At 72.2% G+C, this 108,813-nt stretch carries 119 protein-coding genes and 4 tRNA genes (2 of these 123 running past the window's edge); 44 read left to right on the forward strand and 79 right to left on the reverse strand.

Translation table 11 applies throughout. From position 1 onward, the window contains the following. The 9 genes from F4692_RS21725 to F4692_RS04720 all read right to left on the reverse strand — a co-directional run. Nucleotides 1-399 carry the start of a thiolase family protein gene (locus tag F4692_RS21725; RefSeq protein ID WP_179618435.1) on the reverse strand. Its footprint begins 723 nt before the window's first position, so only the first 399 of its 1,122 coding nucleotides appear in the window; its start codon is at nucleotides 397-399; its stop codon lies beyond the left edge, outside the window. Continuing rightward, on the reverse strand, nucleotides 396-800 hold the full coding sequence (locus tag F4692_RS04685; RefSeq protein WP_179618436.1) for a Zn-ribbon domain-containing OB-fold protein: 405 nt from the start codon (nucleotides 798-800) through the stop codon (nucleotides 396-398). Before F4692_RS04685 ends, F4692_RS21725 begins: the two co-directional genes overlap by 4 nt. 52 nt (nucleotides 801-852) lie before the next feature. After that, a complete protein-coding gene (locus tag F4692_RS04690) occupies nucleotides 853-1,623 on the reverse strand; it encodes an SDR family NAD(P)-dependent oxidoreductase (protein WP_257029662.1) in 771 nt (256 codons plus the stop codon). A gap of 5 nt (nucleotides 1,624-1,628) precedes the next feature. Then, nucleotides 1,629-2,771 carry an acetyl-CoA C-acyltransferase gene (locus tag F4692_RS04695; RefSeq protein WP_179618438.1) on the reverse strand — a complete coding sequence of 381 codons (1,143 nt, stop codon included), beginning with the start codon at nucleotides 2,769-2,771 and terminating at the stop codon, nucleotides 1,629-1,631. Between the two features lies 1 nt (nucleotide 2,772). Further along, complete coding sequence (locus F4692_RS04700; protein ID WP_179618439.1) at nucleotides 2,773-3,246, reverse strand: MaoC family dehydratase; 474 nt, start codon at nucleotides 3,244-3,246, stop codon at nucleotides 2,773-2,775. Then, entirely contained in the window at nucleotides 3,243-3,677 is a 435-nt protein-coding gene (locus F4692_RS04705; RefSeq protein WP_179618440.1) for a hypothetical protein, read from the reverse strand. The genes F4692_RS04700 and F4692_RS04705 overlap by 4 nt, the downstream gene beginning before the upstream one ends. Nucleotides 3,678-3,820: 143 nt before the next feature. Beyond that, nucleotides 3,821-4,510, reverse strand: coding sequence for a TetR/AcrR family transcriptional regulator (locus F4692_RS04710; RefSeq protein ID WP_179618441.1), 690 nt, complete (start codon nucleotides 4,508-4,510; stop codon nucleotides 3,821-3,823). A 3-nt stretch (nucleotides 4,511-4,513) separates the two neighbouring features. Continuing rightward, complete coding sequence (locus F4692_RS04715) at nucleotides 4,514-4,999, reverse strand: nuclear transport factor 2 family protein (RefSeq protein ID WP_179618442.1); 486 nt, start codon at nucleotides 4,997-4,999, stop codon at nucleotides 4,514-4,516. Further along, on the reverse strand, nucleotides 4,999-5,493 hold the full coding sequence (locus F4692_RS04720; protein WP_308645156.1) for a VOC family protein: 495 nt from the start codon (nucleotides 5,491-5,493) through the stop codon (nucleotides 4,999-5,001). Before F4692_RS04720 ends, F4692_RS04715 begins: the two co-directional genes overlap by 1 nt. 98 nt (nucleotides 5,494-5,591) lie before the next feature. Here F4692_RS04720 and F4692_RS04725 point away from each other — a divergent pair, with 98 nt between their 5' ends. Next, complete coding sequence (locus F4692_RS04725) at nucleotides 5,592-6,527, forward strand: alpha/beta fold hydrolase (protein ID WP_179618444.1); 936 nt, start codon at nucleotides 5,592-5,594, stop codon at nucleotides 6,525-6,527. Between the two features lie 3 nt (nucleotides 6,528-6,530). On the opposite strand, the gene F4692_RS04730 is transcribed toward F4692_RS04725, so the two are convergent. The 3 genes from F4692_RS04730 to F4692_RS04740 all read right to left on the reverse strand — a co-directional run bounded on the left by F4692_RS04730 (nucleotide 6,531) and on the right by F4692_RS04740 (nucleotide 9,587). After that, nucleotides 6,531-7,040, reverse strand: coding sequence for a TRAP transporter small permease (locus tag F4692_RS04730; protein WP_179618445.1), 510 nt, complete (start codon nucleotides 7,038-7,040; stop codon nucleotides 6,531-6,533). A gap of 17 nt (nucleotides 7,041-7,057) precedes the next feature. After that, nucleotides 7,058-8,392 (reverse strand): TRAP transporter large permease, encoded by a 1,335-nt coding sequence (locus tag F4692_RS04735; RefSeq protein WP_179618446.1) that lies wholly within the window; start codon nucleotides 8,390-8,392, stop codon nucleotides 7,058-7,060. A gap of 94 nt (nucleotides 8,393-8,486) precedes the next feature. Further along, nucleotides 8,487-9,587: a C4-dicarboxylate TRAP transporter substrate-binding protein gene (locus F4692_RS04740; protein WP_179618447.1), complete on the reverse strand. Its 1,101-nt coding sequence runs from the start codon at nucleotides 9,585-9,587 to the stop codon at nucleotides 8,487-8,489. A gap of 256 nt (nucleotides 9,588-9,843) precedes the next feature. Here F4692_RS04740 and F4692_RS04745 point away from each other — a divergent pair, with 256 nt between their 5' ends. Further along, entirely contained in the window at nucleotides 9,844-10,797 is a 954-nt protein-coding gene (locus tag F4692_RS04745) for a zinc-binding dehydrogenase (RefSeq protein WP_179618448.1), read from the forward strand. Between the two features lie 8 nt (nucleotides 10,798-10,805). Here F4692_RS04745 and F4692_RS04750 read toward each other — a convergent pair whose 3' ends face one another. From F4692_RS04750 to F4692_RS04765, 4 genes are read right to left on the reverse strand one after another with little or no spacing between them, the layout of a single operon-like run. Next, nucleotides 10,806-11,750, reverse strand: coding sequence for an NADP-dependent oxidoreductase (locus F4692_RS04750; RefSeq protein ID WP_179619031.1), 945 nt, complete (start codon nucleotides 11,748-11,750; stop codon nucleotides 10,806-10,808). A gap of 44 nt (nucleotides 11,751-11,794) precedes the next feature. Beyond that, nucleotides 11,795-12,601: an SDR family NAD(P)-dependent oxidoreductase gene (locus tag F4692_RS04755; protein ID WP_179618449.1), complete on the reverse strand. Its 807-nt coding sequence runs from the start codon at nucleotides 12,599-12,601 to the stop codon at nucleotides 11,795-11,797. A gap of 48 nt (nucleotides 12,602-12,649) precedes the next feature. After that, nucleotides 12,650-13,150, reverse strand: coding sequence for a VOC family protein (locus F4692_RS04760; RefSeq protein ID WP_257029500.1), 501 nt, complete (start codon nucleotides 13,148-13,150; stop codon nucleotides 12,650-12,652). Next, nucleotides 13,143-14,504 carry a cytochrome P450 gene (locus F4692_RS04765; protein WP_179618451.1) on the reverse strand — a complete coding sequence of 454 codons (1,362 nt, stop codon included), beginning with the start codon at nucleotides 14,502-14,504 and terminating at the stop codon, nucleotides 13,143-13,145. Before F4692_RS04765 ends, F4692_RS04760 begins: the two co-directional genes overlap by 8 nt. A gap of 135 nt (nucleotides 14,505-14,639) precedes the next feature. Here F4692_RS04765 and F4692_RS04770 point away from each other — a divergent pair, with 135 nt between their 5' ends. Continuing rightward, nucleotides 14,640-15,077, forward strand: coding sequence for a universal stress protein (locus F4692_RS04770; protein ID WP_179618452.1), 438 nt, complete (start codon nucleotides 14,640-14,642; stop codon nucleotides 15,075-15,077). A gap of 34 nt (nucleotides 15,078-15,111) precedes the next feature. Here the strand turns inward: F4692_RS04770 and F4692_RS04775 are convergent, their stop codons facing one another. The 8 genes from F4692_RS04775 to npdG form a co-directional block, all read right to left on the reverse strand. Beyond that, nucleotides 15,112-15,957, reverse strand: a complete 846-nt coding sequence (locus F4692_RS04775; RefSeq protein WP_306457360.1) for a 3-hydroxybutyryl-CoA dehydrogenase — start codon at nucleotides 15,955-15,957, stop codon at nucleotides 15,112-15,114. Nucleotides 15,958-15,993: 36 nt separating this feature from the next. Then, complete coding sequence (locus F4692_RS04780) at nucleotides 15,994-16,497, reverse strand: VOC family protein (RefSeq protein WP_179618454.1); 504 nt, start codon at nucleotides 16,495-16,497, stop codon at nucleotides 15,994-15,996. Next, complete coding sequence (locus F4692_RS04785; protein WP_179618455.1) at nucleotides 16,494-17,732, reverse strand: sulfotransferase family protein; 1,239 nt, start codon at nucleotides 17,730-17,732, stop codon at nucleotides 16,494-16,496. Before F4692_RS04785 ends, F4692_RS04780 begins: the two co-directional genes overlap by 4 nt. A 26-nt stretch (nucleotides 17,733-17,758) precedes the next feature. Then, a complete protein-coding gene (locus tag F4692_RS04790; RefSeq protein ID WP_179618456.1) occupies nucleotides 17,759-18,541 on the reverse strand; it encodes an SDR family NAD(P)-dependent oxidoreductase in 783 nt (260 codons plus the stop codon). Next, nucleotides 18,538-19,821, reverse strand: coding sequence for an alkyl sulfatase dimerization domain-containing protein (locus F4692_RS04795; protein ID WP_179618457.1), 1,284 nt, complete (start codon nucleotides 19,819-19,821; stop codon nucleotides 18,538-18,540). The genes F4692_RS04790 and F4692_RS04795 overlap by 4 nt, the downstream gene beginning before the upstream one ends. A gap of 20 nt (nucleotides 19,822-19,841) precedes the next feature. Beyond that, complete coding sequence (locus F4692_RS04800) at nucleotides 19,842-21,125, reverse strand: sulfate adenylyltransferase subunit 1 (RefSeq protein WP_257029501.1); 1,284 nt, start codon at nucleotides 21,123-21,125, stop codon at nucleotides 19,842-19,844. Then, complete coding sequence (gene cysD, locus F4692_RS04805; RefSeq protein ID WP_179618458.1) at nucleotides 21,125-22,054, reverse strand: sulfate adenylyltransferase subunit CysD; 930 nt, start codon at nucleotides 22,052-22,054, stop codon at nucleotides 21,125-21,127. Before cysD (F4692_RS04805) ends, F4692_RS04800 begins: the two co-directional genes overlap by 1 nt. An 82-nt stretch (nucleotides 22,055-22,136) precedes the next feature. Then, on the reverse strand, nucleotides 22,137-22,814 hold the full coding sequence (gene npdG / locus F4692_RS04810) for an NADPH-dependent F420 reductase (RefSeq protein ID WP_179618459.1): 678 nt from the start codon (nucleotides 22,812-22,814) through the stop codon (nucleotides 22,137-22,139). 107 nt (nucleotides 22,815-22,921) lie between these two features. Here npdG and F4692_RS04815 point away from each other — a divergent pair, with 107 nt between their 5' ends. After that, the gene (locus F4692_RS04815; protein ID WP_179618460.1) at nucleotides 22,922-23,452 is read left to right on the forward strand and encodes a type 1 glutamine amidotransferase domain-containing protein; all 531 of its coding nucleotides are present in this window, start codon (nucleotides 22,922-22,924) and stop codon (nucleotides 23,450-23,452) included. Here F4692_RS04815 and F4692_RS04820 read toward each other — a convergent pair. After that, complete coding sequence (locus F4692_RS04820) at nucleotides 23,445-24,122, reverse strand: dihydrofolate reductase family protein (protein WP_179618461.1); 678 nt, start codon at nucleotides 24,120-24,122, stop codon at nucleotides 23,445-23,447. The genes F4692_RS04815 and F4692_RS04820 overlap by 8 nt on opposite strands. A gap of 30 nt (nucleotides 24,123-24,152) precedes the next feature. On the opposite strand from F4692_RS04820, the gene F4692_RS04825 reads away from it, so the two are divergent. Continuing rightward, the gene (locus tag F4692_RS04825) at nucleotides 24,153-25,055 is read left to right on the forward strand and encodes a dihydropteroate synthase (protein WP_179618462.1); all 903 of its coding nucleotides are present in this window, start codon (nucleotides 24,153-24,155) and stop codon (nucleotides 25,053-25,055) included. A gap of 9 nt (nucleotides 25,056-25,064) precedes the next feature. Here the strand turns inward: F4692_RS04825 and F4692_RS04830 are convergent, their stop codons facing one another. Together F4692_RS04830 and galE are read right to left on the reverse strand one after the other, a co-directional pair. Then, a complete protein-coding gene (locus F4692_RS04830; RefSeq protein ID WP_308645157.1) occupies nucleotides 25,065-25,781 on the reverse strand; it encodes an N-acetylmuramoyl-L-alanine amidase in 717 nt (238 codons plus the stop codon). 86 nt (nucleotides 25,782-25,867) lie between these two features. Beyond that, complete coding sequence (gene galE, locus F4692_RS04835; protein ID WP_179618464.1) at nucleotides 25,868-26,881, reverse strand: UDP-glucose 4-epimerase GalE; 1,014 nt, start codon at nucleotides 26,879-26,881, stop codon at nucleotides 25,868-25,870. 42 nt (nucleotides 26,882-26,923) lie between these two features. Between galE and gmd the strand changes: the two genes are divergently transcribed. Then, nucleotides 26,924-27,904, forward strand: a complete 981-nt coding sequence (gene gmd, locus F4692_RS04840) for a GDP-mannose 4,6-dehydratase (protein ID WP_179618465.1) — start codon at nucleotides 26,924-26,926, stop codon at nucleotides 27,902-27,904. After that, nucleotides 27,901-28,836, forward strand: coding sequence for a GDP-mannose 4,6-dehydratase (locus F4692_RS04845; RefSeq protein ID WP_308645158.1), 936 nt, complete (start codon nucleotides 27,901-27,903; stop codon nucleotides 28,834-28,836). The genes gmd and F4692_RS04845 overlap by 4 nt, the downstream gene beginning before the upstream one ends. Here the strand turns inward: F4692_RS04845 and F4692_RS04850 are convergent. From F4692_RS04850 to rfbA, 5 genes are all read right to left on the reverse strand, one after another. Further along, nucleotides 28,829-29,359, reverse strand: a complete 531-nt coding sequence (locus F4692_RS04850; protein WP_179618466.1) for a hypothetical protein — start codon at nucleotides 29,357-29,359, stop codon at nucleotides 28,829-28,831. The genes F4692_RS04845 and F4692_RS04850 overlap by 8 nt on opposite strands. 50 nt (nucleotides 29,360-29,409) lie before the next feature. Continuing rightward, entirely contained in the window at nucleotides 29,410-31,176 is a 1,767-nt protein-coding gene (locus F4692_RS04855) for an alpha/beta hydrolase (RefSeq protein ID WP_179618467.1), read from the reverse strand. Beyond that, nucleotides 31,173-31,484: a hypothetical protein gene (locus F4692_RS04860; RefSeq protein ID WP_179618468.1), complete on the reverse strand. Its 312-nt coding sequence runs from the start codon at nucleotides 31,482-31,484 to the stop codon at nucleotides 31,173-31,175. Before F4692_RS04860 ends, F4692_RS04855 begins: the two co-directional genes overlap by 4 nt. Continuing rightward, nucleotides 31,484-32,059 (reverse strand): hypothetical protein, encoded by a 576-nt coding sequence (locus tag F4692_RS04865; protein WP_179618469.1) that lies wholly within the window; start codon nucleotides 32,057-32,059, stop codon nucleotides 31,484-31,486. The genes F4692_RS04860 and F4692_RS04865 overlap by 1 nt, the downstream gene beginning before the upstream one ends. A 124-nt stretch (nucleotides 32,060-32,183) precedes the next feature. Beyond that, on the reverse strand, nucleotides 32,184-33,050 hold the full coding sequence (rfbA, locus tag F4692_RS04870) for a glucose-1-phosphate thymidylyltransferase RfbA (RefSeq protein WP_179618470.1): 867 nt from the start codon (nucleotides 33,048-33,050) through the stop codon (nucleotides 32,184-32,186). 62 nt (nucleotides 33,051-33,112) lie between these two features. Here rfbA and F4692_RS04875 point away from each other — a divergent pair, with 62 nt between their 5' ends. Genes F4692_RS04875 through F4692_RS04885 form a run of 3 tightly spaced genes read left to right on the forward strand, consistent with a single transcriptional unit; the run spans nucleotide 33,113 to nucleotide 37,429 of the window. Beyond that, nucleotides 33,113-35,020, forward strand: coding sequence for a DUF4012 domain-containing protein (locus tag F4692_RS04875; protein WP_179618471.1), 1,908 nt, complete (start codon nucleotides 33,113-33,115; stop codon nucleotides 35,018-35,020). A gap of 10 nt (nucleotides 35,021-35,030) precedes the next feature. Next, entirely contained in the window at nucleotides 35,031-36,029 is a 999-nt protein-coding gene (gene rfbB / locus F4692_RS04880) for a dTDP-glucose 4,6-dehydratase (RefSeq protein WP_179618472.1), read from the forward strand. Beyond that, on the forward strand, nucleotides 36,029-37,429 hold the full coding sequence (locus tag F4692_RS04885; RefSeq protein ID WP_179618473.1) for a sugar nucleotide-binding protein: 1,401 nt from the start codon (nucleotides 36,029-36,031) through the stop codon (nucleotides 37,427-37,429). Before rfbB ends, F4692_RS04885 begins: the two co-directional genes overlap by 1 nt. On the opposite strand, the gene F4692_RS04890 is transcribed toward F4692_RS04885, so the two are convergent. From F4692_RS04890 to F4692_RS04905, 4 genes are all read right to left on the reverse strand, one after another. Further along, a complete protein-coding gene (locus F4692_RS04890; RefSeq protein WP_179618474.1) occupies nucleotides 37,417-37,710 on the reverse strand; it encodes a DUF2516 family protein in 294 nt (97 codons plus the stop codon). The two genes, F4692_RS04885 and F4692_RS04890, sit on opposite strands and share 13 nt — an antisense overlap. Before the next feature lie 99 nt (nucleotides 37,711-37,809). Then, nucleotides 37,810-38,535 carry a hypothetical protein gene (locus tag F4692_RS04895; RefSeq protein WP_179618475.1) on the reverse strand — a complete coding sequence of 242 codons (726 nt, stop codon included), beginning with the start codon at nucleotides 38,533-38,535 and terminating at the stop codon, nucleotides 37,810-37,812. A 33-nt stretch (nucleotides 38,536-38,568) separates the two neighbouring features. Then, on the reverse strand, nucleotides 38,569-38,976 hold the full coding sequence (locus F4692_RS04900; protein ID WP_179618476.1) for a helix-turn-helix domain-containing protein: 408 nt from the start codon (nucleotides 38,974-38,976) through the stop codon (nucleotides 38,569-38,571). A 94-nt stretch (nucleotides 38,977-39,070) separates the two neighbouring features. Next, nucleotides 39,071-40,012, reverse strand: a complete 942-nt coding sequence (locus F4692_RS04905) for an asparaginase (RefSeq protein ID WP_308645159.1) — start codon at nucleotides 40,010-40,012, stop codon at nucleotides 39,071-39,073. 79 nt (nucleotides 40,013-40,091) lie between these two features. On the opposite strand from F4692_RS04905, the gene cysC reads away from it, so the two are divergent. The 3 genes from cysC to F4692_RS04920 are packed head-to-tail and all read left to right on the forward strand — an operon-like array spanning nucleotide 40,092 to nucleotide 42,821. Continuing rightward, nucleotides 40,092-41,276: an adenylyl-sulfate kinase gene (gene cysC, locus F4692_RS21730; RefSeq protein WP_308645160.1), complete on the forward strand. Its 1,185-nt coding sequence runs from the start codon at nucleotides 40,092-40,094 to the stop codon at nucleotides 41,274-41,276. Further along, complete coding sequence (locus F4692_RS20975; RefSeq protein WP_179618478.1) at nucleotides 41,269-41,811, forward strand: arsenate reductase/protein-tyrosine-phosphatase family protein; 543 nt, start codon at nucleotides 41,269-41,271, stop codon at nucleotides 41,809-41,811. Before cysC ends, F4692_RS20975 begins: the two co-directional genes overlap by 8 nt. Next, entirely contained in the window at nucleotides 41,811-42,821 is a 1,011-nt protein-coding gene (locus F4692_RS04920) for a sulfite exporter TauE/SafE family protein (protein ID WP_179618479.1), read from the forward strand. The genes F4692_RS20975 and F4692_RS04920 overlap by 1 nt, the downstream gene beginning before the upstream one ends. Before the next feature lie 144 nt (nucleotides 42,822-42,965). On the opposite strand, the gene F4692_RS04925 is transcribed toward F4692_RS04920, so the two are convergent. Further along, entirely contained in the window at nucleotides 42,966-43,790 is an 825-nt protein-coding gene (locus tag F4692_RS04925; protein WP_179618480.1) for a beta-keto acid cleavage family enzyme, read from the reverse strand. A gap of 17 nt (nucleotides 43,791-43,807) precedes the next feature. Between F4692_RS04925 and dtd the strand changes: the two genes are divergently transcribed. After that, nucleotides 43,808-44,236 carry a D-aminoacyl-tRNA deacylase gene (dtd, locus tag F4692_RS04930; protein ID WP_179618481.1) on the forward strand — a complete coding sequence of 143 codons (429 nt, stop codon included), beginning with the start codon at nucleotides 43,808-43,810 and terminating at the stop codon, nucleotides 44,234-44,236. Here dtd and F4692_RS04935 read toward each other — a convergent pair whose 3' ends face one another. Beyond that, a complete protein-coding gene (locus F4692_RS04935; RefSeq protein WP_179618482.1) occupies nucleotides 44,237-45,412 on the reverse strand; it encodes a glycoside hydrolase family 16 protein in 1,176 nt (391 codons plus the stop codon). It lies immediately after the preceding gene. Between the two features lie 102 nt (nucleotides 45,413-45,514). On the opposite strand from F4692_RS04935, the gene cysD (F4692_RS04940) reads away from it, so the two are divergent. From cysD (F4692_RS04940) to F4692_RS04950, 3 genes are all read left to right on the forward strand, one after another. Next, a complete protein-coding gene (gene cysD / locus F4692_RS04940) occupies nucleotides 45,515-46,429 on the forward strand; it encodes a sulfate adenylyltransferase subunit CysD (RefSeq protein WP_179618483.1) in 915 nt (304 codons plus the stop codon). Beyond that, complete coding sequence (locus F4692_RS04945) at nucleotides 46,429-47,700, forward strand: sulfate adenylyltransferase subunit 1 (RefSeq protein ID WP_257029502.1); 1,272 nt, start codon at nucleotides 46,429-46,431, stop codon at nucleotides 47,698-47,700. The genes cysD (F4692_RS04940) and F4692_RS04945 overlap by 1 nt, the downstream gene beginning before the upstream one ends. 150 nt (nucleotides 47,701-47,850) lie before the next feature. Then, nucleotides 47,851-49,206 carry a helix-turn-helix domain-containing protein gene (locus F4692_RS04950; protein ID WP_179618484.1) on the forward strand — a complete coding sequence of 452 codons (1,356 nt, stop codon included), beginning with the start codon at nucleotides 47,851-47,853 and terminating at the stop codon, nucleotides 49,204-49,206. Nucleotides 49,207-49,250: 44 nt separating this feature from the next. Here the strand turns inward: F4692_RS04950 and F4692_RS04955 are convergent, their stop codons facing one another. The 8 genes from F4692_RS04955 to F4692_RS04985 all read right to left on the reverse strand — a co-directional run bounded on the left by F4692_RS04955 (nucleotide 49,251) and on the right by F4692_RS04985 (nucleotide 54,372). Then, complete coding sequence (locus tag F4692_RS04955; protein ID WP_179618485.1) at nucleotides 49,251-49,403, reverse strand: hypothetical protein; 153 nt, start codon at nucleotides 49,401-49,403, stop codon at nucleotides 49,251-49,253. Nucleotides 49,404-49,482: 79 nt separating this feature from the next. After that, nucleotides 49,483-49,605, reverse strand: a complete 123-nt coding sequence (locus F4692_RS20980) for a hypothetical protein (protein WP_257029503.1) — start codon at nucleotides 49,603-49,605, stop codon at nucleotides 49,483-49,485. 305 nt (nucleotides 49,606-49,910) lie between these two features. Further along, nucleotides 49,911-51,395, reverse strand: coding sequence for a sensor histidine kinase (locus tag F4692_RS04960; RefSeq protein WP_179618486.1), 1,485 nt, complete (start codon nucleotides 51,393-51,395; stop codon nucleotides 49,911-49,913). Nucleotides 51,396-51,561: 166 nt separating this feature from the next. After that, nucleotides 51,562-51,864, reverse strand: a complete 303-nt coding sequence (locus F4692_RS04965) for a DUF1416 domain-containing protein (RefSeq protein WP_179618487.1) — start codon at nucleotides 51,862-51,864, stop codon at nucleotides 51,562-51,564. Between the two features lies 1 nt (nucleotide 51,865). Next, entirely contained in the window at nucleotides 51,866-52,714 is an 849-nt protein-coding gene (locus F4692_RS04970) for a sulfurtransferase (protein ID WP_179618488.1), read from the reverse strand. A gap of 39 nt (nucleotides 52,715-52,753) precedes the next feature. Continuing rightward, nucleotides 52,754-53,224: a DUF4395 domain-containing protein gene (locus F4692_RS04975; protein ID WP_179618489.1), complete on the reverse strand. Its 471-nt coding sequence runs from the start codon at nucleotides 53,222-53,224 to the stop codon at nucleotides 52,754-52,756. Nucleotides 53,225-53,508: 284 nt separating this feature from the next. Continuing rightward, on the reverse strand, nucleotides 53,509-54,003 hold the full coding sequence (locus F4692_RS04980) for a TlpA family protein disulfide reductase (RefSeq protein ID WP_179618490.1): 495 nt from the start codon (nucleotides 54,001-54,003) through the stop codon (nucleotides 53,509-53,511). A 69-nt stretch (nucleotides 54,004-54,072) separates the two neighbouring features. Then, nucleotides 54,073-54,372, reverse strand: coding sequence for a MoaD/ThiS family protein (locus F4692_RS04985; RefSeq protein WP_179618491.1), 300 nt, complete (start codon nucleotides 54,370-54,372; stop codon nucleotides 54,073-54,075). Between the two features lie 65 nt (nucleotides 54,373-54,437). Here F4692_RS04985 and F4692_RS04990 point away from each other — a divergent pair, with 65 nt between their 5' ends. Both F4692_RS04990 and mshD read left to right on the forward strand, forming a co-directional pair. Next, nucleotides 54,438-55,166, forward strand: coding sequence for a winged helix-turn-helix transcriptional regulator (locus F4692_RS04990; RefSeq protein WP_179618492.1), 729 nt, complete (start codon nucleotides 54,438-54,440; stop codon nucleotides 55,164-55,166). Nucleotides 55,167-55,234: 68 nt separating this feature from the next. Then, nucleotides 55,235-56,041: a mycothiol synthase gene (gene mshD, locus F4692_RS04995; RefSeq protein WP_179618493.1), complete on the forward strand. Its 807-nt coding sequence runs from the start codon at nucleotides 55,235-55,237 to the stop codon at nucleotides 56,039-56,041. Between the two features lie 4 nt (nucleotides 56,042-56,045). Here mshD and ygfZ read toward each other — a convergent pair whose 3' ends face one another. The 3 genes from ygfZ to F4692_RS05010 are packed head-to-tail and all read right to left on the reverse strand — an operon-like array spanning nucleotide 56,046 to nucleotide 57,924. Beyond that, nucleotides 56,046-56,981: a CAF17-like 4Fe-4S cluster assembly/insertion protein YgfZ gene (gene ygfZ, locus F4692_RS05000; protein WP_179618494.1), complete on the reverse strand. Its 936-nt coding sequence runs from the start codon at nucleotides 56,979-56,981 to the stop codon at nucleotides 56,046-56,048. 9 nt (nucleotides 56,982-56,990) lie between these two features. Then, a complete protein-coding gene (locus tag F4692_RS05005) occupies nucleotides 56,991-57,416 on the reverse strand; it encodes a Fur family transcriptional regulator (RefSeq protein ID WP_179618495.1) in 426 nt (141 codons plus the stop codon). A gap of 13 nt (nucleotides 57,417-57,429) precedes the next feature. Then, nucleotides 57,430-57,924 (reverse strand): heme-binding beta-barrel domain-containing protein, encoded by a 495-nt coding sequence (locus F4692_RS05010; RefSeq protein WP_179618496.1) that lies wholly within the window; start codon nucleotides 57,922-57,924, stop codon nucleotides 57,430-57,432. Nucleotides 57,925-57,947: 23 nt separating this feature from the next. Between F4692_RS05010 and F4692_RS05015 the strand changes: the two genes are divergently transcribed. The 4 genes from F4692_RS05015 (at nucleotide 57,948) to F4692_RS05030 (ending at nucleotide 62,330) form a co-directional block, all read left to right on the forward strand. Continuing rightward, a complete protein-coding gene (locus F4692_RS05015; RefSeq protein WP_179618497.1) occupies nucleotides 57,948-58,310 on the forward strand; it encodes a DsrE family protein in 363 nt (120 codons plus the stop codon). Between the two features lie 59 nt (nucleotides 58,311-58,369). After that, nucleotides 58,370-60,547 carry an RNA degradosome polyphosphate kinase gene (locus F4692_RS05020; protein ID WP_179618498.1) on the forward strand — a complete coding sequence of 726 codons (2,178 nt, stop codon included), beginning with the start codon at nucleotides 58,370-58,372 and terminating at the stop codon, nucleotides 60,545-60,547. Between the two features lie 164 nt (nucleotides 60,548-60,711). Beyond that, a complete protein-coding gene (locus F4692_RS05025) occupies nucleotides 60,712-61,329 on the forward strand; it encodes a DUF47 domain-containing protein (protein ID WP_179618499.1) in 618 nt (205 codons plus the stop codon). A 5-nt stretch (nucleotides 61,330-61,334) separates the two neighbouring features. Continuing rightward, nucleotides 61,335-62,330: an inorganic phosphate transporter gene (locus F4692_RS05030; RefSeq protein WP_179618500.1), complete on the forward strand. Its 996-nt coding sequence runs from the start codon at nucleotides 61,335-61,337 to the stop codon at nucleotides 62,328-62,330. A 140-nt stretch (nucleotides 62,331-62,470) separates the two neighbouring features. Here F4692_RS05030 and F4692_RS05035 read toward each other — a convergent pair whose 3' ends face one another. From F4692_RS05035 to F4692_RS05060, 6 genes are all read right to left on the reverse strand, one after another. Beyond that, nucleotides 62,471-63,382 (reverse strand): hypothetical protein, encoded by a 912-nt coding sequence (locus F4692_RS05035; RefSeq protein WP_179618501.1) that lies wholly within the window; start codon nucleotides 63,380-63,382, stop codon nucleotides 62,471-62,473. 417 nt (nucleotides 63,383-63,799) lie between these two features. After that, nucleotides 63,800-64,579 (reverse strand): phosphate ABC transporter ATP-binding protein PstB, encoded by a 780-nt coding sequence (pstB, locus tag F4692_RS05040; protein WP_179618502.1) that lies wholly within the window; start codon nucleotides 64,577-64,579, stop codon nucleotides 63,800-63,802. A 41-nt stretch (nucleotides 64,580-64,620) separates the two neighbouring features. After that, nucleotides 64,621-65,706 carry a phosphate ABC transporter permease PstA gene (pstA, locus tag F4692_RS05045; RefSeq protein WP_179618503.1) on the reverse strand — a complete coding sequence of 362 codons (1,086 nt, stop codon included), beginning with the start codon at nucleotides 65,704-65,706 and terminating at the stop codon, nucleotides 64,621-64,623. After that, nucleotides 65,703-66,653 (reverse strand): phosphate ABC transporter permease subunit PstC, encoded by a 951-nt coding sequence (gene pstC / locus F4692_RS05050; protein ID WP_179618504.1) that lies wholly within the window; start codon nucleotides 66,651-66,653, stop codon nucleotides 65,703-65,705. Before pstC ends, pstA begins: the two co-directional genes overlap by 4 nt. Before the next feature lie 91 nt (nucleotides 66,654-66,744). Continuing rightward, nucleotides 66,745-67,887, reverse strand: a complete 1,143-nt coding sequence (gene pstS, locus F4692_RS05055) for a phosphate ABC transporter substrate-binding protein PstS (protein WP_179618505.1) — start codon at nucleotides 67,885-67,887, stop codon at nucleotides 66,745-66,747. 227 nt (nucleotides 67,888-68,114) lie between these two features. Next, the gene (locus F4692_RS05060) at nucleotides 68,115-68,972 is read right to left on the reverse strand and encodes an NUDIX hydrolase (RefSeq protein WP_179618506.1); all 858 of its coding nucleotides are present in this window, start codon (nucleotides 68,970-68,972) and stop codon (nucleotides 68,115-68,117) included. Nucleotides 68,973-69,017: 45 nt separating this feature from the next. On the opposite strand from F4692_RS05060, the gene F4692_RS05065 reads away from it, so the two are divergent. Beyond that, the gene (locus tag F4692_RS05065) at nucleotides 69,018-70,064 is read left to right on the forward strand and encodes a hypothetical protein (RefSeq protein ID WP_179618507.1); all 1,047 of its coding nucleotides are present in this window, start codon (nucleotides 69,018-69,020) and stop codon (nucleotides 70,062-70,064) included. A gap of 15 nt (nucleotides 70,065-70,079) precedes the next feature. On the opposite strand, the gene F4692_RS05070 is transcribed toward F4692_RS05065, so the two are convergent. Together F4692_RS05070 and F4692_RS05075 are read right to left on the reverse strand one after the other, a co-directional pair. Continuing rightward, complete coding sequence (locus F4692_RS05070) at nucleotides 70,080-70,241, reverse strand: hypothetical protein (RefSeq protein ID WP_179618508.1); 162 nt, start codon at nucleotides 70,239-70,241, stop codon at nucleotides 70,080-70,082. A 186-nt stretch (nucleotides 70,242-70,427) separates the two neighbouring features. Then, nucleotides 70,428-70,631 (reverse strand): cold-shock protein, encoded by a 204-nt coding sequence (locus F4692_RS05075; RefSeq protein ID WP_179618509.1) that lies wholly within the window; start codon nucleotides 70,629-70,631, stop codon nucleotides 70,428-70,430. A gap of 284 nt (nucleotides 70,632-70,915) precedes the next feature. On the opposite strand from F4692_RS05075, the gene F4692_RS05080 reads away from it, so the two are divergent. Then, complete coding sequence (locus F4692_RS05080) at nucleotides 70,916-72,436, forward strand: M81 family metallopeptidase (protein WP_218858154.1); 1,521 nt, start codon at nucleotides 70,916-70,918, stop codon at nucleotides 72,434-72,436. 53 nt (nucleotides 72,437-72,489) lie between these two features. Here F4692_RS05080 and F4692_RS05085 read toward each other — a convergent pair whose 3' ends face one another. Then, entirely contained in the window at nucleotides 72,490-73,218 is a 729-nt protein-coding gene (locus F4692_RS05085) for a copper homeostasis protein CutC (RefSeq protein ID WP_179618510.1), read from the reverse strand. A gap of 62 nt (nucleotides 73,219-73,280) precedes the next feature. Here F4692_RS05085 and F4692_RS05090 point away from each other — a divergent pair, with 62 nt between their 5' ends. The 3 genes from F4692_RS05090 to F4692_RS05100 all read left to right on the forward strand — a co-directional run bounded on the left by F4692_RS05090 (nucleotide 73,281) and on the right by F4692_RS05100 (nucleotide 74,545). After that, nucleotides 73,281-73,955, forward strand: coding sequence for a PAS and ANTAR domain-containing protein (locus tag F4692_RS05090; RefSeq protein ID WP_179618511.1), 675 nt, complete (start codon nucleotides 73,281-73,283; stop codon nucleotides 73,953-73,955). Nucleotides 73,956-74,058: 103 nt separating this feature from the next. Beyond that, nucleotides 74,059-74,131: transfer RNA gene (locus tag F4692_RS05095), tRNA-Lys, on the forward strand. A 42-nt stretch (nucleotides 74,132-74,173) separates the two neighbouring features. Further along, nucleotides 74,174-74,545: a universal stress protein gene (locus F4692_RS05100; protein WP_179618512.1), complete on the forward strand. Its 372-nt coding sequence runs from the start codon at nucleotides 74,174-74,176 to the stop codon at nucleotides 74,543-74,545. Between the two features lie 6 nt (nucleotides 74,546-74,551). Here the strand turns inward: F4692_RS05100 and F4692_RS05105 are convergent, their stop codons facing one another. Continuing rightward, nucleotides 74,552-75,574 carry an NADPH:quinone reductase gene (locus F4692_RS05105; RefSeq protein ID WP_179618513.1) on the reverse strand — a complete coding sequence of 341 codons (1,023 nt, stop codon included), beginning with the start codon at nucleotides 75,572-75,574 and terminating at the stop codon, nucleotides 74,552-74,554. A 146-nt stretch (nucleotides 75,575-75,720) separates the two neighbouring features. Here F4692_RS05105 and F4692_RS05110 point away from each other — a divergent pair, with 146 nt between their 5' ends. Next, nucleotides 75,721-76,836 carry a phosphatase PAP2 family protein gene (locus F4692_RS05110; protein WP_179618514.1) on the forward strand — a complete coding sequence of 372 codons (1,116 nt, stop codon included), beginning with the start codon at nucleotides 75,721-75,723 and terminating at the stop codon, nucleotides 76,834-76,836. Here the strand turns inward: F4692_RS05110 and F4692_RS05115 are convergent. Then, complete coding sequence (locus tag F4692_RS05115; RefSeq protein WP_179618515.1) at nucleotides 76,746-78,227, reverse strand: NAD(P)/FAD-dependent oxidoreductase; 1,482 nt, start codon at nucleotides 78,225-78,227, stop codon at nucleotides 76,746-76,748. The two genes, F4692_RS05110 and F4692_RS05115, sit on opposite strands and share 91 nt — an antisense overlap. A gap of 217 nt (nucleotides 78,228-78,444) precedes the next feature. Between F4692_RS05115 and F4692_RS05120 the strand changes: the two genes are divergently transcribed. From F4692_RS05120 to F4692_RS05130, 3 genes are read left to right on the forward strand one after another with little or no spacing between them, the layout of a single operon-like run. Next, nucleotides 78,445-79,383, forward strand: coding sequence for an ATP-binding protein (locus F4692_RS05120; RefSeq protein WP_179618516.1), 939 nt, complete (start codon nucleotides 78,445-78,447; stop codon nucleotides 79,381-79,383). After that, entirely contained in the window at nucleotides 79,380-79,781 is a 402-nt protein-coding gene (locus F4692_RS05125) for a FluC/FEX family fluoride channel (protein ID WP_179618517.1), read from the forward strand. The genes F4692_RS05120 and F4692_RS05125 overlap by 4 nt, the downstream gene beginning before the upstream one ends. Next, nucleotides 79,778-80,119 (forward strand): fluoride efflux transporter FluC, encoded by a 342-nt coding sequence (locus tag F4692_RS05130; protein ID WP_179618518.1) that lies wholly within the window; start codon nucleotides 79,778-79,780, stop codon nucleotides 80,117-80,119. The genes F4692_RS05125 and F4692_RS05130 overlap by 4 nt, the downstream gene beginning before the upstream one ends. Before the next feature lie 47 nt (nucleotides 80,120-80,166). Here F4692_RS05130 and F4692_RS05135 read toward each other — a convergent pair whose 3' ends face one another. The 3 genes from F4692_RS05135 to F4692_RS05145 form a co-directional block, all read right to left on the reverse strand. Further along, a complete protein-coding gene (locus F4692_RS05135; protein WP_179618519.1) occupies nucleotides 80,167-80,520 on the reverse strand; it encodes a metallopeptidase family protein in 354 nt (117 codons plus the stop codon). A 106-nt stretch (nucleotides 80,521-80,626) separates the two neighbouring features. Next, nucleotides 80,627-80,700, reverse strand: a tRNA-Asp gene (locus tag F4692_RS05140). An 81-nt stretch (nucleotides 80,701-80,781) separates the two neighbouring features. Then, a tRNA-Glu gene (locus tag F4692_RS05145) sits at nucleotides 80,782-80,854 on the reverse strand. A 180-nt stretch (nucleotides 80,855-81,034) separates the two neighbouring features. Between F4692_RS05145 and F4692_RS05150 the strand changes: the two genes are divergently transcribed. The 6 genes from F4692_RS05150 to F4692_RS05175 all read left to right on the forward strand — a co-directional run bounded on the left by F4692_RS05150 (nucleotide 81,035) and on the right by F4692_RS05175 (nucleotide 86,821). Then, nucleotides 81,035-81,427, forward strand: coding sequence for a response regulator (locus tag F4692_RS05150; RefSeq protein ID WP_179618520.1), 393 nt, complete (start codon nucleotides 81,035-81,037; stop codon nucleotides 81,425-81,427). Between the two features lie 229 nt (nucleotides 81,428-81,656). Beyond that, nucleotides 81,657-82,763 carry a cytochrome P450 gene (locus tag F4692_RS21735; RefSeq protein WP_179618521.1) on the forward strand — a complete coding sequence of 369 codons (1,107 nt, stop codon included), beginning with the start codon at nucleotides 81,657-81,659 and terminating at the stop codon, nucleotides 82,761-82,763. Beyond that, nucleotides 82,760-84,094, forward strand: coding sequence for a sensor histidine kinase (locus F4692_RS21740; RefSeq protein WP_179618522.1), 1,335 nt, complete (start codon nucleotides 82,760-82,762; stop codon nucleotides 84,092-84,094). The genes F4692_RS21735 and F4692_RS21740 overlap by 4 nt, the downstream gene beginning before the upstream one ends. A 47-nt stretch (nucleotides 84,095-84,141) precedes the next feature. Beyond that, nucleotides 84,142-84,215 (forward strand) — tRNA-Phe (locus F4692_RS05165). A gap of 81 nt (nucleotides 84,216-84,296) precedes the next feature. After that, complete coding sequence (locus tag F4692_RS05170; protein WP_179618523.1) at nucleotides 84,297-85,616, forward strand: hypothetical protein; 1,320 nt, start codon at nucleotides 84,297-84,299, stop codon at nucleotides 85,614-85,616. 119 nt (nucleotides 85,617-85,735) lie between these two features. Continuing rightward, nucleotides 85,736-86,821, forward strand: coding sequence for a Glu/Leu/Phe/Val family dehydrogenase (locus F4692_RS05175; protein WP_179618524.1), 1,086 nt, complete (start codon nucleotides 85,736-85,738; stop codon nucleotides 86,819-86,821). Between the two features lie 156 nt (nucleotides 86,822-86,977). Here the strand turns inward: F4692_RS05175 and F4692_RS05180 are convergent, their stop codons facing one another. The 9 genes from F4692_RS05180 to F4692_RS05220 form a co-directional block, all read right to left on the reverse strand. Beyond that, nucleotides 86,978-87,166, reverse strand: coding sequence for a DUF3073 domain-containing protein (locus F4692_RS05180; protein ID WP_179618525.1), 189 nt, complete (start codon nucleotides 87,164-87,166; stop codon nucleotides 86,978-86,980). 166 nt (nucleotides 87,167-87,332) lie between these two features. Then, nucleotides 87,333-88,415, reverse strand: coding sequence for a phosphoribosylformylglycinamidine cyclo-ligase (gene purM / locus F4692_RS05185; protein WP_179618526.1), 1,083 nt, complete (start codon nucleotides 88,413-88,415; stop codon nucleotides 87,333-87,335). Between the two features lie 43 nt (nucleotides 88,416-88,458). Next, entirely contained in the window at nucleotides 88,459-89,985 is a 1,527-nt protein-coding gene (gene purF / locus F4692_RS05190; RefSeq protein WP_179619036.1) for an amidophosphoribosyltransferase, read from the reverse strand. A 68-nt stretch (nucleotides 89,986-90,053) separates the two neighbouring features. Then, entirely contained in the window at nucleotides 90,054-91,088 is a 1,035-nt protein-coding gene (locus tag F4692_RS05195; RefSeq protein WP_179618527.1) for an NAD(P)H-binding protein, read from the reverse strand. Nucleotides 91,089-91,090: 2 nt separating this feature from the next. Next, nucleotides 91,091-91,564 (reverse strand): SRPBCC family protein, encoded by a 474-nt coding sequence (locus F4692_RS05200; protein WP_179618528.1) that lies wholly within the window; start codon nucleotides 91,562-91,564, stop codon nucleotides 91,091-91,093. A gap of 173 nt (nucleotides 91,565-91,737) precedes the next feature. Then, nucleotides 91,738-93,084, reverse strand: coding sequence for a dipeptidase (locus tag F4692_RS05205; RefSeq protein ID WP_179618529.1), 1,347 nt, complete (start codon nucleotides 93,082-93,084; stop codon nucleotides 91,738-91,740). Nucleotides 93,085-93,108: 24 nt separating this feature from the next. Beyond that, nucleotides 93,109-93,915 (reverse strand): GNAT family N-acetyltransferase, encoded by an 807-nt coding sequence (locus F4692_RS05210; protein WP_179618530.1) that lies wholly within the window; start codon nucleotides 93,913-93,915, stop codon nucleotides 93,109-93,111. 10 nt (nucleotides 93,916-93,925) lie between these two features. Beyond that, complete coding sequence (locus F4692_RS05215; protein ID WP_179618531.1) at nucleotides 93,926-94,267, reverse strand: sterol carrier family protein; 342 nt, start codon at nucleotides 94,265-94,267, stop codon at nucleotides 93,926-93,928. Beyond that, nucleotides 94,267-94,860 carry a helix-turn-helix domain-containing protein gene (locus tag F4692_RS05220; RefSeq protein WP_179618532.1) on the reverse strand — a complete coding sequence of 198 codons (594 nt, stop codon included), beginning with the start codon at nucleotides 94,858-94,860 and terminating at the stop codon, nucleotides 94,267-94,269. The genes F4692_RS05215 and F4692_RS05220 overlap by 1 nt, the downstream gene beginning before the upstream one ends. Nucleotides 94,861-94,927: 67 nt before the next feature. Here F4692_RS05220 and F4692_RS05225 point away from each other — a divergent pair, with 67 nt between their 5' ends. After that, nucleotides 94,928-96,199, forward strand: coding sequence for an MFS transporter (locus F4692_RS05225; protein ID WP_179618533.1), 1,272 nt, complete (start codon nucleotides 94,928-94,930; stop codon nucleotides 96,197-96,199). 79 nt (nucleotides 96,200-96,278) lie between these two features. Here the strand turns inward: F4692_RS05225 and F4692_RS05230 are convergent, their stop codons facing one another. Continuing rightward, entirely contained in the window at nucleotides 96,279-97,139 is an 861-nt protein-coding gene (locus F4692_RS05230) for an alpha/beta hydrolase (RefSeq protein ID WP_179618534.1), read from the reverse strand. Between the two features lie 20 nt (nucleotides 97,140-97,159). Next, entirely contained in the window at nucleotides 97,160-98,113 is a 954-nt protein-coding gene (locus F4692_RS05235) for a helix-turn-helix transcriptional regulator (protein WP_218858155.1), read from the reverse strand. 63 nt (nucleotides 98,114-98,176) lie between these two features. Between F4692_RS05235 and F4692_RS05240 the strand changes: the two genes are divergently transcribed. Together F4692_RS05240 and F4692_RS05245 are read left to right on the forward strand one after the other, a co-directional pair. Further along, nucleotides 98,177-99,211, forward strand: coding sequence for an ATP-binding cassette domain-containing protein (locus tag F4692_RS05240; protein ID WP_179618535.1), 1,035 nt, complete (start codon nucleotides 98,177-98,179; stop codon nucleotides 99,209-99,211). Beyond that, nucleotides 99,208-99,954, forward strand: a complete 747-nt coding sequence (locus F4692_RS05245; RefSeq protein WP_179618536.1) for an ABC transporter permease — start codon at nucleotides 99,208-99,210, stop codon at nucleotides 99,952-99,954. The genes F4692_RS05240 and F4692_RS05245 overlap by 4 nt, the downstream gene beginning before the upstream one ends. A gap of 110 nt (nucleotides 99,955-100,064) precedes the next feature. Here F4692_RS05245 and F4692_RS05250 read toward each other — a convergent pair whose 3' ends face one another. The 3 genes from F4692_RS05250 to F4692_RS05260 form a co-directional block, all read right to left on the reverse strand. Then, complete coding sequence (locus tag F4692_RS05250; protein ID WP_179618537.1) at nucleotides 100,065-101,063, reverse strand: glycosyl hydrolase family 18 protein; 999 nt, start codon at nucleotides 101,061-101,063, stop codon at nucleotides 100,065-100,067. 71 nt (nucleotides 101,064-101,134) lie between these two features. After that, on the reverse strand, nucleotides 101,135-103,444 hold the full coding sequence (gene purL / locus F4692_RS05255; RefSeq protein WP_308645161.1) for a phosphoribosylformylglycinamidine synthase subunit PurL: 2,310 nt from the start codon (nucleotides 103,442-103,444) through the stop codon (nucleotides 101,135-101,137). A 62-nt stretch (nucleotides 103,445-103,506) separates the two neighbouring features. Then, complete coding sequence (locus tag F4692_RS05260) at nucleotides 103,507-104,064, reverse strand: TetR/AcrR family transcriptional regulator (RefSeq protein ID WP_179618538.1); 558 nt, start codon at nucleotides 104,062-104,064, stop codon at nucleotides 103,507-103,509. Between the two features lie 121 nt (nucleotides 104,065-104,185). On the opposite strand from F4692_RS05260, the gene F4692_RS05265 reads away from it, so the two are divergent. Further along, nucleotides 104,186-105,676: an MFS transporter gene (locus tag F4692_RS05265; protein WP_179618539.1), complete on the forward strand. Its 1,491-nt coding sequence runs from the start codon at nucleotides 104,186-104,188 to the stop codon at nucleotides 105,674-105,676. Between the two features lie 47 nt (nucleotides 105,677-105,723). Here the strand turns inward: F4692_RS05265 and F4692_RS05270 are convergent, their stop codons facing one another. Together F4692_RS05270 and F4692_RS05275 are read right to left on the reverse strand one after the other, a co-directional pair. Then, nucleotides 105,724-106,965 (reverse strand): WXG100 family type VII secretion target, encoded by a 1,242-nt coding sequence (locus F4692_RS05270; protein WP_179618540.1) that lies wholly within the window; start codon nucleotides 106,963-106,965, stop codon nucleotides 105,724-105,726. Nucleotides 106,966-106,967: 2 nt separating this feature from the next. Then, nucleotides 106,968-107,348 carry a hypothetical protein gene (locus tag F4692_RS05275; protein WP_179618541.1) on the reverse strand — a complete coding sequence of 127 codons (381 nt, stop codon included), beginning with the start codon at nucleotides 107,346-107,348 and terminating at the stop codon, nucleotides 106,968-106,970. 176 nt (nucleotides 107,349-107,524) lie between these two features. Between F4692_RS05275 and F4692_RS05280 the strand changes: the two genes are divergently transcribed. Further along, entirely contained in the window at nucleotides 107,525-108,613 is a 1,089-nt protein-coding gene (locus F4692_RS05280; protein WP_179618542.1) for a hypothetical protein, read from the forward strand. Between the two features lie 9 nt (nucleotides 108,614-108,622). Further along, on the forward strand, nucleotides 108,623-108,813 hold the start of the coding sequence (locus tag F4692_RS05285; RefSeq protein WP_179618543.1) for a hypothetical protein. It continues 268 nt past the right edge of the window; 191 of the gene's 459 nt are visible here — the first part of the coding sequence; the start codon lies at nucleotides 108,623-108,625; its stop codon lies beyond the right edge, outside the window.

Genomic DNA, 108,813 nt, shown 5'->3' on the forward strand with positions numbered 1-108,813 from the left:
GACGCCCGGCAGCGCCAGCCCCGCCCTCCCCTCGGCGTCGGTCTCCTCGGGGGTGATGGGTCCGTTGAAGTGCGCGGTCATGGTCTCGATGCCGAGGACGAGCACCCGCTCGTAGCGTCCCGACAGCACGGCGTGCCGCGCCTCGTGGAAGCCCGTGCTCGACGTCGCGCAGGCGTTCTCGAAGGTCAGGACCGGGACGCCGGTGATGCCCACCGACTGCAGGGCGCGCTGGGCCGTGCCCGGTGCCCCAAAGACGGTGCCGGCGTAGACCGCGTCGACGGAGTCGACCTCGGCGTCGCGCAGCGCCTCGAGGACGGCCTGCTGGGCGAGCGCCGGTCCGCCCACCCCGGGCTGCCGGCCGAAGTGGGACGTGCCCACGCCGTAGACGTATGCGCTCACGACGCCACCTCCTGCGCGCTGACGGGGCCGTCGGGCTCGGCCACCAGGTCGCCCGTCTCGCTGACGGCGACCACCCGCGCACGGGTGCCGGGCGCCAGCGGCTGGTCGCCACCGGTGTGGACGAGCACCCGGGGGCCGCCGTCGAGGACGACGTACGCCACGGCGAACGGCGGCTGGTGTCCCGGGACGCGGACGCGGAGGCAGGTCGAGGCCCACACCTCGCCCTCGGTGGCGAACGTCGTCTCCTCCACCTCGCCGCGGCACTCCATGCACGCCGTGACCTGCTGCGTCATCGGGTAGTGGCAGGCGGTGCACCGCCAGCCGGTGATGGTGACGGCCGTGCCGTCGCTGGTCGCGCGGGTGCGCGGGTCGGCCGGCGGTGGCTGCACGGTGGGGCTCATGGCTGCTCCTGGGGACGGTGCTGGGGACGGTGCTGGTGCTGGTGGGGCGTCGTCATCGCGGCGCCATCCGCACGGCGGCGTCGACCCGGATGACCTCTCCGTTGAGGTAGGTCGTCTCGAGGCAGGTACGGACGACGGAGGCGATGTCGTCCGCCGACCCGAGCCGCTTCGGGAAGACGTTGGCGTCGGTCAGGTAGTCGCGGATCTCCTGGCTGGCCTGCTGCACCATCGGGGTGTCAATCGTGCCCGGGCACACCGCCATCACGCGGATTCCGTGGGTCGCGAGGTCGCGGGCCAGCGGCAGGGTCATGGCGACGATCCCGCCCTTGCTGGCGGAGTAGGACGCTTGGCCGACCTGGCCCTCGAAGGCAGCGATCGAGCCGATGTTGACCACCAGGCCGCGCTCCCCCTCGACGGTCGGTTCGTTGCGCGCCATCACGCCCGCCACGTTGCGGAGCACGTCGAAGGCCGCCACGAGGTTGACCTCGATGCCGCGCCGGAAGAGGTCGAGCGGGAAGAGGGTGCCGTCGCGCGCGACGACCCGGGCGGCCGGGCTGATGCCCGCGCTGTTGACCAGGAGGTCGATCCTGCCGAAGCGCTGGGCCACGGCCGACACGGCGGACTCCACCTGCGCGGGGTCGGTGACGTCGAGCGGGAAGAACGCGGCGGCGTCACCGAGCTCCACGACGAGCTCGGCGCCGCGGGACCCCGGCAGGTCGAGGATGGCCGCTCGGCCGCCACCCGCGACGAGCATCCGCACGACGCCCTCACCGATGCCGGAGGCGCCGCCCGTGACGACGCCGACGGTGTGCTCGAGACGCATCCGGCTCACACCCGCTCGAGGATCGTGGCATTGGCGAGGCCACCGCCCTCACACATGGTCTGCAGCCCGTAGCGGGCCTCGGTGCGCACCATCTCGTGCACGAGCGTCGTCATCAGGCGGGCGCCGCTGGCACCCAGCGGGTGACCGAGGGCCATCGCGCCACCGTTGACGTTCACCCTGTCGAGGTCGATCCCGAGCCCCTTGGCCCACGCGAGCACGACGCCGGCGAATGCCTCGTTGCACTCGAACAGGTCGATGTCGTCGATCCCCAGCCCGGAGCGCTCGAGCGCCTTGCGGGTGGCCGGGATCGGACCGGTGAGGATCAGCACGGGGTCGCTGCCGACCACGCTGGCGGTGTGCACGCGGGCAAGGGGGGTGAGCCCGTGCTCCTCGACGGCCCGCTCGGAGGCGACGAGGACGGCTGACGCGCCGTCGGCGATCTGGCTGGCCAGCGCCGCGTTGTGGATGCCGTCGGGGCGGATCGGCTTCAGCCCCCGCATCTTGTCGATGTCGCCGTCGCGCCGCACGCCCTCGTCGGCGGTGACGCCGGCGACCTCGACGAACTGCGAGGCGAAGCGGCCCTCGTCCTGGGCGCGGGCGGCGCGGGCGTGGCTGTCGAGCGCCAGGCGGAACATGTCCTCGCGGTCGAGCCCCCACCTCTCGGCGATGAGGTCACCGCCGCGGAACTGGTGGATCTCCTGGTCGCCGTACTGCTTCGCCCAGCCCTCTCCGTCGAAGGGGTAGCCGAAGCCGAGCGCGGGGTCGCCCGAGCTGTTGAGCGGCACCTTGCTCATCACCTCGACGCCCCCCGCGACCACGAGGTCCTGGTCGCCGGCCTTGATGGCCTGCGCCGCGAAGTGCACGGCCTGCTGCGACGAGCCGCACTGGCGGTCGATGGTCACGGCGGGCACGTGCTCGGGCAGGCCGGCGGAGAGCCAGGCGTTGCGGCCGACGTTCCACGCCTGCACGCCCATCTGGGCGACGCAGCCGACGATCACGTCGTCCACGCGGCCCGGGTCGGCCCCGGTGCGCTCCAGCAGCGCCCGGAACGTGTCGCCCAGGAGGTCGGCCGGGTGCTGGCCGCTCAGTCCGCCGCCGCGCCGCCCGGTGGGGGTGCGGACGGCGTCCACGATGTAGGCCTCGGTCATGTCATCGCTCCTCGGTCGTGGTGCTCGTGGTGGGGCTGGGGGACCCGGCGGGGTCGGACAGGTCGGTGACGTCGACGTCGGCGGTGCCGGTGAGCGCGACGGCGCCGTCGACGACCACGAGCTCGACGTCGCAGGTGGCCACGGTGCGGCCGCCCTCGTCGCGTACGGCGCTCACGACGCCGCGCGCGACGACGTGGTCGTCACCGAGGACGTTGCCGGCGAAGCGGACGCGCAGCCGGCGCAGGCGGTCATGGCCGCCGGACCAGGCGGCCAGCATGTTCATGACGTACGCCATGTTGCTCGGCCCCTGGTTCACCGGGCGCTCGCCCATGCCGAGACCGCGCACGACGTCCACGTCCCAGTGGATCGGGTTGGGGTCGGCCAGGATCGGCGCCAGCGTCTTCATCTTCTCGCGGCTGACCCGTGGGAGGTCCCACTCGGGCAGCCGGTCGCCGACGCGTACGGCGGTGCTCATGCCGCCCGCCGCGGGAACACGAAGGAGTTGAAGACGCGGACGGCGGCCTTTCCGGACCGGTCGGTCATGGTCAGCTCGAACCCGACGACGTCGAAGGTGCCGGCCGTACGCCCGTGCTTGCGCTCGGCCGAGACGAAGCGGCCCGCGACGGCGTACGTCTCCCCGACCCGCAACGGCTCGATGACCTCGGTCTCGTGCTCGCCGAACATCGGCCCGTCCGCCGCGGTCGCCCCGCAGATCTCGAACAGCTCGTCGAGCGACATGCCCTTGCCGCGCAGCGACCCGATGAAGGCGAAGAGCGGGTGGGCGACGTGCTCGCCCTGGTCGGCGTCGACGACGTCGCGCACCAGCCAGTCGACGTAGGGCTCCACGGTGTACTCACCGCCGGGGAACGTGCGTCCCACGACAGCGGCGAGCTCCTTTTCGGTCATCACTACGGCACTCCATTTCCACCAATCGATCGGTTGGTGGAAATGTATCCCGTCCCGACGCCCCTTGCCAAGCACCTCCCCCAGGACGCAGCAGACCCCCGCCGCCCGTTCGGGCCGCAGGGGTCTGGAGGCGTCGCGGGCGGTCAGCCCTGGCCGAGCGCGAACTCCGTGCGAAGTGCTTCGACGCCACCGGCCTTGGTGACTGCGGCCTCGGACGCGACGGACGTGAGCACCATGCCGACGTAGACGTCGGCGAGCTGGTCGGGCTCGAGAGAGCCCTTCGGGGAATACCACCGGGTCATCGAGTTGAGCTCGCCGGTGATGATGATGCTCGCGAGGCGCACCTGGAGCGACGCGTCGACGAGCCCGGCCGCCTGGCCGTCCTCGAGGATCGCCTGGAGCGCCTCGACATAGGTCTCACCGCCCTGCCGGATCTCCTCACGGCGCTCGGCGCTCAGCTGCTCGAACTCGCGCAGCTGGATCGTGTAGGCGGTCAGGTGTGCGGCGGCGAAGCGCACGTGCGCCCGGATGAAGGCGGCGAGACGGGCGAGCGGCTCCTGCTCGCCCTCGCCGATCTTGCGGATGTCGTCGATCGCTTCGTCGTAGACGTCCTTGATGATCCGGTACAGGAAGTCCTCCTTGGACCGGACGTAGTGGTAGAGGCTGCCCTTGAGGATGCCCACGCGGTCGGAGATGTCCTGGATGCTCGTCGCGCTGTAGCCCTTCTCGAGGAAGACCTCGGCGGCCGCGTCGACGATCTCGCGGAAGCGCTCGGGATCCGGGCCCCGGCGGGGACGGCCCCTCTTGGCGGGCTCGGTGGCTGCGTCGGGCATGGGTCAGTTTCCCCTGTCGTCAGGACTCGAAGGTGTGGTCCCGGGCGTCCGTGCGTGGAACCACGGCAGGATACTCCGCTCGCCGCCGATCCAACGGCCCTCGACGCGGCGCTCCGAGATCAGGTGACCCCCCGGGGTGGGGACGACGACGTCGCGGTAGGTGGCCGCCACCTCGACACGGCCGGCCTCTCCTCCTCCGCGCACGAGGGTGGCGCGCACGTGGCTGCGGACGTGGGCGGACCCGTCGCCGACGGGCCGGGCCAGCACGCTGCCGACCAGGTGCTGGGTCGTGCGCAGGCCGCGGTGGATCTCCTCCATCCGCTCGACGAGCGCGTCGACGCCCGTGCAGGCGAAGGTGCCGTAGTCCGCGTCCACGTCGGGCGTGAAGACGCCGCGCAGAGAGCCGTAGTCGCAGTCGTCGATGGCCCACGCGTAGCGGGCGAGCAGGTGCTGCGCAGCGCTGGTGAGCGCGACCTCGTCGCCGCGCATCAGGTGGAGGTGCCCGCAGCGGGATAGGCGGCACCCTCGAACCAGGCCTCCAGCTCCGCCTTCCGCGTGACGTCGATGAGCTCGACGATGCCGCCCGACGGCAGCCGGTGGTAGGCGAAGCGCGACGCGCGGCCGCTGCCGTCGTCGAAGGTCAGCACCCGCTCGAAGCCGGCCTCGACGAGGCGCTCGGAGGTCGCCGCGAAGTCGGGGGCCCAGACCCCCACGTGGTGGGCGGCGCCCGGACCGAAGCTGTGCTGCGGGGTCTCCCACGCGGTGCCGGTCACGGGCTCGAGGAGCTCGATGCGCGGCTCGCCCCCCTGGGAGTAGGCGAAACGGAGCCGCACCTCCCGCGTCCCCTCCGGGGTGACCACGGGCATCGCCCGCTCCTCGACCTGCGTCCAGCGCACGCCGAACAGGGCGCTGAACTCGGCCTGCGCCTGTTCGATGTCAGCCACGACGAAACCGGTGTGGTAGATGTCGCTCACGTCGAGCACAAGTCCTCCAGCGGCTAATTATCTACCAAGTGTTTGGTAGCCTACGGCGACCCGCACCCCCGAGCAAGCACCTCCGGCACACCGAGCGAAGGACCGCCGTGACGACCGAGCCCGCCGCCGATGCCCAGCCGCGCGCGGGCCGGGGGTCGTACGACGCGGTGGCGTCCCGCTCCGTCGCGCCTGGTGCGCCGGACTGGTTCCACGCGGCGATGGCGGCGGAGCGCCACGCGGGCACCGTCGACGTCGACGGCACCTCGATCGGCTACCTGTCGTGGGGGCCGCAGCACGGTCCCGCCACCGTGCTGGTGCACGGTGGCGCCGCCCACGCCATGTGGTGGGCCCCGCTCGCCGCCCGGCTCGACGTGTCACGGCGCGTGGTGGCGATGGACCTGTCGGGCCACGGCACGTCCGACTGGCGCCCGACCTACTCGGGCACCACGTGGGCCGACGAGATCGCGGCCGTGGCAGCGGCCACGTCCGAGGGTCCGGCCACGGTCGTCGGCCACTCGCTCGGCGGCATCGTGCTCGCCGACCTCGCCACCCGTCGTGGCCGGCAGCTCGAGCGCATCCTCCTCGTCGACTCCCCCGTGTGGCCCACGGCACCGGAGCCCGAGGGCGCCCTCACGCGCGAGGCCGGCCGCCGCTCGCGCACCTACCCGGACCTCGCCACGGCGCTGGCCCGGTTCCGCCTCGTGCCGGCGCAGCGGTGCGCGAACCAGTGGTACGTCGACCACATCGCGCGACACGGGCTGGTGCGTGTGGACGGCGGGTGGACCTGGCGCTTCGACCCGCAGGTGTTCGTCGGGCGCACCGGAGCGCGGCAGATCGTGAGGTTCGAGGGCGACCTCGACGACGCGGCCTGTCCGTGGTCGCTGGTGATGGGCAGCCGGTCCTACCTCGCCGACGGCGCCGCCGCAGCCTTCAGCGGGCGCCGCGGGTCGGACCTGCGCTTCGTCGACGACGCCGCGCACCACGTCATGCTCGACCAGCCGCTCGCACTGCTCGGCACCCTGCAGGAGCTGCTCGGAACGTGACCGTCAGAGGGCGTGGCCCTCCAGCACCGGGTCGACCGGACGCTCGATCGCATCCTCGACCGCGGTCACGATCTGTTCCAGCGCCAGGACGAGGAACCCTGCGAAGACCGCGAGCCGCGCGGGCCACATCGGCAGCCGGACGAGGCCGAGCTTGTACTCGCCCGTGGCCAGGCTGTCGCTGAGCACGTTCCACGAGGCCCAGGCCAGCAGCACGGCGATGAAGGCGGCCGCGACGCCGCCGGCGATCCGCAGCACCTGGTAGGTGCGGCCCTTGAGGCGGCCCAGGATCGCGTCGACGGAGACGTGCTGGCGACGTCGCTCGGCCTCGCCGAGCGCGAAGAAGGCGGTGACGGCCATGCCGAGCTCGCTGTACTCGACGATCCCCTTGACGCCGGGCTGCCCCAGCTCGCGGAGCGTCACGTTCCACACCACGATCAGCATGACGAAGACCATGCCCGCGATGGAGAAGACGGCCAGCCCGCGCGAGAGCGCGTGGATGGTGCTCGCAAGCACCCGTGCGACGGTTTTCATCAGTGCAGTCCCATCTGGCTCGGGATGAACAAGACGATGGCCGGGAAGGCGAACATCAAGATCACCACCACGATGTCGAGCTGGACGTACCAGAGCACGCCCTTGAAGGCCGTGTTGAGCGGGATGTCCTTGCGGATCCCCGAGACGACGAAGGCGTTGAGGCCCAGCGGTGGCGTGAGCAGGCCGATCTCGATCAGCTTGACGAAGAGCAGGCCGAACCAGATGCCGTCCATCCCGAGCTCGGTGACGACCGGGTAGGTGAGCGGCACCATGATGAGCAGGATCGACGTCGGGTCGAGGAACATGCCCATGGGGATCAGGATGAGCAGGATGAGCGCCACGATCATCCAGGCAGGGACGGGCAGCCCGGTGAGCCAGTCGGCGATCATCGCGGGCGCTCCCGCGGCGACCATGAAGGTGGAGAAGATCGCCCCGCCGATGAGCAGCGAGAAGACCATGCCGTTGAGGCTGACCGCCTCGGAGAAGGTCTCCCAGAGGTTGCGTCCGAGGTCGCGCGGCTTGCGGGCGTGCTCCACCACGACCATGAGGATCGCGAAGAAGGCCCCCACCGCCGAGGCTTCGACGGCGGTGAAGAAGCCGCTGTACATGCCACCGATGATGATCAGGAAGAGCAGGCCGATGCGGAAGAAGCTGTAGAGGCCCTGTCCCAGGGGCGGCCGGCCGGCCTGCGGCAGGACGTCCTCGGCCCCCTTGCCGAACAGCTCGGGGTGGCGCTTCGCGCGGATCACGATGCCGATGCCGTAGATGACCGCGGACAACACGCCCGGGCCGATGCCCGCCATGAGCAGCGCGCCGATCGACTCACCCGTCAGCACGCCGTAGATCACGAGCGGGACGCTCGGGGGGATGAGCACGCCCAACGTGCCTGCGGCGCCGACCACGCCGGCCGCGACGTGCATCGCGTAGCCCGCGCGCTTCATCTCCGTGATGGCCAGGTTGCCGATGGAGATGACGGTCGCGATGCTGGAGCCGCTCACCGCCGCGAAGGCCGCGCACGCCGTCAGGGTGGCGAGGGCGAGGCCGCCCGGGACCCCCCGCAGCAGGTAACCCATCAACCGGTAGGCGCCCTCCGCGAGGTTGGCCTTCTGGGCCGCGATCCCCAGCAGGATGAACATCGGGATGACCAACAGCGTGAACTTCGACCCGCTGGCGATGGGCAGCGCCCCGAGGGTCGACATGCCGACGTCGAACCCGTTGAGCAGGTAGAAGCCGGTGAAGCCGCATAGGGCCAGCGCCAGGGCGATCCGCATCCCGGACAGCAGGCAGAGGAACAGCAGTCCGATGACGACGAGGAGCAGCACGCCGATGCTCATGAGCAGGTCCTTCCGCAGGGTGCCGGCGGGTTGGCCGCCGGCACCCCGGGGTCTAGGTCAGGAAGCGAGCGGGGGAGACGGTGGACAGGTGCGGTCACTGGCCGCAGGTCGTCATCACGTCGGTGTACTCCGTCTCCCCCGTGTGCTCCTCGAGCGCTGAGTTGTAGGTGGTCCAGACCTCGTCCACGACGCTCGCGTCGACGGACTTCTCCGCCTCGCTCGCCCACACCTCGTCGGCCAGGCGGTCGACGGCGTCGGCGATCGTGGCGGCGTCCTCGTCGCTCCACCGCACGATGGTCCCGCCGTTGGCGGTGAACTCCTCGCAGGCCTGCGACTCGTACTTCGCGAGCATCTCGTCGGTCTTCGCGTACCACTCGCCCTTCAGCTCCTCGACGACGTCCTTGGCGTCGTCCGGGAGCTCGTCGTAGGCCGCCTTGCTCAGCGCGAAGATCGACCCGCCGTTCTGGCCGACGTCGGGAGCCATGTAGTCCGCCACGTCGGTGATGCCGTTGGCGACCTGGGTGTCCATCGGGTAGGTCACCCCGTCGACGATCCCGCGCTCGATGGCCTCGTAGACCTCCTCCGACGGCATGAAGACCGGCTCAGCACCGAGCTCCTCGTAGACCACGGACTGCGGCTGGGACGGTGCGCGCACCTTGGCGCCCTTGAGGTCGGCGAGGGAGCTCACCTCCTTGTTGAAGGCGACCGTCGACGACGCGTTGGGCAGGAACCCGATGAGCACCAGGTCCTGCGCCGCGAACTCGTCCGCGAAGGCCTCGACGTCGTCGTTGAGGTCCTGGAGCGCCCGCAACCGTGCCGACTGGTCCGCGCCCGCGATCGGCACCATGTTGACGTTGTTGAGCGGGAGCTCGGCCGGGAAGTATGCGGGCACGACGTTGCCGGCCTCGGCACGCCCCTGCTTCATGCCCGGGAGCGTGTCGGTCCCGGCGAGCAGGGCACCGCCGTAGACGACTTCGGTCTTGACCTCACCGTCGGTACGGCTGCCGAGCTCGTCCATGAACCACTGGATCATGTCGGACTGGGCACCGTTGGGCGGCAGCAGGTTGGTGGCCCTGATCTCGACGGTGCCCCCGCCCCCCGAGCCGCTGCCGCCGGCGACCCCGCCGCACGCACTCAGGGCGAGGCTGGCCCCGGCGAGACCGATCATGATCCTGGACTTCCTGGCGACGAACATGGCGACTCCTGGTGTGTAGGTCAGGCGGCACGCCCCCGGACCGCGCCCAGTCGGTGTCTTTCCACCAACCGATTGGTCAATTAATGTCCCTCGGCCATGTGATGTCAAGCACTCCTCCGGGAAAATCGTGTCGCCCGCCAGCCCTTCACGTGGTGGTGCAGGAGCGGTAAGTTCCTACCAATCGTTTGATTGGAGCAATGTGCACGCCGCTGCCGTCACCACCTCCGTGGGCACGATCGAGATCGCCTCTGTCGCCTTGGCCGAACCGGGCCCGGAGGACGCCGTGCTGGGGGTCGAGGCGGTCGGCATCTGCGGCACGGACCTGCACATCTTCGACGGCAGCTACGCCACCCGCCTGCCTCTCGTGCAGGGGCACGAGGTGAGCGGCCTCGTCGAGCGCCTGCCAGCGTCGTACGACGGCCCGCTCGCCGTGGGCGACCGCGTCGCGGTGGAGCCGGTGACCTCCTGCGGGACCTGCGTGGCCTGCCGCAGGGGACGGCGCAACACCTGCTGCGCCATGGACGCGGTCGGGGTGCACCGCCCCGGCGGGCTGCAGCAGAGGCTCGTCGTCCCGGTCCGCAACCTGCACCCGGCGCACGACCTGCCACCCGACGTGACCGCCCTCTGCGAGACGCTGTCCATCGGCCTGCGCGCGGTCACCCGGCCGGCCGTGACCGCGGCCGACTCCGTCGTGGTGCTCGGCGCCGGGCCCGTGGGCCTGGCAGCTGTCATCGCTGCTCGAGACGTCGGCGCCGAGGTGATGGTCGCCGACCTCCACCCCGCCCGGCTCGCCCTTGCCCGCGACCTCGGAGCCGCCCACGGGGTGCAGGGCGTCGACGACCTGCAGGAGCGCGTGGAGGAGTGGACCGCCGGGGACGGCGCGTCCGTCGTCGTCGAGGCCACCGGAGCGGCACGCGTCGCCGAGCAGGCCTTCGAGGTGGTGGCCATGGCCGGCCGGATCTCGATGGTCGGCGTCTCCGAGCAGCGCATGTCACTGCCGGTCAAGGCCATCCAGGCCAAGGAGCTCGACGTGCTGGGCAGCCGGGCCACGCTCGACTTCCCCGGCGCCGTCGCGCTCGCCGCGCGCCACCGCGACGACGTACGCCGCCTCGTGTCCCACCGCTTCCCCCTCGCCGAGGCGCGAGCCGCCGTCGAACTGGCCCTGCACCACCCCCAGGGCGTGGTCAAGGCACTCATCGAGGTGTGCTGAGCCCGGGCTCAGGCGTCGAACGCCAGGACCACCCGCCCGCGCAGGCCCGGGGTCTCCGCGAGGGCGTGCGCCTCGGCTCCCCGGTGCGGTGTGAGCACTTCTGCCACCCGGGTGGTGAGTCCTCCCGACGCGGAGAGCGCCAGGAGGTCGGCGAGCACGTCCGGTCGGTCCTGATAGCGGCGGAAGCTGACCAGCCTCGGTTCGATCCCGCGCTCGGGCGGGGGCACGTGGCCCGGACGCAGCGTGAGGAGCCGGCCCCCGTCGCGGACCATCGGCAGTGCGGCCGCGTCGAGCATGGCCGCGTCGACCACGGCGTCGACGCCGTCGGGGTGCCGGGCCCGGACTTCCTGCGCGACGTCGTCACCGCGCGGTACGAACGCTGTCGCGCCCAGCCCCACGACGAGCTCCTCGTCGGTCGACGAGGCGACTGCCACCACTTCCAGCCCGGCGGCGCTCGCCAGCTCCACGACGTAGCCGCCGACGGCGCCCGCCGCTCCCGTGACCACCACGGTCGCGCCCGGCGGGAGGGCCAGCGTGTCCAGGACGACGCGTGCGGTCAACCCGTTCATCGGGACCGTCGCAAGCGCCACCTCGTCGACGCCGGCCGGACAGGGCGCGACGGCGCCGGCGCCGGTCACGACCAGCTCTGCGTGCGACCCCCGCCCACCGGGGATGAAGTGGCTCGAGCCCGCCACGGTGGCACCCGGCAGGAGGTCGACCCCCTCCCCGACCGCGTCGACCGTCCCGACGAGCTCCAGACCGCCGACGAATGGCGGCAGCGCGTCCGGGACGAACGCGGCGTGGTCGCCGCGGCGGTACTGGACGTCGGCCGGGTTGACGGTGGTCATTCGTACCCGAACGCGCACCTCACCGGGCCCCGGTTCGGGCACGGGCACCTCGACGAGCCGGACCGCGTCCGGGCCCCCGTAGGCGTGGAAGCCCACGGCGGCCATCGTCCTCACACGCGGCTCCTCCCGGTCGTCGCCTCGCGGCGACCTCACATGCCGTAGCCGCCGTCGACGTCGATCCACTGCCCGGTGACGTAGCGCGCGTCCTCGCTCGCGAGAAACCCCACGGCAGCCGCGATGTCGGCGGCCTTGCCCAGGAACCCGAGCGGGACCCGGCTGACGGCCACCTCGAGCTGCTCGGGCCGGACGTCGCCGGTGCCGAGGAGCACCTGGGTCATCCCCTCGTCCAGGATGCCCACGCCGACGGCGTTCGCCCGGACCCCGAAGCGACCCTCCTCGGCGGCGACCGCGCGGACCAGCGCCTCGTTGGCGGCCTTGGGTCCGCTGGAGAGGACGTCACGCAGCACGAACCGCCTGTTGGCGACCGTGCTCACCACGACGACGGACCCGCGGCTCTCGCGCAGGTGCGGCAGGGCCGCGCTCACGACCGCGAAGCTGCCACCGGAGTCGACGCGCAGCTGCTCGGCGTACTGCTCGGGCGGCAGCGTGCTCACCCAGGACTGGAAGTTGGTGGGCGAGGCGGCCAGCACCACGGTGTGCAGCCCCCCACGCTGCTCGGCGGCCCGGGCCACGGCCTCGGCCGCCTGACCGGGGTCCCCCATGTCGAGGCGTTCGACGTCGCACGCGCGTCCGCTCGCCACGACGAGCTCGGCGGTCTCACCGGCGGCGGCCGAGCTCCCGGCGTACGTCACGGTCACGTCGCTGCCCAGCCGGGCCAGGCGTACGGCGACCGCGCGGCCGATCGCCCCGCTGCCCCCGACGACGAGCGCACCGCCCGGTCGTCCGCCGAAGGGTGCGCTGTCGAGCGCTCGATCGTCGTGGTCTTGCGTGGTCATGGGTAGATCATCCTGCATCCACCGGGTACGTTCAACCGATCGTTTGGTCTAATCCTTGTCACTCCAGCACGGCCAGGCATCGCGGAACTCCACGCGCCCGGCCAGCACGTCGTCGAGCGCGATGCCGTCGACCGTGCGTGACCAGTCGCGATCGGTCTCGACGAGCTGCACCAGCGCGCCACCCGCCGCTCGTGGTGGGACGAAAGCCTCGCGCCAGACCGGGTTGGTCAGGTCGGTGCCGACGAGCCCGAGCCCGGCCGCGTCGAGGCAGCCCACCGTCCGTGCGAGTTCGTCGACCACCATCGTGACGTGATGGAACCCCTCCCCGCGACGATCGATGAACCGGGCCAGGAGGGAGTCGGCACGCAACGGCTGCATCAGCTCCACCTTGAAGCCGCCGAGGGCGAGGTGGACAATGCGGTTGCCGGTCTGGTGGTTGTCGCCACCGAGGACGAATCGGGCACCGAGCGCGTCGCAGTAGAGGCCGAGCGCAGGCTCGACGTCGCGCACGGCCAGCGCGACGTGGTCGAACCTCCGGATGTCAGCCAACGAGGCTCTCGCGGACTACCAGTCGCGCCGGCACGGCGGCGGGGCCGTGCAGCATGGAGGACGGAGCGTACGTCAGCCCGTCGCGCCCGCCCTCGACGGCGAGCTCGACCGCGCTGACGCGCTCCGCGAGGATCGACAGCCCGATCCGCATCTCGGTGCGTCCGAGGGCGTGGCCGGCGCAGTAGTGGATGCCGTGGCCGAAGCCGAGGTGGGTGGCCCGGTTGGCGCGCCCCGCCTCGAAGGTGTCGGGGTCCGGGAAGGCGGCGGCGTCGCGGTTCCCCGCGCCCCACGAGGTGATCACCGCCGACCCGGCGGGGATGCGCACCCCGCCCAGCTCGACGTCGCGCATGGCCTGGCGGGTGCCGTACTGCGAGGGGGCGTCGAGCCGCAGGACCTCGTCGACGAACGCGTCGATGAGACGCACGTCGCCGGACAGCCGGTCCAGCATGCCGGGAAGCTCGGCGAGCCAGACCATCGCGCTGGCCATCAGCTTCGTGGTCGTCTCGTGGCCGGCGATGACGGACTGCTCGAGGATGCCGAGCATCTCGTCGAGGGTGAGCGGCTGCAGGCCCTCCTCGCTGGCGCCCGCAACGAAGTCGCTGAGGAAGTCGTCCTGCGGGTGGGCGCGCCGCTCGAGGAGCATCTCGGAGAAGAACCGGTCGAACTGCAGCCGTGCCTCGACCATCTCGGCGAGCTCGTCATCGTCGACGCTGAGCCTCCCGACCGGCTTGAGCAGGCCCTCGGACCACCGGGCGTAGTCGTCGACCATGTCGGCGGGGACGCCGAGGACGCGGGCCAGCACCTGGAGCGGGAAGGGCTTGCACCACGCCTCGACCAGCTCGACCTCTTCTCCGGCAGCGGCCCGGGCCACGACCGGGCCGAGGAGCTGGCCGGCGACCTCCCGGATGTCCTCCTCCATGGCACGGATGCGGGCCGGCCGGAAGGCGGGCGCGACGAGGGAGCGCTGGCGGGTGTGCTGGGGCGGGTCGGCCACCAGGCCGGCGCGCACGTGGGCGTCCTTCCCGTAGCCCTGCTCGACGAGGTCGGCCATCTCGGGCAGGTCGATCACCTGCTGGCGGACCTGGTCCTCCACCGCCATCGCGCCGCGCCCGCGTGCGATGCAGGAGGAGAAGATGTCGGGGCGGCTCGTCACCTCGACCACCTCGGCACGACCGAGCACGAAGAAGGCGTCGAACTCGGGCACCCACTGGACCGCCCCCTGGTCGCGGGCCTCCCGGTAGGCAGCGCTCCGGTTCCGCAGCGCGGGTTGCTCGACCCGGCTCATCGCCGCCAGCTGCGGGAACGGGCAGGTCACCGGCTCGGAACCACTGACGTCGGTGTCGCTGTCGCGCATCGCGGCCTCCAATTCGCCAAACGATTGGTTTGGAAAATTAGTGGGCGTCGTCACAACCCGTCAAGGCTCCCGACGTGGCTCGTTCTAACGTACGGTTGGTAGTCCACATTGCTGCGCGACCCCGGAGGCCCGCCCATGACGACCAGGATCCTGACGGGGGTCGACGACACCGAGACGGCCCTGGAGGCTGCGCGCACCGCGGCACGGCTCGCGGTCGGGCTCGGCGCCGAGCTGCACGTCATCTCGGCCTACGGCAAGGTCGACGCCATCGAGGTGCGTGCCGAGGGCAAGGAGTTCAACGTCTCCCCCGAGGACGACGCGCGCCGCGTCGCCGAGGCCGTTGCGCAGGTACTGCGCGACGAGCACGGCGCGCTGACCGTCGAGTCCTCACCGGCCGAGGGCAAGCCCGCCGAGGCGCTCGTCCGCGTTGCCGAGAGCCTCGACGCCGACGTCATCGTGGTCGGCAACAAGCGCGTGCAGGGCCTGGCCCGGGTGCTCGGGAGCGTGGCGAGCGACGTCACGCAGAAGGCCCACTGCGACGTCTACGTCGCGCACACTCACCCGCGCGGCTGACGCAGCCCCCTCGCCGGGCGTCCGCTCGCGGGCGTCACTCGTAGGTGTAGAAGCCGCGGCCGGTCTTGCGGCCCAGCAGTCCGGCGTCGACCATGCGCGCCAGCAGCGGAGGCGCGGCGTACAGCGGCTCCTTGAACTCCTCGTAGAGGGACTCGGCCACGGCCTTCGTGGTGTCCAGACCGATGAGGTCGGCGAGGGCGAGCGGCCCCTGCGGGTGCGCGGCACCCAGGACGAGCCCACGGTCGATGTCCTCGGCGGTGGCGAAGCCCGACTCCAGCATGCGGATGGCGGAGAGGACGAACGGGATCAGCAGCGCGTTGACCACGAAGCCCGCGCGGTCCTGGCAGTCGATCGCCCGCTTGCCGAGGCGCCCCTCGACGAACGCCCGGGCCCGCTCGGTCGTGTCGGACGACGTCAGCAGGCTGGGCACCAGCTCGACGAGCTGGAGCACCGGCACCGGGTTGAAGAAGTGCACGCCGATGACGTGCTGGGGGCGTGCGGTGACGACGCCCAGCTTCATGATCGGGATCGACGAGGTGTTGGACGCCAGGATCGCCTGCGGGTCGAGGACCACTCGGTCGAGGGTGCGGAACAGCTCGGTCTTGGCCCCCTCGTCCTCGACGATGGCCTCGACCACCACCTGGCGGTCGGCCAGGTCGCCCAGGTCGGTGACGTAGCCGATGCGTTCGAGGACCTCGGCCGCCGAGTCGATCTTGCCCTTCGCCTCGGCCCGCGCGAGCGACTTCTCCAGCCGCGCCCGACCCGCGTCGAGGGCGGCGGTGCTGGACTCGACCACCACCACGTCGAGCCCCGCGCGCGCCGAGACCTCGGCGATGCCCGAGCCCATCAGCCCGCAGCCGACCACGCCGACCCGGTCCATCCCGTTCTCCATGTCACTACCCTCTCTCTGGTCGCGTCACGACGGTGCGTGGGGGTGCGGGCCGCCTGCGAGCCACCGCTCGAGGCCCGGGCGAAGCGACGCGTCGACGAGCTCCACGAGCGCCCCGCTCGGCAACCGGTGGTAGGCGAACCCGGCGGCCCTGCCGTCGCGGCTCTCGTAGGTGAGGACCCGGGGGTGGCCTGCTGTCACCAGCCGCTCGGAGGTCTCGGCGAAGTCGTCGGCCCAGACTCCGACGTGGTGGGTCGCCAGGGCGCCGGCGGCGCCCGACGGCTGCTCCCACACGGTGCCCTCGACCGGCTCGAGGAGCTCGAGGTGCGGGCCCGGGGCGCGGGAGTACGTGAAGCGCAGCCGGACGTTCCTCGCACCCTCCGGCGTGCGCACCGTCATGTCCCACTCCTCCACGTCGGTCCACGACACGTCCAGGACGGTCGAGAGCTCCGTCATCGCGGGCTCGAGCGCAGGCACCACGAGACCCGTGTGGTAGAGGTTGCGCAGCGACAGCGGCGCCGCGCCGGTCACGAGACCGCGTCGCTGTAGAAGGCGAGCTGCTCGCGGATCTCGTCGGTCCGCACCCCGAAGTTGCGCTGCAGGTCGTTGTCGATCTCGCCGTGCTTGCGGCGAGGGTGGCTCGCGGCGTACGCCTCCCGCTCGGCGCGCGAGTGCTCAGTGAGCTCGAGCCCCGCCGCGGCGTACAGCTCCTCCAGCACGGCGTCCCCGTCGTGGACCAGCCGGTCGAAGTCGACGTCGAGGCGCTGGTCCGGCGGCACCACGTGCGAGTCGCGCACGTAGGCCTCGAGCAGGCTGCGCACCCGGTCGGTCCAGTAGCGCACGTGCCAGTCCACGTCGACCACCTTCTCGCGGAACCGGCCCTCGTAGGCGTTCTCGGTGACCATCGACTGCAGCGAGGCCATCGGGTCCCGGTGGGTGAAGACCACGAGGGCGTCGGGGTAGACGCTCATCAAGGCCGGCAGCTGCTCGACGTGCTGCGGACACTTCAGCACCCAGCGACGGTCGACCCCGTCCTGCCAGCTCATGGCCTGCAGCGTCGTCCGGGCGAACTCGTAGTGGGGGGTCTGGTCGGTGGCGAGGTAGTGGTCGCGCCAGCTCGGCACCTTGAACATCCACTCCCAGTAGTACGACGCAACGTCGGGGCACTGGAGCTCGATGTCCTCGTGGACGTGCTCGGGGTCCATGGGGTGGAACGGCGCCATGAGCGGGTTGAGCCGCTGGAGGTTCTCCCACGTCCGCTCGGAACGGACGTAGCGCGGGTCCCGGCCGCTCGCGTCGGGCTCGGCGTCCGTAGGGGCGACCGGTTGGACCGCCTCCCACAGCGGCATAGACCGCAGCCGCGAGTCGGCGGCGATGAGGCCGAGCAGGTGCGTCGTCCCGGAGCGCGGCAACCCGGCGACGATGATCGGGCGCTCGATGCGCACGTCGTGGATCTCCGGGTGCCGGGCGAGCAGGTCCTGGCGGAGCAACCGGTTGGCGAGCACCTCGACCAGCCTGCGGTGCAGGGTCGCCCGGTTGAACTCGGTGGCGTTGGCATCGGCGCCCACCTCGTCGAGGAGCAGCTGCATGCGGCCCCGGAAGTCGTCGGGACCGAAGTCCCCCAGGCCGGTGCGACGTACGGCCTTCTCCAGCACCGAGTCCGCGGTCAGGTCGACGGGGTTTCGCTCGGCCCGCTCGACGAAGCTGCGCTGGTCCTCGGTCAGCACGGGGTCGTGGAAGTCGGTGACGACGATCTTGTTGCTCATGGCTGCGCTCCAGTGTCGGTCCGTGCTCAGAGGCCGACGGAGAGTCCTCCGTCGATGACGATCAGGTCGCCCGTGTGGTAGACCGACGCGTCGCTCATCAGGTAGGCGGTGATGCCTTCGAGGTCGGCCGGGTTACCGGCACGGGGCACCGGGTAGCGCGACCACCGCCGCGCGCCGTCCGCGGGGGCGTCGCCGTAGGTGCTGCGGGTCAGGTCGGTCTCGAAGAAGCCCGGCGCGACCACGTTGGCCCGGATCCCGTCGCGGCCGTACTCGACCGCGATCCCCCGCACCATCGACAGCAGGGCTCCCTTCGCGGCGGCGTAGTGCTCGAGGCGACGCGTGCCGCGGATCGCCATCAGGCTGCCGCAGGCGATCAGCGACCCGCCCGGGTCACCGTCGTCGGCCCGCTGCTTCATGTGGCGCACGGCCTCGCGGAGCGTGTGGAAGGCGCCGTGCTGGCTGACCGCGAGCAGGTCGTGGTACATCTCCGAGGTCATCTCGTGGAACGACTCGGGCCGCGAGCTCGCGCCCGCGTTGGCGACGACGCAGTCCACGCGCCCCATCTCCGCCACCACCTCGCGCATGGCGTCCGCGACGGCGTGCTCGTCGGTCACGTCCACCTCCTGCGCCAGGACGCGTACGCCGTGCGCGCGCAGCTCGTCGGCGGCCGCCTCGTTGCGGGCCGCGCGGCGGCCCCACAGCACGACGTCCGCACCGCACTTGGCCATGCCGCTGGCGAACCCGAGACCGAGCCCCTGGTTGCCCCCGGTCACGAGGCCCACCTTGCCGGTGAGGTCGAAGAGGCTCATCCGGGACGGTTGCCGTAGGGATCGGCGGCGTAGGACTCGCGGGTGCGCTCCCGCTCGGTCTCCAGCCAGACCAGCTCGTCGTAGGTCTGCCCACCGGTGCGCGCGATCAGCGCGTCGAGGACGTCGGCATGGACGTCGAGTGCCGCGCGGTTCTCGGGCTCGGCGACGAGTGCCATCTCGACGAGGTGCAGCGCCTGCTCCGCCTCGCCGGCAGCGAGCCGCGCGGCGGCCCGCTCGGCGAGGCGGTCGGCACCACCGGCGAGCTCGACGACCTCGGGCCACACGGCACGCGCCGGGACAGCGTACAGCTGGCTGGTCAGGTCGTGCTGGAACCAGCCGGTGTACTCCTCCCACACGGTCCGGACGTACCAGCTGACGGGGCCGCGGCCCGACGCGGGCTCGAGATCGGGGGGCAGCACGACCTCGCGCATGAGGGTGTGCAGGTCCTTGCCGTCGTTCATCCCGCGCAGCGTCTCGTCGTGGATGAAGCGGACGGCGTCGCGCAGCCGGGTCAGGTCGGCCCGGATCGTGTCCGCACCCCGGACCGGGTCGCCGTGACCGGTCAGGAGGAGGTCGGCGTCGAGGTCGAGGAGCACCTCGAGGTCGGCGACGAACTGGCGTGCGCTCCGCGGCTTGTCGCCGCGCAGCGTGTAGAGGTTGGGGATCGCGCCGTAGAGGGCGCCCATGTGGTTGCCGACCAGCAGCACCCGGTGCTCCGGCAGCCACACCGCGAGGCAGTTGGTCGTCTCCCCGCCGGGGACCGGGATCAGCTCGAAGGTGGTCCCGCCGACGACGATGTCGGCGCGACCCTCGACGAGCACGAGGTCCTCGGGCTCCCGGGCAGGTCGGTCGACGACCTCGGCCGGCGCGGGCGCGGCGGAGAAGCCGCTCATCAGCCGACGGAAACGCGGCCGGTAGAAGGTCTTGAGCAGCCCGCGTTCGGCGCGGCCGGCGGGGAACGACGCCTCGGCGAGCAGCTGGACCCCCGGGTCGTCGAAGGCCTGCCAGCCGCCGACGTGGTCGGGGTGGTCCTGGGTGAACACGATCGCGCGCACCGACAGGGGCCGCCCGAGCAGCTGCTCGAAGCGCTCGCGGTGCCGGTCGCCCTCGAGCCGCGTGCCGGTGTTGACCACCACGTCGCCGTCCGGCGTCGTGACCACGTACGCGCTGGAGATCCCCCGCGAGAGCAGGATGCCGTCGGCGACCTGCTCGGCGGGCTTCTCGGGCTCCCACGCGCAGAGGACCTCGAACCGGTGGTCCCTGCTGGCGAACCGAGCCATCTGCTCCTCCTCCGTCCGACTCATCCTGCGTCGTTGATCATCCCGGCGCCGACGGTCACGCCGGTCGCCTCGTCGATGAGGATGAAGGAGCCCGTGGTGCGGTTCTTGGAGTAGGGGTCGCACAGCAGCGGCACGGTGGTGCGCAGCTGGACGCGGCCGATCTCGTTGAGGCCGAGCTCGCCGGCCGCCTGGTCGCGGTGCAGGGTGTTGATGTCGAGGCGGTACTGCACGTCCTTGACCATCGCGCGACCGGAGCGACTGGTGTGCTTGATGGCGAGCTTCTGGCGCGGGCGCAGCGGCTCGTTGGTCATCCAGCAGACCATCGCGTCGACGTCCTGCGTCGGGGTGGGGGCGTTGCGGGGGCGGGCGATCATGTCGCCGCGGGAGACGTCCACGTCGTCCTCGAGGTGCACGGTGACCGACATGGGCGGGAACGCCTCCGCGACCTCCCGGTCGAAGAGCTCGACCTTCGCCACACGCGAGGGAAGTCCCGACGGGAGCACGACGACCTCGTCGCCCGCCCGGATGACCCCCCCGGCCAGCTGGCCGGCGTACCCGCGGTAGTCGTGGTGGGCGTCGGACTTGGGCCGGATGACGTACTGCACCGGGAACCGGACGTCCTGCAGGTCGCGGTCGGAGGCGACGTGCACGTGCTCGAGATGGTGCATGAGCGTCGGCCCGTGGTACCACGGCGTGTTCTCGGAGCGGTGGACGACGTTGTCGCCGTTGAGCGCCGAGATCGGGATGACCTCGAGGTCGGGGATGGTGAGCTTCGTCGCGAACTGCGTGAACTCCGCGTGGATCTTCTCGTAGGTCTCCTCGGACCAGTCGACGAGGTCCATCTTGTTGATGCACAGCACCAGGTGCGGCACCCGGAGCAGGGACAGCAGGACGGCGTGGCGGCGCGACTGCTCGGTGAGGCCCTGGCGGGCGTCGACCAGGACCAGCCCGAGGTCAGCGGTGGAGGCGCCGGTGACCATGTTGCGCGTGTACTGCACGTGGCCCGGGGTGTCGGCGATGATGAACTTGCGGTTGGGAGTCGCGAAGTAGCGGTACGCCACGTCGATGGTGATGCCCTGCTCGCGCTCCGAGCGCAGGCCGTCGGTGAGGAGCGCGAGGTCGGTGTAGTCGTAGCCCTTCGACTGGCTGGTCGTCTCCACGGCCTCCAGCTGGTCCTCGAAGATGGACTTCGAGTCCAGCAGGAGACGGCCGATGAGGGTCGACTTCCCGTCATCGACCGAACCCGCGGTCGCGAACCTCAGCAGGTCCATGTCGTAGGGGTCGTGGGTCGTCGCTGTGGCCATCAGAAGTAGCCCTCCTTCTTGCGGTCCTCCATGGCGGCCTCGGAGAACCGGTCGTCGCCGCGGGTCGCGCCGCGCTCGGTGACGCGCGCGACGGCGATCTCCTCGATGATGGAGGCGGTGTCCGTCGCCTGTGACTCGACGCAGCCGGTCTGGGTGCGGTCGCCGACCGTGCGGAAGCGGACCGTCCTGGTCTCAGCCCGCTCGCCGTCGCGGGGGCGGATCTCGGGGCCGACGGACAGCAGCATCCCGTCCCTCTCCACCACCTCGCGCTCGTGGGCGAAGTAGATGGAGGGGATCTCGATGCCCTCGCGGTGGATGTAGTGCCAGATGTCGAGCTCGGTCCAGTTGGAGATCGGGAAGATCCGCATGTGCTCGCCGGCGTGCAGGCGCCCGTTGTAGAGGCTCCAGAGCTCGGGGCGCTGCATCTTGGGGTCCCACTGGCCGAACTCGTCACGGTGGGAGTAGACGCGCTCCTTGGCGCGGGCCTTCTCCTCGTCGCGGCGGCCGCCACCGAAGGCGGCGGTGAAGCCGTTCTCCTCGATCGCGGCGAGCAGGGCGCCGATCTGCTGGCGGTTGCGGCTCGTGTGCCCGTCGTCCACCACGTGCCCCGCGGCGATCGCGTCCTCCACCGAGGCCACCACCAGGCGGGCCCCGAGCCGACCCACCCAGGAATCGCGGGTGGCGAGCACCTCGTCGAAGTCGAGCCCCGTGTCGACCTGCAGGAGCGGGAACGGGAGCTTGGCCGGGAAGAACGCCTTCTCCGCGAGGAGGAGCATGACGATCGAGTCCTTGCCACCCGAGAACATCAGGACCGGCTTCTCGAACTCGGCGGCGACCTCACGGAAGACGTGGATCGACTCGGCCTCGAGCTGATCGAGCTGGCTGAGCTGGTAGTCGCTGTGCGTCGCGACCGATGGCGCCTGCGGCATCTCGCCTCCATATCCACCAAACGATTGTTTGATGACCATAGGCGGGGTGCTACCTCCCGTCAAGGACCCGGCCGGTGCACCGTCACACGTCGGTGACCCGCACCCCCGCGTGCGCCTTGTAGCGACGGTTGATCGCGATCAGATTGGCCGTGAACGCCTCGATCTGGTGCGCGTTGCGCAGCCGGCCGCCGTACATCCCCCGCATGCCGGGCACCACGTCGGCGAGCGCCTGGACGAGATCGGTGGCCTCGCGGTCGTCGCCGAGCACCAGCACGTCGGTCTCGACACGCTCGACCGACGGGTCCTCGAGCAGCACGGCGCTGACGTTGTGGAAGGCGCCCACGACGCGGGACCCGGTGAGGATCGCCGCCGCCTGCTGGGTGGCCGAGCCCTCGGCGACCGGGAGGGCGTACGGCCCCTGCTTGTCGAAGCCGAGCGGGTTCACGCAGTCGACCACGACCTTGCCCGCGAGCTCGTCGGTCAGCGACGCGAGCAGCTCAGCGTGGCCGTCCCACGGCACGACGACGAGGACGATGTCGCCCGCCGTGGCGGCCTCGGCGTTGGAGGTCCCCCGCACCCGGCCCACCTCGGCGAGGGCCTGTGCTGCGTCGGCCGCGCGCGCCGCGTCGCGCGAGCCCAGGACCACGTCGAGACCGGCGGCCGCGAAGCGCCGGGCGAGACCGCGGCCCTGCGGCCCGGTGCCGCCGAGGACGGCGATGGTCAGGGTCGACAGGTCGGGGGTCGGGGCTGTGTCGCTCACCCCGCCGACGCTAGCGCCCGAGCGGTGCGCACCGGTGGCCGGGCGGGGAGAGATGCCTCACCCCTCCGTGCGTTGTCCCGCCCGGGCGTGCGAGCGACCGTGGCCACATGACCGACACCAAGCGCATCGCGTTCCTGACCGCCGCCGAGGGCATCGAGGAGGTCGAGCTCACCCAGCCGTGGCAGGCCGTCGTCGACGCCGGCCACACGCCCGAGCTGCTCTCCCTCGACGAGGGCGAGGTGCAGCTCTTCCAGCACCTCGACAAGTCCAGCACCCAGAAGGTCGACCGCCGCGTGCAGGACGTCGCCGTGGCCGACTACGACGCGCTCGTCCTGCCCGGCGGCGTCGCCAACCCCGACGCGCTCCGCATGGACGAGGGCGCCGTCTCCTTCGTGCGGGACTTCATCGACTCCGGCAAGCCCGTGGCCGCGATCTGCCACGCGCCCTGGACGCTCGTCGAGGCCGACCGCGTACGCGGCAAGCGGCTCGCGAGCTGGCCCAGCCTCCAGACCGACATCCGCAACGGCGGCGGCGAGTGGGTGGACGAGGAGGTCGTCGTGGACGGCAACCTCGTCACGAGCCGCAACCCCGACGACATCCCGGCGTTCAACAAGGCGCTGCTCGACGCCCTCAGCTGACCAGCCAGCGTCCCAGGAGCGTCCCGTCCTGCTCGAGCAGCAGGGCGGGGCGCACCGCGACGTCCACGTCGGGCCCGCCGGCGATCCGGGGGCCCTCGCCGGCCACGAGGCGCGGCGAGACGGTCCAGCAGAGCTCGTCGACCACGCCGGCCGCGAGGAGGTCGCCGAACAGCGACGGGCCTCCCTCGCAGAGCTGGTCGCGCCAGCCCCGGCTCAGCAGCTCGGCCTTGAGCGCGACGAGGTCGATCTCGTCCTCGCCCAGCACCAGCACCTGCTCGTGCCCGAGCAGCTCGCGGGCCTCGTCCAGGCCCTCGGCCGTCGCGACGGTGGCGACCAGCACCCGACCGCGCGGTGCCTCGCGCAGGGTCGGGGGCACGTCGGCGCGGCGGCTCACCACCACGACCGGGATCTGCGGGACGTCGTACTCCTCGTCGCGGATGGTGCCCGCCCCGATCACCAGGCAGTCGGCCTGCGCGCGCAGCATGTCGAAGACCCGCTTGTCGGCGTCGTCGTTGATGCTCGAGCTGAGCCCGTCGGCGCCGGTGGCCGACCCGTCGACCGTGCTGACGAAGTTGACCCGCAGCCACGGCTCGCCGCGAGGGGCGTACGCCTGGGCGAGCTGGTCGTCGGACAGGTCGGTCAGGCGCTGCAGCTCGAAGGACTCGCTCACCGTTCCATCCTGCCCTCTACCCTTTCGGGCGTGATCACCCTTCCGGACCTGGCCGCGCTCCAGAACGACCACGGAGCGGCCTGGGACAGCCCGGTCGCGCCGGTCGTGCTCGACGGACCGCGCGGCCCGGTGACCATCGGCGACGGACCGGTGACCCTCATGGGCTGCGTCAACCTCTCGCGCGACTCGACCTACCGCGAGAGCGTGGCCATCAGCCCCGCCGACGCCGTACGGCTGGGCCGGGTCCAGGCGGCGCAGGGTGCCGCGCTCATCGACCTCGGCGCCGAGTCCAGCAACGCGACGGCCGCCCGCGTGGACGCCGACGAGCAGGTCGCGCGGCTCGTCCCCGCCGTGGAGGGGCTCGCGCAGGAGGCCATCGTCTCGGTCGAGACCTACGAGCCGGCGGTCGTACGGGCCTGCCTCGACGCCGGCGCGCGCGTGCTCAACATGACCGGTCGCGAGCACGAGGACGAGATGCTCGCCCTCGCCGCCGAGTACGACGCCGCGGTGGTCCTGTGCTTCGGCACCACCTCCAACGTCCGCGAGATCACCGACGTCCCGCCCGACGCCGACCCGATCCCGGTGCTGCTCGACCACTTCGCCCCGCGCATCGCCCACGCCCGCTCGCTCGGTGTCGACAAGGTCGTCGTCGACCCCGGCATGGGCTTCTACTACGGCAACCTCGTCGACCCGCTGACCCGCGCCCGCCACCAGACCCGCGTGCTGGCGCAAGGCTTCCGCCTGCGCCCCCTCGGTGTCCCCGTCTGCAACGCGGTGCCCCACAGCTTCGACGTCTTCGGCGACGAGTTCCGCAAGGGCGAGGGGTTCTACGCCGTGTTCGCCACGCTGGGCGGCACCCACCTCGTCCGCACCCACGAGGTCGCCCACCTGCGGGCGGTGCTGCGCGGGATCACCGAGCTCGGGGTCCGCTGAGCGCGGGGCTCAGCCGAGGTGGGCCCGTACGCCCGCCACGAGGCCGCGGGCGTACCTCGCCCGGCCCTTCGGCGAGGTCATCACCCGCGCCTCGGCCGTGCTGCGCATGTTGCCGAGCTCGACCATCACCGTGGGCACGTCGGAGAGGTTGAGCGTCCCGAGGTCGGAGCGGGTGTCGAGACCGTCGCCGCCGGCGACGTAGTTCGCGACCACGAAGCCCCGGCCCAGCAGGCCGGACTTCACGTGCGCGGCCAGCCGGCGCGACGGCCCGAAGATGTCGGAGGTCCACGGCGCCCGGTCGGCCGGGGCGATCACGTGGAAGCCGCGCGCACCGGTCGCGTACGAGCCATCGGCGTGGATCGAGAGCTTGAGGTCGGCGCCGAGCTCGTTGCCCGCGCGTCCGCGGACGTCGACGCAGGGGCCCCACCGGTCCTGCCGGTTGCTGTGACGGGTGAACTGCACGCTCGCGCCGAGCTCGCGCAGCCGCGCCCCGACCAGCCGGGACACCTGCCAGACGAAGGTCGCCTCGGGATAGCCGCCGTTGGTCGCCGTGCCCGTGGTGTTGCACGGCTTGGTGAACCCGCCGGCCGGCACCGGTCGGTCGATCTGCGCCGGGAAGTTGTGGTTGCCGAGCTGGTGGCCGGGGTCGATGACGACGAGCCTGCCGGCGAGGGGCCGGGTCTCGACGCCGCGCGACTCATGAGCCGATGTGGCCGCTGGTCGCACGGCATGCCCCGACTCGAGCGGCCATATGACCGCTTGAGTGGCCAGATGGACGCCCAGCGCGACCGCAGCCCACCGCCGGCGGCGCATCAGCCGGCGAACCCCCGCGGGTTCTGCGACTGCCAGCGCCAGGCGTCGGCGGCCATCTCGTCGACGGTCTTCTTCGTGCTCCAGCCGAGCTCGGCGTTGGCCTTGCTCGCGTCCGCGTAGGACACCGCGACGTCACCCGGGCGGCGCGGGACCACCTCGTACGGCAGCTCGCGGCCAACGGCGCGCTCGAAGGCGTGCAGCATCTGGAGCACGCTGGTGCCGTGGCCGGAGCCGAGGTTCCAGGTGCTGACCGGCTCGGTGGTCCTGGTCAGGGCCTCGAGGGCGGCGACGTGGCCGGCGGCGAGGTCCTCCACGTGGATGTAGTCGCGCACCCCGGTGCCGTCGACCGTGTCGTAGTCGTCGCCGAAGACGGCCAGCTTGTCGCGCTTGCCGACCGCGACCTGGGCGATGAACGGGGTGAGGTTGTTGGGGATGCCCGACGGGTCCTCCCCGAGGGTCCCGGACTCGTGGGCCCCGACCGGGTTGAAGTAGCGGAGCAGCGCGAACCGCATCTGCGGAGACGCCTCGGCCACGTCGCGCAGGATCTGCTCCTGCATCACCTTGGTCCAGCCGTAGGGGTTGGTGGCGAACGTGCGCTGGTCCTCGGTCGCGCCGGCCTGCTCGGTGCCGTAGACGGTCGCGCTGGAGGAGAAGACGAGCTTGTCGACGTCGTACTTCTGCATCGCCCGCACGAGCGAGAACGTCGAGACGAGATTGTTCTCGTAGTAGTCGAGCGGCTTGGCCACGCTCTCCCCGACGGCCTTGTAGCCGGCGAAGTGGATGACGGCGTCGAACTCCTCGGCCGCGAAGAGGTGCTCAGTCTTGTCGTAGTCGCAGAGGTCGAACGAGTGCAGTGGCAGCGACGTCCCCGTCAGCGCCTCCATGCGGCCCTTCACGACCGGGTGGGAGTTGCTGAAGTTGTCGACGATGACCACGTCGTGACCGGCGGCGACGAGCTGGATGACGGTGTGCGAGCCGATGTAGCCCGCACCGCCGCTGACGAGGATCTTCATGACCGTCACCCTAACGACCGATCGCCCTGACAGACTGGTCGCATGCCGAGCGCACTCATCACGGGAATCACGGGCCAGGACGGCCTCTACCTCGCCGAGCTCCTGCTCGAGAAGGGCTACGACGTCCACGGGCTGATCCGCGGCCAGAACAACCCCCGCCGCGAGCTCGTGTCGAAGGTCGTCCCGGACGTGCAGCTCCACAACGGCGACCTGACCGACCTCTCGAGCCTCATGCGCGCGATGCGCGACTCGCAGCCCGACGAGGTCTACAACCTCGGCGCGATCTCGTTCGTCGCCTACTCCTGGGAGAACGCGTTCGTCACCAGCGACGTGACCGGCATGGGCGTGCTCAACATGCTCGAGGCCGTACGCCTGCACGCCGGCGACGACCCGTCGGCGATCCGCTTCTACCAGGCGTCGAGCTCGGAGATGTTCGGCAAGGTGCAGGAGGTCCCCCAGTCGGAGACCACCCTGCTCTGGCCCCGCTCGCCCTACGGCGTGAGCAAGGTCTACGGCCACTACATGACCATCAACTACCGCGAGTCCTACGGCATGCACGCCTCCTCGGGCATCCTGTTCAACCACGAGTCGCCGCGTCGTGGACCCGAGTTCGTGACCCGCAAGATCAGCCAGGCCGTCGCCCGGATCCACCTCGGCCTCCAGGACGACGTCACCCTCGGCAACCTCGACGCCCGCCGCGACTGGGGCTTCGCCGGCGACTACGTCGAGGCGATGTGGCGGATGCTGCAGCAGGACGAGGCCGAGGACTACGTCATCGCGACCGGCGAGACCTGGTCGATTCGCGACTACCTCGAGCTCGCCTTCGCCCACGTCGGCATCGAGGAGTGGGAGCCCTACGTCAAGCAGGACCCGCGCTTCATGCGCCCCGCCGAGGTCGAGCTCCTCATCGGGGACGCGTCGAAGGCGAAGGAGAAGCTCGGCTGGGCGCCCACCGTGTCCTTCGCCGAGCTCGTCGCGATGATGGTCGACAGCGACATCGCGGCCGCCAAGGCGGGCTGGTGAGCGCTCGCGCGCTCATCACGGGGATCGGCGGCCAGGACGGCACCTATCTCGCCGAGCGCCTCGTCGGCGAGGGCTGCGAGGTCCACGCGCTCGTGCTGGCCGCGGACGGGCACCCGGCGTACTGCCCGGACGAGGTCGTGCTCCACACCGGCGACCTCGGCGACATCGAGGCGACCCGTCGCCTCGTCCTCGACCTCGCCCCCCAGGAGGTCTACAACCTCGCTGCGATCAGCTCGGTCGCCCAGTCGTGGGAGGAGCCCGACCGCACCGCGCACGTCAACGGGCACGCGGCCGTCGCGCTGATGGAGTCGGCCCGCCGGGTCGGCGGCGTACGGCTCGTGCAGGCTTCGAGCGCCGAGATGTTCGGCGAGGCCTCCGAGTCACCGCAGGACGAGGAGACACCGATCGCGCCGGTGAACCCGTACGGCGCCGCGAAGGCGTTCGCCCACCTCTCCGCCCGCGTCTTCCGACAGCGCGACGTGCACGTGTCGAGCGCGATCCTCTACAACCACGAGTCGCCCCGGCGGCCCTCGCGGTTCGTCACGCGCAAGATCACCTCCACCGTGGCGGCGATCGCGCGTGGCGACGCCGACGAGCTGGTGCTGGGCAACCTCGACGCCCGCCGCGACTGGGGGTGGGCGCCGGACTACGTCGACGCGATGGTCCGGGCGGCCCGCGCGGACGCGCCGTCCGACTACGTCGTCGCGACCGGCACCGCCCACTCGGTGCGGGACTTCGTCGCGGCCGCGTTCGCCGCGGCGGGCATCGACGACTGGGAGGGACTCGTGCGCCAGGACGCGGCCTTCTACCGGCCCGCGGACCCGACCGAGCTGGTCGGCGACGCGAGCCGGGCGCGCGAGGAGCTGGGCTGGGTGCCGAGCGTGGACTTCGCCGAGCTGGTGCGCCGGATGGTGCTGGCCGACCTCAGCTGAGCGGGATCTCCTCGGAGTTGTCCCGCTCGACGGGCTCCGAGTCCTCGGGCACCTTGACCTCGCCCGCCTGGTCGAGGTCGAGCACGAGCTCGCGGTCACCCACCTTGGTCCACGCGATCGTGGTCCGGAAGTCGTCCCGCTCGAGCTGGACCCACGGCTCGGACGCGGCGGCGTCCCCGGCCTTGCGCGTCCAGCCGGCCCCCTCGAGGGCGGCCGCCGCCTGGTCGACCTGCGCGCCCTCGTCGCCTTCGCCGACGACCACCGCCGAGGCCTTGTAGTCCTCGGCCCGGTAGGTCGACATGCCCTCGCTCTCGACCCGGCCCCGCGCGCGCTCGACGGTGAGGCCGCCGTCGGTCAGCGCGGCGGCCATGTCGCGGAGCTCGGCGTTGACGGCCGACTTCATGGACGCGAGGTCCTCGGCGGCCTGCTCCGGGTCGGGGTCGTTCCCGCACGAGCCCAGGCCGAAGACGAGGCCGAGCCCGAGGACGACGGCCAGCAGGAGGCGCAGCGGCAGCAGCTTCATGCGCCCCATCATGGCAACCCGCACCCGGCGCGCGCCCGCGGCGGCCGGACTCACCGGCGAGCGGTCGTGTCGGACCGACCGGGCTGGTCGGCCGTCGGGTCGCGGTCCCACTCGGGGTCCTGCGGCGGGCCCCACCACGGGTCGTAGCTCTGCTCCGCCTCGTTGACGTCGCCGCCGTGGCCGTCGACGATGCGGCCGATGTTGTAGAGCGACTCGGAGTCGTTGTCGAAGTAGGAGCTGTGGGCGTCACCGGTGTTGCGGATCCAGCTGCGGTCCACGTCCTCGGCCTCGAAGCGGGTCGCCTCGAAGTCCTCCGACGACGGGTCGGTCCCGAGCCCGAGCCCGAACTTGCCGATCCACCCCTCGTCGCCGAGGACCGCCACGAAGTCGCGGCTGTCCCGCCCGACGTAGACGTTGCCCTGGCCGAGGTCGGCGGCGGTGTCGGCCGGGCCGGCGCCCGGGCTGCCGATGAGGACGACGTCGTCGACCGCGTCGTTGCCGTGGGTGGCGTAGGCCGTCGTGGTCGAGCCGTAGCTGTGCCCGATGGCGGTGAGGTGGGCGGGGTCGTCCGGGCGCGAGGCGCGCAGCCCGTCGATCGCGTCGGCGAGGTTGCGCCCACCCTCCTCGGCGCGGCCCTCCGTGAGCGTGGCGAGGTCGGTCGGACCGTGCGGCGCGTCGTAGCCGAGCCAGTACATCGTCGCCACGCTCGAGCCGTCGCCGTTGTAGCGCGTGGACTCGTAGAGGTTCATCATGCGGTCGGTGTAGTAGGTCGTGTCCGACATGTCGGTGTTGATGCCCGGCGTCATCACCGCGACGTCGGTCGCGGTGTCGAGGTCGCCCACCGCGACGGCCACCCGGCCGTCACCGTCGTAGGCCGCGGGGTCGTAGAGCCACAGCTGCCCGCCCGGGTGGACGCCCGGGTCGAGCGGGTCGGTGTAGGCGTCGGCGTTGGCCAACGAGTCCCGCGCCTGCTGGGCGTTGGCGAGCACCTTGCGCTCGAGCGGGTCGATGGTGCCGTCCGCCTCCTTGGACGCGAGCCGGGCCAGGTCGTCGTCGAGCAGGACGCGGTTGGCCTGGTCGCGGGCGTCGGCGGGCAGGCCGTCGCCCTGCCCGATGCGCTCGGGGTAGGCCGCGATGACCGCCTCGCGCTCGGCTTCGCTGAGGCCCTCCCACCAGCGCTGGACCTCCTCGGGCGTGGCGCCGCTGCCTGGCGCGCCGGGGAGGTTCATCGCCGACTCGGCCATGGGCGGGATGCCACCGTCGGCGGAGAGCGACTCCGAGAGGGTGTCGGAGGCCTCGAACACCTGCCGCAGCAGGGTCTCGTTCTCCCGGACCCGACGCTGGAGGTCGTCGTCGGCGGTGACGAGCTCGGAGTAGTCGGCGCGCAGGTCGACGGCCCGCTCGCGGAACGCCGCGATGTCGTTCTCGGTGGGGTCGGTCGCCGCGTTGATGTCGGCGATCAGCTGGGTACGCCGCGCGTCGAGGCTGCGCTTGCGCTCGACGAGCTCCTCGTGCTCGCGGAGCAGGTCGCGCAGGGTGTCGGCGAACGCCGTCACGCCCCGCCCGACCCGGCGCACGGTGGTCGCCATCGCCGAGTGCTCCCCGGACGCCTCGCCGGACGCCTCCTTGTAGGACCGGTAGGCCACACCCGTCCAGCTGCCGAGGTCCTGCAGCTGCTTGGCGCGGTCCGCGAACTCCTCGTAACGACCGGCGGCGGCGTAGAGCGTGGTGGCGAGGGTGTCGGCCCCGCCCGCGTCGCCCTCGGGCTTCTTGAGCTGCGCCGGGACGGAGGCGGGGATCTCGATCGTGACGGTCATCGGGCCGGCCCCAGTCGTCCGTCGAGGTCGCTGAACTGCCGGTCGACGGCGTCGTCGGAGGTCGTGTAGTCGTTGGCGGTGGCCTTGAGCGCACCGACGAAGCCCTGGGCGATCGCCGCGCTCTCGTCGGCGTAGCCGGACCAGCGGGTCAGGAAGGTCGTGGCGGCGCCCTGCACGCTCGGCGGCAGGGCGGACGAGGACGCGCCGCGCAGCTCGCGCGCCGTCGACTCCATCAGCGACTCCTGGCTCTCCCAGCCCTGCGTGCCCATCCGCAGGCTCTCCATCTGCCAGACGAGGTGGCTGCCCATCACTCACCACCCCGCAGCGCCTCGTCGGCCGCGACGGACCCGACGACCTCGAGCCCCGAGCGGAGCCTGATCACCACCCGGGAGGTCGTGGGGAGCAGCACCTGAAGCTCCTCGCGGCCGAGCCCCGCGGGGCGACCGGCGAGCACCCGCGCGATGCCGTCGGCGGGGGTGAGCACGCTCCAGCCGTCCGCCTCGGGAAGCAGGTCGACGACGCGCTGGAGCGCGGTCGAGGCGGTGACCGGGTCGAGCTCGTCGAAGGTGGCCGTGCCCTGCCAGCGCAGCGTCCCCTCGGGGCCGCCGGCGAACCACACGTCGTCGAGGTGGGACGGCTCGGCCGGAAGTCCCAGCGCGGTCCAGAGCGAGGCCATCCGCGCGCGCTGCTGCTCGCGGGCCGCGGGCGCGTCGACGGTGGGCGCGTCGGCGGGGACCTCGCCGGACGGAGGGGCCTCGGGCGGGAGCACGACGACGTCGACGTCGCCGTGGCGGCGCACGACCGTGGACCAGAACGGGTCCTCCTTGACCCGCCTGGTCGCGGGCGCGCCCGAGACGAAGTCGAGGGTTGTGGGGTCCGGCACGGCGCCTCCTGCTGTCAGGTCGAGATCAGGCGTGGTCCTGTGCCGTCACTCTCCCCCGCGGCGGGCGGGTCGAAACCCGCGCTCGGTGCGCTGTGGAGGAACCTCCCCCGTGTGCGCAGCCCGCCTAGCCGTGCTGCAGCAGCCCGAGGAGGTACTCGCCGTAGCCGCTCTTGCGCAGCGGCTCGGCGCGTGCGGCCAGCTCGTCGTCGGACAGGAAGCCCATCCGCCAGGCCACCTCCTCCGGCGCGCCGACCTTGAAGCCCTGGCGGCCCTCGATCGTCCGCACGAAGTTGGAGGCGTCGTTGAGCGAGTCGAACGTGCCGGTGTCGAGCCACGCGGTGCCGCGCGGCAGCACCTCGACGTGCAGCCGGCCCTCCTCGAGGTAGCGCCGGTTGAGGTCGGTGATCTCCAGCTCGCCACGCGCGGACGGCTCGAGCTCGGCGGCGTACTGCACGACGTCGTTGTCGTAGAAGTAGAGCCCCGGGACGGCGAAGTCGCTCTTGGGGTGCTCCGGCTTCTCCTCCAGCGACAGGGCGCGGCCCTGGTCGTCGAACTCCACCACGCCGTAGGCCCGGGGGTCGGCGACGTGGTAGCCGAACACCGCCGCGCCGTCGAGGTCCGCGAACCGCAGCAGCTGCTGGCCGAGGCCGGAGCCGTAGAAGATGTTGTCGCCGAGGACCAGCGCGGACCGCTCGCCGCCAATGTGGTCGGCGCCGATGATGAAGGCCTGGGCCAGCCCGTCGGGGCTCGGCTGCACCGCGAAGCTCAGGTCGATGCCGAACTGCGACCCGTCGCCCAGCAGCCGGTGGAAGCCGTCGGCCTCGTGCGGCGTGGTGATGATCAGGACGTCGCGGATGCCGGCGAGCATCAGCGTGGAGAGCGGGTAGTAGATCATCGGCTTGTCGTAGACCGGCACCAGCTGCTTGCTGATCCCCTGCGTGATCGGGTGCAGTCGGGAGCCGGTCCCGCCGGCCAGGATGATTCCGCGCATGGGGCAACCCTAGGGCCCTCGTTCGCCTCACGGGGTGCGGCACCGTTTGGCACCATGTGCGCATGCCGTCCTCCCGTCGTCCCTCGAAGCGACGGCGGCTGGTCCGGCCCTCGACCGTGATCGGGGTGCTCGTCCTGCTCGGGGTCGGTCTGGTGCTGCTGGCGATCCCCTTCCTCAAGGCGCCCGGCCACGCCCAGGGCGCGAAGACGGACCTCGAGGCGGCGCGCACGTCCCTCGCGGCGGGAGACGTGGCCTCGGCCGAGGCCAGCGTGCAGAGCGCACGGCGCCACGCCGACCAGGTGCAGGACGCCATGCAGGGTCTCGGCGGCGACGTCTGGAGCCTCGTGCCCGTCGTCGGCGAGCCGGTCGACGACGTACGCCACCTCGGCAACGCGCTCAACCACCTCACCACCGCCGCCGAGGTCGCCCTGGCGACGTGGCCGAGCGTGAGCGGCAAGGACGCCACCCTCTTCGGCAAGGGGTCGGTCGACATGGAGACCCTCGACGGCCTGGTGTCCGCCGTCGACCAGGTCAGCGTCAACCTCGACGCCGCCCAGCTCGAGCTCGGCGAGGTCCGCGACTCCTCGCTCGGTGTCGGGACCCGGCTCGGGGAGGCCCGCGACGAGGCGACGGCCGTCGTGAACCCCCTCGCCTCCGACGCCCGCCGCGCCAAGCCGCTCACCCAGGTGCTGCCCGAGCTGTTCGGCGGCGAGGGCGACCGGACGTACCTCCTCGCCCTCCTCAACCCGAGCGAGCAGCGCTTCTCCGGCGGCGCTCCGCTGACGGTCGTACCGATGGACGTGAAGGGGGGCTCGCTCAGCATGGGCGACGCCATCGACACGTCCGACCCGCGCCTGTTCAAGGTGGGCCGCTGGACGAAGGTCGAGGGCAACCCCTTCCACAACGGCAAGCTGCGCATCTCCACCGCCACCTTCGCGCCCGACTGGTCCGTCTCCGGCGAGGAGCTGCTGCGCGGCTGGGAGCGGCGCACCGACCAGCCGGTCGACGGCCTCGTCGTCGTCGACGTCGTCGCGCTGGCCGACATGCTCCGGATCACCGGCCCGATCGAGGCGCCCGCCCCCTACGGCACCCTCGACGCGGGCAACTTCGCGCAGAAGCTGATCGGCGACTACGACACCTATCCCGACAACGCCGCGCGCAAGGACCTCAACCGCGCGATCGTGCCCGTCTTTGCCGAGCGGCTGCTGGCACCGGGCGACGCCATCGACAAGATCGACTCCCTGCGGACATCCGCCCAGGGCCGGCACTTCGCGCTCTGGATGCGCGACCCGGACCTCCAGTCGGCGGTCGCGCAGATCGGGCTCGCCGGCCAGCTCTCCGACACCGCCAACGACTACGTCGCCGTCTTCAACCAGAACACCAACGCCAGCAAGGCCGACTACTGGCAGAAGCGCTCGGTCGCCTCCGACGTCAGGCTCGCGGAGGACGGCTCCGCCAAGGTGCGGATGACCATCTCGGTCCACAACGACTCCCCGCCCTACGTCCAGGGCTTCCCCGACCCGCGCGGCGGCACCTACGTCACCAAGTGGAACGGCATGACCCTCGGCGTGTTCCTGCCCGACGGCGCCGAGCTCACCGCCGCGACCGCAGCGGGCCGGTCGCAGGGCACCCGCTCCTTCGACTACTACGGCCGCCCCTACAAGCTGCTCCGCCTCGTCCTGCCGCCCGGCGAGACGCGCGAGGCGGTGCTCGAGTACGACGTGCCAGCCGCCGCGGTCGCGCCGGGCGACGGCACCCTGACCTACCGCCTCGCCGCCACCCCGCAGGGGATGGTCGTGCCGCAGGCGCTCGACGTGACCGTGCACTGGCCGAAGGGGTACGACGTGGGCGAGCTGCCGCAGGGCTGGACCCGCACCGGGGCGGGTGTCGCGGCGTACTCCGACCCGGGTCTGGTCACGCAGCCGACCTTCAGCGTCACTGGTTCCGTCGCACCCGCCGCCGCACCCTAGACTCCCCGGCATGGAACGCCTTCTTGTGACCGGAGGCGCGGGGTTCATCGGCTCGAACTTCGTGCACCACCTCGTCGAGCACACCGACCTCTCGGTGACGGTCCTCGACAAGCTGACGTACGCCGCCTCCCGCGAGTCGCTGGCCGGGCTGCCCGAGGACCGGGTCCAGCTCGTCGTGGGCGACATCGCCGACGAGGACACCGTCGACCCGCTGGTCGCGGCGCACGACGCGGTCGTCCACTACGCCGCGGAGTCGCACAACGACAACTCCCTCCACGACCCGAGCCCGTTCATCCGGACCAACATCCTCGGGACCTACACGATCCTCGAGGCGGTGCGCAAGCACGACAAGCGCCTGCACCACGTCTCGACCGACGAGGTCTACGGCGACCTCGAGCTGGACGACCCGAAGCGCTTCACCGAGGACACGCCCTACAACCCGTCCTCCCCCTACTCCGCCTCCAAGGCCGGCTCCGACCACCTCGTCCGGGCCTGGGTGCGCAGCTTCGGGGTCCGCGCGACGGTCTCGAACTGCTCCAACAACTACGGCCCGTGGCAGCACATCGAGAAGTTCATCCCGCGCCAGATCACCAACGTCATCGACGGCGTGCGCCCCAAGCTCTACGGCTCGGGCGAGAACGTCCGCGACTGGATCCACGCCGAGGACCACTCCTCGGCCGTGCTGACCATCCTGGAGAAGGGCAGCATCGGCGAGACCTACCTCATCGGAGCCGACGGCGAGAAGAACAACCTCGAGGTCGTGCGCCTCATCCTCACGCTGATGGGGAGGTCGGAGGACGACTTCGACCACGTCAACGACCGTGCCGGCCACGACCTGCGCTACGCCATCGAGTCCGGCAAGCTGCGCCAGGAGCTCGGCTGGCAGCCGCAGTACCAAAACTTCGAGTCCGGCCTGGCCGACACCATCGCGTGGTACCAGGAGCACGAGGACTGGTGGCGCCCCCACAAGGACGCGACCGAGGCGAAGTACGCGCAGAAGGGCCAGTGATGGCCGACCTCGCCGTCGAGACCACCCCGATCCCCGGCCTGCTCGTCGTGCGGATGCCGGTGCACGGCGACGCCCGGGGATGGTTCAAGGAGAACTGGCAGCGCGAGAAGATGGTGGCCCTCGGGCTGCCGGACTTCGGCCCGGTCCAGAACAACATCTCCTTCAACGCCTCGAAGGGGGCGACCCGCGGCATCCACACCGAGCCGTGGGACAAGTTCGTCTCGCTCGCGACCGGCCGGATCTTCGGCGCGTGGGTCGACATGCGGGAGGGGCCGACCTTCGGCACGAGCTTCTCGATCGAGGTCGACCCCTCGATCGCCGTCTTCGTGCCGCGAGGTGTGGGCAACTCCTACCAGGCGCTGGAGGACGGCACCGCCTACACCTACCTCGTCAACGACCACTGGCGCCCCGGCGTGAGCTACCCCGCCCTGCACCTCGGCGACGAGACCGCGGCCATCCCGTGGCCGATCCCCCTCGACGAGGCGGAGATCTCCGAGAAGGACCACCACAACCCGCGCCTCGGCGACGTCGTCGCGATGAAGCCCAAGAAGACCCTGGTGCTCGGGGCCGGCGGCCAGCTCGGGCGCGCCTTCGCCGCGGCCGACCCCGACGCGGACAGCCGCACCCGCGCCGAGCTCGACCTGACCGACGCGGACGCGGTGGCAGCGTTCCCGTGGCAGGACTACGGCGTCGTGCTCAACACCGCGGCCTACACCGCCGTCGACCTCGCCGAGACGACGGAGGGACGCGTCGCCGCGTGGGCCGCCAACACCGCGGCACCGGCCACCCTCGCCGCGCTCGCCCGCCAGCACGGGTTCACGCTCGTGCACTTCTCCTCCGACTACGTCTTCGACGGCACGGCCCCGCTCGACCCGGGCCACGTCGAGGACGAGCCGCTGTCACCCCTCGGCGTGTACGCCCAGACGAAGGCGGCCGGCGACGTCGCCGCCTCCCTCGCACCGCGCCACTACGTCCTGCGCACCTCGTGGGTGATCGGCGACGGCAAGAACTTCGTACGCACGATGCAGTCGCTGGCGCAGAACGGCGTCTCCCCCAGCGTGGTCGAGGACCAGGTCGGCCGACTGACCTTCACCGAGGAGCTGGTCCGCGCCACGCGGCACCTGCTCGACTCGGGCGCGGCCTTCGGCACCTACCACCTCTCCAACGGCGGCCCCGCGATGTCGTGGCGCGAGATCGCGCAGGAGGTGTTCACCCGTTCCGGGCGCAGCGCCGACGACGTCAGCGGCACCACGACGGAGGCGTACGCCGCGCAGCAGCGCGAGAAGGGGGCGCCGTTCGCACCGCGTCCGCTCCACTCGGCGATGTCGCTCGAGAAGATCCGGGCGACCGGCTTCGAGCCGGAGGATGCGCTGACCGCGCTGGACCGCTACCTGCGGTAGGACGTCACTTCCTTCAGCGCGGGACGCACGTCGGCGAGGTAGACGAGCGCCGCGATGAAGAAGACGAGGCTGATCAGGTTGAGCGGCGAGCCGAGGATGATGAGCTGCGCGGCGAAGCCGAGACCGGTGATCGCGCACCACGCCACCTTCGTCAGCTTGCCGGCCGCGTCGTAGGCCTCCGCGGAGAAGAGCAGCGCGTTGACGAAGGCGAACCCCTTGACCGCCAGCATCACCAGAAGCACGACGAGGTAGAGGGTGCCCTGGACCTCGTAGATGTTCACGCGACGAGTTTAGAGGAGGAACGCCAGAGGCCCCCGTCCGCGGACGGGGACCCTGGGTCGTCAAGCGGGTCAGAACAGCGTGAGCTGCTCCTCGTCCCTTCAGTCGCCGACCTTCTCGGCGGCCTCGACGACGGCGTCGACGGCGCTGGCGGCGGTCTTCTTCGCAGCGGTGGCCGTGGCCTTCGCGGTGCTCTGCGCGGTCGCCGTCTTCTTCGCCGCGCTCTTGCGGGCGGTCGTGGCGGACGCCTTCTTGGCGGCGGCCTTGCGGGTCGCCTTCTTGGCGGTCGGCCTCGGGGTGGGCTCGACCTTGGTGGCGGCGGTCTTGTCCGCGGCCTCGACGGTCGCCTCGGCGGCCTTCCTGGCCTGGGTGGCGGTGGTCTTCGCCTTGGCGACGGTGGTCTTCGCGGACGACACCGTGGCGGTGGTGGACTCCTGGCGGCGGATACGGCCGACGAGCGTCTCGCCACGCTTGACCAGCTCGGCGTAGGTGGCGTTGGCCGCGGCGACGTTCTCGTCGACGAGGCTGGTGACCTGGGAGGAGATCCGGGTGGAGACCTTGGCGGGGTACGCCCTCGCCTCGGCCTGGAGCTCGGCGACGCGGGCCTCGACGGCGGCGCGGCGGGCCTTGGCGGCGGCCTGGGCGTCGAACTTCTGCACGTCGGCGACGCGGGCGGACACGTCCTTCTGCACGGCTGCGACGCGCTTCTGCACGTCGGCCACGGCGTCGCGGACGACCTCGACGGCGAGGTCGGTCACGCCGACGCCGGCGAGGACGGGCTTGAGGGCCTCGGCCCTGAGGTCGCGCTTGGCGGTCTTGCTGGCCATGGTGGTGCTCCTTCTGTCGGGTTCTGTCGGGGGCTACTCGGGTGGGTCGGTGGGTGCTGCTGCGGGTGCTGCGGTCTGGTCGTTGAGGGCGAGGAACGAGGCGTAGACGTCGAGCAGCGAGTTCTTCTGGCGCTCGGTCAGCCGGGCGTCGGCGAGGATCGCGAGCTCGACCGAACCAGCCTTCCCGGGGTCCGGGTGGACGATCCCGGCCCGGACGTAGAGCTGCTCGGCCGAGACGCGCAGCGCCTTGGCGAGCTGCTGCAGGACCTCGGCGGAGGGCTTGCGGAGCCCGCGCTCGATCTGGCTGAGGTAGGGGTTGCTCACCCCGACCTGGTCGGCGAGCTGTCGCAGCGACAGCCGCGCCGCGAGGCGCTGCTCCTTGAGGTAGTCGCCGAGCGAGCCGATCGACCCGACGACGGCCTTGCCCTTCTCCTTGACCATGCCTCCAGTGTGCTAACACGAGTTAGCAGAACACAAACCAGACGCGGGTGAGACGGCTCACAACCCCCGGGTCCACCGGGGTGATCGGCGCTAGCTAGAAGGCAGCGCGGATCTCGCCGACGGGCTTCCCGCCGCCGAGCAGCTCCAGCCGACCGGTGGTCGTGACGGCGTCGGCGTCGACGCCCTCCTCCTCGAGCAGCCCGGAGCGGCGCAGCGCCTCGGCCATCAGCACGGGTCGTACGCGGGCCGCACCGTCGTCGGTCTTCAGCGCCCACGCGCGCCCGTCGGGCACGGCGACGGCGTAGCAGGACTCGGCGCCGGCCTTGCCGATGAGGCCCGGGACCGCGCGGTGCAGGGTGAGCTCGTCACGGGTCGTGCCGCTGACGAGCTCGGGGTGGCGGCGGATCGCCTCGGCGACGCGGCGCTCGGGGCCCTCGGTCGCGGTCGCGAGCGCGGAGAAGGCGCGGGCGAGACCGGTGAGCGACGTCGACAGCAGCGGGGCGCCGCACCCGTCGACCGCGACCGTCGTGACGGGCTCGCCCGTCAGCCGGGCGAAGGTCTCCGCGATCGCGACCTGGAGGGGGTGCTGCGGGTCGAGGTAGGTCGCGGTGTCCCACCCGCGCAGCACACAGGTCGCCAGCATCGCGGCGTGCTTGCCGGAGCAGTTCATCAGCACCGGCGTCCGCACCCCGCCCTCACGGATCACCGCCTCGCGGGCCGTGTCGTCGAGGGGGTAGTCGGGCGGGGTCTGCAGCGCCGACTCGTCCAGCCCGGCCGACGCCAGCGTGCGCCGTACGCCCGCCACGTGGATCGGCTCGCCGGAGTGCGAGGCGCAGGCCAGCGCCAGGAGGTCGTCGGGCAGGTCGAGCCCGAGCTCCACCATCGCGAGCGCCTGGATCGGCTTGTTGCTCGAGCGCGGCAGGACCGGCACGTCGACCTCGCCCACCGACCAGTCGACGGAGCCATCGGCGGCCAGCGCGACGACCGAGCCGTAGTGGTGGCCCTCGACGAACCCCGAGCGGACGATCTGTGCCACGACGGGCAGTCCAGTGGGGGCACGACCAGCAGCAGGCATGGCGGAAGGCTACTCACCCACGTTCTGAGAGGATGCGCGGGTGATCCAGCACTGCCCCTCGCCGACCGAGCTCGACGACCTGGAGCTGCTCGTCTCCGGTGCGTACGCCCCGCTCACCCGCTTCAACGAGCCCGGGAGCGTGGTCACCCTCGCGCTGCCCGACGACGTCGTCGAGGCCGAGCTGGTGGACCCCGAGGGCCTCCCGCTGGCCCGCGTGTCCACCGACGGCGCGCTCGAGCCGCTCACGCACGCGCAGTACGGCCCCTTCCGCCGGCTGCACCTCACTCCGACGCAGGTGCGCGAGCACCACGCCGGCGCCACGTTCGTCCCCGTGGCCGACGCCCTCACCGACGCCGACCTGGCCGACCTGCGCGGCCTCGGCCGGGTGGTGCTGCTGGCGCTGACCGGCACCGGCACCGGCTCGCTGTCCCCCGTCGCCCTGCTGCGCGCCTCGCTGGCCGCGGCCGCGCTGCTCGACGACGCCGCGGTGGTCGCCGTACCGCTCCCCGCGCACGGCGACGCCGACGCCGACCACGCGCTGGGCACCCGGGTCGTGGCGACGTACGCCGGGCCGGACCCCGTCCACGCGCTCGCGGACGCCGACGAGCCGGGCGAGCTCCCCGAGGCGATCGCCGCGATCGTCGAGGAGGACCGGCCCGCCCCGGAGGAGCAGGGCCTGGTGCTCTTCTTCACCGGCCTGTCCGGCAGCGGCAAGTCCACCCTGGCCCGAGCCCTGATGGACCTCCTGCTCGAGCAGGGCGGCCGCACCGTGACCAGCCTCGACGGCGACGTCGTGCGCCGGCACCTCTCCGCCGGACTCACCTTCTCGCGGGCCGACCGCGAGACCAACATCCGCCGCATCGGCTGGGTCGCGGCCGAGATCGCCCGCCACGGCGGGGTCGCGGTGTGCTCCCCCATCGCGCCCTTCGCCGAGACCCGCGAGCAGGTCCGCGAGATGGTCGAGTCCGCCGGCGGCGCCTTCTTCCTCGTCCACGTCGCCACGCCGCTCGAGGAGTGCGAGCGCCGCGACCGCAAGGGGCTGTACGCCAAGGCGCGCGCCGGCGAGATCCCGGACTTCACCGGCATCTCCTCGCCCTACGAGGAGCCCGAGGACCCCGCCGTCCGGGTCGACACCACCGGGCGGTCGATCGAGGACGCCCTCCAGGACGTCCTGGTCGCGCTCGACCGGGCCGGCTTCCTGCACCTCACGGGCGCCGATGCCTGATCCGCTCGAGGTGCTGTTCGTCTGCACCGCCAACATCTGCCGCTCGCCCGCGATGGAGCTGCTCGCGCGCGACCTGGCCGGCGACGCCGAGCGCTCGGGGGTCGTCTTCGCCAGCTCGGGGACCCACGCCCGCGACGGCCACCGGATCAATGCCGACATGCTGCCGACCCTGCCCCCGGCCGTGGCCGAGGGAGCGGGCGCTTTCCGCAGCCGTCACCTGACGACCGAGCTGCTCGACGGCGCCGACCTCGTGCTCACCGCCGAGTCGGTCCACCGCCAGCACATCCTCGACGACCACCCGCAGCTGCACCGCAAGGTCTTCACGCTGGGACAGTTCGAGGCGACGATCGCCGACCTCCCCGACCTGGGCGGCCGCGACCTCGTCAACGCGGCCGGTCACCGGCGTGCCCCCTCGTCCGCGGCCCACGACGTGGCCGACCCCTACCGGCGCGGGAAGGCGGCCGCCGAGAAGGCGACCGGCACAATCACTGCCATGCTGCGCGTCGTCGTACCCAGACTCGTCGGAGACCGCTGATGCTCGAGTTCCTCACGATCACCTTCTTCTCGATCCTCGCGGCCGGCTTCTTCGTCGGCATCGTGGTCGGGCTGACCGGCATGGGCGGCGGCGCCCTGATGACGCCCGCGCTGCTCTTCCTGGGCGTCGGCGAGGCGGCCACGGTCGTCACCGCCGACCTCACGGCCGCCGCGGTCTACAAGACCGGCGGCGCGATCGTGCACAAGCGCGAGGGCTCGCCCAACATGCAGCTGGCGAAGTGGCTGATGATCGGGTCGATCCCGATGGCGCTGCTCGGACCGCACCTCGTGGCGTGGTTCACCGACGACGTCGACGAGCTCAACCACGTGCTCATCATCTGCATCGGCTTCGCGCTCCTGCTCGCCGCCGCGACGTACGCCCTGCGCCTCTACGTCAACCTGCTGCGCGTCCGCTCCGGCCGGCACGCCACCGACGACAACCCGGCGATCCGCGTGGTCCCCACGCTGCTCGTCGGCATGCTCGGCGGCCTCCTCGTCGGCATCACGAGCGTCGGCTCCGGCTCGGTCATCATGATCGCGCTGCTGATGCTCTACCCCGGCCTGTCCGCCGTGCGCCTCGTGGGCACCGACCTCGTGCAGGCCGTGCCCCTGGTGCTCGCCGCGGCGATCTCCAACATCGCCCTGCACGGCATCGACTGGGCGATCCTCGTCCCCCTCGTCATCGGCTCCGTGCCCGGCACCATCCTCGGCTCGATGCTCGCCCCCCGGGTCCCCCAGTCCTTCATCCGCCGCGGCATCGTCGTGGTCCTGACGATGAGCGGCGTCGCCCTCCTCGACAAGTCCGGCTGGGCTCCCCTCGGCGAGGACGAGACCCACCCGATGCTGATCGCCGGCATCGGCCTCGTCGTGCTCCTGGTCCTGCCCGTCGTCTGGGGCTTCATCCGCAAGTCCCAGGGCCTGCCGATGTTCGGACAACCCACCATCTCCCAGCTCGAGGACCCGTCCTACCGGCCCGGGCTCGTGGGGATGAAGAAGGTCGACGACTCCTAGGGCCGTTCGGTGCCGCCGGGAGCGGTGAGTGAGGCAGGTTCTCCGCTCGTGGAACGTGCGTCACACACCGCTGCGGCCCCCGGGCGGTGAGTGAGACATGTTCTCCGCTGCCGAAACGTGTCTCACGCACCGCCGGAGCGACCCTCAGCCGAGCCCGAGCAGCTCCCGGCACCCCGCGGGCGTCATCGGCTCGCGCTGCGCGATGCGGCCGAGGTCCACGGCGCGCGAGACGAGCTGGGCGTTGGACTCGACGGGTACGCCCCGGCTGATGGTGAGGACGTCCTCCATCCCGACGCGCAGGTGCCCGCCCATCGAGAGCGAGGCCATCGCGACGGCGAGCGTCGAGCGGCCGATCCCCGTGGCGGACCACGAGGTGACCTCGGGCGGGAGGGCGGCGACGCCGGCGACGAGGGCGGGGGCGGTGCCGGGCATGCCGCCGGGGACACCCATCACGAAGTCGACGTGGACCTTCCCGCCGGCGGGGGTGCCGTGCTCGCGCAGCAGGCGGCCCAGGGCGTGCACCTGGCCGAGGTCGAAGAGCTCGAACTCCGGCGCGACGCCGCGGGAGAGGGCGAGCTGGTAGAGGTCCTTCACGAACGGCCACGGGTTGAGGAAGACGTCGTCGCCGAAGTTCGACGTGCCCATCGTCAGCGAGCACGAGTCGGGCTCGGCGTCGAGGACCTTGAGCCGCTCCTCGAGGGGGTCGTGGACCGATCCCCCGGTCGAGAGCTGGACCACGAGGGACGAGGACGACCGGACGGCGGCGACCCACTCCCGCAGCATGGACTGGTCGAGGGTCGGCGCGTGCGCGGCGTCGCGCACGTGGATGTGGATCATGGCCGCACCCGCGGCCTCGCACTCGGCGGCCGTGCGCGCGATCTCCTCCGGGGTGGTGGGGAGCTGCGGGCAGTCGGCCTTGGCGGTCTCGGCCCCGGTGGGGGCGACCGTGATGAGGAGGGGCTCGGGCATGGCGGCATCCTTGCACCATGCGTGCGGTCATCCAGCGGGTCCTCTCCGCCAGCGTCCGGGTCGACGGTGAGGTGGTCGGCGCGCTCGACCGTCCCGGCCTGCTCGTGTACCTCGGTGTCACCCACGACGACGGCGACGCGGAGGTCGCGTGGACCGCTCGCAAGATCTGGGACCTGCGCCTGCTGCGCGACGAGCGGAGCGCCAGCGACGTCGGGGCGCCCGTGCTGGTGGTCTCGCAGTTCACCCTCTACGGCGACGCGCGCAAGGGCCGACGCCCGACCTGGCAGGCAGCCGCACCCGGCCCCGTGAGCGAGCCGGTGTACGACGCGGTGTGCGCCGAGCTCGTACGCCTCGGCGCCCACGTGGAGCGCGGGAGGTTCGGGGCGGACATGCGGGTCGAGAGCGTCAACGACGGCCCGATCACCCTCGTGCTCGACAGCCCGTGATCAGCCCTTCGGGCCGGTCTCCCACACGCGCGCCCAGTCGACCTCCATGGTCTCGGGCAGCTCGCCGTTGAACCGGGGCAGCTCGTAGTCCGAGGACAGCAGGCTGAGGATGAGGAACTCCGGGCGGCCGGAGGTCTCGCCCTCGAGCCGCTGGGTGACCCGGCCGTCGATGCGGAAGACGTACTCGTCGGGCGTCCACTCGACCGAGAAGACGTGGTACTGCTCCGACCAGTCGTCGCCGAGCTCGTCGGCGTCCGGGAGCCAGCCGCCGACGGTCTGCTTGCGGTTCTTCTTGTCGAGGAAGTAGGTGAAGCTCGTCAGCCCGCCCTCGGGGTGGTCGTCGCCGAAGTACTCCATGACGTCGATCTCGGCGCCGCCCTCGCGCGCGCCCAGCGGCTGCTGCCCGTTGACGCTCTGGAGCCAGAACGCGGAGTGCTGGCCGCGCGCGGACTGCGTACGGATGCGGGCGGCGGCGAAGCCGTAGGTGAAGTCGTAGGTGCCCTCGGTCCCGACGTGCCCGTTGAGCCGGTAGGGGTAGCGCTTGCGGCGCCCGGGCAGCTGGCAGGTCTCGCCGTCACGGTCGGGGTCCTCGGTGACGCTCAGCACGAGCACCCCGTCCTCGACCTCGGTGGCGCTGGCGTCGGCGCGGGAGCACTTGCGGACGCCGGTGTATCCCTGGTCGCGGGTGTTCCACACCGCGCCCGGCTCGTCGACGGACGCCTCGTCGAAGTCGTCGGTGAAGCTCGCGGCCGGGGCGTCGCTGGTCGAGACCTCGGTCCCGACGGCGTCGTCGCCGTCGCCGACCACGACGTGCAGGGTCCCCGACGAGCGGCTCGTCAGCGCGACGTGGCCGTCCTCGTCGGTCTCCTGCTCGTCGACCTCGTCCCAGCCGTCGTCGGTCTTCGCGACGAGGGTGACGGCGGTGCCTTCCTCCACGTCGGCGACCGTCGCGTCCACCACCCAGGCGGCCTCGTCGGCGGCCTCGACGTCCTCGCCGTTCGCCGCGAGCTGCGGGAGGACGCGGGCCTCGACGTCCGCGCTCTCCTCGTACGACGGGACGGCCCCGCCGCCGTCGGACCCGGAGCAGCCTGCGGTGACGAAGGCCACCGCGAGCACGCCGGACAGCAGGCGCTGGCGCGAGCGGTGGCGAGGGACCGGGCGAGGGGTGCGGCGCATTCGACCGAGTGTGGCCGACCACGCCCGGCGACGCGAATTCACCGGGGCGTGGTCCGTCGCTACGATGAACGCTGCTGTCCCTAGAGAGGTCCTCGCCACGCCATGACCAACACCCACGTCGACTACCAGCTGAGCCAGCTGGACCAGCTCGAGGCCGAGTCGATCCACATCTTCCGTGAGGTCGCCGCCGAGTTCGAGAAGCCGGTCCTGATGTTCTCGGGTGGCAAGGACTCCATCGTCATGCTCCGCCTCGCGGAGAAGGCCTTCTACCCGGCGAAGATCCCCTTCCCGATCATGCAGGTCGACACCGGTCTGGACTTCCCCGAGGTCATGGAGACCCGCGACAACTGGGTGAACCGCCTCGGCGTGCGCCTGGTCGTCGCCTCCATCGACGACGCGATCGCGCGCGGCGTCGTCGTCGACGACGGCAAGACCAGCCGCAACCGCATGCAGACCGCGACGCTGCTCGACGCGATCGAGGAGAACGGCTTCACCGCCGCCTTCGGTGGCGGCCGCCGCGACGAGGAGAAGGCCCGCGCCAAGGAGCGCGTCTACTCCCACCGCGACGAGTTCGGCCAGTGGGACCCCAAGATGCAGCGCCCCGAGCTCTGGAGCCTCTACAACGGGCGCCTGCACGCCGGCGAGCACATGCGGATCTTCCCCATCTCCAACTGGACCGAGCTGGACATCTGGGACTACATCGGCCGCGAGGGCATCGAGATCCCCTCGATCTACTTCAGCCACCAACGGCGCGTCTTCGAGCGCGACGGCATGCTGATGACCGAGACCCCGCTCAACCCGATGCGTGCCGGCGAGGTCGCGGAGGAGCGCACCGTCCGGTTCCGCACCTGCGGCGACATCACGCTCACCGGCTGCGTGGAGTCCACCGCATCCACCATCGACGAGATCATCGAGGAGGTCGCCGCCGCCCGGGTCACCGAGCGCGGCGCGACCCGCGGTGACGACCGATTCTCCGAGGCGGCCATGGAAGACCGCAAGAAGGAAGGCTACTTCTGATGGGCGCCACCGAAGGTCAGATGGACCTCCTCCGCTTCGCCACCGCCGGATCCGTCGACGACGGCAAGTCGACCCTCATCGGCCGGCTGCTCTTCGACAGCAAGTCGATCTTCGCCGACCAGCTCGAGGCAGTCGAGAAGACGTCGACGGACAAGGGCCACGGCTACGTCGACCTCTCCCTGCTCACCGACGGCCTGCGCTCCGAGCGCGAGCAGGGCATCACCATCGACGTGGCCTACCGCTACTTCGCGACGCCCAACCGCAAGTTCATCATCGCCGACACGCCGGGCCACGTGCAGTACACGCGCAACATGGTCACCGGCGCCTCCACCGCCGACCTCGGGCTGGTCCTGGTCGACGCCCGCCACGGCCTGACGGAGCAGTCGCGCCGCCACGCCGTGCTGCTCTCGCTGCTGCGCGTCCCGCACCTGGTGCTCTGCATCAACAAGATGGACCTCGTCGACTGGTCCGAGGAGACCTACGAGAAGATCCACGCGGAGTTCACGCAGTTCGCGACGAAGCTCAACATCCCCGACCTCGAGGTCATCCCGATCTCGGCGCTCAACGGCGACAACGTCGTGGACCGCTCGGAGAACACGCCGTGGTACCACGGGCCGACGCTCATGCACCACCTCGAGCACGTGCACGTGGCCTCCGACCGCGACCTCGTCGACACCCGCTTCCCCGTGCAGTACGTCGTGCGCCCCAAGTCCGACGAGCACCACGACTACCGCGGGTACGCCGGCCAGATCGCCGGCGGCGTGCTCAAGAGGGGCGACGAGGTCATCGTGCTGCCGAGCGGGATGACGTCCACCATCTCCGGCATCGACCTGTTCGACCGCGAGGTCGACGAGGCGTTCCCGCCGATGTCGGTCACGGTCCGCCTCGAGGACGACGTGGACGTCTCGCGCGGCGACATGATCGCCCGCGTCAAGAACGCACCCAAGCCCAGCCAGGACATCGACGCGATGGTCTGCTGGATGACCAACGAGCCGCTGCGCCCGCGCCAGAAGCTCGCCATCAAGCACACGACCCGCAGCGGTCGCGCGATGGTCAAGGACATCCAGTACCGCCTCGACGTCAACTCGCTGCACCGCGACCAGGAGGCCGGCGAGCTCGGCCTCAACGAGATCGGCCGCGTCCAGCTGCGCACCACCGTGCCGCTGCTGTGCGACCCGTACTCGAAGAACCGCACCACGGGCTCGTTCATCCTCATCGACGAGGCGACCGGCGTGACCGTCGGCGCCGGGATGATCAACAGCGGGAGCTGAGCGCCCACCTCGTCGTACGCCCGCGACACACGCCCCGACGCCGCCGGTCCCGACCGGCGGCGTCGTGCGTCTCGGCCCGGATCCTGCACGCGCGTGCGACTTTGCCGGAAATCGACACCGTTCTGGCAAGTCGTGCACCAGAATGTCCGGATGGACTCGCGTCATGCCGAGCTGCTGGAGCAGACCGACCGTGAGGCACTGGGCCGCCGCCTGCGGGCAGCCCGCCTCGCTCGCGGACTGACCCAGGGCGAAGTGGCCCACAAGATCATGTCGGTGGCCTACCTGTCCCGGATCGAGACAGGTCACCGCGGCCCCACTTACCCCCTGCTCGTCTCCCTCGCCGAGCGGCTCGACGTCTCCGTCGCGTCCCTCCTCGGAGAGCCCGAGAGCAACGTCGTCGACGAGATCCGCCTGGCCCTCAGCTATGCCGAGCTGTCGCTGGAGTCCGGCCAGCCCCAGGACGCCGAGACCCACCTCGCCCGGGCGATCGAGCAGCTGCAGGGCTCGAGCGTCGAGGGGATGCGCGACCGCGCACGCCTGCTCCGTGCCCGCGCCCTCGAGGCCACCAGCCGCGAGGACGACGCGGTCCTCGAGCTCGAGTCGCTCATCGACGACGACACCGACGGCCTGACGAAGATCAAGGCCGGCATCGCCCTGAGCCGCATCTACCGTGAGACGGGCGACCTCAACCGGGCCATCGAGTGCGGCCAGCGCGTCCTGACCCACGTCGAGGACGCCGGTCTCGACGCGTGCGACGAGGCCGTCCAGCTCGCCGTCACCCTCGCTGCCGCCTACTTCGAGCGCGGCGACACCGGCCACGCCGTGCGCATGTGCCGCAAGGCCATCGACCGCGCCGAGACGCTCGGCACGTCCAGGGCCCGGGCCTCCGCCTACTGGAACGCCAGTGCGATGCAGGCGCGGCGCGGCGACGTCGCCAGCGCCGTGCCCCTCGCCGAGCGGGCGCTCGCCCTGCTGGGCGAGGGACAGGACGCCCGCAACCTCGCGCTGCTCCGCGGCGAGGTGGGCCGCCTCCAGCTCGAGCTCGACCCCCCGGCCCTCGACGACGCCCGGCAGAACCTCGAGCAGGCCGCCGCCGAGATGGAGTGGAGCCCCTCGACGTCCTCCGACCGCGCCCAGGTGCTCCTGGGCCTCGCGCGGGCGTCCTTCCTCTCCGGCGACGTCGCGGCGAGCCGCGACCTCGTCGCCGAGGTCCACACCGTCGCCAACGGCCACCTGCCCCTCGCGGAGGCAGAGGCGTGGGCGTTGCTCGGCAGCACCTACGTCGCCGAGGGCGACTCCGCCGAGGCCAGCTCGTGCTTCCAGCGGGCGGTGCACACCCTCTCGGCGATCGGTGCCGACCGGGTGGCGGCCCAGCTGTGGTTCGAGCTCGCCGACCTGCTCCAGGGCGTCGGGATGACCGAGGCCGCGGCGGACGCGTACCGGCGCGCGGCAGCGTCGACCGGGCTGCGGGCGCGCGCGGCGGCTGCCACGTTCGCCCGCAGCTGAGGGGTCAGCGCACGCGCAGACCCCGGGTGGTCGGGGTGCTCAGCTCAGCAGCACCAGCCGGTGCGCGCGGTCTGCTTGACCTGCGCCGCCTCGGCGGGGGCGGCGAAGCCGGCCAGGCTGACGAGGGCGACGGCGGCGACGAGGATGCGGGTGGCCTTGCGGTTCATGGTGTTCTCCAGGGTGAGAGTGCTGCGCACGAGGTGCCGACAGCTGGGTGGGGTGCTGCTGACGTCGCGCTCAGGGGTGCGCGACGGTGGTGCTCTGGTGCGCTGAGGATCAGCAGCACCAGCCGGTGCGGGCGGTCTGCTTGACCTGCGCCGCCTCTGCCGGCGTGCCGAGACCGGCCAGGCTGACGAGGGCGACGGCGGCGACGAGGATGCGGGTGGCCTTGCGGTTCATGGTGTCTCCAGGGATGAGTGCTGAGTGGGGTGTGGCGGGCGTCCCGAGCACCTGCACGAGAAATCTTGGCAAAACAGATGCCGAGTGTCGCGATCTTTGGCAAACTTGGGCAAGTCCCTCTGGCAAATACCCCTGTGTTGCCAGCGGGCGACACCCCGCGAGATCCCCCCTTGCGGGTCACGCACCGGTCCCCACCCGGTTGCCGCACCGGACCCCCCGCCCCCAGCGGGGGGTCCTCGCACGTCACCGTGCGGACAGGGCAGGGCCAGCCTGCGACCGGGACGACGCAGGCATGCGGGGAGCCGTCAGCGCGGCAGCGTGACGCACACGGTCGTGCCGGTGCCGGGAGCGCTCTCGAAGGAGACCTCGCCGTGGTGGGCCTCGACGATCGTGCGCACGATCGTGAGGCCGAGACCGGTGCCGGGACGCTGGAGGCGTCGGGCGTTCTGCCCGCGGAAGAAGCGGTCGAAGACCTGTCCCGCCTCGTGCCGCTCCACGCCGACGCCCTCGTCGCAGACGGTCAGGACGACGTGACCGGCGTCCTCGACCAGGCTGACCGTGACCACGCCGTCGGGCCGGCTGTAGGCGATCGCGTTGTCGAGCAGGTTGTCCACGGCCTGCCGCAGGCGCATGCCGTCGGCGTGGACGGTGAGCGACTCGGGGCAACGCAGGGCGATGCGCACGCCGGCGGACTCGGCGTCGAGGACGGCGGAGTCGACGGCCTCGACGAGCACGGTCGCGAGGTCCACGGTGTAGGGGTCGATCGGTGGCGAGCCGGCCGCCGCCCGGGTCGCGAAGAGCAGGTCGGCGACGAGGTGGGAGAGCCGGAGCATGTTGCGCCGCGCGGCCGTGACGTGCTGGCGGCCGTCGGCGCTGACGTCGGTCGAGTCGTCGAGCAGCTCGAGGTAGGCGAGGGCCGCAGTCAGCGGGGTGCGCAGCTCGTGCGAGAGCGTCGCGACGAACTCGTCCTTGACGTGCATCGCGCGCACGAGGTCGGTCACGTCGTGGTACGCGAGCACCGCGCCGGCGGCGAGACCGGTCCGGTCGACGACGGCCCGCGCCGAGACCGAGAGGGCCCGCCGGGACTCGTGGTCCTCGCCGACCCAGATGCGTACGTCGTCGAACTCCTCGCCGCGCACGGCGCGCACCGACGGCATCTCGTCCGGCTCGAGGAGGCGCACCTGGTCGGGGTCGTAGACGAAGCCAGGCTGTCCCGCCAGCCCCAGGTGGTCGTGGGGGAAGGCCAGCTCGAGGAACTCGCGCAGGCAGCCGTTGGTGGCGAGGTAGCGCCCCTCGGCGTCGATCCGGAGCAGCCCGACGGAGGCGCCCTCGAACACGGCGCGGGCGGTGCTGCGCTCGGAGTCGACGGCCGCCTCGGCCGCGTCCAGCCGCTCGACGAACGCCTGGCGCTCGGTGATGTCGGCGACCTGCGCGATGAAGTGGACGGGCATGCCGGCCGGGTCGCGGAGCAGGGCCACCGACAGGTCGCCGATCACGATGCTGCCGTCGGCGCACACGTAGCGCTTGGTGATCCGGTAGGAGCCGATCTCACCCGCCAGGGCCTGGTCGACCAGTCGCAGGTCGGCGGCGAGGTCGTCGGGGTGCGTGATGTCCTGGAAGGTCAGCGCGGCCATGGCGTCCGGGTCGTAGCCGAGCATGTCGCAGAACGCTGCGTTGGCGGAGACGAAGTCGCCGGCGGGCGACACGATCGCCATCCCCACCGGGGAGTGCTCCATGGTGAGCTGCCACAGGTCGGTCTTCTCGGGCGCGCGCGTGTCGGACACGACCATCACACAACCCTCCCGACGACATGGACGAACTGTCACCGTACGAGTCGCCGGCCTCCCGCTCGGGGCATCTGCACGAACAGTGGCGAAAATGAGGGGAACGCCCCGTGCCCGGTGCACGAGGCGCTCCCTCCGGTCCAGACCAGTGGTCCGGGTTGTCAAACTTCTGTCAGGCGCTGACGAGCACCTGGACCTCGGCCACCGAGCCGGTGGCCGCCACGACCCGGGTGTCCACGGGCTCGGCCTTCGGCGCGAGCGTGCGCAGGGTCCACTCGCCGTCCCCGGCGAAGAACCGGAAGTGACCACTGGCCGAGGTCGGGACCTCGGCGGTGAACTCACCGCTGCGGTCGAGCAGCCGGACGTACGCGTTCGACACCGGCTCCTCCCCGCGCAGCACCTGGCCCTGGATCACGGCCTCCTTGGCGACGTTGACGCCGTCGAGCGACAGCCCGCCCTCCTTGGCCCCGCACATGTCAGGCCTCCCCGGGCTCGTCGCCGAGCGCGACGGGCACGCCGACGAGCGAGCCGTACTCGGTCCAGGAGCCGTCGTAGTTCTTCACGCTCTGGTGGCCGAGCAGCTCCTTGAGCACGAACCAGGTGTGCGACGAGCGCTCGCCGATGCGGCACAGGGCGATGGTCTCCTTGGAGTCGTCGAGGCCGGCCGCGCCGTAGATCTCGCGGAGCTCCTCGTCGGACTTGAAGGTGCCGTCGTCGTTGGCCGCCTTCGACCACGGGACGTTGATCGACGTCGGGACGTGCCCGGCGCGCTGGGCCTGCTCCTGGGGGAGGTGGGCCGGGGCCAGCAGGCGGCCGGCGTACTCGTCGGGGCTGCGGACGTCGACCAGGTTCTTCACGCCGATCGCGGCGACGGTCTCGTCGCGGAAGGCGCGGATCGAGGAGTCCTGCTCCTGCGCGGTGTACGTCGTCGCGGCGCGGCTGGGGAGCTCGTCGGTCAGCTCGCGGGAGTCGAGCTCCCACTTCTTGCGGCCGCCGTCGAGGAGCTTGACGTCCTGGTGGCCGTAGAGCTTGAAGTACCAGTAGGCGTAGGCGGCGAACCAGTTGTTGTTGCCGCCGTAGAGCACGACGGTGTCGTCGTTGGAGACGCCGCGCTCGGACAGCAGCGCCTCGAACTGCGCCCTGTCGACGAAGTCGCGGCGGACCTGGTCCTGCAGGTCGGTGGTCCAGTCGAGCTTGATCGCTCCCCGGATGTGCCCCTTGTCGTAGGCGGTCGTGTCCTCGTCGACCTCGATGAGGACGATGCCGTCGGTGTCGAGGTTGTCCTCGACCCACTGGGCGGTGACGAGCGAGTTCTCGCGGCTCATGGTGGTGTGCTCCTTGGTGGTGGTTGAACAGTCGGGGGGTCAGGCGGTGGCGATGAAGCGGCGGACGAGCAGGTAGACCTCGCATCCCAGGCAGAAGGCGAAGACGGCGTTGAGCAGCGCCGCGACGAGCGCGAACCCGACCGCAACCTGTCCGACGACGGTGGCGCCGGCGAGCAGGGCCACGAGGCCGACGAGCGCGAACGCGAGGCCGACCGCCTGTGCGAATCGGGGCGGCTCCGGCGACTCCCACTCGGCCGGTGGGCCGAGACGCGGGCGCACGAGCGTGCGGAACAGCCACGCGTGCGGCGTGGCCTGCACGCCCCGAACGGCACCGATGGCGAAGAGGACGGCCTGGACGGCGAGCAGCGACGCGTCGTAGGGCGACGGGAGCAGCAGCACCGCGACCAGGACGACGGCGGTGAGCTCGGCGGCCAGCTGCGGGCCGCGCGGGTCGATGGCGCCCTCGGGGCGCCGCGCGACGTCGGGCCGGGTGGTGGCGGTGGTGGTCATGTCTCTCCTGAGGTGGTCGGCACAGCACGGGGCCGGGCGCGCTGGGACGTGACCCAGCGCAGGGCCCCTCCGACGGAGCATAGTCCAGTAACCTGATGGACTTTATGGCTCAGGCGAGCGGGGGGACCGCTACGACATTCGACACAGCGCCGAGCGCACGCGGCAGTGGTCCACTGCGCGGCGCTTGGTGAGCATGGTCGAGGACATGCGGACGACAGTAGGCCGTTCCGCACCCTGCGCCTCGATCGGTCTCACCATGTGGTCCATGCATCCATATCCTGAGATCACGCGCGAGCGAGCGCCGTGAGGACCTGGTCCCGGGACGGTGCGCCGGTCGCCCGGACCACCTCGACCCCCGCCGCGTCGAGGACCAGGGTGGTCGGGGTACGCAGGATCCCCAGGGCGCGCGTGGCGTCGAGGTGGTGCTCGGCGTCGACCTCGACGTGGGTCACGCCGTCGACGAGCTCCGTCACCTCGCCCAGCACCCGGCGCGTGGCGCGGCAGGGCGCGCAGAAGGCGCTCGAGAACTGCAGCAGGGTCGCCCGCTCCCCCAGCTCGACGCCGAGCTCGGACACGAGCGCGGCGGCCGCCGGAGCGGCACCGGCAGGAGCGCCGGGAGCGGCGGCTGCGGGTGCTTCGGCGCGCGGGTCGGCAGCAACCGGGGCGGGCGTGCGTACGGCTCGCGTCCCGCGGAAGCGGCCGTCGCTCGCCCGGCGCCAGAGCCCGAGGCCGAGCGCCAGCACGACTGCGGCGACGACGATCCAGGCTCCGGTGCTCACGTCCACCCAACGACGACGCGCCGCGGGATGTTCCGGGAGGGGCGCGCCGGGGTGGGGCGTCGCAACCGCTCAGCCCCCGGCGAACGGCGGCAGGAGCTCGACGACGGAACCGGGGGGCACTGCCACGTACGCGGGGTCGCGGGCGCCGACCGGCTGCTCGCCGATCAGGACCGAGCAGACGCCGACCGTGCGGGCCATCCGGTCCCCCGGGTGGCGTTCGAGCACGAGGGCGACGACGTCGGCCAGGGTGAGCCCCGGCGTCGCCTCCAGGACGTCCTCGGCCACCCCCGCGGCAGCGCGGGCGCCGGCCCAGTAGCGGACGGTGACCGCTGTCTCAGCAGTCCGGTGCTCGCCCGACGAGTCGCTCATGCGGGCTATCCTTCACCATCCCCGGCTGGCCCCCGGCTGGTCCGCCGCAGACAGGAGGTCCTGCGATGAGCGCTCTGCTGCTGCTCACGACTGCCCTCCAGCCGTCGGCCGAGGTGCTCCCCGGGCTGGCCCTGCTGGCCCACACGGTCAAGATCGTCCCGGCCCAGGGCAGCGCGCTGCTCGACGCGCCCGAGGCCGACCTGGTCCTCGTCGACGGCCGCCAGGACCTCGCCGCGGCGCGCGACCTCTGCCGGCTCATCCGCACCACCGGCGCAGACGCGCCCGTGCTGCTCGTCGTCACCGAGGGTGGTCTGGCGGTCGTGGCGCACGACTGGGGCATGGACGACGTCGTGCTCCACACGTGCGGGCCCGCCGAGCTCGATGCCCGCATCCGCCTCGCGATCGGCCGCGCCAGCGCGGCGGCGCCGGACGACCCGTCGACCCACGTGATCCACCGCGGCGAGGTCGTGGTCGACGACGCCACCTACACCGCCCGCATCGGCGGTCGTGCGCTCGACCTGACCTACAAGGAGTTCGAGCTCCTGAAGTACCTCGCCCAGCACCCGGGCCGGGTCTTCAGCCGCGAGCAGCTCCTCCAGGAGGTCTGGGGCTACGACTACTTCGGCGGCACGCGGACGGTGGACGTCCACGTCCGGCGGCTGCGCGCCAAGCTCGGCACCGAGCACGAGCACCACATCGGCACCGTCCGCAACGTCGGCTACCGCTTCGTCGTGCCGACGCGGGACGCCTCCGGCGCCGACGCCCCGGCGGGCGCGGACGCCACCTCGTCCTGACACCTCGTCCTGACACCTCGTCCTGACACCTCGTCCTGACACCTCCGGGCCGGGCCTAGGGTCGGACCATGGACCACGTGCTGCAGATCGCCGACGCCGCTGCCGCGACCGACGGCGCCGACCCGCTCGACGAGGCCGCCCGGATGGCGCTGGCCGACGGACTCGCCGAGGTGCTGGTGGAGGGCGACGGGTTCGCGCTGGTCCACGACGGTGACCTGGCCCTGGCGGTGGGCCCCGGGGCGCGCGGACGCGGCACCGGCTCGGCGTTGCTCGCGCGGGTCGAGGGGGCGTACGACGGCGCGCTCGTCGCCTGGTCCCACGGCAACCACCCCGCGGCCGCCCGGCTCGCCGCGAGTCACGGGTGGGAGCGGGTGCGCGACCTGTGGGTGATGCGTCGGCCCGCGTCGACCCGGCTCCCGCCCCTGGCGCCGCCCGACGGCGTGACGATCCGCTCCTACCGCGACGACGACGCCGCTGACGTGGTGCGGGTCAACGCCGCCGCCTTCGCCCACCACCCCGAGCAGGGGGCGATGGACCTCGACAACCTGGCCCGCCGGATGGCCGAGCCGTGGTTCGACCCGGCCGGGCTGCTCGTCGCCGAGGACGCGAGCGGCGTCCTCGGCTTCCACTGGACCAAGCAGCACGACGCCGACCACGGCGAGGTCTACGTCGTGGGAGTCGACCCGGCCGCGCAGGGCCGCGGGCTCGGCAGGCTGCTCACCCTCGCCGGGCTGCACCACCTCGCCGGGCTCGGGGTCGGCGAGGTCCTGCTCTACGTCGAGTCCGACAACGGGCCGGCGGTCGCGGTCTACTCCGGCCTCGGCTTCACCCACGCGGACACCGACACCCACGTGCAGTACGCCCGGGGACGCTGACGCGTCAGCGCAGCGGGCGCACGTGCAGCCCGACCTCGGGGTCGACGACGACCTCCTGGGCGGCCGGCATCCCGTCGACGGCGAGCGTCGCGTCGACGGGCACGTTGCGCTTGACCACGGCGAGCGCGATCGGGCCGAGCTCGTGGTGCCGGGCGCTGGACCCGACGAACCCGATGTCGCGACCGTCGTGGGACACCGGTGAGCCGGCAGCGGGCAGGCGGTTCTCGGACCCGTCGAGGTGGAGCAGCACGAGGCGGCGCGGCGGCCGGCCGAGCGTGTGCACCCGCGCGACGGTCTCCTGACCGCGGTAGCAGCCCTTGTCGAGGTGGACGGCCGCGCCGATCCACCCGACCTCGTTGGGGATGGTGCGGTGGTCGGTGTCGAGCCCGAACCGCGGCTCGCCGCGCTCGATCCGCAGCGCCTCGAAGGCCCACAGGCCCGCCGCCGGGCCCGCCGCCTCGGCGTACGCCTCGAGCCGCTCGCGGGGCACGAAGTCGTACCTCCCGCCGGCCTCGCCGGGTCGCCACATCACGGCGAGGTCGTCGACGAGCCCGACCTCGACGCGGGTCATGAACTTCATCCGCTCCAGCCACTCCACCAGCGCGGGACCGGCGCCGGGCTCGGTGTGGGCGGTGAAGGCCTCGCCGTCGTCGACGCCGGTGAAGGCGTGCTCGACGTGGCCCTGCGGGCTGAGGACGAGCGCCTGGGTCCAGGTACCGGGGGCGAGGCCCTCGAAGTACTGGGTGGTGAGGTTGTGCAGCCAGCCGAGCCGGTCGGGCCCGCTGATGCGGAGGACGTCGCGGTGCGAGAGGTCCACGAAGCCGTCCCCGCGGGCCAGGCTGCGCTGCTCGGTGTTGAACGAGCCGTAGTGCGCGGCCACCGGTGCGTCGATGCCGTCACCAGCGACGGCTCCGGGCAGGGCGAGGAGAGGGCTGGCCATGCCTCGAGTCTAGGTCGGCTCCGGTGGGTGGCCGCAGTCCGCGCACTCACCGAAGATCGCGAGGTGGCCGACGTCCATCGCGAACCCGTCGGCCGCGAGCGCGGCAACCACGGGCGCGACGAGGTCGGGGTCGTACGACCGCACGCGGCGACAGCGCCGGCACACCACGTGGACGTGCTCGTGCTCGAGCGTGGAGTGGTAGGTCGGCGCGCGGTCGCTGAGGTGGGTGTGGCGCACCAGCCCGAGCTCCTCGAGGACCTCGAGGGTGCGGTAGACGGTCGAGGCGTTGACCGAGCTGACCTGGCCGCGGACGTGGGCGAGAACCTCGTCCGGCGTCGCGTGCCGCAGCTCCTCGACCGCCCGCAGGATGAGCTCGCGCTGCGGGGTGAGCCGCAGGCCCTGCTCACGCAGCCGGGTGGCGAGGTCGTCGCTCATCGTCGGGCCGCCGTCAGGCTCGCTTGAGCCGCGCCCAGGTGTGCGGCTGGAGCTCCTGGCCGACGGCTGCCATGTCGTAGGCGTAGAGGAGGTCGCCCTCGACGTTGCCGTACATCCGGGAGCCGGCCGTGACCTCCTTGGCCGTCTCGGTGAAGGAGACGCCGGCGGTGTGCATCTCGACCTTGCCGCCCTCGGCCGCGCCGTACCAGATCTCCGAGAAGCCGATGTTGTGCGACAGAAGAAACTCCACCTTGCCGGGCTCGGGGCAGCGGAGGAACCCGGACTCCATGGCGGCGTCGCGGACGACCTCGCCGTCCTCGTCGACGATCCACGAGCGCGACATGTAGTGGAAGAACGGGCGGCCGTCGTGGGTGAAGATCAGCTCCTGGCCGAACTGGAACGACTCGATCGTCGGGTACGCGCCGTGGCCGTTGCCGCGCCAGGTGCCGAGCAGCCACGCGACGGGGCCGCAGTTGGGGTGCAGGTTGTCCGGCAGCTCGAAGGGCATGGGGAACACCTTAGTGTTCGGCCATGGCTCGTTCACTGGTCGTCAAGGTCACCTGCGGCGCCGAGGACGCCGAGCGGTGCAACCAGGGGTTCACCGTGTCCGCGGCCGCCGCCGCGGCCGGCGCCCCGGTGTCGCTCTGGCTCACCGGCGAGGCGGCCTGGTTCGGCGTCCCGGGGCGCGCGGAGGACTTCGCCCTCCACCTCGCCACGCCCCTCGACCAGCTGATGGACGTCGTCCTGGCCGCGGGCACGATCACCGTCTGCTCGCAGTGCGCCGCCCGTCGCGGGATCGTCGCGGCCGACCTGCGCGAGGGGGTCACGATCGCGGGTGCCGCGGTGTTCGCCGAGCAGGTGCTGGGCGACGGCGTACAGGCGCTCGTCTACTGACCGTCCGGACGGGTGCGGACGTCATCTGGCGTTCACCTTCCGGTGCCACACTGGGAGGCATGTCCGACCCGGCCACCCTCACCAGCGCTGCCTCCCCGTCGGTCGAGGAGGGGCCGGTGTCCGAGCCGTTCGGGCACCCGACCGAGACCTTCGACGTCGAGCCGCCCTACACCCCGGACGCCGCCGCCATCGAGGCGGTGGAGAAGTTCGACGACCGCTTCATCGACCGCGAGATCTCCTGGGTCCGCTTCAACCAGCGCGTCCTCGAGCTCGCGGAGGATCCGGGCCTGCCGCTGCTGGAGCGCGCCCGCTTCCTCGCGATCTTCGCCAGCAACCTCGACGAGTTCTTCATGGTCCGCGTCGCCGGCCTCAAGCGGCGCATCGCGGCCGGCGTGGCCGTACGCGCGGCGAGCGGGCTGATGCCGCGCGAGCAGCTCGAGCACCTGTGGTCCGGCAGCCGCGACCTCATGGAGCGCCACGCCCGGGCGTTCGTCGACCTCCTCCCCGAGCTGGGCGCGCAGGGCATCGAGATCGTCCGGTGGGAGGAGCTCGACCGCGAGGAGCAGAAGGTCTGCAAGAAGCTCTTTAAGGACCGGATCTTCCCCGTCCTGACACCGCTGGCGGTCGACCCGGCGCACCCCTTCCCCTACATCTCCGGCCTCTCGCTCAACCTCGCCGTCGTGGTGCGCCACCCCAAGACCGGCACCGAGCACTTCGCGCGGGTCAAGGTGCCGCCGACGTTCGGCCGCTTCGTCGGCCTGGGCAACCAGCGCTTCGTGCCCATCGAGGACGTCATCGGCGAGCACCTCAAGAAGCTCTTCCCCGGCATGGACGTGCTCGGCTCGCACACCTTCCGGGTCACCCGCAACGAGGACCTCGAGGTCGAGGAGGACGACGCCGAGAACCTCCTCAAGGCCCTCGAGAAGGAGCTCCAGCGGCGCCGCTTCGGCCCGCCCGTACGCCTCGAGGTCGAGCAGTCGATGGACCCGAAGGTCCTCGAGCTGCTGGTCTCCGAGCTCGGCGTGGGCCGGGACGAGGTGGTCTCGCTGCCCGGTCCGCTCGACCTGACCGGCCTGCACTCGATCGCCGACCTGCCGCGCGACGACCTCAAGTACGCCGCGTTCCTGCCCTCCACCCACCCGAGCCTGGCCGAGGTCGAGTCGGCCTCCCCCGTCGACGTCTTCGACTCCGTGGGGCGCCACGACGTGCTGCTGCACCACCCCTACGACTCCTTCGCCACCTCCGTGCAGCGCTTCCTCGAGCAGGCGGCCGCCGATCCGCACGTCCTCGCGATCAAGCAGACCCTCTACCGCACCTCGGGTGACAGCCCGATCATCGAGGCGCTCATCGACGCCGCGGAGGCCGGCAAGCAGGTGCTTGTCGTCGTCGAGATCAAGGCCCGCTTCGACGAGCAGGCCAACATCCGGTGGGCGCGCAAGCTCGAGCAGGCCGGCTGCCACGTCGTCTACGGCCTGGTCGGCCTCAAGACGCACTGCAAGCTGTCGATGGTCGTGCGCGACGAGCCCGAGGGCATCCGGCGCTACGTCCACCTCGGCACCGGCAACTACAACCCCAAGACGGCACGCGTCTACGAGGACCTCGGCCTCCTCACCGCCAACCAGGAGATCGGCGAGGACGTCGCGCTCCTCTTCAACAACCTCTCCGGCATCAGCCGCAACCGCACCTACGACCACCTGCTCGTCGCCCCGCACAGCGTGCGCGAGGGCCTGGTCGCCCAGGTCCACCAGGAGATCGCCCACCACCAGGCCGGCCGCCCCGCGGGGATCCGGATCAAGGCCAACTCGGTCGTCGACGAGGCGGTGATCGACGCGCTCTACCTCGCCTCGCAGGCGGGCGTGCGCGTCGAGCTGGTGATCCGCGGGATCTGCGCGCTGCGCCCGGGCGTACCCGGCCTCTCCGAGACCATCCGGGTCCGCTCGATCCTGGGCCGGTTCCTCGAGCACAGCCGCGTGTTCTGGTTCGACAACGGCGGCGAGCCGGCCGCGTGGATCGGGTCGGCGGACATGATGCACCGCAACCTCGACCGCCGCGTCGAGGTGCTCGTACGCCTGCGCGACCCGCACGTCGTCGACGAGGTCCGGGCCCTGCTCGACCTCGCGCTCGACGAGCAGACCACCGCCTGGGAGCTCGGGTCGGAAGGGGAGTGGGTGCTGCGCCACGGGGAGCGCCACCTGCACGACGAGCTGATCGCCCGGCAGCGCACGCGTCGCCGCTGAGCCCCCATTTCCGGCCCCTTTTCGAGCGACACGCCGGACGACACGCCGAACGGCGTCCCTCCGGTGACGGGGTCCGGAGGCCCCTGGGGTCGCGGTTTGCATCTCCGTGCTGAGGACCCCCTACTCTATTTCACGGTTCATCCGCCCCCCGTTCGGAGTTCACTGTGCGTTTGAAGTTCCGTCCCGTCGACAGCTCGTTCTACGACCTCTTCAGCGAAGCTGCCGGGCACCTCGTCGTCGGAGCCCAGCTCCTCAGCGAGATGCTCTCCGCCGGCAACTCCAAGGCCGAGATCGCCCAGCGCATGCGCGAGGCCGAGCACGCCGCCGACGAGACCACCCACTCGATCGTGCGACGGGTGAACAGCACCTTCGTCACGCCGTTCGACCGCGAGGACATCTACTCCCTCGCCTCGGCGCTCGACGACGTCATGGACATGATGGACGAGGCCGTCGACCTGGTCCTCCTCTACGAGGTCACCTCCCTGCCGCCGGAGACCACCCAGCAGGTCGAGGTCCTCCAGCGCTGCGCCGAGCTCACCGCCGCGGCGATGCCGTCGCTGGAGTCGATGGGCTCGCTCGACGAGTACTGGATCGAGATCAACCGCCTCGAGAACACCGGTGACAAGTCCTACCGGCGGATCCTGGCCAACCTCTTCAGCGGCGAGTACGAAGCCCTGGAGGTCCTCAAGCTCAAGGACATCGTCGAGTCCCTCGAGGGGGCGATCGACGCGTTCGAGAAGGTCGCCAACATCGTGGAGCAGATCGCCGTCAAGGAGTCCTGACCCCGATGGAGATCGGCATCATCATCGCCGTCGTCGTCGTCGCACTGGTCTTCGACTACACGAACGGCTTCCACGACGCTGCCAACGCGATCGCCACGTCGGTGTCCACCGGCGCGCTCAAGCCGCGGGTGGCGCTGGCCATGGCGGCCGTCATGAACTTCGTCGGCGCGTTCCTGGGCCAGAAGGTCGCCCACACGGTGTCCGACACGATCGACCCCGGGCCAGGCAGCCACGGGCTGGTGATCGTGATGTGCGGCCTGCTCGGCGCCATCACGTGGAACATGATCACCTGGTACTACGGCCTGCCGTCCTCCTCCTCGCACGCCCTCATCGGCGGCCTCGTCGGCGCCGCGGTCGCGGCCGGGGCGAGCGCCAACTGGGCCGTCGTGCTGGAGAAGGTCGTGCTCCCGATGTTCGTCTCGCCCCTCGTGGCGTTCAGTCTCGGCTTCGCGCTGATGCTCGCGATCATGTGGATGTTCCGCAACGCCAACCCCGGCCGCGCCAACCGCGGCTTCAAGGTCGCACAGACGGTCTCGGCCGCCGCGATGGCACTCGGCCACGGCCTGCAGGACGCCCAGAAGACGATGGGCGTGATCTTCCTGGCGCTGCTCACCGGCGGCTACGTCGCCGAGTCCGACGGGCTCCCGCTGTGGGTGATCATCGCCGCGGCCACCGCGATCTCCCTCGGCACCTGGTCCGGCGGCTGGCGCATCATGCGCACTCTCGGTCGCCGCATCATCCACCTCGACCCGCCTCGCGGTTTCGCGGCCGAGTCGGTGGCGGCCTCGGTCCTCTACACGACGTCCTACGTCTTCGAGGCCCCGATCTCGACCACCCACACCATCACCTCCGCGGTCATGGGCGTCGGCGCCACCAAGCGCCTCTCCGCCGTCCGCTGGGGCGTGGCGAAGTCGATCCTCACCGCGTGGGTGCTGACCTTCCCGGCCGCCGCCCTCGCCGCCGCGATCTGCTACTGGGTGGCGCGCGTCTTCCTCCCCTGATCCGCTGCGGCGACCTCATACGCCGCGCCGTACGCCGCGCCGTGCCGGGTACCTAGGGACGAAATGGACGACTTCGTGACCCGCTGACCCACCAGGACGTCCCTAGGTACGTCCGGGTGAGGCGGAGACGCCCCCTGCATTCATGCCGCGGACCGGTAGCGCAGCAGACGACGGCGCTGGTGCGCCGAGAGCGCGCGGCGCTGCGCCACCGTCGCGGTGGGGACCCACCAGTCCGGCAGTCCGGGCAACCAGCGGCGTTGATGCGCCGGCCGTTGCTCAGCACGGGCGTACGCCCCGCGCAGCCGGCCGACGAAGGCCCCCCGGTCTGCCAGGTCCCCCGCCATCATCGTCACCCCCTCCAGCCCCAGGCGCCGATAGGCCGCCTCCTTGACGACGTCCGCGTGCCGCACCTCTCCAGCGAGGTGGAGCGCGCCGTCGTACAGGCCGTAGACGCCGGCGATCGGGTCGAACAGGTCCGGCGTGCCGACGAAACGCCCGGACAGGTCGAAGACGGGGTGGTTCGCCCGCGGTCGTGGCGCCCCTGCGTCCAGCTGCCAGGCGAGGCGCATGACCGGTTCCATCGGGGACCACGAGTTCTCCTCGAGCATGCAGAGGACGTCGCGCACCCGCTGGACGCCCTGTCGGATCCACAGCTCGCTCTGCGTGAGGGCGGCCAGCTCCTCGACGGACACCAGGTCGTCATAGGCGGCCATCTCGAAGGCGACGATCGCCGCCTCGTCCGTCGCCGCCTTGCGCATCTCGTACGCCACGCTCCACCGGGCGCTCGTCAGGCGCACACCGCGCAGCCGGAGCAGCTCGCTGGGCGGCACCAGCTCCTGACTGACTCCGAGGAGGTGGCCCGGTCGCAACGTGTGCCGGCTGCCGAGGGCCAGAGTGACCGGCAGCAGCTCGGACCCGCGCCCCGTGCCCTGGAACCAGCTGCCGCCTGCCCAACGGAGGGACGCCCAGCCCGTCACGCCGCCGTGCGCGGGCAGTCGCGCTGCCGCCTCCACGATCCGTTGGTCGACCGAGACCGGCGTGTCGCTCGGCACCCAGGTGCCCCCGCCCGTACGACGGAACGCCCCAGATCGAGCCTGCCACGGTGTCGGTCCGTCCGGATCACCCCGCTTGCTCGGCCAGACCAGACCGGGCGGCAACCCTTCTTGCGGCCCGAGGCCGTGACGGGGTCGGGCCCCCTCCGTCCACGCCGGCTGTTCCATGCCGCGACCCTCGCGGGGGCCGTACGACGTGGCGAGCGGCTCTCCACAGGAGCCGCACGCCACCTTCGTGCGGGGCTGTTGTGGACGACCAGCGGCCAGTGCCCGGCCATCGAGCGTCTCCCCACGGCGGGGTATCTAGGGACGACCTGGTAGCCCGAACCCCCGATCGGGCGACCAGATCGTCCCTAGGTACCCCGGCACGCAGACCAAGCCGGCTGGCCGCACGGGTGGCCGGGCGGGCGGAGGGGCTCAGCCGAAACGACCGGAGATGTAGGCCTCGGTGGCCTCGTTGTCCGGGTTGGCGAACATCTTCTGCGTCGAGTTGAACTCCACCAGGTGGCCGGGCTGGCCGGCGGCCTTGAGGTTGAAGAAGCCGGTCTCGTCGGAGACGCGCGCCGCCTGCTGCATGTTGTGGGTGACGATGACGATCGTGTAGTCGGACTTCAGCTCGTGGATGAGGTCCTCGATCGCGGACGTCGAGATCGGGTCGAGGGCCGAGCAGGGCTCGTCCATCAGCAGGACCTGGGGCTCCACGGCGATCGCGCGGGCGATGCAGAGGCGCTGCTGCTGACCGCCCGAGAGACCCATGCCGGGCTTGGCGAGGCGGTCCTTGACCTCGTTCCAGAGGTTCGCGCCCTTGAGGGAGCGCTCGACGATGTCGTCGGCCTCGGACTTCTTCATCTTCTTGGCGTTCAGGCGGTTGCCGGCGAGGACGTTCTCGTAGATGGACATCGTCGGGAACGGGTTGGGCCGCTGGAAGACCATGCCGATCTGGCGGCGCACGGCGACGGGGTCGATGGCGGAGTCGTAGAGGGACTGCCCGTCGACGGTCACCTTGCCCTCGACGCGGGCGCCGGGGATGACCTCGTGCATGCGGTTCAGCGAGCGCAGGACGGTCGACTTGCCGCAGCCGGACGGGCCGATGAAGGCCGTCACGGACCGCGCGCGGACGTGCATGTTGACGCCCTGCACGGCGAGGAAGTCGCCGTAGTAGATGTCGAGGTCGGAGACGTCGATGCTCTTGGCCATGGTGGGGGTGACTCCTTGGTCGGGTGGTGCTGGTCTGCGGCTCAGCGGCCGGTCTTGGGGGCGAAGGCCTTGCCGACGATCCTCGCGACGAGGTTGAGCGACATGACGATGATGATGAGGAAGAGGGCGGCGCCCCACACGCGGTCGGTCCAGATCGGGCCGTACTTGAAGTGGGTGGTCTGGCCGAGCGACTGGAAGATGTAGACCGGCAGGGTCTGCACGGGTCCGGAGAACGGGTTCCAGTTCGCCACGCGCGCGGTGCCCAGGATCAGCAGCAGCGGCGCGGTCTCGCCGGCCACGCGCGCGATGGCGAGCGTGACACCGGTGACGATGCCCGCGACGGCGGTGGGCAGGACGACCTTCACGATCGTGCGCCAGCGCGGGACGCCGAGGGCGTACGACGCCTCCCGCAGGTCGTCGGGCACGAGCTTGAGCATCTCCTCGACCGAGCGGATCACCGTCGGCAGCATCAGCAGCGACAGCGCGATCGAGCCGCCGATGCCGAGTCGCGGGAGCGGGTCGCCGGTCACGACGATGAAGAGCGCGATGGCGAACAGGCCGGCGACGATGGACGGGATGCCCGTCATGACGTCGACGAGGAAGGTGATGACCTTCGCGAGGCGGTTGCCCTTGCCGTACTCGACGAGGTAGATCGCGGTGAAGATGCCGATCGGGATCGCGATGACGGCCGCGATGGACGTCACCATGATGGTGCCCATGATCGCGTGGTAGATCCCGCCGCCGACGCCGAGCAGCGCGCGGCCGCTCATGTCGTCGTTGAGGAACGCGGGCGTCAGCACCGGCGCGCCACGCTGCACGACGGTCCAGATCAGGCTGACCAGCGGGACCATCGCGAGGACGAACGCGCTCCACATCAGCGTCTGCACGAGGGTGTCCGTCGCCTTGCGCGACCCCTCGACCGCGCGGGTCCAGAAGGTCAGGCCCAGCACGTACGCGAGCCAGGCGAGCGCGACGGCCCCGAAGATGCCGACGCCGAGGAGCAGCGCGAGGGCACCGAGGGCGACCGAGACGACGGCGACGAGCCCGGGGGCCATGCGCGGCATGGTGCCGCCGGTGAGGGGCTCGAGGTGGTCGACGGTGTGCTCGGAGTCGATGAGCGTGTTCATGCCTTCACCTGTCCACGGGTGGCGACCCAGCGGCCGAGGAAGTTGACCGCGAAGGTCAGGACGAAGAGGGCGAGGCCGGCGAAGATCAGGACGTTGATCTTGAGCCCGGCGGCGTTCGCGTAGTTGTTGGCGATGCTGGCGGCGATGGTGTTCGAGTTCGCCGACGAGATGACGTCGAAGCTGATGATGGCGCCGGTAGCCGAGAGCACCATCGCGACGGCCATCGTCTCGCCGAGCGCGCGCCCGAGGCCGAGGAGGAGCGCGGCGACGATGCCGGAGCGGGCGTACGGCAGCACCGCGAGGCGGATCATCTCCCAGCGGGTCGCACCGAGGGCGAGGGCCGCCTCCTGGTGCATCGTCGGGGTCTGGGCGAAGATCTCGCGCAGGATCGCGGTGACGATCGGTAGCGCCATCAGCGCGAGGACGACGGACGCGGTGAGGAGCGTGCGTCCGGAGCCGGAGACCGGCCCGTCGAAGAGCGGGATCCAGCCGAACCACGAGTTGAGCCACTCGTAGAACGGCGTCAGGCGGGGCGCGAGGACCGCGATGCCCCACAGCCCGAAGACCACCGACGGCACGGCCGCGAGCAGGTCGACGAGGTAGCCGACGGGCTTGGCCAGCCGGCGCGGGGCGTAGTGCGAGATCACCAGCGCCAGCCCGATCGCGAGCGGCGTCACGATGATCATCGCGAGCAGCGCGGACAGGACGGTGCCGAAGAGCAGCGGGCCGACGAGCGTCCAGACGCTCGACTTGCCGTACGCCTGCTCACCGTGGGCGTCGAGCGCCGGCAGCCCCTGGATGAACAGGAAGATGGCGACGCCTGCCAGCAGGGCGACGACGAGCAGGGCGGCGCCGAGCGCAGTGCGGCTGAAGACCGCGTCCCCCACGCGGGTCGTCCGGGCGCGCTCCTCCAGCTGGGGAGCGGGCTCCTGGATCGCGGTGGTCACTCTTGTCCTCCTGTGGGTCTCACCCGGGTGACGACGTGTCGGCAGGGGCCGGGCCTGTCGGGCCCGACCCCCGCCGCCGTGCTGGGTGGTGTCAGCCCGCCGAGATCGTGTCGACGATGGACTGGGCCTCGGTGCGGATCTGGTCGGTCAGCGGGGCCGAGCCGGCCTCGCTCGAGCCGATCTCCTGGCCCTCGTCGCTGAGGATGTAGGAGATGTAGCCCTTGACGTTGGCCGCGGTGGCCTCGTCGCTGTAGGTCTGGCACGCGAGGAGGTAGGAGGTGAGGACGATCGGGTAGACGCCGGCCTCCTCGGTCTCGTGGTCGAGGTCGAAGGCCATGTTGACGTCCGAGCCCTCCTCGACGCGCGGGGAGACCTCGAAGATCTTCGCGGCGGCCTCGGAGCTCGGGGCGACGTACTCCTCGCCCACCTTGATGTTGGCCTGGCCGAGGCCACCGGCCTGGCTGGCGTCGGCGTAGCCGATGGTGTTCGGGGCGTCGGTGACGACCTGGACGACGCCAGAGGTGCCCTTGCCGCCCTCGCCACCGGCCTCGGTCGGCCACGTCTCGATGGCGCCGTAGGTCCACACGTCGCCGGCGACGGCGTCGAGGTAGTCGGTGAAGTTCTCGCTCGTGCCCGACTCGTCGGAGCGGTGGACCGGCGTGATGTTCTCGCTGGGCAGGTCGACGTCGGGGTTGTCGGCCTTGATGGCCTCGTCGTCCCAGGTGGTGATGGTGCCGGCGAAGATGCCCGCGAGGGTCTCGGGCGAGAGGTTGAGGTCGTCGACGCCGTCGACGTTGTAGATCACCGCGATCGGCGAGACGTAGTTGGGGATCTCGATCGGCTCGGAGGCGCACGTCTCCGTGGCCGCGCTGAGCTCGCCCTCGTCGTCGGTGAGGTAGGAGTCGGAGCCTGCCATCGGGAAGCCGCCGGAGATGAAGTTCTCGCGGCCACCGCCCGAGCCGACGGGGTCGTAGGAGACGGTCACGCCGGGCGCGACCTCGCCGAAGCCGACCATCCAGGCGTTCTGCGCGGACTCCTGCGACGAGGCGCCACCGATGGCGAGCTCGCCGGACAGGTCGGCGTAGTCGCCGCTGGTCTCGGAGGAGCCGGAGTCACCGGTGTCGGCGGACGCCTCGTCCGCCGAGTTGCCGCCACCACAGGCGGTGAGGGAGATCGAGAGGGCAAGCACGGCCACGCTGGGGGCCAGCAGCTTGCGGTAGGAAGTGCGGTTCACTTCAGGTGCTCCTGATGAGTCTGATGATTGCTGACGTCGAGGACGCTAGGGACGCCAGGAGAACGAGCACCGCGCCGACGGTGAACGAGGGGTGAACTCGACCGGGCCGGTTGGCGTCGGGAATCCGGGCGTGCGACGGCGATCACATGAACTCGTCCGGGCCGCCTTGACGGAGCCCGTGGGAGCGGACTAAAGGGCGGACCGGCAGGCGTGTCAGGAGGCGCCCGTCAGGGCTGCACGACCTCCGTCGCGACGACCCGGCCCTTGCGGTGGTGGACGACCAGCATCGAGGCCGGCTCGAGCGTCGCGTCCGGTACGCGGAGCGCGTCGAGCACGGTCGGCAGCACGGGGCGGTGGGTGCACACGACGGCGTTCTCACGCGCGTCGAGGAGGCCGTCGACGAGCTCGACGACCCCGTCGACCGAGGCGTCCTCCTCGCTCAGCTCGTCGTAGGCCTTCATCGGCCAGCCGGTCGTGTCGACGTAGGGCGTGACCGTCTGCACGCAGCGGGTGCTCGAGGAGGTGTGGACGGCGGTGACGTCGAAGGCGGCCAGCAGCGGCACGAGCCTCTGTGCCTGCGCCTCACCGGCCGCCAGCAGCGGACGTGCCCGGTCGTCCTTCCTCCACCCGCCGCGCGAGCGGGCCTTGCCGTGCCGGAGCACCACGAGCGCGCGGGTCTTGCGGCGCAGCCGGCGTGCCTCGGCCAGGGTCTCGCGGTCGTAGGGATAGGTGAGCCGGCGCATCGCCGCCTCCCACCCCACCCACTCCACGCCGTCGATCTCGTCGTTGGGGGCGTAGCGCGTCACGTCGTCGCTGCCGACGACCCGCGCGACCCAGTAGTCGACGCTCTTCCAGCGTCCGTTGGACAACCGGTAGCGCTGCCGCGACAGGGCCGGCCCGAGGCGTACGTCCACCCCGGTCTCCTCGGCCACCTCGCGCACCGCGGCGGTGACCGCGTGCTCACCGGGGTCGAGCTTGCCCTTGGGGAACGACCAATCGTCGTACTTCGGCCGGTGGACGAGCAGGACCTCGTTGCCCTTGCGGGTCACCACGGCTCCGGCAGCGCGCACGTCGCGGGGCTCCATGGAAGTAGTGTCACACCGACCATCGATCCCCGAGGAGCCCCGTCCGTGCCGCGTCGCCTGCTGGCTGTCCTCGTCGCAGCGGTGGTGGTGGCGGTGGGCGCCGTCGTGGTCCTGCGCCTGCTCGGGCCGGGCACGCCGCTCGCCCAGGCGCTGGCGCGTGCGCCCGAGGCGACCAGCCGCGCCTCGTGGACCGACTGGGCCGCCGTACGCCGGGAGCTGGGCGCCGACGTCGGCCCCGGGTCGTCGGCCGGGGAGGTCGAGGCGTTCGTCGACGACGCGTTCGCACGCGACCTCTCCTCGATGTCGGCGCTGGGCACGTCGGCGGGCGTCATCCACGACGAGCTCGGGTTCTCGCCCGCCACGATCGCGTGGGAGCTGCTGGCGCAGTCCACCGACGGCGCCGTCGAGGTGATCGGCCTCGGCGACCAGGCGGACACCGACGACGTGGCCGACCGGCTGCGCGCGGGCGGGTGGAGTGAGCCGGAGGACGACGAGGGGGTCTGGGTCGGCGGCCCGGACGTGCTCGCCGGGGTGGGCCCGGGGCTGACCCCCGAGCTCCAGCACGTCGCGCTGGTCGGCGACGACCTCGTGCTCGCCTCCGACCAGGTGCCCTACCTCGAGCGTGCCGTCGAGTCCGCCCGCGGTGACGCCGACGGCGCCCACGTCCTCGCCCACCTCGCCGAGACGCTCGAGGAGCCGCTGGCCGCGGCGGTGTACGACGGGGCGTACGCCTGCGAGCACCTCGCGATGGGTCAGGCCGACGCCGACGCGCAGTCGGAGGCCGACCAGCTCGTCGAGGCGGCCGGCGGGGTGCACCCGCTGTCGGGCTTCGCGATGGGCGTCCGGCGGGGCGGCGACGTGCGAGCCGTGCTTGAGGTGGAGGACGCCGACGACGCGGCCCAGGACGCCGAGGCCCGCGCTCGACTGGCCGCCGGCCCCGCACCCGGACAGGGTGGCGACTTCTCCGACCGGTTCGCGGTGGAGGCCGCGGCGTCGGACGGGCGCGAGGTGGTGCTCGACCTCGTGCCGGTGGAGGGCAGCTACGTCCTGTCGGACCTCACGAGCGGTCCGGTGCTCTTCGCGACGTGCTGAGCCGTCGCGGGCGGGTCAGTCCTGCGGCTTGCGCGGGGTGACGCCGAGGAGACGGTCGATCTCCTCCTGCGAGAGGTGCTCGTCGGACTCGCTCGCGGCGATGATCAGGGTGGTGGTGAGCTCGACCTCGCCGAGGAGGTCTCCGTCCTCGAGGGTCACGTCGAACTGGTCGTGCACGTCACCCTCCTTTCCTTCCCGATCTTCCAACAGTAGGCGCTCACGCCAAGTCTGTCGTACGGACGCGGCCGTCCGGTATGACCCGAACGTGTCAATGTCACCCCTGAGAACGAGCCTGGCCCCGACCCCGGAACGGGGTAGGGGCCAGGTCGTGATCAGATCTGGAACAGGTCCAGCGTCAGCCGATCAGATCGGACGGACGTTCTCCGCCTGCGGGCCCTTGGGGCCCTGGGTGACGTCGAACTCGACCTTCTGGTTCTCGTCCAGCGACTTGTAGCCGTTGGTCTGGATGGCCGAGTAGTGCACGAAGACGTCGTCGCCGCCGTCCTCCTGCGCAATGAAGCCGAAACCCTTCTCGGCGTTGAACCACTTCACGGTGCCTTGAGCCATGTGCTCGGTACTCCTGTTATCGGAACGAGAAGCCGTCACGTCGACGGCTCCGCCACAAGTGCGGTGACACGTCGCTCCGACTCACAAGCTGGAAGGGCCCGAAGAGGGAAACGCCGTTGGATCACAAACTCCGCGGGCGTCAACCTGCTGGAACTTGCACCTGTTGCACGACAGACCCTACCAACAAATGCCCTGTCGTCACCTGTCGAGGACCTCCTGTGGGTGAACACTCGACCAACGGGCCTGCCGACGGACCCCGCGGGGCTGCCTGACACCATCCAGAAGTGACCACCGAAGTCATCCTTCCGGCCCTTCCGCGCGTCGCGGTCTGCGGCATCAGTCTCGAGGCGTCCACCTTCTCCCCCGCGCTCACCACGGCGGCGATGCTCGCCCCGCTGCGCGGACGCGAGGTGCTCGACGCGTGGGACTTCTGGCGCGCGGGAGGCTCGCTCGCCGACCGCGCCGAGTGGGTCGGGATCCTCCAGGCCCGCTCCATCGCCGGGGGCGCGATCCCCGCCGAGGACTACGCCCAGCTCAAGGGCGAGATCCTCGCCGGGCTGGTCGCGACGATCGAGGAGCGACCGCTCGACGGCCTCGTGCTCGACATCCACGGTGCCGCCAGCGTGGTCGGGATGGACGACATGGAGGGCGACCTCGCCGTCGCCGTACGCGCCGTGGTCGGTCCCGACTGCCTCATCAGCAGCGGGATGGACCTGCACGGCAACGTGTCGCGCACGCTCGCCGAGACCGTCGACCTCCTCACGACCTACCGCACCGCCCCGCACGTGGACTGGCATGAGACCAAGGAGCGCGCCGCGCGAAACCTCGTCGACCGGCTGGCGCTCCCGGCCGGGCGCCGGCGGCCCGCGAAGGCCTGGGTGCCGGTGCCGATCCTGCTGCCCGGCGAGATGACGAGCACCCGGCAGGAGCCCGCGACGAGCCTCTACGCCCGGGTGCCCGGGATCGAGGCGCTCGACGGGATCCTCGACGCCGGGATCTGGATCGGCTACCCCTGGGCCGACGAGCCCCGCAACCACGCGGTCGTGATGGCCGTGGGCGACGACGCCGACCTCGCGCTCGCGGAGGCGACGGGCCTGGCGCGTGAGCTGTGGGAGCGTCGCGAGGAGTTCGGCTTCGTGGCCCCGACCGGCTCGCTCGAGGAGGTCCTCGCGGCCGCGGTCGCGTCGCCGGTCGCGCCGTACTTCGTCTCCGACTCCGGCGACAACCCCACCGCCGGCGGCGCCGGCGACGTGACCTGGACCCTCGCCGAGCTGCTCGCCAGCCAGGAGCTGCTCGCGAGCGGCAAGCGGGCCATCTACGCCTCGATCCCCGACCACGCGGGCGCGCTCGCCGCCGCCGAGGCGGGCGTCGGTGCAGACGTACGTCTCACGCTGGGCGCCCGGGTTGACGCCCGGCCGGCACCACCGGTCGAGGTCTCGGGGCGGGTCGTCGCGGTCGTGCCGGGCGAGGACAACCTCGAGGTGGTCGTCCGCACTCCCGCGGTCGACGTGGTCGTCACCCGCCGGCGGCGGCCCTACCACCTCGAGTCGGACTTCACCCGGCTCGGCCTCGACCCCCGTCGGGCGGACGTCGTCGTGGTCAAGATCGGCTACCTCGAGCCCGAGCTGTTCGACATGGCCGCCGACTGGATGCTGGCGCTCACCCCGGGCGGCGTCGACCAGCACCTCGCCCGGCTGGGGCACGAGCGCATCCGCCGGCCGATGTTCCCCCTGGACGACGTGTCGGGGGTCGACCCCGTCGCCGGTGCCGTGCTCTTCCCCGGCGACACCGCGTCGTCGGCGTAGTCCGCATCATTCGTCATCCCCGGACCTGCTCCCGAGGTGACGATCGATGCGGACTAGCGGCCGAGCGCCGCCATCACCTTGGCGAGCACGACGGGGCTGGTCGCGCTGCGCCGGCCGTCGTCGTACCCCGCCGAGACCCCGGCGGGCACCACCGTCCCGGGTGCGCGCAGGTGGACCTCGCGCGCGCCGGTCTCCGCCACGATGCGCGCCACGTTGGCCGGGCGTACGCCGCCCCCGACCGCGATCCGCACCTCCTCGCCGCCCCGCCGCACGAGGTCCGCGAGCACCGCGAGGTGGTCGAGCGCGGGCCCGGGGCCGCCGGAGGTGAGGACGCGCGACACCCCGAGGTCGCGCAGCAGCGCAAGGGCCTCGCCCTGGTCCGGCACCGAGTCGAACGCCTTGTGGAAGGTGACGGGGGCACCGCCCGCGGCCTCGACGAGGCGGCGTACGGCAGCGGCCGAGACGGTGCCGTCGGGCTCGAGGGTGCCGACCACGAAGCCGAGGTCGGCCGTCGCTCCCAGCGCAGACCTCACCGCCTCGATGTCGGCGGCCATCACGTCGACCTCCGCCGGCGTGTGGACGAAGTCGCCCGCGCGGGAGCGGACGAGCACCCGGATCGCCAGCCCCGGCGCCGCCCCGGCGCAGTGCCGGACGAAGCCCAGCGACGGCGTCGTGCCCCCGTCGGCGAGCCCGGCGCACGCCTCCAGACCGTCCGCGCCGGCGGCCGCGGCGAGGGCCGCTCCCCCGACGTCCTCCAGGCAGATCTCGACGAGCGTGGTCATGGCGCAACGCTACGGGCCCGCGCCGGTTGCCCCCGTGGGCGGAGGCGCGGCATCATCCGGGCATGACGCGGAGCAGCGGGGGCGGGGCCTTCAGCGCGTCGCACGACGCCCTGGTCGGCCGCTACGCCTACCACCACGAGACCGACGTCTGGACGTGGTCCGACGAGATGTACCGGATCCACGGATTCGAGCCCGGAGAGGTCGTGCCGTCGACCGAGCTGGTGATGCGGCACATCCACCCGGACGACCGGGCCGCGGCCTGGGAGTCCCGCGAGGCGGTCGTCGAGCACCAGCGCCCCTTCTCCTTCCTCCACCGGATCGTCACCGCGACCAACGGTGAGCGCGTGGTCATCGCCGCCGGCCACCCCGAGGTCGAGCCGGACGGCACGCGCTTCGTCGCGGGGCACCTGGTCGACCTCACCGAGATCCGCCGGGAGGCGGTCGCCGTCGAGCTCGACACCGCCGCGTCCGACTTCGCCGCCCACCGTGCCGTGATCGAGCAGGCCAAGGGTGTGCTGGTGCAGCTCTACAGCGTGGACCCCGACACGGCCTTCGCGCTGCTGCGAGCGTTCTCGATGAACTCGAACCGCAAGGTGCGCGACGTCGCCGGCGCACTCGTCGCGGGCGCCGGTCGCGACCTGACGCCCACCAAGGGTCGCTCCCCCTCGGCCCACGACGTGCTCGAGCGGCTGCTGGGCGCGCCGGAGCCGGAGCGGGACGAGTCGCCGACGGGCTGAGCCGACGGGCTGAGCCGTGCCTGCCCGGGGCCGCACGCTTCGGGGTCTGGAAGGATGGTCGCAGCGCGCGACGTCGGGACGACCTCCGCGACGCCGCGCACCCGGGCCTCTAGCTCAATTGGCAGAGCAGCGGACTTTTAATCCGTTAGTTCAGGGTTCGAGTCCCTGGAGGCCTACCCCGCACACCCGAGTCGGCCCGTGACACCCAGGAGAGCCCCGTGAGCGTCCTCGTCTTCTACAGGTCCACCCCCGAGGGCGCGGAGGCCGTCCGCGCGGGCGCCGTGCAGGCCGCCTTCCACCGCACCGAGCTGGTGGTGCACAACGTCCCGCTCGACGCCGCCGAGGCCGAGGAGGTCGTCGCGCTCGCGTCGGGCGCCGCGGCGGGCGCGGGCGTGGAGCTGCTGACCGTCCTCGCGCCGGAGTCCGGCGACGGCGTCGACGACTTCCTGGCGGCGGCCGGTGAGCCGGGCGTGGACCTGCTGGTCCTCGGCATCCGGCACCGCACGCCCGTCGGCAAGCTGATCCTCGGCAGCACCGAGCAGCAGGTCCTGCTCGACGCGCCGCGCCCGGTCCTCGCCGTCAAGGCCTGACGCGGGTCACTCCTCCGACACGTCGAGCAGCACCTTGCCGACCGCGCCGTCCTCGACGGCCGTGTGGGCGTCGGCCGTGCGCTCGAGCGGGTAGTGGTGCAGCGGGAGCCCGTGCGCCTCGCCGACGCCGAAGGCCCCGTCGCGGAGCGCCGCGGTGATGTCGTCGGCGGCGGCCCGCAGCGCCTCGGACCCGACGGTGTAGAGCAGCACCCACTGGAAGCGGGCATTGGTCGAGAACGTCTCGCGCACGCTCAGGGTCACCTCGTCGCCGCCGTTGTTGGCATAGATCGCGATGGTGCCGCGCGGCTTGATCACCCGGAGGTCGTCGCGCAGGTTCTGCGCGGGCGCGACCTCCACGACCAGGTCGACCCCGTCGGGTGCGAGGCCCTTCACGGCCTCCACGACGTCGCCCTCGCGGTAGTTGACGACGTGGTGCGCGCCCGCCGCCGTCGCCAGCGCGGCCTTCTCGGCGCTGCTGACGGTCGCGACGACCGTTGCGCCGGCCCAACGGGCCAGCTGGATCGCGGCGTTGCCGACCGCACCCGCGCCCCCCGCGACGAGGACCGTCATCGCGTCCATCGCGCCGGGCGCCAGCCGGTCCGGGCCGTCCTCGGAGGTCGTGAGGGCCCGGTGCGCGGTCACCGCCGGGACGCCCAGCGACGCCCCGACGTCGTACGACGCTGAACCCGGCAGCGCGGTCACGCGCTCGACGGGCACCACGACCTGCTCCTGCGCCGTGCCGCCCGGGCGCTGGTGCTGCGTGAGCATCGTCCAGACCCGGTCGCCGACCGCGACGCCGGAGACGTCGGGGCCGACGGCGTCGACCACCCCGGCACCGTCCTGGCCCGGCACGATCTCGGGGAAGGCCAGCTCGCCCATGCCGCCGGCGCGGAACTTCCAGTCGGTCGGGTTCACGCCGGCCCGCACGATCCGTACCCGCACCTCGCCCGGCCCCGGCCGCGCGGCCTCCCGCTCCACCACCTCGAGCACCGACGCGTCGCCGCTCTCCCTGTAGACCACTGCACGCATGACGTCTCCTCCTCTGACGGCCCGGATGTCGTTCCCCGGGGCAACGCGTCCGCGGGGACGTGGTGTTCCCGGCACCCGTCCGGCGGACGTTTGGCGTCGCTGGGCAGAATGCCCCCAACGCCCGTCCCGTGCACGACCGGAGACCCATGTCCACGCCATCCGCCCTGGGGCGCCGGCCCTACGCCTTCCTGGCGGCCAACGCCGCCCTCATCGGCGCGGTGACCCTGTTCGCCAGCCTCGCCCTCGACCGGCCGGTCGCCGACCCGGAGGGGAGCTTCCTCGGCCCGTCGTGGGTGCGCCTGCCGGTGCTGTGCCTGACCGCGATCGTCATCGACCTGCTGCCGCGCGCCCTGTGGGTCGGCCGGCTCGACCCCGCACGGACCGCGGCGGCGGTGCGCGAGCGCGTACGCACGCACTGGACGCCGGCGCGGCTGCAGCTCGTGGTGATCGGCATCTCGGGCTTCTACATCGTCTACGTCGCCTACCGGAACCTGAAGTCCCTGCTGCCGCTGGTCCGGGAGGTGAAGTACGACCGCGAGCTGCGGGTGCTCGACCGGCTGCTGCTCCTGGGGCACGACCCGGCCACCGCGCTGCACGACCTGCTCGGGACGGGGTTCACCGCGCACGTGCTCTCGGCCGTCTACCTCGCCTACATCCCGCTCGTCGCCATCCTCGTCACCGTGTGGCTGGTGTGGTCGAACAACATCGGCTACGGCTGGTGGTTCGTCACCGCGCAGGGGATCGCGTGGACGCTCGGCACCGTCTCCTACTACCTGCTGCCGACGCTCGGCCCCGGGCTGATGTACCCCTGGCTGACCACCGACATCACGCCCAACGGCACGTCCGAGCTGATGGACTCGCTCGTCTACTCACGCCAGGGCTTCCTGTGGGGCGGCGGCGACTACCAGGGCGTCGCCGGCTTCGCGAGCCTGCACACCGCGATCGCCCTGCTGTGGGCCCTGATGGCCCAGCACACGGTGCGCAGCATCCTCGTGCGCCGGGTGCTCTGGGTGAACTTCGCCCTGACGGTCGTGGCCACCCTCTACTTCGGCTGGCACTACATCGCCGACGACATCGGTGGCGCGATCATCGCCGGCGTCGCCTTCCGGCTCGCGGCGCGCGTCACGGGGCACCCGCTGCCGCGGGGCCCCGTGCTGCGCAGGCTGCTGGGTCAGGCCCCGCCGACCCGCTCCTCCGGCACCCCGCGCACACCGGAGTCGGTGAGCTCGGCCTCGCGGGCCGCGGACGCCTCGAGCTCCTGACGGCGGGTCTCCTCCATCATCGCGCGCGTCGCGTCGTAGATGCCCGGGTCGGAGACCAGGTCGGCGGCACCGCCACGGAGCCGCGCGAGGGCGGCGCGGGCGAAGATCTGCTGCTCGGTCGTCGTCCGCTCGGACCGGTTGTTGCTGATGAACGTGATCGCCCACCGCATCAGGGCGGAGACCTGGTTCTTGAAGCCGGTGAGGTAGACGAGGTGCACGCCGAGCCACATCAGCCAGGCGATGATGCCGGTGAGCCGCAGCTTGCCGACCATCGCGACCGCGCGGAAGCGGCTGATGATGGCCATCGAGCCCTTGTCGAAGTACTTGAACGGCGGCTGCGGGGCCTTGCCCTCGAGGCGGTTCCTGATCTCCTTGGCGGCGTACTTCGCGCCCTGGATGGCCACCTGCGCGACACCGGGGAGGTTGTCGAGGGCGATCATGTCGCCGACCACGAACACCTCGGGGTGTCCCGGCAGGGTGAGGTCGGGGTTGACCGCGATGCGCCCGGCGCGGTCGAGGGGCGCACCGGTCTGCTCCGACAGGGTCTTGCCGAGCGGGTTGGCCTGCACGCCGGCGGCCCAGATCTTGGCGACGGAGTTGATCCGCTCGACGCGGCCGTCCTTGAACTTCACCTCGAGGCCGCGCTCGTCGACCTCGGTGACCATGCCGCCGAGCATGACCTCGACGCCGAGCTTCTCGAGCTCCCTCTTGGCCTTGTCACCGAGCTTGGCGCCGAAGGGCGGCAGCACCTGCGGCGCGGCGTCCACGAGGACGACGCGGGCGTGGCGCGTGTTGATCGCGCGGAAGTCCTTGCGCAGGGTGTTGTGCGCGAGCTCGGCGATCTGGCCGGCCATCTCCACGCCGGTCGGGCCGGCACCGACGACGACGAACGTCAGCAGGTGGTCGACGTCGTCGCCGCGGGTCGCACCGAGCTCGGCCATCTCGAAGGCGCCGAAGATGCGCCCGCGGAGCTCGAGGGCGTCGTCGATGCTCTTCATGCCGGGCGCGAACTCGGCGAAGTGGTCGTTGCCGAAGTAGGACTGGCTCGCGCCGGCGGCGACGAGCAGGGAGTCGTACGACGTCACGGTGTCGCGGCCGAGCACCCGCGAGGTGACCGTCTTGGCGGTCAGGTCGATCGCGGTGACCTCGCCGAGGATGACCTTGGCGTTGTCCTGGCCGGCGAGGACCTCACGGGTCGGCGGCGCGATCTCGCCCTCGGACAGGATGCCGGTGGCGACCTGGTAGAGCAGGGGCTGGAAGAGGTGGTGCGTCGTCTTGCCGATGACGGTCACGTCGACGTCGGCCCGACGCAGCGCCTTGGTGCCGAAGAGACCGCCGAAGCCGGACCCGATCACGACGACCTTGTGGCGGGCGGACTGGGTCGAGGTCATGGAAGCTCCTGGGGTCGAAGGTGCGTCGTCCACTGCTGTACCCATCTTCCTCCCGCGCGTGCGCGGGCGCGAAACGCCGGTCGCGTCTGCTTGCTCACACCTCGACGGAGGCTTCGGGGAAACTAGTGTGGTTGTCGAGGTTTGAATGACTTCTTCCTGGGCAATCATGGCCCCACTGGACTGTCCACCCCCTTGACGCCCGTTGAAAAGAGTCCCAGTGCCGCTGAGCTCCGAGTTGACGCTGGCGTCGTCGCCGCGCGCCGCGGCAGACGCGCGGCGCTGGGTGAGCGACATCTGCGAGCGGCTCGAGCGCGCGGACCTCGTCGAGTGCGCCGAGCTGGGCGTCTCCGAGCTGGTGGCCAACGCGCTCCTGCACGCCTCGGCCCCCTACAAGGTGCGGGTGCGGGGCACGGCGACCCACCCGCGCATCGAGGTGCTCGACGGCTCGACCCGGCCGCCGGTGCCGCCGACCGTGCCGCTCGACGGCGCGGACGAGCTCGACCTCCTGCTCACCTTCGGCCGCGGCCTGTCCATGGTCGCCCAGTGCGCGGTCGCGTGGGGCGCCACGATCGAGGACGACGGCAAGATCGTGTGGTTCGAGCCGGCGACCGAGATGGCCGACACCCGCTCCGCCGAGTGGGTCATCGACCACCAGGAGCGTGACCTCCCCGAGCCCACCAGCGACGCCGCCGTCGAGGTCAGCCTCCTCGGGATGGACGTCCCCCTCTACCTCAGCCTCATCCGCCAGTACTCCGAGCTGCGCCGCGAGCTCCGCCTCCTGTCGCTGTCGCACCAGTCCGACTACCCGCTCGCCGGCGACCTCACCTCGATGTTCGCCAACTTCGAGCGGCAGTTCCCCGAGTCCTACTGGGAGCAGGTGCGCGCGGCCGAGTCGCAGGGCCTCCCCCGCACCGACATCACCTTCCCGATGGTGCGCGAGTCCGGCCCGATCTTCGTGACGATGTCCGAGATGTTCGACGTGGCCGATGCGTTCTGCCGCGCCGAGCGGCTGCTCGCGATGGCGCGCACCACCCCCCAGCGCTCCTTCCACAACTGGCTGCTCGGGGAGCTCGTCCACCAGCTCGACGGTGCCTCGGCCCGTCCGTGGGCCGGCGACCCGCCGCCCGGGGCGACCTCGGCCAGCCGGGTCGGGTGAGCGCCCGCCCGCTGGAGGCCTCGACCCTCCTGCTGGTCGGCGCCGGTGGCGCGGTGGGCGCGGTCCTGCGCCATGCCGTGGACGCCGTCGCGCCCCACACCCTGCTGCCGTGGCACACCCTGGGGATCAACGTCGTCGGCGCCTTCCTCCTGGGCGTCCTCCCCGCTCTCGCGGTCGTACGCCGCTCGCACCGCGCGGCGGCCGCGCTCGGGCCGGGCGTGCTGGGCGGGTTCACCACGGTGTCCGCGTGGGCGGGACAGGTGCGCGACCTCGCGGCCGCCGACCACGCGGGAGTCGCCGGGCTCTACCTCGCGCTGACGCTCGGCGCCGGGCTCGCGGCTGCGGCGATCGGCCAGCGGCTGGCCCACGGCGCCGAGCCCGGGGAGGCGCGACGATGAGCACCGCCCTCCTCGTCGCGATGGGTGCGGCGGTCGGGGCCCCCCTGCGCTACGTGCTCGCCCGGCTCGACGGCGCCTTCCCGCGCGGGATGCTGCTGGTCAACACCCTCGGCTCCGCCCTCTTCGGGGTCTTCGCCGCGCTCGCGCTGGACGACGGCGCGTGGGCGCTCCTCGGCACCGGCTTCTGCGGCGGCTTCACGTCGTTCTCGTCGTTCGCCGTGCAGGCGGTCGAGCGCCCCGCGCGGGTCGCGACGGCGTACGTCGTCGCCACCACCGTCCTCGCGATCGCCGGATGCGCCCTCGGATGGGCCGTCGGGACACAATTGCGGTATCGCTAAAGTAAAATCTTGACGATCGTCAAGGCAGGGTCGGGCGTCGCCGGCCGTCACCCCCAGCCGAGCTCGTGGAGCCGCTGGTCGTCGAGCCCGAAGTGGTGGGCGACCTCGTGCACGACGGTGATCCGCACCTCGTCCTCGAGGTCCTCGACCGTGTCGGCCATGTCGAGGAGCGGGCCGCGGAAGAGCAGGATCCGGTCCGGGAGCATGCCGGCGTGGTTGGCCGGACGCTCGGTCAGCGCCAGTCCGTCGTAGAGGCCGAGCAGGTCCGGGTCGTCGGCGGGAGCCTCGGGCTCGACCAGCACGACGACGTTCTCGACGAGCCGGGCGAGGTCGTCGGGAAGTCCGTCGAGGGCGCGGCCCACCATCGCGTCGAACTCGGCGGGCTCCAGGTCGATCGGCATGCCCACCAGCGTAGGAGCCGCGTGCAATGGGGCTTCTGACGATCGAGCGGCGGGAAATGACGAGGAGGGCGAGCCTGGTGGCTCGCCCTCCTCGGTCATGCTCCTGCGACCCCGACGGGACTCGAACCCGCGGCCTCCGCCGTGACAGGGCGGCGCGCTAACCAACTGCGCTACGGGGCCAGGTGCTTCTGGTGAAGCGGGTGGAACTCTAACCCATGCTCCTCGGCGCCACACAATCGGCGGCACCTCGAGGCCGGGTCGCACCCCCAACCGGATTCGAACCGGCGCTACCGCCGTGAAAGGGCGGGGTCCTGGGCCGCTAGACGATGGGGGCCAGCTCGTCGGGACGGACCCGGTGAGCGTGGCCCAGCATAGGGCCAGCGCGCTCGGGCCTCCCAACCACGACGCCGGGACACCCGCGGGAGACCCCCGAGAGACCCACGACACGTAGAGAAGTGGCAGCAATCTCCGAGAGATGGAGCGAGTTGCCACCTCTGTTGACTAATCTTGCCCCGTGAGCAGTGACGGGCGGCACCTGCGATTCCTCGTGGTCGACGACAACGAGGACATCCGCGACGTCTTCTGCCGCCTGATCGAGCGCGCCGGTCACGACGCTGCGACGGCGGTGGACGGCCTCGACGCAGTGGAGACCCTGCAGGCCGAGGGCTTCGACGTCATGCTGCTCGACCTCACGATGCCACGCATGACAGGCGTGGACGTCGTGCGCTGGTTGCGCGTCAACCCGGAGGTCGCCCCCGACCTCCGGATCGTCGTGATCAGCGCCTGGGCCGGCGAGCACCGCGCGGTCCTCCAAGAGCTCGGCATCACGAAGGTCATGCAGAAACCCCTGAGGATCCAACAGCTGACCGACCTGATCGCCGAGACACTGCGCGACATGGAGTCCTGACCCGTCCCTGAATGCACCACCGGGTCAACGGCTCCAGCGGTGTCACCCCCGTGCTCGTCCCCCTGACGGGCACGCAACCCCACCCACCCTGGAGAGATCACATGATGAACCGCATCCGCACCCGCATCGAGTCCAAGCGCGCCGCCAACCAGCTGCAGTCGCTCTACGGCTGGCGCCCGCGCCCGCCGCGGGGCTGAACGCCACCGGTCACGACCGGTAGCACCACGCAGTGACACGCATCGACAGCGCCGAGTCGGCCGGAGGCCGGCTCGGCGCTGTCCTGTCCGCACCCCGCACGGGGGTGCACGCGCTCGGGACGCACGGGCCGTGGCTCGCGACGACGCCCGCCGTGGCCCGGGAGGTCCTCACCGACCCGGCCCGCTTCGACTTCCCGAGCGACGTGAGCCGCACCGGCGACCTGTCCGGCAGCACCGGTGACACCCGCTCGGGGCACCTCGTGTTCGCGCCGCTCGACCCGGCGCAGGTGGCACTCGGCCGCGCCACGTTCGTCCGCGAGTGGGCCGACGCCGTGCGCGACCACGACCGGGCGCGCCCGGGCCAGCCGTACGACGCCCTCGACCTCCTGCGTCGGCCCGTGGCCCGCGCCACCACCGCCGCCGCCACGCCCGCCCTCGCGCCCGCTGAGCGCGACGCGGTCGGCGACGCCGTCCTCGACTGGATCGACGCGCTCGGGCCCGTCATCGCCGCCCGGAGGCCGCCGGGCCGGTGGAGCCGCCTGCGGCGCCGGGAGGCACGCGCCCGGACGCACCTCGAGGACCTCCTGGCGAGCCTCGACGCGGTCGAGCGTCCCGCAGAGACGGCGACGTTCCTCGCCGCCGGCATCCAGGTGCCCATCGCCGCCGGCGCCTTCCTCCTCGCGCACCTCGCCTCCCACCCGACCGGCGCCGTCGATCCCGTCTCCGCGGTGTGGGAGACCCTGCGGCTGACGCCTCCGACGTGGATGACCGCCCGCATCACCCGCGAGGAGGTCGCGCTCGGCGGCACGACGGTGCCCGCCGGCTCCGTCGTGATGGTCAGCCCGCTCCTGCTCGGCCGCCTCGAGGACCTCGTGCCGGGCGGCCCCGCGCCCCTGGGTGACTTCGAGCCCACCCGTTGGGAGGGACCACGACGACCCGGGGCGTGGCTCCCGTTCGGCGCCGGTCCGCACGCCTGCCCGGGGCGTACGCTCGGGCTGGCCGTCCTCACGGAGGTCGCGACGTGGGGGGTGGAACGGGAAATGGTCTTGAGCGAACGGGTGCGCATCGACCAGAGTCGAGGCATCTCGCCACGTCCCTGCCGCTTCACCGCCACGACACGAACGGAGCCCTCCGCGTGATCGAGCACCCGGCGCTCCAGTACCCGACGGCCACCGGTCGGCCGTCGTCCGCGGCGACGGCGCTCGCGCTGAGGATCCTGGGGACCGAGGCCCCGGTCGACGAGGCCATCGAGGCGGCGGCGCGCCACCTGCTCGGAGGGGACCGCGTCGAGGTGTTCCTCGCCGCGCTCACCAGCCTGCCCCCCGCGGAGGGCGAGGGCTGGCGGCAGCTCGGCGGCCGGGCGTGGCTGCGCGAGTGGCTCGCCCCCGGGGCGACGCGGTCGTTCGTGCCTCCCCCCGGCGCGGGTCCGGAGGCCGCGCTGACGATGCCGTGGACGTCGCGCCGCCTGCGCGCGTGCGGAGTCGCCGCCATCACCGACCGCGACCTCCTGCCGGCGGACGAGGCCGCCCAGGACATCGCCGAGCTCGCCGGCTCCGACGTGCGCAGCCTGGTGTCGTCGGCCTGGACGTCCGGCGAGGTGATGTTCGGCAGCATGTCGCTGATCAGCCTGCAGGCCGGCGAGTGGCCCGAGGACCTGCTGCAGGACTTCGCCCTCCTCAACGCCGCCCTCATCTCTCGCCTGTCGCTCGAGCACTCCCGCCGTGCCCTGGCGGAGGCCATCGAGAGCGGCACGCAGGCACAGGACGCCTTCCAGCAGTTCTTCGGCGCCGTCGGCCACGAGCTGCGCACACCGGTCTCCTCGATCCTCGGCTACACCGAGGTGCTCATCGACGAGGCGGACCACGCCCCGGACGAGCTCCTCGCAGCGGCGATGCTGCGCGACGGCCCCGTCATCGTGCGCCAGTGCGAACGACTGCTCGGCATCGTCGACAGCCTGCTGGGCGCGGGCCGCACCCTGTCCGACGACGAGGAGCGGCAGGACGTCCTCATCGCCGACGCGGTGGCCGACGTCGTGCACTGGCACCGCTCGCCCGCGGGCACCGCGGGCGTCGAGATGGTGGTCGACATCGACCCCGCCGCCACGGTGCGCGCGCACGCGTCGGGCGTACGCCAGGTGCTGACGAGCCTCGTCGGCAACGCCATCGCGCACCACAACGCCGAGGGCGGCACCGTCCACATCTCCACCAGCCGGATGCTCGGCGAGAGCGGTCAGGCGATGGTGCGCATCATCGTGCGCGACGACGGGCCCGGCCTCCCACCCGAGGACCTGGAGAAGGCGTTCGACCCGTTCGCGCACTACGCCGGCTTCAGCGCGCAGAGCAGCGGACTGGGCCTGCCGATGGCGCGGACCCTGGCCGAGCGCGACGGTGGCGCCGTCCGCGGTGAGTCCGCTCCCGGGGTCGGCTCGTCGTTCTGGCTCGAGCTGCCGGTGCGCGACCCGGCAGGCTGAGCCGATTCACCGCCCGGCTCCGGGCTCATGTATTCTCGACCCCGCTTGGGCAGGTAGCTCAGTTGGTACGAGCGATCGCCTGAAAAGTGATAGGTCGGCGGTTCGACCCCGCCCCTGCCCACAAGCACAGCAGGGCCCCGATCACGTCCCGATCGGGGCCCTGTTGCGTGTCCCGCTCGCGGACCTGCGGCACGATGACGCCGTGCTCCCCCGACTCGAGATCGTGCGCCGATCGCGCCCGGTCGACCTGGTGGCACCGGGGTCGGTGCAGGTCGACCGCGCCACCGGCGGCACGGTCGCGCTCCCGTCCGTGGCGCCCTACGTCGCCGCCACCGCCCGGTCCGTCGAGGGGCCCGTCGCACTCGTCCTGGGCGGTCACCGCCTCGCGGCGTCGCTCGACGACGGATCGGTGTCGCTCGACGTCACGGGCGTCGGCCGCCTCCGGAGCCGGCGCTTCCACCGGGCCGACGCCCCGGCCGGCGTCGGCATCAGCCTCACCGGCACGCACGTGGCCGCGTGGAGCCTCGAGGCGGGCGGGTGGGTCGCCCGGGCCCGGCACGACCTCCGGGACGTGCTCGACACCCGCGACGAGGGGGCCCTGGCCGGGCTGGAGGTCGACCTGCCTCCGGGTGGTGGCGTTGCGGGACGGTTCGGACAGCTCGGCCTGCGCGACATCCGCTTCGTCACCGAGGACGACGGCACCCCCGTCCGCGACGACGGGTCCCTGTGGCTGACCGCCACGTCCGCGGGCCCGGGGTTCTTCGACACCGCACACACCAGCGTCTGGCGCCTGGACCCGGCCACGCTCGACCTCGCCCACACCGGCGACCTCTTCTTCCGGCGGCCGGACCGGGTGGGCGTCTTCGGCGACCACGCCACCCACGTCGTGCGCGCCGACGGCCGGTGGCTGGTGGCGACCAGCACGTGGGGCGACTTCGAGCAGCCGACGACGCGGGCGGGACGGCGTACGCCCGCTGGCCTGCGGGTCACCCTCGCCGAGCCCGTGGCGGGCACCGACGTGCTGCGGGGCGCCCAGGTCCTCGACACCCGTGAGCTGCCGCTGCCCACGGACGGGCTCGCCTCGATCGCGACCTGGGACCCCCACCTCGTACGCCGCGACGGGGCGTGGCTGGTCGGGTTCGTCAGCGCCCGCAGGTTCTTCGAGTTCCACCCCGCGCTCGCGGGCGGACCTGCGCTGTCCGACCTCGCGCTGCTCGGCGCCGCCACGGACCGCACCGCCACCGAGGGCACCACCCTCGTCGACGTCGAGGGCGAGGTGGTGGTGCTCGCCAGCGACGGACGCGACTCGCCGCGCGGGCAGCGGGCGCGCTTCCCGGCCTTCGACCTCCGCATGCGCGACGTCGGCGCGCTGGACGCGCCCTACCCCACCAACCTGCCGTGGCCCACGCTCGCACGCATCGACGGCGGGTGGCTGATGGTGACCTTCGACGGGCGCCCGGCGGGCGGGAAGCTGCTCGGCTACGGCACCCACGGCGACGTGCTGGTGCTGCGCAGCCAGTGATGCGGCCGGCCGGTTCGCGCAGCGATACGCTGGAACGTGAGCGCGGTCACCACCCCTCGGCCGCGTCGACCAGGTCCGCACACCCCGCGGCCGCACCCACCAGAAAAGGATCCACGCGCATGTCTGGAGCAAGCAGCGTCGACGTCTTCGACCTCGGCGGCGAGCACGAGCAGGTCGTCTTCTGCAACGACCGGGCCACCGGCCTCAGGGCCATCATCGGCATCCACTCCACGGCCCTCGGTCCGGCCCTCGGTGGGACGCGGTTCTACCCCTATGCCAGCACCGACGAGGCGATCGTCGACGTGCTCAACCTCTCGCGCGGCATGTCGTACAAGAACGCGCTCGCCGGCCTCGACCTCGGCGGCGGCAAGGCCGTCATCATCGGCGACCCGGCCGAGCTGAAGACCGAGGCGCTGCTGCGGGCCTACGGCCGCTTCGTCCAGTCGCTCGGCGGGCGCTACTTCACCGCGTGCGACGTCGGCACGTTCAGCGAGGACATGGACCACATCGCCCGCGAGTGCTCCTACGTGACCGGTCGCACCGTGGCGCACGGCGGCGCGGGCGACAGCTCGGTGCTGACCGCCTTCGGCACCTTCCAGGGCATGCGCGCCGCGGCCGAGCAGGTCTGGGGCGAGCCCACCCTCGCGGGCCGCACCGTCGGTGTCGCGGGCGTCGGCAAGGTCGGGCGCCACCTGGTCCGCCACCTCGTCGAGGACGGCGCCTCGGTGGTCGTCACCGACGTGCACGCCCCGTCCGTCGAGGCGATCCGCGCGCAGCTCCCCGAGGTGCGTGCCGTGGCCACGACCGACGAGCTGGTCGCGAGCGAGATCGACGTCTACGCCCCGTGCGCGATGGGAGGAGCCATCGACGACGACGTCCTGGAGGTGCTGAAGGCCTCGATCATCTGCGGTGCGGCCAACAACCAGCTCGCCCACGCGGGCATCGAGAAGCAGGTCGACGAGCGCGGCATCCTCTACGCGCCCGACTACTGCGTGAACTCCGGCGGCGTGATCCAGGTCGCCGACGAGCTCGAGGGCTTCTCCTTCGAGCGCGCCAAGCAGCGCGCCACCGGCATCTTCGACACCACGCGCAAGGTCTTCCAGCTCGCCACCGCCGACGGCGTCACCACGGCGGAGGCCGCGGACCGGCTCGCCGAGCAGCGCATGCGCGAGGTCGGCCGCCTGCGCGGCATCCACCTGGGCTGAGCCCGGAGGACCCGACGACCGACCGCGCCGGGTCGGCGCGACGAACCGCACCGACCCGGCACCGGTCGCTGGAGATGCCCATGACCCACCGCACCCGGGGCGCGCTCGTACGCCCGCTCACCCATGGACCCGGGTGAGGTGATCAGGTGCGATCAGTCAGTCTGCGCGACGACGCGGGTCGGCGTAGTCCGACCACTCGTCCTCGTCAGGATCGACCTCACTCGTGGAGTGAGTGTCCTCTCCGTGCAGCTCCTTCGCCAGCGCGCCGAAGTCCGTCTCGTGAGTACGGTACTTCAGGTCGCGGGCAACCTTGGTCTGCTTCGCCTTCGCTCGGCCGCGCCCCATAGGGTCGACCCCCTCGCACACTTGGCCGGGGCTGTCGAGGAGCTCCCCGACGCGCCCGGTCTGAACGGTTACATATCGTGAGGGCAACGCTACCTGAGGGGTGGGTGTTCCCGCACACCGCGGTGCAGCATTTCGGCCACGAACTTCCCGGGGTCGCGCCCCACCGTCACCAACCGGGGTGCTGGCCCTCCATGAGGACCCGGCCGCCGTGGTCGGCGTCGGCCTTCGCCTCCCCCGCGACCCACGCCCGGATCCCGTGGCCGGCGAGGACGGCGATCGCCGTGTCGACCGACTCGGGGGCGGTGAGCGCGACCATGCCCACGCCGCAGTTGAGCGTGGCCTCCAGGTCGGGCTGGGAGACGCCGCCGACGCTGCGGACGACGTCGAACACCGGCTGGGGCGTCCAGGTCGACCGGTCGATGCGCACCGACAGCTCCTCCGGGAGCACCCGCTCGAGGTTGGCGGCGAGGCCGCCCCCGGTGACGTGCGACATCGCGTGGGTCTCGGTCCGCTCGGCCAGCTCCAGGCACGCCTTGGCATAGATCCGGGTGGGCTCGAGCAGCTCCTCCCCCAGGGTGCGGCCGAAGTCGTCCACCTGGCGCTCCACGGTCCAGCCCGCCTGCTCGAGCAGCACGTGGCGCACCAGGGAGTAGCCGTTGGAGTGCAACCCGCTGGCCTCCATCGCGATGGCGACGTCGCCGGGGCGTACCCGGCCCGGCCCGAGGAGCTTGCTCGCCTCCACGACGCCGGTGGTGGCGCCCGCGACGTCGTAGTCGTCGGGGTCGAGCAGGCCGGGGTGCTCGGCGGTCTCGCCGCCGATGAGCGCGCAGCCGGCGACCACGCAGGCCTCGGCGATGCCCTTGACGATCGCGGCGATGCGCTCGGGGACGACCCGACCGCACGCGATGTAGTCGGTCATGAAGAGCGGCTCGGCGCCGCACACCACGAGGTCGTCGACGACCATGCCGACCAGGTCGAAGCCGATCGTGTCGTGGACGTCCATCATCTGCGCGATCGCGACCTTGGTGCCGACCCCGTCCGTGGAGGTGGCGAGCAGCGGCGCCTCGTAGCGGGTGAGCGCCGAGGCGTCGAACAGCCCGGCGAAGCCGCCGAGCCCACCGATCACCTCCGGGCGACGGGCCTTCTCGACCCAGCCCTTCATCAGGTCGATGGCGCGGTCGGCCGCCTCGATCGAGACCCCGGCGGCGGCGTACGCCCCGGAGGACGGTGCGGTGGGCTGGTCGGTCACGTGGCTCCCTCGGTGGCGGCGCGGTGGCGGCGGTGCTGGTCGATCAGGGGTTGTTGAGGACCGGCAGCGCCCGGCCCATCGTGGGCGACTGGAGGGTCGCCTCGAGCAGGTGCTTGCCGAGCAGGCTCTCGTCGGGCAGCTCGATCGGGTAGGTCCCGGTGAAGCAGGCCTGGCACAGCCGCTCCTCGGGCTGGCCGGTGGCCTGGACCATGCCCTCGAGGGAGATGTAGCCCAGGCTGTCGGCTCCCACGCTCGCGGCGATCTCGTCGACGTCGAGGCCGTTGGCGATGAGCTCGGCGCGGGTGGCGAAGTCGATGCCGTAGAAGCACGGCCACTTCACCGGCGGGCTGGAGATCCGGACGTGCACCTCGAGGGCGCCGGCCTCGCGCAGCATCCGCACCTGGGCGCGCTGGGTGTTGCCCCGCACGATCGAGTCGTCGACGACGACGATGCGCTTGCCGCGGATCATGTGCTCGAGCGCGTTGAGCTTGAGCCGGATGCCGAGCTGGCGCAGCGTCTGGCTGGGCTGGATGAAGGTGCGCCCGACGTAGGCGTTCTTGACGAAGCCCTGGCCGAACGGGATGCCGGACTCCGCGGCGTACCCGGATGCGGCCGGCGTGCCGGACTCGGGCACGGGCATGACGAGGTCGGCCTCGACGGGGAACTCGCGGGCCAGCCTGCGGCCCATCTCGACGCGCGCCTCGTGGACGTTGCGGCCGGAGATCGTGGCGTCGGGGCGGGCGAGGTAGACGTACTCGAAGACGCACCCCTTGGGCGCGGGCTCGGCGAACTTGTGCGAGCGCAGGCCGTTCTCGTCGATGACGATCATCTCGCCGGGCTCGACCTCGCGGACCACGCTGGCACCGATGGTGGCGAGCGCGGCGTCCTCGCTGGCCACGACCCAGCCGCGGTCGAGGCGTCCCAGCACCAGGGGTCGGATGCCCTGCGGGTCACGCGCGGCGTAGAGGGTGTCCTCGTTCATCCAGACGAAGCAGTACGCCCCGCGCAGCTCCGGCAGCACCTCGAGCGCGCGCTGCTCGAGCGAGGTGTCGGGGTGGTGGGCGAGGAGCGCCGTGACCAGGCTGGTGTCGTTGGTGGCACCCTCGACGCCCTTGATGTCGAGCTCGCCGGCCGGGCCGGGGAGCTGGCCGACCATCTCGCGAAGCTCGGCGGTGTTGATGAGGTTGCCGTTGTGGCCGAGGGCGATCGAGCCGTCCCCGGTGGGGCGGAAGGTCGGCTGCGCGTTCTGCCAGGTCGACGCGCCGGTCGTGGAGTAGCGCGAGTGGCCGATCGCGAGGTGGCCCTTGAGCGAGTCGAGCGTCGACTCGTCGAAGACCTGCGAGACCAGGCCCATGTCCTTGTAGACCAGGATCTGGCGGCCGTTGCTGACGGCGATGCCCGCGGACTCCTGGCCGCGGTGCTGCAGGGCGTACAGCCCGAAGTAGGTCAGCTTGGCGACGTCCTCGCCGGGGGCCCAGACGCCGAAGACGCCGCAGGCGTCCTGCGGGCCCTGGTCCTGCGGGTCGAGGGCCGTGGTGAGCCGGCCGTCGCCACCAGTCCGCTTGCTCATCTGGTAGGGCACGACCGCCAGTCTACGGCCGATCGGCCCACAGGCCTCACCGGCGCCGCTGGACGGTCTCAGCCCAGGAGGGACCGCACCCGGTGCAGGGCGAGCCGCGCGGCCGCGCGCCCGGACGCGGGCAGGGGCACGAGGTCGAGCAGCGGGATGCCGCGGGTCCAGCCGGGGTCGGAGGCGAGGCCGCCCTCGGGTCCGGCGTACCTCGGGGTCAGCGCGCGACGCACCGCCTCCTCCAGGCCGAGGAGCGGCCCGCCGCTGCGGGGCTCCCACGTCGCGCCGGGGCGGCAGACCATGTCGTGGCGCAGCGACTCGATCAGCGCGGTGACGGTGTGGAAGGGCGCGGTGGTCGCGAGCGCCGTGCCCAGCCCGACGACGCTGGTCGGGGCGATCGGCGCCGGGAGCCGGACGCGGGACAGCCCGGCCTCGCTGCCGCAGACGGTCATGAGGTCGGGGTAGGCCACGACGTCCGGGCCGCCGAGGTCGACGGCGCCGCGCGGGCCGTCGTCGGCGAGGGCGTCCTCGACCGCGCGGAGCACGTCGGACACGGCCACCGGCTGGACCCGGCTGCGCATCCACGTCGGCACCGGCTGCACGAGGAAGAGCGTCGCGACCTGGCGGATGATCTCGAAGGACGTCGAGCCCGCGCCGATGACCACGCCGGCGCGCAGCGCCACGGCGCCGTCGGTGGCCCCGAGCAGGATCCGCTCGACCTCGAGGCGTGAGGCGATGTGGGCGGACAGCTCGTCCTCGGGCACGTCGGGCACGAGCCCGGAGAGGTAGACGAGGTGGCGTACGCCCCGCGCCGCGACGGCAGCGGCGACGGTCTCCGCACCGACGCGGTCCCGGTCGCCGAAGTCGGTGCGGTCGAGCGAGTGGACGAGGTAGACGACCGCGTCTACGTCGGCGACGGCCTCCTCGACCATCGCGGGGTCGGTGACGTCGCAGCGGACCGCGTCGACGCGGTCGTCCCGGCCGAACCGGTCGGGCCGCGGCTCCGACGACGACGCCGCGACCACGTCGTGGCCGTGCTCGAGGAGGTGGGGCACCAGCCGGGAGCCGACGTAGCCGGTGGCGCCGAGGACGAGGACCCGCATGCCTAGGCGGCCTCCTCGCCGAGGTGGCGCAGCAGGTTGCGCGCGAAGACCACGCCCATGTGCTTGACGACGCCCGCCATCACCCGCTCGACCGCCGGGCGCGTGAGGCCGGGCAGCGGCAGGTTGCAGGCGATCTGGAGGTCGATGCTGACGTCCGTGCCGCCGGCGGGGTGGTCGGCGAGGACGTACGTCCCCATCACCGAGGTCATCTCGTCGGTGCGCTCCGGGTCGTGGGTGAACACGATGCGCTCCTCCGGGTGGAGGTCCATCACCTCGGTGAAGGTCGGGGCCACCGAGATGCCGAGCACGGGGATCTGCGTCATCCGCCAGGTCCACCGGTCGCCGTCGACGTCGATGCGCGTGACGAAGGGCGTCATGGCGGCGATCAGGTCGGCGTCGGTGAGCACGGCCCACACCGCGCTCCGCGACGACTGCAGCACCGCGGACGAGCGGTCGCGTGCGCGAAAGGTCGCCATGGCGCCACGCTACCGACGCACGCCACACGCGGGCTCACCCCTGGGGTCCGAGCGGTGCGTGGGACAGGTTCCGACGCCGCGGAATGTGCCTCACGCACCGCTCGCGCTGCCGGGCGGTGCGTGAGACACGTTCCAGGGCCGCAGAACGTGGCTCACTCACCGCTCGGCGGAGGTCAGCGGGGCAGGGCGCCCAGGTTGCGCAGCAGAAACGCCTCGGCCTTGACGACCTTCTCGAACTCGGCGAGGTGCAGGCCCTCGTTGGCGCCGTGGGCCCGGGTGTCGGGGTCCTCGACGCCGGTGACCAGCACGCTGGCCTGGGGGAACGCCTCGAGGAACTCCGCGATGAACGGGATCGACCCGCCGACGCCCATGTCGACGGGCTCGGTGCCGTCCCACGCCTCGGCGAACGCGGCGCGCGCGGCGTCGTACGCCGGACCGGACGCGTCGATCTGGGTGGCCTCGCCGGTGTCGACGACCGTGGTCGTGAGCGTGGCACCCCACGCGACGTGCTTCTCGAGGTGGGCCTGCAGGCGCTGCACGGCGTTGGCGGTGGTGTCGCCCGGGGCGATGCGCATGCTGATCCGGCAGCGGGCCGACGGGACGAGGGTGTTGGAGGCGCCCTCGACCTTGGGGGCGTCGAGGCCGGTGATGCTGATCGACGGCTTGGTCCAGAGGCGCTCGACGATCGGTCCGTCACCGATCCACTCGATGCCCTCGGCGGCGCCGGACTCGGCGCGGAGCCGGGCCTCGGGGTACTCGACGTCGGCGGCCCGGCCGGAGACCAGGCCCTCGACCGCGACGTTGCCGGCGTCGTCGTTGAGCGTGGCGATGAGGCGGCTCAGGGTCATGATCGAGTCAGGGACCAGCCCGCCCCACATGCCGCTGTGCACGGCGTGGGTGAGCGTACGGACCTCGACGTCCATCCGGACCAGGCCGCGGAGGCTGGTGGTGAGGGCCGGTTCGCCGATGTCCCAGTTGCCGGAGTCGGCGATGACGATGACGTCGGCCGCGAGCCGGTCCTTGTGGGCCTCGAGCAGGTCGACGAGGGTGTCGGAGCCGACCTCCTCCTCCCCCTCGATGAACATGACGAGGTTGACCGGGAGCTCGTCGCCGAAGATCCGGACGGCGCCGAGGTGGGCGGCGATGCCGGCCTTGTCGTCGGCCGCGCCGCGCCCGTAGAGCCGGTCGCCGCGCTCGGTCGGCTCCCACGGCGGGGAGTCCCAGTCGGCGTGGTCGTTCTCGGGCTGCACGTCGTGGTGGGCGTACAGCAGGACCGTCGGGGCACCCTCGGGTCCGGCCTTGCTGGCGATCACGGCCGGCGGCGCACCGTCGTGGGCGCGCACGATCTCGGCGTCGAAGCCCTCGGCGGCGAACAGGTCGCGGGTGGCCTCCGCGCTGCGCTCGACCTCGCCGGCGCGGGCCGGGTCGGCGGACACGGACTGGATGCGGACCAGGTCCTCGAGGTCGCGACGGAGGCCGGGCATGACCTCGGCGAGACGAGCGGCGATGTCGACAGTCATACGGCGCACTCTAGGTGTCGCCGCTCAGCCGTCGAGACTCGCCCACTCCCCGCTGCGCTGCTCCATCATCAGCTGTCGCTCGACGTCGGCGAACCCGAGCCGGCGGTAGAGACCGATGGCCTCGCCGTCGGTGTCGGCGACGATCACGAGGGTCCGCACCCCGAGGTCGGCGAGCGCGTGCCGGCCGGCCGCGTGGACGACGGCCGCGGCCAGCCCCTTGCGCCGGTGGTCCGGGTGGGTCTCGACGCTCTGGTAGCGGGCCAGGCCGGGCTCGGTGACGAAGATCCCGGCCGTGGAGACGAGCGTGTCGTCGACGAAGGCACCGAACCTCAGACCGCGCCCGGAGTCGACGAGGCGCCGCTCCTGGGCGTTCTTCTGGCGGGCGTACGTCATGAACGCCTCCTCCGACGTGCTCGGGTAGAGCTGCTGGCTCAGCCGCGCGCGGGCCTCCCAGTCGTCCTCCGACGTGAGCGCGCGGACCTCCGCGTCGACCTCGCGCGGCGGCACGAGCGCGGAGGCGGTGAGGACGGTGGCGACGTCCACGGTCAGCCCGGCGGCCTCGAACGCCGCCTGCGACTCCTCGGGGATGTCGGCCGCGTCGATGCCGATGCTCACGTGGTCGGCCAGCGGGAACTCGGTGCGGAAGGCGCCGACGACCTCCCTCTCGCCGCCGGCGACGGGCGCGCGGGCGAGGAGGATGAAGTTGCCCCAGAAGTAGGACGGGTTGTCCGGGGAGCGCACGACGAGATGGGTGCCCCGGTCCTCGACCAGGCTGCCCGACTCGGTCAGCAGCGCCAGGTCGGTCCGGAAGCCGAGCGAGCTCACGTTCATGGTGCGGAGGCTAGTGCGTGGTGAGCGGGAGGTAGGGCGTGAGGTCCGTCCGCTCGCCACTGGCGACGACCGTGCCGCTGTCGAGCGCCTCGCTCCAGGTCGTACGCCCGACGGCGAGCGCGAGCCACGTCTCGGCGTCGGTCTCGACGACGGCCGGCGGCGTGCCGCGGGTGTGACGGACCCCGGGGATCACCTGCACCGCCGCGAACGGCGGCACCCGCACCTCGACCGACCTGCCCGGCGCGCGAGTCTCGAGCACGGCGAGGTAGTGCTTGACGAGCGCCCTGGTGTCGGACGCGGCGTCGGCGCGCTCCAGCTCGGCCGCGGTGAGGACCTTGAGTCGTGCGGGCATCAGGCGTCGTGCTCCTCGTCGGAGGTGGTGGTCGTGGCGTCGGGCTGCGGCAGCAGCATCGCGTGGAAGGCGTACGTCGTGCGGCCGTCGTCGCGCCCGCGGTTGCGGTCGGTCCACCGCTGGAGCAGCTCCCCGACCTCCGCCGCGAGCTGCGCCGCCTCGTCCTTGGTCAGGCGTACGGCGGTGTCCGTGGTCGAGCGGTGCGTGTCGGGCCGGCGGTCCTGGCCGTAGGCCACCTCGACGAGCTGGTGGGCGTAGCCCGCGGCGTTGCGCAGGAACACCGTCGCGGCCGCCTTGCCGCCCGGCTCCTGCTCGAGGGCGCCGACGTCGATGCTGAGGCCCGCGCCCGCGGCCTTCCAGACCCGGTCCCGCTGGTCGCGCGCCGCCTCCGGGGCCTCCTCGATCAGGCCGTACTTGGCGAGCTGGCGCAGGTGGAAGCTCGCCTGGTTGGCCGGGATGCCCAGCTGCTGGGCGACGTCGGCGGCACGCATCGGCCCGACGGCCGAGAGCTCGGTGAGGATCCGGTTGCGCACCGGGTGCGCGATCGCGCGCAGCACGCGTGGGTCGTGCACCGTGCCTCGTCCTGCTGCCATGCCGCCACCCTACCAACTTGCGCACGCTCTATTGCGCAACATTGCTTGCGCAACATATGGTGCGGGCATGGCCTCGTACCGCTCGCTCGCCCGCAACCGCGACTTCACCGCCCTCTGGACCGGCGAGGCGGTCAGCCAGCTCGGCAGCGCCGTCAGCATGTTCGCCTTCGCCCTCGTGGGCTACGCCCTGACCGGGTCACCGGTGCTGGCCGGACTGCCGACGGCCGCCTTCATGCTCGGCATGGTGGTCGCCCTGCTCCCCGCCGGCGTCGTGGTCGACCGCACCGACCGACGGCGGCTGATGATGCTCGCGAGCGGGTCCGGCTCGGTCGTGTACGCGCTGGTGGCCGTCGCCGCGCTGACGGGCGAGCTCCGGCTGTGGCACCTCGTCCTCGCGGGCCTGCTCACCGGCGTGGGCACCGGGGTGTTCGGCCCGGCCGAGCAGTCGGCGGTGCGCTCGGTGGTCAGCCGGGACGAGCTGCCCACGGCGCTCAGCCAGAACCAGGCGCGCCACCACGTCGCGGCGCTCGTCGGCGGTCCACTCGGTGCGTTCCTCGTCGGAATCGGCCGCGCGACGCCCTTCGTCTTCGACGCGGTCACCTTCGCCGTCTCGTTCGTGACGCTCTCGCGGATCCGCACCGACCTCTCGCCGCAGGGCGACCGGGCGCCGAGCAACGTCCGCGCCGACCTGCTCGAGGGCCTGCGCTACGTCCTGGGCCGCCCCTACTTCCGCACGATGATGGCGTTCGCCGCGACCAGCAACCTCGCGGTCAACGCGGTCTTCTACGTCGCGATCATGGGCCTGGTCCAGGACGGCGTGCACGCCGGGGCGATCGGCGCCATCGACATGCTCGCCGGGCTCGGCGGCATCCTCGGCGCCGTCGTCGCCCCGCGGGTCATCGACCGGGTCCCGACGGGGCGCCTGACCCTGGCGGTCGCGTGGAGCTGGGTGCCGCTCCTGCTCCCGTTGCTCGTGTGGAGCTCACCGCTGGTCGTCGGTGTCGTGCTCTTCGCCGGCATCCTGCTCAACCCGGCCGGCAACGCCGGCGCGCAGTCCTACCGGATGGCCATCACCCCGATGCACCTGCAGGGCCGGGTGGCCTCGTCCATGCAGTTCGTCGGCCTGTCGCTCATGCCGCTCGCGCCGATCCTCGGCGGCGTGCTGCTCGAGCACCTCGGCGGCCGGGCGGCGACCGTCGGCCTGCTCGCCCTGGTGACGCTCAGCGCCCTCATCCCCACGTCCAGCGCGGCCGTACGCCGCATCCCGCGCCCGGCCGCCTGGCCGCGGACCGAGGAGCCGGCGACCGCGACGCCTCCGCCGGCCCCGCTCGCCGCCTGACCCCCCGTGGTCCGCATCGAGCGTCAGGCGGTGTCGGCCCCGTGGGGTGAATCCTGATGCGGACCGTCCGCGCCGGCGGTCAGCCGATGGCGTCGAGGACCGCGACGCAGGCGGCCCAGGCCTCGCTCGTCGGCTCGATCACCCCGAAGTGGCCACCGCTCACCTCGACGAGCGTCGCCGCGGCACCGGCGGCCGTGGCCGCGTCGACGTAGGTCGTCGCCTGGCTGAAGGGGACGACGTCGTCGTCGGTCGCGTGCACCGCCCAGACCGGCACGTCGAGAGGCACCTGGGCCAGCGGGTCGACCCGGCTGTACGCCGACTCCCCGGCGTCGCCGAGGAACGCGCGGGCGGCGTCGGTGCCGAGGCCGTCGGCGACGGCCGCCCGGAGGTCGAGCACCCCGGCCTGGCTGACGACGTGGGTGAGCGCGGGTCCGTCCGCCCAGCGGTCGAACCGCCCGCGCGCGGCGGCCCACGTGGCGAGGTGGCCGCCGGCCGAGTGCCCGAGCGCCACGACGGGGCCGTCGACGGGGCCGTCGGCGTCTCGGACGACCGCACCGAGGGCGGCGTGGACGTCGTCGAGCGTCTCGGGGAAGCCGCCGCCGTTGCCGACCCGGCGGTACTCGACGTTCGCGGCCGTCCACCCGCGCCCGGCGAGGTCCTCGGCCAGCGGGGCGCCGTACTCCGCGCCGTACTCCGCCTTCCAGAAGCCGCCGTGGATGACGACGACGAGCCCGCGGCTCGTGCCGCCGGGCGTGTGGACGTCGACCCACTGGCTCGGGTCGTCGCCGTAGGTGATCCGCTGCGGTCCGCTGGTCACGGGTGCCTCCCCTGCGTCGGTCGCCCGCGAGCCGGCCGGCTCGGGGTCGGCGGCGCACCCCGCCAGCGCGGCGCCGCCGAGACCTGCGAGCAGGGCGCGCCGGTCGAGCCGGGGGTGGGCCATGGCGACAGGGTAGGTGAGCCCTACGAGCGCGCGGTCCGGCTGAAGCGCGCCCCGACCTCGGCGACCTTCGCGACCAGCTCGGGCGGCGACTCGACCTCGAAGTCCGCCCCGGACCCGGCGAGCACCATCAGGGGCCAGTCGAGGTCGTCGACGTTCATCTCCAGCACGCACCCGTCGCCGTCCGCGGTCACGGTGCCCCACCGGCCGACCCGGGGGACGAGGTCGTCGGCCGCCATCGCCAGCCGTGCGCGTACGGCGTGGCGCTGAGGCATCCGCCGGATACCCTGCTGCACGAAGGCCAGGGCGTCCTCGGCCGGCAGGTCGCGCGGCCGGAACCGCTGGCCGGTGGGCTCGGGGTCGGCGATCCGGTCGAGGCGGAAGCTGCGCCAGTCCAGCCGGTCGCGGTCGTAGGCGACGAGGTACCAGCGGCGCCCGAGGCTCACCAGGCGCAGCGGCTCGACGCGGCGATGGGTCACCTCGGCCTCGCGCGCGGCGTAGTCGAAGCGCAGCAGCTCGCTGTCGCGGCAGGCCTGCGCGAGGGTGGTCAGGACGGTGGCGTCGAAGGACGGCGCACCCTCCCACGGTCCGGGCGACTCGGTCTGACTGGCGACCGCGTCCATCTGCCGGCGCAGGCGCGGGGGCATCAGGGAGAGCACCTTCGACAGCGCCTGCACGGACCAGTCGTCGACGCCCGAGACCGCGGTGGTGGCGGTCGAGCGCAGACCGACGGCGATCGCGACGGCCTCCTCGTCCTCGAGGAGCAGCGGCGGGAGCGAGCCGCCGGCGCGCAGCTGGTAGCCACCGGCCGCGCCGCGCACGGCGTCCACCTGGTAGCCGAGGTCGCGCAACCGGTCCACGTCGCGGCGCAGGGTCCGGGGGCTCACCTCGAGCCGGTCCGAGAGCTCCGGGCCCGGCCAGTAGCGGTGGGTCTGGAGCAGGGACAGCAGCCGCAGCATCCGCTCGCTCGTGCTCATGTCCGGAAGACTAGTTCTCCATGCGGTCACAAACTGACCGCAATCGTTCCTAGCGTCGTCGACATGACCCACAGCCACCACACCGACCATTCCTCCTCCCCTGCGATCGTGACCCGTGGGCTGACCCGCCACTTCACCTCGCGCAAGCAGACCGTCGAGGCCGTCCAGGGCCTCGACCTCGAGATCGGGCAGGGCGAGCTCGTCGCCTTCCTCGGCCCCAACGGGGCGGGGAAGTCGACGACGCTGCGGATGCTCACCACCCTCATCCCGCCCACCTCCGGCACGGCGCAGGTGGCCGGGCACGACGTCGTCACCGGCCAGCGCGAGGTGCGTCGGGCCATCGGCTTCGTCGGCCAGGGCAACGGGGCCGGCCACCGCCAGCTCGGCCGCGACGAGCTGGTCAGCCAGGGGCGGGCGCACGGACTGTCCCGCGCCGACGCCCACCGCCGCGCCGACGAGCTGATCGAGGACCTCGACCTCACCGCGGTCGCCGATCGCAAGGTCTCCTCCCTCTCCGGCGGCCAGCGGCGCCGGCTCGACATCGCGATGGGGCTCGTGCACCTGCCCCGGGTGCTCTTCCTCGACGAGCCGTCGACCGGCCTCGACCCGCAGAACCGCGCCAACCTGCAGGGGCTCATCCAGCGCCTGCACGCGGAGAGCGGCAGCACCGTCGTCCTCACCACGCACTACCTCGAGGAGGCAGACGCCCTCGCCGGTCGCGTCATCGTCGTCGACCACGGCACCGTCATCGCCGACGACACCGCGGCGCGGCTCAAGAGCGGCCTCGGCGACCTCGTACGCCTCGGCTTCGGCTCGGCGTCCGCCTCGGCGCGGGCCGCCTCCCGTCTCGCCCGCGTCGCCGACGCCCGCGTGGACGTCGCCGACGGCACCGTCGACCTGCGGGTCAAGGACGGCTCCGCGATGGTCGGCGAGCTGCTCGCGGACCTCGCCGCCGACGGCGTACCCCCCACCCGGGTCGAGGTCGCCCGACCCACCCTCGACGACGTCTTCCTCGACCTCACGGGCCGCAGCCTCCGGGAGACCCAGCAGAGCACCGAACCGTCCACCCCCGAGACCGAGAGCGAGGTCGCCGCATGAGCACCTTCGTCATGGACACCGTCAACGTCATGAACCGTGAGCTCAGGCCCGTGTGGCGCGAGCCGATGTCCGTCGTCTTCGCGATGATCCAGCCGCTGGTCTTCCTGGGGCTCTTCGCCCCGCTCCTCCCGCAGATGGCCGACGGGTCCGCCCTGCAGTGGTTCGTCCCCGGCATCGTCGCGATGACGGCGCTGATGGGCGCGTCGTTCACCGGCTCCAACCTCATGGAGGAGATGCAGTCCGGCTCGCACGAGCGGCAGCTGGTCTCCCCGCTCGGCCGACCCGCGCTCCTCGTCGGGCGTGCGCTCAAGGAGGTCGTGCCGATGCTGATGCAGGTCGCGATCATCGTCGCGGTCGTGACGCCGTTCAGCTTCGACCTGCACCTCGGCGGCGTCCTGCTGGCCGCGCTGGTGCTGTCCGTCTTCAGCATCGGGGTCGGTGCGCTGTCGTTCGCGCTGGCGCTGGCGTCCCGGGGCGAGGACTGGATGTTCTGGACGGTGCAGCAGACGCTGCTCTTCCCGGCGCTGCTCACCGCCGGCGTGCTGCTGCCGATGGAGGGGGCTCCGCGCTGGCTCGAGGTCGTCTCGATGCTGAACCCGATGACGTACGTCGTCGACGCGGTCCGCGCGCTCTTCGCGGGGACCTACCCCGCGGACGTCGTGCTCCAGGGCGTGGCCGGCGCCGCCGTCGTCGCGGCGCTCGGGCTGTGGGTCGGGGTGCGGGCGATGCGTCGCTCGAGCTGACCCGGGGGCGGCTCTCGCCGTGGGGGGCGGTCACCGGACATCCGGTGACCGCCCGCCTTCCAGGTAGGGATCTCGACCTCGAAGCACGTATCTCGGGTGCGAAGCACCCCTCAGCCCAGAGGGCCGGCCGACCCCAGCCGCCAGACGGCGGTGCCGCGGAGGCCGAGCTCCGCGGCGAGGTCGGCGCGCAGGGCGTAGGAGCGCCCGTCGGACCACCAGACCCGGTCGCCGCCGGGCAGGCGTGCGGACCACTCCCCCGCACCGGCGCGCCAGCGGGGCGTGCCGCCGGACCGCTCCACGAGCGTGCGGGCGGCCTTCACGGTCAGTGTCCGGCCGGTGCCGTCGGCGCGCCACACGTAGCCGTAGCCGGCGACCCCGAGGTCGAGCTTCGCGGCCGGCACCTCCTCGAGCGCGGCGGCCACGCTCGTACGCACCCACGGCAGGCCGCCGACCGGGCCCGGGCCGGACCAGCCGGGACCGTGCTGGTCGTACGCCATCAGCTGCACGGCGTCGACCACGGCCGCGAGCTCGGCCAGGCGGTAGCCGCCGGCCCGGTAGCCCGCGCGGCTCGCGCTCGCCGACACGTCGATGGTCACCGAGGCGGAGGACGGGAACCGTTCCCGGAGCGCCGTCACGAAGGCGACCAGGCCGCGGGAGTCACGGCGCCGGACGAGCTCGAGGTCGACGTTGACCCCGTCCCACCGCCCGGCGCGCACCAGTGCTGCGAGCCGGTCCGCGACGCCGTCGATCCTGCCCGGGTCGCCGAGGAGCGACGCCGCGGCGTCGGGGTCGAAGGCACCGAGCCGGTTGCTCCAGTTGCCCACCAGCAGCTCGGCGCGCAGCCCGACCGCGTGGATCGACTCGACCAGGGCGGCGACCCGGTCCTCTGGACGCGTCACCGACGCGCCGTCCGGCCGGAGCGAGACCGCGGCGACGGTGACCGTCGTCAGTGCCGCAGCGTCGCGCCCGATGATCTCCGGTCGCGTGCTCGGCAGCGCGTACCCGGTGACGGCCAGGCCATCGCTCTCCGGTCGCGCGACCGTGGGCGCGGCACCGGCAGGCGGCGGCGCGAGCAGGAGCAGGACCAGGGCAGCGATCGTCGTACGCACGCGCCTGAGTCTGCCGTGGGTCTTCAGACGCTCGCCGGCGCTCGCTGCTCCACCGGCCATCACAGCGACGATCAGCCCCCGAGGACCGCCGGCATCGTCGCGCGCCACGCAGCCTCCGCCTCGGCGACAGGCAGCTCGAAGACGCCCTCGACGGCGATCGTGTCGCCGCCGGTGCGACCGAGCGGCGTGAGGGGTACGCCGTGCTGCTGGGCGAGCGCGACCAGCGCGTCGGCCTGCCCGTCGGTCACCGTCACCAGCGCGCGGGCGGTCGACTCGGAGAAGAGGGCGACGAACGCGTCCTCGGCGACCGCGTCGAGCGCGACCGAGACGCCGATGCCGCGGGCGAAGGCCGACTCCGCGAGCGCCTGCGCGAGCCCACCGTCGGACAGGTCGTGCGCGCTGGTGACGACTCCGTCGCGTCCCGCGTCCTGCAGGAGCGCGGCGAGGGCCTGCTCGGCGCCGAGGTCGAGCTGCGGCGGCAGGCCTCCGAGGTGCCCGTGGACGACGTGCGCCCACTCGGAGCCGGACAGCTCGTCGCGGGTCTCGCCGAGCAGGAACACCCGCTCGCCCTCGGCGACGAACCCGGTGGGCGTACGGCGGGTGACGTCGTCGATGACGCCCAGCACCGCGACGACGGGGGTCGGCAGGATCGCCGTCTCGCCGGTCTGGTTGTAGAGGCTGACGTTGCCGCCGGTGACCGGGATGCCGAGCTCGAGACAGGCGTCCTTGAGGCCGCGGCAGGCCTCGGCGAACTGCCACATGACCGCCGGGTCCTCCGGCGAGCCGAAGTTGAGGCAGTCGGAGACGGCGAGCGGGCGGGCGCCACCGGTGGCGACGTTGCGGTAGGACTCGGCGAGCGCGAGCTGGGCGCCGGTGTAGGGGTCGAGCTTGGCGAAGCGGCCGTTGCAGTCGGTGGACACGGAGACGCCGAGGTTGGTGTCGGCGTCGACGCGGACCATGCCGGAGTCGGCGGGCTGGGCCAGGACGGTGTTGCCCTGGACGTAGCGGTCGTACTGGTCGGTGATCCAGGACTTGTCGCAGAGGTTAGGCGAGGCGACGAGGCGCAGCAGGGTGTCGCGCAGCTCGTCGCCCGTCGTCGGTCGCGGGAGCCGCGAGGCGTCGTCGGCCTGGAGCTCGTCCTGCCAGTCCGGGCGGACGTACGGTCGCTGGTAGGTGGGCCCGTCGTGTGCGACCGAGCGCGGGGGCACGTCGACGACGCGCTCGCCGTGCCAGTCGATGTGCAGCCGTCCGGTGTCGGTGACCTCGCCGACGACGACGGCCTCGACGTCCCACTTCGCGCAGATCGCCATGAACGCCTCGACGTCGCCGGGCTCGACGACGGCCATCATCCGCTCCTGCGACTCGCTCATGAGGATCTCCTCGGGGGCGAGCGTGGAGTCGCGCAGCGGGACGCGGTCGAGCTCGACGTGCATGCCACCGTCACCGGCCGAGGCGAGCTCGGAGGTGGCACAGGACAGGCCGGCGCCGCCGAGGTCCTGGATGCCGGCGATGACGCCCGCGGCGAAGAGCTCGAGGGTGCACTCGATGAGCAGCTTCTCCATGAAGGGGTCGCCGACCTGCACGCTCGGACGCTTGGCCGGGCCCGTCTCGTCGAAGGTCTCCGACGCCAGCACCGAGACGCCGCCGATGCCGTCGCCGCCGGTGCGCGCGCCGTAGAGCACGACCTGGTTGCCCGTGCCGGACGCGTTGGCGAGGTGGAGGTCCTCGTGGCGGAGCACGCCGATGCAGAGGGCGTTGACCAGCGGGTTGCCGGCGTAGGTCTCGTCGAAGACCGCCTCGCCGCCGATGTTGGGCAGGCCGAGGCAGTTGCCGTAGCCGCCGACACCGGCCACGATCCCCGGCAGCACCCGGGACGTGTCGTCCGCGTCGAGCGGCCCGAAGCGGAGCGGGTCCATCACGGCGACCGGGCGGGCTCCCATCGCCAGGATGTCGCGGACGATGCCGCCGACGCCGGTGGCCGCCCCCTGGTAGGGCTCGACGAACGACGGGTGGTTGTGGCTCTCGACCTTGAAGGTCACCGCGTAGCCCTGACCGATGTCGAGGACGCCGGCGTTCTCGCCGATGCCGGCCAGCATCTTGCCGACGGGCGTCTCCTGGGGGATCTCCCCGAACTGCTTGAGGTGCACCTTGGTCGACTTGTAGGAGCAGTGCTCGCTCCACATCACGGAGTACATCGCCAGCTCCGAGCTCGTCGGGCGACGACCCAGGATCTCGCGGATCCGGGCGTACTCGTCGGCCTTGAGGCCGAGCTCGGCCCACGGCTGCTCGCGCTCGGCGTCGGTGGAGGCGATGGCCACCGTGTCGAGGGTGCCGGTCGCGCCGGACGTGGTCAGGGACGGCTGGGCGCTCGAGTCGGGCACGGCCCACAACCTACCGCCGTCGCGGGGTCGGCCGGGCGCCGGTCCACCCGGTGCGCGCCGCCTCAGCGCGGGTCGGTCAGCAACCCGTCCGCGATGACCTCGAGCATCGGCCGCACCGTGCCGACCTCGAGGTCGGAGCTGTCGGCGATGGTCGCGACGCCACCGACCAGCCGCGCCACCTGGAGCGGCGTCACGTCGTCGCGTACGGCGCCTTCCGCGCGCAGGTCGTCGAGCACCCGTCCACCCGCCGACTGCAGCACCTCGCACTTGCTGCGGATCGGCGAGCTGTCGTCGCCCATCGCGCCGGTGATCTTGGCCGGGCCGCCCTTGTGCACGCTGATCAGGCGGACGTACTCCTCGAACCAGTGCAGGAGCCGCTCGCGCGGTCCCCCCTCGTGCGCGAGCGCCTTCTCGGTCGTCTCCTCGACGTGGTCGACCCAGGCCTGCATGACGGCATCGATCAGGTCGTCGCGCGTGGGGAAGTGGCGGTAGAGCGTGCCGGGTCCGACGCCCGCCTGCTTGGCGATGAGGTCGAGGGACGCGTCGTAGCCCTGCTCGCGGAACACCTGCCGAGCCGTCTCGACGATGCGGTCGCGGTTGCGCTGGGCGTCGGCACGCACGGCAATGTCCCTCTCGGTCTTGCTAAACGGAGACAGTCTCCGTATTGTCGTGGAGGAAGCGGAGTCATCCTCCGGATCTACTGTACCTCGGCTCCCCGGAGCCAGAACAGGACTGCACCCCATGTCACCCACCACCGCCCTGCCGCCGCAGGGCTTCCGGCGCGGGCCCGCCGACGAGCTCCCGACCGAGCTGCCGCCGCAGGCCGGCCGCGCCGCCGCCGGCATCGCGATCGTGCTGGTCGCCCAGCTGATGATCGTGCTCGACGCCACCGTCGTGAACGTCGCCCTCCCCCGCATCGACGCCGACCTGGGCTTCGGCCCCGCGTCCCTGTCGTGGGTCCTCAACGCCTACACGCTCGCCTTCGGCGGGCTCCTGCTCCTCGGCGGGCGCCTCGGCGACGTCCTCGGCCGCCGGCGTACGTTCGTGGTCGGCCTCGCCGTCTTCACGCTCGCCTCGGCCCTCGGGGGTCTCGCCCAGACGCCCGGACAGCTCGTCGCGACCCGCGCCCTGCAGGGCGTCGGCGCGGCGCTGGCGGCACCGAGCGTCCTCGCCCTGCTCACCACCAGCGCTCCCGACGCGGCCGCGCGCAACCGCGCCCTCGCGCTCTTCGGGGCGGTCTCGTCCGGAGGCGCGTCCATCGGCCTGCTCCTCGGCGGCCTGCTCACCGACATCGGGTCGTGGCGGTGGACCTTGTTCATCAACGTCCCCCTGGGCATCGTCGTGCTGCTCCTCGTGGGCAGGTTCGTCGACGAGACCGCCCGCCGTCCCGGCCGCTTCGACCTCGTCGGGGCCGCCAGCGCCACGGTCGGGGCCGTGTCCGTCGTCTGGGCCCTCATCGGGGCGCCCGAGCACGGCTGGGGCTCGCTGCGCACGATCGGCGGGTTCGCCCTCGGCGCGGCGCTGCTCCTGCTGCTCGCCCGCACCGAGACCCGTCACCCGCACCCCATGGTGCAGCCGCACCTGGTGCGCAGCCGTCCCCGCGTCGGCGCGCTCGTCGCGATGGCGCTCGTGGTCGGCGCGAACCTGTCGATGTTCTTCCTCGTCGTCCAGTACGCCCAGGTCGTCCTCGGCTTCGGCCCGCTGATGTCGGGCGTGGCCTTCCTGCCCTTCAGCCTCGGCGTCTTCGCGATGTCGCGCCTCACGCCGTCGCTCATCGCCCGGATCGGTCCACGCGCGATGGTGATGGCCGGCACCGCCGCGCTCACCGTCGGCTACGCCTGGCTCAGCACCGCCGGCACGGACGGCACCTACCTCGGCACGGTCTTCGGTCCGATGCTCGTCGCGGGCCTGTCGACCGGCCTGGTGTTCATGCCGATCACGGTCACCGTGCTCACCGGTGTCGAGCCCGAGCACGCCGGCTCGGCCTCCGGCCTCCTGCAGACCACCCAGCAGCTCGGCAGCGCCGTCGGCGTGGCCGTCATCGTCTCGGTGTACGCCGCGGGCGCGGTGCCGGGTCAGCTGGTGCCCGGGCTGCAGGCGGCGTTCCTCACCTCCGCCGGCTTCGCCGCCCTGGCGCTGCTGGCGGCCGCGGTCCTGCTGCGGTCGCCGGCGCCGGCGGCCGTCGAGGTGCCGGACGCGCCCCAGGTGGCGGCGGTCGCCGACGCGGCCTGACCACCCCGTCCGACGCCTCGAGGGGCCTCGCCGGCACGGCCGCGTGCCTACCGGCGGGGCTCCCCCGCGTGACCGCCGGGGGTCGGCTCGTGGACCACCACGATCGCCGGCGGCCGCTCCGCCTCGACGTCCGGGTCCACGTCGGCGGTGCCGTCGCCGGCCTCGCCGTCCAGCTCCGCGTCGAGGTCCGCGTCGCGCTCGTCGCGCTCCTCGTCGCGGGGGTCCTTGCGCTTGTCCCTGTCGCGGTCCTTGTCGCGGCCCGGGTCACGGCCGGCCTGGCGCTCGGCCTCGCGCTCGGCCTTGCGGGCGGCGCGCTCGGCACGCTTCTCCTCCAGCGCCGCCCGCTTGGCCTCCCTGAGCGTCTCCTTCTCCCGCGCGGCGCGAGCCGCGGTCTCCTCGCTCGAGGTGCGCTCCAGCTTGGGCGCGGCCATGCGCGAGCCGCTGCGGCCGCTCGCCATGCCGCGCGACATCGTCCCCGCGCGGGCGGCCATCGCACCGCCGCCCATCCCACCGATGGGCGGCGTCGCGGTGGTCGAGGTCCTGGTGGTCCCGCGCCGTCCCATGAGCCCGGCGGCCGCCGTGGCCGCGATCGGGCCCAGGCCGGACAGGCCCTGCAGGTCCGGCATGGAGACCGAGATGGGGCCGATGGGGGCGAGGCCGCCGACGCCGCTGACACCGCCCTGGGCCGAGCCGGGGACCGACGTCGAGATCGCCGGGACGGTGCCGACGCCGGACTCGTCCTGGCCGGGCGCGGCGAAGCCGGGGAACCTGCTGCCGGTGAGCGTCATCAGCTCGGTGCGCACGATCACGAACTCGGCGCGCGCGGCCCGGAGCCTGGTGCTCTCCTGGTCGAGCGAGAGGGTCAGCCGCCGGCGGATCTCCTCGGACTCGGCCTGTCCCTGCGTGACCTTGCCACGCTCGTCGTCCTCGGACGGCTTGAAGACGAGGTGGCGGGACTCCCCGACGACCTCGTGCGGGATCATCGCGACCTTCGCCCAGTTCTGGTCGAGCTCCTTCTGCGAGGAGGTGATGACGGCGCTGACCGCCCGCAGCGAGCCGGCGATCTGGGTGGCGAGGCTCGTGAACCGGTCGAGGTTGGCGAGGACCTGGCGCCGGTGCTGCTCGTAACTCTCGGCAGCGCCTGCGTCCCAGCCCTCCGTCGCGCGCCGCGCGGCGTCGACGAGGTCGTCGCCGCGGCGCGCCATCACCTCGCTGATCTCGGTCCACCGCTGTGCGGCGGCCTCCAGCGGGCGTACGTCGGCGCGCAGCTCCCAGGGGTTGGCGGGCACGGTCAGCGACCTCCCGGTCCCGGCATGATCCCGAGCGTGCCCTCGTCGAGCAGGTGGGAGGCCCGGTCGAGCTCGGCCGCCACCGCGTCGTCGGCGCGTACGGCGTCCTGCGCGGCGTCGACGAGCCCGGAGATCCCGAGCGCGAGCGCGCCCGAGAGGGCCGCCACGACCTCCCCGGCGTCGGCCAGCGAGTCGGCGTACGCCGCAGCGAGGTTGGCGGTGCCGGTGGCGTCGCCCAGGCCGTCGCAGGCCTCGGACAGGTCGGCCAGGGCCATCGCCCAGTCCTGTCGCATGGAGGTCAGGATGCTCTCGGACGAGGCCGCCAGCTCCACCAGCCTGGCCGGCTCGACCTGCATCAGGGATCGCTTGCCGCTTGCGCTCACCCTGGCCGGATACCCGCGTCCACGAGGCCCAAACACCCCGTCCGGCCGCCCTGTGGACGAACCGGAACGTTCCGGGCCTCGGTAAACATTCGGGGATCGACGGTTTCGACGTCCGATGGACGGGGAAGTCCACCAGCAACGACAAGCCCTGCTACTCGGAAGCCCCAGGAGCCGCGATGAACGCCGTGATGACCGTCGACCTCTCCGAGCTCGATGCCTGGACCGCGCAGGTGCAGCGCGCCAGCGACGACCTCACCGGCATCGCCCGCAACGGTGGCAGCAGCCTCGTGCAGACCGACTTCGGCCCGATCCTCGAGACCATGATGGGGGCCTACAACTCGCTGCTGCCGTCGGTGAACCAGTCGCTGGAGGACAACGGCACCGGCATGCGCGACCACGCCGAGGCCCTGCGCGCGACGGCCCGCGACTTCACCCTCACCGAGGACGGCATCGTCCGGCGCCACAACGCCCAGGGCATCGACGGTCGCGACGGCTCGACGAGCTTCTGGGACGTCGCCGACACCACGATCCGCCGGGCCGCCCCCACCGAGACCGACCTCCCGCGCATCTCCTTCGGCTTCCCCTACGACACCGTCTGCGACCTCGTGCGGATGCTCACCGGCTTCGACATCCGCGCCGAGCTCGCCGAGAAGATCGGCGGCGACGTCGTCAGCGCCTCGACCCAGGGGTCCTCGTTCGGGAGCCTCGGCTCCTCGATGAAGGGCGTGGCGGCCAACCTGCACAGCGGCGGCCAGACCATCACGAACACGTGGCAGGGCTCCACCTCCGACGCGGCGATCAAGCAGATCGGCACCTGGGTGGGCTCGCTCGACACCCAGGCCGGCCAGCTCATCCAGGTGGGCCAGAACGTCGTCCAGATCTGCCGCGACGCCTGGCAGACCGCGCTCTCGGTCGTGCAGTGCGTGAAGTCGGCCGTGCAGACCGTGTCCTCGGCCCTCGCGACCATGAGCATCCCGGGCGTGGGCTGGGCGCGCGTCGTGCAGGCCGTCTTCCAGGCCTTCCAGGCCGTGATGAAGGCCTACAAGGCGATCATGAAGTTCATCAACATCCTCAAGCAGGTCAAGGCCCTCATCGAGACGGTGAAGAACTTCTTCGACGGCGACAAGGCTCCGGTCTCGACGCCCACCGCGCCGGTCTCGACCGGTGCGCCGAGCAGCGTGACCCGCGACCCGAGCACGATCACCACGCCGACGGTCGGGCAGCGGCCCGCTCCGGTCGCGCCGGTGGCACCCGCTCCCGCGTAGCCTTCCGCCATGAGCGACCCCCGCAGCCAGGCCGAGATCCTGGCAGCCATCAGCGAGGCCCGCGAGGACCTGACCGCCAGCCTGGCCGACCTCAAGGCGACCGTCGACCAGCTCAACGCCAGGCCGCTGCTGACCGACGAGGAGAAAGAAGCCCTCGAGGAGCAGGCCGAGTCCGGCGAGCTCGGCGAGGACATGAGGAC

The sequence above is a fragment of the Nocardioides cavernae genome (assembly GCF_013410035.1).
In the GTDB taxonomy this organism is placed as follows: Bacteria; Actinomycetota; Actinomycetes; order Propionibacteriales; family Nocardioidaceae; genus Nocardioides; species Nocardioides cavernae_A.

Excerpts from the sequence above, each read along its gene's own strand:
- F4692_RS04975 (WP_179618489.1), bottom strand. The coding sequence starts at position 53,224 with ATGACCACCACCGCCACCACCCGGCCCGACGTCGCGCGGCGCCCCGAG.
- F4692_RS04775 (WP_306457360.1), bottom strand. The coding sequence starts at position 15,957 with ATGGACCGGGTCGGCGTGGTCGGCTGCGGGCTGATGGGCTCGGGCATC.
- F4692_RS05015 (WP_179618497.1), top strand. The coding sequence starts at position 57,948 with ATGGCTCGTTCACTGGTCGTCAAGGTCACCTGCGGCGCCGAGGACGCC.
- F4692_RS04815 (WP_179618460.1), top strand. The coding sequence starts at position 22,922 with ATGACCGACACCAAGCGCATCGCGTTCCTGACCGCCGCCGAGGGCATC.
- F4692_RS04735 (WP_179618446.1), bottom strand. The coding sequence starts at position 8,392 with ATGAGCATCGGCGTGCTGCTCCTCGTCGTCATCGGACTGCTGTTCCTC.
- F4692_RS04795 (WP_179618457.1), bottom strand. The coding sequence starts at position 19,821 with ATGGCTCGGTTCGCCAGCAGGGACCACCGGTTCGAGGTCCTCTGCGCG.
- mshD (WP_179618493.1), top strand. The coding sequence starts at position 55,235 with ATGGACCACGTGCTGCAGATCGCCGACGCCGCTGCCGCGACCGACGGC.
- F4692_RS05030 (WP_179618500.1), top strand. The coding sequence starts at position 61,335 with ATGGAGATCGGCATCATCATCGCCGTCGTCGTCGTCGCACTGGTCTTC.
- F4692_RS04740 (WP_179618447.1), bottom strand. The coding sequence starts at position 9,587 with ATGTTCGTCGCCAGGAAGTCCAGGATCATGATCGGTCTCGCCGGGGCC.
- purF (WP_179619036.1), bottom strand. The coding sequence starts at position 89,985 with ATGAGCAAGCGGACTGGTGGCGACGGCCGGCTCACCACGGCCCTCGAC.
- F4692_RS05210 (WP_179618530.1), bottom strand. The coding sequence starts at position 93,915 with ATGAACGTGAGCTCGCTCGGCTTCCGGACCGACCTGGCGCTGCTGACC.
- F4692_RS04700 (WP_179618439.1), bottom strand. The coding sequence starts at position 3,246 with ATGAGCACCGCCGTACGCGTCGGCGACCGGCTGCCCGAGTGGGACCTC.
- F4692_RS04790 (WP_179618456.1), bottom strand. The coding sequence starts at position 18,541 with ATGAGCCTCTTCGACCTCACCGGCAAGGTGGGCCTCGTGACCGGGGGC.
- F4692_RS04705 (WP_179618440.1), bottom strand. The coding sequence starts at position 3,677 with ATGACCGAAAAGGAGCTCGCCGCTGTCGTGGGACGCACGTTCCCCGGC.
- F4692_RS05005 (WP_179618495.1), bottom strand. The coding sequence starts at position 57,416 with ATGAGCGACGACCTCGCCACCCGGCTGCGTGAGCAGGGCCTGCGGCTC.
- F4692_RS05115 (WP_179618515.1), bottom strand. The coding sequence starts at position 78,227 with ATGACCTCGACCCAGTCCGCCCGCCACAAGGTCGTCGTGATCGGGTCC.
- F4692_RS05240 (WP_179618535.1), top strand. The coding sequence starts at position 98,177 with ATGACCCACAGCCACCACACCGACCATTCCTCCTCCCCTGCGATCGTG.
- F4692_RS04935 (WP_179618482.1), bottom strand. The coding sequence starts at position 45,412 with ATGCGCCGCACCCCTCGCCCGGTCCCTCGCCACCGCTCGCGCCAGCGC.
- F4692_RS05175 (WP_179618524.1), top strand. The coding sequence starts at position 85,736 with ATGTCTGGAGCAAGCAGCGTCGACGTCTTCGACCTCGGCGGCGAGCAC.
- pstA (WP_179618503.1), bottom strand. The coding sequence starts at position 65,706 with ATGAACACGCTCATCGACTCCGAGCACACCGTCGACCACCTCGAGCCC.
- F4692_RS04785 (WP_179618455.1), bottom strand. The coding sequence starts at position 17,732 with ATGAGCAACAAGATCGTCGTCACCGACTTCCACGACCCCGTGCTGACC.
- rfbA (WP_179618470.1), bottom strand. The coding sequence starts at position 33,050 with ATGCGCGGAATCATCCTGGCCGGCGGGACCGGCTCCCGACTGCACCCG.
- F4692_RS05130 (WP_179618518.1), top strand. The coding sequence starts at position 79,778 with ATGAGCACCGCCCTCCTCGTCGCGATGGGTGCGGCGGTCGGGGCCCCC.
- F4692_RS05060 (WP_179618506.1), bottom strand. The coding sequence starts at position 68,972 with ATGGAGCCCCGCGACGTGCGCGCTGCCGGAGCCGTGGTGACCCGCAAG.
- dtd (WP_179618481.1), top strand. The coding sequence starts at position 43,808 with ATGCGTGCGGTCATCCAGCGGGTCCTCTCCGCCAGCGTCCGGGTCGAC.
- pstB (WP_179618502.1), bottom strand. The coding sequence starts at position 64,579 with ATGGCCAAGAGCATCGACGTCTCCGACCTCGACATCTACTACGGCGAC.
- F4692_RS04750 (WP_179619031.1), bottom strand. The coding sequence starts at position 11,750 with ATGGCCGCCGTGGGCTTCCACGCCTACGGGGGCCCGGACGCGGTCCGG.
- F4692_RS04715 (WP_179618442.1), bottom strand. The coding sequence starts at position 4,999 with ATGCGCGGCGACGAGGTCGCGCTCACCAGCGCTGCGCAGCACCTGCTC.
- rfbB (WP_179618472.1), top strand. The coding sequence starts at position 35,031 with ATGGAACGCCTTCTTGTGACCGGAGGCGCGGGGTTCATCGGCTCGAAC.
- F4692_RS04895 (WP_179618475.1), bottom strand. The coding sequence starts at position 38,535 with ATGGCCAGCAAGACCGCCAAGCGCGACCTCAGGGCCGAGGCCCTCAAG.
- F4692_RS05265 (WP_179618539.1), top strand. The coding sequence starts at position 104,186 with ATGTCACCCACCACCGCCCTGCCGCCGCAGGGCTTCCGGCGCGGGCCC.
- cysD (WP_179618483.1), top strand. The coding sequence starts at position 45,515 with ATGACCAACACCCACGTCGACTACCAGCTGAGCCAGCTGGACCAGCTC.
- F4692_RS05280 (WP_179618542.1), top strand. The coding sequence starts at position 107,525 with ATGAACGCCGTGATGACCGTCGACCTCTCCGAGCTCGATGCCTGGACC.
- F4692_RS04945 (WP_257029502.1), top strand. The coding sequence starts at position 46,429 with ATGGGCGCCACCGAAGGTCAGATGGACCTCCTCCGCTTCGCCACCGCC.
- F4692_RS04800 (WP_257029501.1), bottom strand. The coding sequence starts at position 21,125 with ATGGCCACAGCGACGACCCACGACCCCTACGACATGGACCTGCTGAGG.
- F4692_RS05090 (WP_179618511.1), top strand. The coding sequence starts at position 73,281 with ATGACGCGGAGCAGCGGGGGCGGGGCCTTCAGCGCGTCGCACGACGCC.
- gmd (WP_179618465.1), top strand. The coding sequence starts at position 26,924 with ATGCCGAGCGCACTCATCACGGGAATCACGGGCCAGGACGGCCTCTAC.
- F4692_RS05200 (WP_179618528.1), bottom strand. The coding sequence starts at position 91,564 with ATGGCGACCTTTCGCGCACGCGACCGCTCGTCCGCGGTGCTGCAGTCG.
- F4692_RS04900 (WP_179618476.1), bottom strand. The coding sequence starts at position 38,976 with ATGGTCAAGGAGAAGGGCAAGGCCGTCGTCGGGTCGATCGGCTCGCTC.
- F4692_RS04850 (WP_179618466.1), bottom strand. The coding sequence starts at position 29,359 with ATGAAGCTGCTGCCGCTGCGCCTCCTGCTGGCCGTCGTCCTCGGGCTC.
- ygfZ (WP_179618494.1), bottom strand. The coding sequence starts at position 56,981 with ATGGCCAGCCCTCTCCTCGCCCTGCCCGGAGCCGTCGCTGGTGACGGC.
- F4692_RS05195 (WP_179618527.1), bottom strand. The coding sequence starts at position 91,088 with ATGCGGGTCCTCGTCCTCGGCGCCACCGGCTACGTCGGCTCCCGGCTG.
- F4692_RS05075 (WP_179618509.1), bottom strand. The coding sequence starts at position 70,631 with ATGGCTCAAGGCACCGTGAAGTGGTTCAACGCCGAGAAGGGTTTCGGC.
- F4692_RS04690 (WP_257029662.1), bottom strand. The coding sequence starts at position 1,623 with ATGCGTCTCGAGCACACCGTCGGCGTCGTCACGGGCGGCGCCTCCGGC.
- F4692_RS04710 (WP_179618441.1), bottom strand. The coding sequence starts at position 4,510 with ATGCCCGACGCAGCCACCGAGCCCGCCAAGAGGGGCCGTCCCCGCCGG.
- F4692_RS04925 (WP_179618480.1), bottom strand. The coding sequence starts at position 43,790 with ATGCCCGAGCCCCTCCTCATCACGGTCGCCCCCACCGGGGCCGAGACC.
- F4692_RS04990 (WP_179618492.1), top strand. The coding sequence starts at position 54,438 with ATGAGCGCTCTGCTGCTGCTCACGACTGCCCTCCAGCCGTCGGCCGAG.
- F4692_RS05180 (WP_179618525.1), bottom strand. The coding sequence starts at position 87,166 with ATGGGGCGCGGCCGAGCGAAGGCGAAGCAGACCAAGGTTGCCCGCGAC.
- F4692_RS04695 (WP_179618438.1), bottom strand. The coding sequence starts at position 2,771 with ATGACCGAGGCCTACATCGTGGACGCCGTCCGCACCCCCACCGGGCGG.
- F4692_RS04770 (WP_179618452.1), top strand. The coding sequence starts at position 14,640 with ATGACGACCAGGATCCTGACGGGGGTCGACGACACCGAGACGGCCCTG.
- F4692_RS05110 (WP_179618514.1), top strand. The coding sequence starts at position 75,721 with ATGTCCACGCCATCCGCCCTGGGGCGCCGGCCCTACGCCTTCCTGGCG.
- galE (WP_179618464.1), bottom strand. The coding sequence starts at position 26,881 with ATGAAGATCCTCGTCAGCGGCGGTGCGGGCTACATCGGCTCGCACACC.
- F4692_RS05105 (WP_179618513.1), bottom strand. The coding sequence starts at position 75,574 with ATGCGTGCAGTGGTCTACAGGGAGAGCGGCGACGCGTCGGTGCTCGAG.
- F4692_RS04685 (WP_179618436.1), bottom strand. The coding sequence starts at position 800 with ATGAGCCCCACCGTGCAGCCACCGCCGGCCGACCCGCGCACCCGCGCG.
- F4692_RS05230 (WP_179618534.1), bottom strand. The coding sequence starts at position 97,139 with ATGGCCCACCCCCGGCTCGACCGGCGCGCCCTGCTCGCAGGTCTCGGC.
- F4692_RS04970 (WP_179618488.1), bottom strand. The coding sequence starts at position 52,714 with ATGAGCCGCGAGAACTCGCTCGTCACCGCCCAGTGGGTCGAGGACAAC.
- F4692_RS04950 (WP_179618484.1), top strand. The coding sequence starts at position 47,851 with ATGGACTCGCGTCATGCCGAGCTGCTGGAGCAGACCGACCGTGAGGCA.
- F4692_RS04765 (WP_179618451.1), bottom strand. The coding sequence starts at position 14,504 with ATGCGCGACAGCGACACCGACGTCAGTGGTTCCGAGCCGGTGACCTGC.
- F4692_RS04885 (WP_179618473.1), top strand. The coding sequence starts at position 36,029 with ATGGCCGACCTCGCCGTCGAGACCACCCCGATCCCCGGCCTGCTCGTC.
- F4692_RS04860 (WP_179618468.1), bottom strand. The coding sequence starts at position 31,484 with ATGGGCAGCCACCTCGTCTGGCAGATGGAGAGCCTGCGGATGGGCACG.
- F4692_RS05235 (WP_218858155.1), bottom strand. The coding sequence starts at position 98,113 with ATGAGCACGAGCGAGCGGATGCTGCGGCTGCTGTCCCTGCTCCAGACC.
- F4692_RS05245 (WP_179618536.1), top strand. The coding sequence starts at position 99,208 with ATGAGCACCTTCGTCATGGACACCGTCAACGTCATGAACCGTGAGCTC.
- F4692_RS04960 (WP_179618486.1), bottom strand. The coding sequence starts at position 51,395 with ATGGTCGTGTCCGACACGCGCGCGCCCGAGAAGACCGACCTGTGGCAG.
- F4692_RS20975 (WP_179618478.1), top strand. The coding sequence starts at position 41,269 with ATGCCTGATCCGCTCGAGGTGCTGTTCGTCTGCACCGCCAACATCTGC.
- F4692_RS05085 (WP_179618510.1), bottom strand. The coding sequence starts at position 73,218 with ATGACCACGCTCGTCGAGATCTGCCTGGAGGACGTCGGGGGAGCGGCC.
- F4692_RS05205 (WP_179618529.1), bottom strand. The coding sequence starts at position 93,084 with ATGACTGTCGACATCGCCGCTCGTCTCGCCGAGGTCATGCCCGGCCTC.
- F4692_RS05225 (WP_179618533.1), top strand. The coding sequence starts at position 94,928 with ATGGCCTCGTACCGCTCGCTCGCCCGCAACCGCGACTTCACCGCCCTC.
- F4692_RS05220 (WP_179618532.1), bottom strand. The coding sequence starts at position 94,860 with ATGGCAGCAGGACGAGGCACGGTGCACGACCCACGCGTGCTGCGCGCG.
- F4692_RS04755 (WP_179618449.1), bottom strand. The coding sequence starts at position 12,601 with ATGACCACGCAAGACCACGACGATCGAGCGCTCGACAGCGCACCCTTC.
- F4692_RS05020 (WP_179618498.1), top strand. The coding sequence starts at position 58,370 with ATGTCCGACCCGGCCACCCTCACCAGCGCTGCCTCCCCGTCGGTCGAG.
- F4692_RS04985 (WP_179618491.1), bottom strand. The coding sequence starts at position 54,372 with ATGAGCGACTCGTCGGGCGAGCACCGGACTGCTGAGACAGCGGTCACC.
- F4692_RS05010 (WP_179618496.1), bottom strand. The coding sequence starts at position 57,924 with ATGCCCTTCGAGCTGCCGGACAACCTGCACCCCAACTGCGGCCCCGTC.
- F4692_RS05135 (WP_179618519.1), bottom strand. The coding sequence starts at position 80,520 with ATGCCGATCGACCTGGAGCCCGCCGAGTTCGACGCGATGGTGGGCCGC.
- F4692_RS04855 (WP_179618467.1), bottom strand. The coding sequence starts at position 31,176 with ATGACCGTCACGATCGAGATCCCCGCCTCCGTCCCGGCGCAGCTCAAG.
- cysD (WP_179618458.1), bottom strand. The coding sequence starts at position 22,054 with ATGCCGCAGGCGCCATCGGTCGCGACGCACAGCGACTACCAGCTCAGC.
- F4692_RS20980 (WP_257029503.1), bottom strand. The coding sequence starts at position 49,605 with ATGAACCGCAAGGCCACCCGCATCCTCGTCGCCGCCGTCGCCCTCGTC.
- F4692_RS04965 (WP_179618487.1), bottom strand. The coding sequence starts at position 51,864 with ATGTGCGGGGCCAAGGAGGGCGGGCTGTCGCTCGACGGCGTCAACGTC.
- F4692_RS04875 (WP_179618471.1), top strand. The coding sequence starts at position 33,113 with ATGCCGTCCTCCCGTCGTCCCTCGAAGCGACGGCGGCTGGTCCGGCCC.
- F4692_RS04920 (WP_179618479.1), top strand. The coding sequence starts at position 41,811 with ATGCTCGAGTTCCTCACGATCACCTTCTTCTCGATCCTCGCGGCCGGC.
- F4692_RS05215 (WP_179618531.1), bottom strand. The coding sequence starts at position 94,267 with ATGCCCGCACGACTCAAGGTCCTCACCGCGGCCGAGCTGGAGCGCGCC.